Below are 111,570 nucleotides of genomic sequence, written 5' to 3'. Positions count from 1 at the left end.
GGGCAGGGTGGGTCGCGCTTGGCATTGGCACCGGCTTTATGGCGCTGACCGCGCTGGCCATGCTGCTGTTCCCCGAATTGCTGTTGTCGATCTATGTCGACCCGTCCGATCCGGCCAACGCCGCGCTGTTGGTGTTCGCGCTGCAATACCTCGTGCTGGCGGCGATTTTCCAGCTGGCCGACGGCGTGCAGGCGGTGGCGGCGGGCGCGCTACGAGGATTGCAGGACACCCGCGTGCCGATGTGGATCGCGATCTTCAGCTACTGGGTGCCAGGGATCGGCATGTCGATCGGGCTTGGTTTCTTTACCCCGCTCGAAGGCACCGGGGTGTGGATCGGGCTGGCGACCGGCCTGTTCTTTGCTGCGGCGCTGCTGATCGGGCGGTGGTACCGGCGCGAGGCGCTGGGCCTGACCACCCGCGCAAGCCATGTCATTGTCACGCCGCTGCCGCAACCGTCCTGACTTCGCGCTGCGGGAAGGGAATGGTCAGGCCGACCTCGTCGAACCGCAGCTTGGCCACCTCGGTCAGGTCCCACGAGACTGCAAGATAATCGCCGGTGGCACACCACACCCGCATTCCGACCGTCACCGCACTATCGGCCAGCGCGGACACAAACACCTCGGGGGCGGGATCTTCCAGCACGCGGGCATCCGCCTTTGCCAGCGCCAGCAATTCCTCGCGCGCCTGCTGGATGCTGTCGGCATAGGAAATCCCGACCTGCAATTCGAAGCGGCGGGTCGGCAGGCGGGTAAAATTGATGATCGGCTTGTTCCACAGCTCGTTATTGGGAACCATCACGTAAAGTCCGTCAGGCTGCACCATCTCGGTGGTGAACAGGCCAATACCGCTGACCGTGCCCAGCACCGGGCCGGCGCTGATCGTCTCACCGACGCGGAACGGACGCTGCACGAGGATCATCACCCCGGCTGCGACATTGCTGAGCGTGCCCTGCAGCGCGAGGCCAACCGCAAGGGCAAGGCCGCCCAGCGCGGCAATTATGCTGGTGGTCTCGACCCCAAACTGGGTCAGCACAGTCACCAGCACCACCGCCCATAAGGCGTATTTGATGATGTTGCCAAGAAACTTGGCAACCGTGGGTTCGAGCCGCTCTGACCGGGTGAGCGCCTTGTCCGCCGCCCGCGAAAGCAACCGCGCGGCAATCACCCCGATGATCAAAACCACCAGCGCCCCTGCCAGATGCACGAGGTTCTCGCGCAGCCAGCCGAGCGCGGTAGCGGCAAAGGTAAGCTCGGTGGCAAGTTCAGTCGGAAGGGTGGAAAGCGGCTTGCTGGTCATCGGGGAGAAGGTTCCGTTTCTTGTCGTGCGCGCCATCCGCATGGGACGGATCGGGCACAACAGACTAGAGGACCTCGCTGGCGCTGGCCACCCTGCGCAGAAAATCGCCCCACGACGCAAATATTTTGCATCAGCCATCTTGATTCACGCTGCCGGCACGACCAAATGCGGCCCGTTGGCACTCTCGAGGTGAGAGTGCCAAGACAACTCATCCACTTTAGGAAAGGTCATACAGATGGCATTTCGTCCGCTCCACGACCGTGTCGTGGTCCGTCGTATCGAAGCCGACCAGAAGACCGCTGGCGGTATCATCATCCCTGACAGCGCGCAGGAAAAGCCGAGCGAAGGCGAAATCGTCGCCGTTGGCGAAGGTGCCCGCGACGATGATGGCGATCGCATCGCGCTCGACGTCAAGGTCGGCGACCGCGTTTTGTTCGGCAAGTGGTCGGGCACCGAAGTCAAGATCGACGGCGAAGACCTGCTGATCATGAAGGAAAGCGACATTATGGGCGTGCTTGGCTGATCCATCAGCCGATCACGGACACCCTGATGCAAATCAGGGTCTCGTACCGCTTAATCGAACAATCAATGGCCTCACAGGGCCGATAGCGATCCCGGCTTTCGCCGGGATGACGTAACAGGAGAAACAATCATGGCTGCCAAGGACGTAAAGTTCGGCCGCGAAGCCCGCGAAGGCATTCTGCGCGGCGTCGATACCCTCGCCAATGCCGTCAAGGTCACGCTTGGACCCAAGGGTCGCAACGTCGTGATCGACAAGAGCTTCGGCGCACCGCGCATCACCAAGGACGGCGTCACCGTCGCCAAGGAAATCGAACTCAAGGACAAGTTCGAAAACATGGGCGCGCAGATGCTGCGCGAAGTCGCCAGCAAGGCGAATGACAGCGCCGGCGATGGCACCACCACCGCCACGGTTCTGGCCCAGTCGATCGTGACCGAAGGCATGAAGTCGGTTGCCGCAGGCATGAACCCGATGGATCTGAAGCGCGGTATTGATCAGGCCGTGTTGGCCGTGGTCGAAAACCTCAAGAACCGTTCGAAGGACGTCTCGGGTTCGTCGGAAATCGCGCAGGTCGGGATCATCTCAGCCAATGGCGACACCGAAGTCGGCGAGAAGATCGCCGAAGCGATGGACAAGGTCGGCAAGGAAGGCGTGATCACCGTCGAGGAAGCCAAGGGCCTCGAGTTTGAACTCGATGTCGTTGAAGGCATGCAGTTCGACCGCGGCTACCTGTCGCCCTACTTCATCACCAACCCCGACAAGATGACCGTGGAGCTGGAAAACCCCTATATCCTGATCCACGAGAAGAAGCTGTCGAACCTGCAGGCGATGCTGCCGATCCTCGAAGCGGTGGTGCAGTCGGGCCGTCCGCTGCTGATCATCGCCGAAGACATCGAAGGCGAAGCGCTGGCGACCCTCGTGGTCAACAAGCTGCGCGGCGGGCTGAAGGTCGCAGCGGTCAAGGCCCCCGGCTTTGGCGATCGTCGCAAGGCGATGCTGCAGGATATCGCGATCCTGACCAAGGGTGAGATGATTTCCGAAGACCTCGGCATCAAGCTTGAAAACGTCACTGTCGGCATGCTCGGCGAAGCCAAGAAGGTTTCGATCGACAAGGACAACACCACCATCGTCGATGGTTCGGGTTCGGCAGACGACATCAAGGCGCGCGTCGCCGAGATCCGCACCCAGATCGACAACACCTCGAGCGATTACGACCGTGAAAAGCTGCAGGAACGTCTTGCCAAGCTTGCTGGCGGCGTGGCCGTGATCAAGGTTGGCGGCGCGACCGAAGTCGAAGTGAAGGAGCGCAAGGATCGCGTTGACGACGCGCTCCATGCAACCCGCGCTGCCGTTGAAGAAGGCATCGTTCCGGGCGGCGGCACGGCTCTGCTTTACGCCACCAAGGCCCTCGAAGGGCTGAAGGGCGCGAACGAAGACCAGACCCGCGGCATCGACATCATCCGCAAGGCGATCACCGCCCCGATCAAGCAGATCGCCCAGAACGCCGGCCATGATGGCGCAGTGGTTGCAGGCAACCTGCTGCGCGAAGATGACGAAACGCAAGGCTTCAACGCCGCGACCGACACCTATGAAAACCTGGTGAAGGCTGGCGTGATCGATCCGACCAAGGTGGTGCGCACCGCACTGCAGGATGCCGCGTCTGTCGCTGGCCTGCTGATCACCACCGAAGCGGCAATCGTCGAGAAGCCGGAAGACAAGGGCGCCGCGCCTGCCATGCCCGATATGGGCGGCATGGGCGGCATGGGCTTCTAATCAGGCCCTTGGGGCGGGCCTCATGGTCCGCCCACCCAGACCAACGAAATAAAAAACCCCCGGTGGATGGATCCGCCGGGGGTTTTCTTTTTGGGGCTTCACCCTGGACCCGTGCTGTGCCGCTCAGCCGCCCTGACCCGGCGAACCGGGGCGGCGAACCCCGGCGTCAGAACCCGAAACTGCCCTTCAGACCGTCAATCACATATTGCGCGGCGAGCGCGGCCAGCAGCACGCCGAGCAAGCGCGTGATCACCGCTTCGACCTTGTCACCCAGAAGGCGGATCAGCGGGCCTGCCGCCACCAGCGCCGCTGCGGTGATCACCAGCACCGCAGCCAAAGCTGCCAGCACCTCGACCATTTCCGGCCAGCCCTCGGCCTCGTTCATCAACAGCATGACCGCCGCGATCGCTCCCGGCCCGGCCAGCATCGGCATCGCCATCGGGAACACCGAGACATCTTCGATTTCCGGAGTGGCGGCGATCTTTTCGGCACGCTCCTCGCGGCGCTGGGTGCGCTTTTCGAACACCATGTCGAAGGCGATGAAGAACAGCATCAACCCGCCCGCAATGCGGAAGCTGTCCAGTTCGATATGCAGCGCGCCCAGCAATTGCTGGCCGAACAATGCGAAGATCAGCAGGATAATCGTGGCGATAAATGTCGCCCGCAAAGCCATGCTGCGGGCCTGCTCACGGCTCGCGCCTTTGGTCAGCCCGGCATAGATCGGCGCGCACCCGGGCGGATCGATCACCACGAACAGGGTGATGAAGGCGGAGATGAAAAGTTCAGTGACGATCATCGGCGGCGCGTAACTGCCCGCCCGTCGGGATCAGGCTTTGTTCAAAGGCGATAAGCCAGCGCCCCTCGTAGAAATATTCAGCCGAGGCATAGCGCATGCCGTCCTCGCGCTGTTCCCAGCGCCAGCGCAGCGTGCCGTCGCGCGAAAGGCGGGCATCGGCCTTGCCGTCCTCGCCGATCGGGATAGCGGGTGGCGGCGGGATTTCACCGCCGCGCGGGCACGATGCCACAAGGCCCAGCACCGAATCGATCGAAGTCACGACGATGTCGCCATCCTCGATCGGCTTGCGCGGCGGGGGCTGCGGCACATCGGGGCCGGCGACATCAAAGCCATAGCGATATTGACCATCGCTCTGGCGTTCCCACACGGTAACGAAATTGCCGACCGTGCCATCAGGATCGCGATAACGCCCCTGGCTGACGGCGAGCGCCCCGTCACAGCTGATCGCCACTGCGCGCGGCTCCCGTTGCAAGGCTTCGGCAGGATCGGACTGGCCCGACACGAATGTGCCGATCGGCACCGGGCCTGAAGCCGTGTGGATTACCGCGCCGGGCGCGGCAAAGGCGCGGAACGCTGTCCATTGCCCCTGCTCGCGCGCGGCGCGGGCAAAGGCGATTTCGGCAGCGACTATGGTGCTTGGCTGCGCGGCGCCCGGTGCGCGCGCCAGCACGCGGTTGATGACTGCGGTCGGCGGCCCCCGGCGCGGCGCCGCACAGGCGGCCAGCGTCGCAGCGAGCGCCCCTGCCATCAGCAGCGCGGCACCGTATCTCACAACTCCTCGGACGCAGGCATGCCTGCATGCAAATGAGCGGCGACCAGCGTGTTCCTGAGCAGCACCGCGATGGTCATCGGCCCCACCCCGCCCGGTACCGGGGTGATCGCACCTGCAATCTCGCGACCTTCGGCGAAGGCGACATCCCCCACCAGTCGCCCGCGCTCCTTGCCAGGTTCCGGTGGTAGGCGGTTAATGCCGACATCGATTACGGTCGCCCCCGGCTTGATCCAGTCACCGCGCACCATTTCGGCCCGTCCCACGGCAGCAACCACGATATCCGCACGGCGCACCACCTCGGGGAGGTTTTTCGTCCGGCTGTGCGCGATGGTGACGGTCGCGTTGGCATCGACCAGCAGCTGCGCCATCGGCTTGCCAACGATGTTCGACCGCCCGATCACCACGGCATCAAGGCCCGACAGGTCATCGCCCAGCCGATCCTTCAGCAGCATGATGCAGCCCAGCGGCGTGCAGGGGACGAAGCCCGCCTGCCCCACCGCCAGCCTTCCGGCGTTGATCACATGAAAGCCGTCAACATCCTTGTCCGGATTGATCGCGGCGATGATGGCCTGTTCATCGAGGTGCGCGGGCAAGGGCAGTTGCACCAGAATGCCATCAACCGCATCGTCCTGATTGAGCCGTTCGACCAGCGATAGCAGCGCGGCCTCGCTGGTGTCGGCCGGCAAACGGTGCTCGAAGCTCGCCATCCCGGCGGCTGCGCAAGCCTTGGCTTTCGCTCCGACATAGACCTGGCTGGCGGCGTCCTCGCCCACCAGCACCACCGCAAGCCCCGGACGCCGCCCGGTGGCCTGCGCAAACGCAGCCGCCGCCGCGCCCACGCGCGCGCGCAGGCCCTCGGCGAACGCCTTGCCGTCGATCAGTGCGGCGCCGTCCTTCACCTGTGTCGCCATCAATAGGCGCTCGCGATGCGGCCCAGCACCATGATCAGGATCTGCAAGCCCAGGATCAGCACCAGCGGCGAGAAATCGATCGCGCCGGTATTGGGCATGAGGTTGCGGATCGGGCGCAGCACGGGTTCAAGCAGCCGGTTGATCGAATCATACACCTGACGCAGGAAATCATTGCTCGGGCTCACCACGTTGAAGGCGAATAACAGCCCGATCACGAACTGGATAATGATCAGCATCACCAGCACATTGGTGAGCATCACCACGATATCGACGAGTACAGCCAGTCCTTGCATTGCGGTCCGTTTCCCTTGCGGCGCGCAGCCCCGCGCGCCCTCTGAAGTCCCTTGTGAAGCGTATTAGCTTCTTAATACGCCTTGCGCCACACCTGTGTTCCCGTGTTTCAGCCTGTATTGCCGTGTTTCAGGATGCGCGCACCAGTGTGCCCGCCCCGCGAGCGGTGAAGAATTCGAGCAGCATCGCATGGCCCACCCGCCCATCGAGCACCACCGCAGCTTCGCACCCGGCCTCGACCGCACTGACGCAGGTTTCCAGCTTGGGCACCATGCCGCCGCGGATCACGCCATCCTCGCGCAATTTGGCGATGTCGGCGGGAACCAGGTCGGTCAGCAGCCTGCCCTCGCCATCCAGCACACCGGCGACATCGGTCAGCAGGAACAGCCGCGCCGCGCCCAGCGCCGCCGCGATGGCGCCCGCCATGGTATCGGCGTTGATGTTGTAGGTCGCCCCGTCCTCACCCGGCGCGATCGGCGCGATCACCGGGATCATGCCCGCTGCGACCGCGGTATCGATCACGCTGGTATCAACCATCGCCGGTTCACCGACGAAACCCAGATCGACCACCTGTTCGATATTGCTGTCCGGATCGCGGGTGGTGCGGCTGACCTTGCGCGCCATGACCAGCCCGCCATCCTTGCCCGAGATGCCGATCGCCTTGCCGCCTGCGGCTGCGATCCAGCCAACCAACTCCTTGTTGATCGCGCCCGAAAGGACCATCTCGGCGATCTTTGCGGTCGCTTCATCGGTGACGCGCAGGCCATCGACAAAGGTGCTTTCCACCCCCAGCCGCGCCAGCATCTGGCCGATCTGCGGCCCGCCGCCATGCACCACCACCGGGTTGATGCCGACAGCCTTGAGCAGTACGATATCCTCGGCAAAATCGCGCGCGGCCCCGGCATCGCCCATTGCGTGGCCACCATATTTCACCACGAAGGTGCGCCCGGCATAACGCTGGAAGTAGGGCAGCGCCTCGATCAGCACTTCTGCTTTTGCCAGATCGGGCATCGGCCCCGTCGGGGCGCTTGACTTGGTGTTGGTCACAGGCGTCGCTTTCCCTCGCCCTGATGCGGGCACATGCACTCTGCGCGCCCCTAGCGGCTTGTGCGCACAGTGCAAGGCGGCTTGGTGCGGATTGCCCCGCGCGCCTAGATTTTTCAGCGGCTTGGTGTTAGGCTTTGCCGATAGTGAGGTGACTATGGCAGACCAGATCAAGGGTGAGCCAGACGGCAAGGACCCCGCCGATGGACGCCGCAAGGGCGACCGCAGGCAATCGCAGCAACTCTATGACGGGCCAGATCGCCGCAAGGGCGATCGCCGCTCGGGCGGGGACAGGCGCACGACGCCGCGCAACTGACGGCGCGAAGGGTAGCGGACGGCGCATCACCTCATGCGCCGCCCGCACAAGCTGTATCAGGCCGCACCCTCAGGCTCCTGATCGAGCATCGCCGCGATCTCGTCGAGCAGGTTCAGCCGCTCCCGTTTCAGCGCCTCCAGCCTCTCATCACTCGCCGCTTCGACCTCGCTCTCGATCCGGTGGATTTCGCGATTCACCTCGTGATGCCGCCCGGCGAGTCTCACAAAATGCGCATTGCCAAGCTTGAGCCGGTGCAACGCCTCGGCGTGATCGGGGAAGGCGTCGTGGAGTTCGTGCGGGGTGTGTGCGGACATGATGGTCTCCCTTGCAGTGTGAACCTGATCTAGGCGCGGGGGTCGGGTAGGTATTTGCGCTGGGTCAAATTGGGGGAACCTTCGGATTGGCGTGGCGATTGCGATTGTCGAAACTGCATCGTGGGCAAGACGGCATCAGATCATCGCGGCCCCCGTGCCGCTGTCCGCGCGCTTTGGCACAAGGGGCCGCCTGGCCTGCTGCTGGTCGCCGCCCTGTGCGCGCTGGTACCGGGTGCGGGGGGTGAGCCTGCCGCCGCCCAAACCACCCGCGACCGTGAGCGCGTGCTGTTCCCGATCTGCGACCGCGGCAAGCGCGTCACCTGCGTGGTCGATGGCGACACGATCTGGTACCGCGGGACCAAGATCCGCATTGCCGATATCGACACCCCCGAAGTGGGCCGGCCCCGTTGCCCGCGAGAGGCGGCGCTGGGCCGGCGCGCGACGGCACGGATGCGCGAATTGCTCAACGCGGGCCCCTTTTCGCTCGAACCGCTCGCCAATGGCCGCACCCAGGACCGTTTTGGCCGCGAGCTCAAGGTGATCACCCGCGACGGGCGAAGCCTTGGCAGCGTGCTGGTGCGCGAAGGGCTGGCCGCACGCTGGGGCGGGCCGAAACGGCGCTGGTGCTAGACCCTCTGCGGGGCAGCGGGGCGGTTTCGTTCAGCTTTCGCCCTGTTGGAGACACATGAGACACTGTCCAGAGACCAAAAACCTGCCGCCCGGCGCACGCACGGCCCTGCCCGCGCCGAGGCAGGGCGCACAGGACGGTTCGGCAGGCGAGGGGGCAGAGCGGCGGCATGGCGGCGCGCAGGCTAACCCGGCGTGGGGACTGTAGGAAAGCGCCGTGTTGCGGGCGCGCGGCCGGTCAGTCGGCAGGCTCGGCCTGTTCGGCGGGGACGTTGACCATCGGGGTCTCGGGCAGGTCGACCGGCACGCCTTCAGCCTCGGGATCGGCGACCTGCAATTCGCCCCCGCCGACATCCTCGACCCCGACCTCGTAGGTTTTCTCCTCGGCTTCAGGAGCGCAGGCGGCGAGCGCGAGCAGCGCGGCGGCAGCGGCGGCGGGGAGAGCGGAGATGCGGGCGGGGATGCGGGCGGGGGTGTTCACGGCTTGTCCTCCATGGTCGCAAGGGTGGTCTGCGGAAGGATAACATGTCGGCGCGCGGGGGCAAAGGCGGGGGCACCCAGCTGCAAACCGGCGAGAGGAGCTGGCGGAGGAATAGGGCGGGGCGAAACGAGCGTGGCGTTAGGGTTCTGAGACAGGCCCACCCCCGACCCCTCCCGCAAGCGGGAGGGGGGAAGATCGCGAGACACAGTCCCCCTCCCGCTTGCGGGAGGGGTTAGGGGTGGGAAGCTCTTGCGCGTTCAGATTGCCACAACTACCTCACTGAAATGCCTGACTGGAAACCCCGCGATACCGCCCGCGCGCAAGCACTGCGGCGGGAGGCTACCCCGGCGGAGCGGGCGCTTTGGGTGCATCTCGCCCGCAGCCGGACAGGCGTGAAGTTCAGCCGCCAGATGCCGGTCGGGCCGTGGTTTGCCGACTTCCTGTGCCGCGAATTGGCGCTGGTGGTGGAGCTGGACGGCCACAGCCACGATGTCGCGCCCGAGCGTGATGCGCGGCGCGACGCGTGGATGGCCGCGCATGGCTTCACCGTGCTGCGGTTCGCCAATGGTGATGTGCACGGGAATGTGGAGGGGGTGGTGACGGCGATTGGCCAGGAGGTCGAGCGGCTGCGCGGGTTGAAGGCAAGGGGAAGTGCCCACCCCTAACCCCGATACCTGCCCCGGACTTGATCCGGGGGCAAGCGGGAGGGGGATTACCGGCGGCAGGCGCGAGGAATCGGCTCTCTCTGACGACCCTTACCGCGTGCGGGAAGGGCGCGAGACTTGGCGGCTGTGCCGCCTAGTCGCAGCGGGTTGGGCCTGCGCCGAGGTTCGAGGAATGTCCCACGAGCCGAAAGCACCGCGCTGTTTCACACCCAAATTGAACGGGCTTACTCTTTCTGCTCGACCTTTACGGTTATGTTAAAGGCTGGATCGGGCAAAGCTGAAATTGTGATGCCGCTCTGCTCCCAATAATCTCTAATGTATGCATCGAGCATCTCGTCCGGCTCTCTAGGCAGACATTTCGCGATTTGCCTTCCAGCGAAGGTCAATCGCACTTTACCTATCGACAATCGACCTCCCGGAGCCTTTATTCGCATTGGCTTACCTAAGAGCGTAAGGTCTAGGAATTCAGTTTGAAACTCCACACTGAAACCGGATATTGAATTAAAACTCAGAAGCCCCAAGTCTTCAAGGTAGGCGATCTGGTCAAAATTTAAACCTTTCCGCTCAACGAGTTCATCCCGCGCATCTTTTACGATGGGAAATGGCAGGTTACCTATATCTATTGCAAGACGCAGTAGCGCTTCAAAGCTCTTAGCTTCGGACACCCCTAAATTTTTCAATATTGATAGAGTCGAGATAGGAACAGTATTCTTTTCGCTGGCTTCGGCAGCGAGTAGCCTAGCCCAGATTTCTTGGACTTCTTCATTCGAAACATTGCGGGCTTGGTCAAAGAAGCTTGCGATCCAATCTTGATCTAAACGCTAAGGAGAGGAGTCTTCGGCCAGGTGAGGGATCGCTTTGTATGATATCGATTCAATGTTTTCTTGTTTCCTCGCCTCTTCATGGACGAGGCGGATAAGCGCCCTCTCTTGTAGCTCTGATAGCTTCTGCTGACCCTCAGCTCTTATGATCGTCGATTGAACCTCGGCTTCCGCTTCGGCTTTCGCAATACGCTTAATCTGCCACGGCTTTGCAATCCCGCCGATGGCATCTGATATCCGGTTTATCAGCGCCTCAGCGGGTTTACCTAGATCACCGAGTAGGCTGACGCCGCTCCCCGTCATACATCACTCCGCAGCCTCAACCCCAAACAGCCCAGCCTCAGCCTCCTCAACGCCATCCTCGTTCACAGCCTTCGCCTTCTGGCGGTTATCGAACGACGACCACACGGTGTTCCAATCACCCCGCGTTGCGCCCTTCGAATATTCGGTCGCGCGGGTTTCGAAGAAGTTCGCATGCTCGACCCCGTTCAGCAGCGGCGCGAGCCACGGCAGGGGGTGGTCTTCGATCATGTAGATTTCCTGCAGACCCAGCTGCTTCAGCCGCCAATCGGCGATGTAGCGGATGTAGCGCTTGATCTCCTTGGCGCTCATGCCGTTGATCGGGCCCATTTCAAACGCGAGGTCGATGAAGTTGTCTTCCAGCCGCACGGTCTTCTGGCAGATGTCGATCAGGTCTTCCTTCACCGCCTTGGTCAGGCACTGGCGTTCTTCGCAGAAGGTGTGGAACAGTTTGATGATGCCTTCGCAATGCAGGCTTTCATCGCGCACCGACCAGCTGACGATCTGGCCCATGCCCTTCATCTTGTTGAAGCGCGGGAAGTTCATCAGCATGGCGAAGGATGCGAACAGCTGCAGCCCTTCGGTGAACCCGCCGAACACGGCGAGCGTGCGGGCGATATCCTCGTCGCTGTCGACGCCGAAGGTCTGGAGGAAATCGTGCTTGTCCTTCATTTCCTCATATTCGAGGAAGGCGGAATATTCGCTTTCGGGCATGCCGATGGTGTCGAGCAGGTGCGAGTACGCCGCGATGTGCACCGTTTCCATGTTGGAAAAGGCGGCGAGCATCATCTTCACCTCGGTCGGCTTGAACACCCGGCCGTAGTTTTCGTGATAGCAGTTCTGCACCTCGACATCGGCCTGGGTGAAGAAACGGAAGATCTGGGTGAGCAGGTTGCGCTCGTTCTCGGTGATCTTCTGCGCCCAGTCGCGGCAATCTTCGCCCAAGGGCACCTCTTCGGGCATCCAGTGGATCTGCTGCTGGCGCTTCCAGAAATCATAGGCCCAGGGGTACTGGAACGGCTTGTAGGTGGAGCGGGCTTCGAGCAGCGACATCGGGTTACTCCCTGTGGACGTTTAGAGATGAAATATAGGCGGTTACGGTTACGGTTACGGTTACGGTTACGGTTACGGTTACAGTTACGGTGCAGGGCCGCGAACGGATCATGCCGCGGCCGCGAGATTGCTAGGGTGCCCAGGCGATCAGCACGTAGATGCAGAAAGGCACGAACATCGATACCATCGCGATGTGGATCATCGCCGCATTGCGGGCATGGCCGGGCTGGTCGCGCCGCAGTTCACGGATCGCGGTGAAGGCGAACACGGCGCAGATGACGAGGCCGATAATCGCCATTCCGATGGGCAAAGTCATGACCATTCTTCCCTTGTGTGTCGTATCACGGCGCGGGCGGCGGCCGGAGCATGCTGAGCGCCTGCCCAGCCGCCTGCAAGCCTCGGCTTACTGGCAGCTCAGGCATTCCTCGTAATCGGTCTCGGCGCTGAGTTCGATCTTGGCGAGTGCGGAGGTGTTGTCCGCCTCCACCCCACCGACGAACCCGGCCCGCTGCACCGATTTCGAACGGAGGTAATAGAGCGACTTGATGCCCTTCTCCCACGCCTGGAAGTGCAGCATCATCAGATCCCACTTGTCGACATCGGCCGGGATGAACAGGTTCAGCGACTGGGCCTGATCGATGTAGGGTGTGCGGTCAGCGGCGAATTCAAGCAGCCAGCGCTGGTCGATCTCGAAGCTGGTCTTGAAGGTCGCCTTTTCCTCCGGCGTCAGGAAATCGAGGTGCTGCACCGACCCGCCGCGTTCGAGGATCGAATTCCAGATATTGTTGGAATTCTTGGACTTTTTATCCAGCAGCCTTTCCAGATAGGGGTTCTTGACGATGAAGCTGCCCGACAGGGTCTTGTGGGTGTAGATATTGGCCGGGATCGGTTCAATGCAGGCCGATGTCCCGCCGCAGATGATGCTGATCGACGCGGTCGGCGCGATCGCCATCTTGCAGCTGAAGCGCTCCATCGCGCCCATGTCGGCAGCATCGGGGCAGGGCCCGCGTTCCTGCGCCAGCAGCATCGAGGCTTCGGAGGCCTTGGCGTGGATGTGCTTGAACATCTTCATGTTGACGGCCTTGGCCATCGCGCTTTCCATCGCGATGTTCTTCATCTGCAGGTACGAATGGAAGCCCATCACGCCGAGCCCGACCGAACGTTCACGGCTGGCCGAATACTTGGCCCGCTCCATCTCGTCCGGCGCGCGGTCGATATAGTCCTGCAGCACGTTGTCGAGGAAGCGCATCACGTCTTCGATGAACCGCTTGTCGCCGTTCCATTCCTCCCACGTTTCGAGGTTGAGCGACGAAAGACAGCACACCGCCGTGCGATCATTGCCCAGGTGGTCGATCCCGGTCGGCAGGGTGATTTCGCTGCACAAGTTCGAGGTCGAAACCTTCAGCCCCAGATCGCGGTGATGCTTGGGCATCATGCGGTTCACCGTGTCGGAGAACACGATGTAGGGTTCGCCCGTGGCCAGCCGCGTTTCGACCAGCTTCTGGAACAGCGAGCGCGCATCGACCGTGGCGCGGGTTTCGCCGGTCTTGGGCGATTTGAGATCAAACTCGGCCCCGTCACGCACCGCTTCCATGAATTCATCGGTCAGCAGCACGCCGTGGTGCAGGTTCAACGCCTTGCGGTTGAAGTCGCCCGAAGGCTTGCGGATTTCGAGGAACTCCTCGATTTCCGGGTGGCTGACATCGAGATAGCACGCCGCCGAACCGCGCCGCAGCGACCCTTGCGAAATCGCCAGCGTCAGGCTGTCCATCACCCGCACGAAGGGAATGATCCCGCTGGTCTTGCCATTCAGGCCAACCGGCTCGCCAATCCCGCGGACATTGCCCCAATAGGTGCCGATCCCGCCGCCCTTGCTGGCCAGCCACACGTTTTCATTCCACGTGCCGACGATGCCTTCGAGGCTGTCGGACACCGAATTGAGGTAGCACGAAATCGGCAGGCCGCGATTGGTGCCGCCGTTCGACAGCACCGGGGTGGCGGGCATGAACCAAAGGTTCGAGATGTAGTCATACAACCGCTGGGCGTGGGCCTGATCATCGGCATAGGCATCGGCCACGCGGGCAAACAGATCCTGATAGGATTCGCCGGGCAGCAGATAGCGATCGGTCAGGGTTTCCTTGCCGAAGGCGGTGAGGTTGGCATCGCGCACCGGATCGGTCTGAATCGTGAAACGGCGATCATTGACCTTCTTGCTGTCCGGGCGCGCAGCTTCGGCCATTGCGCCAGCCATCGCCCCAGCCAAGGCTTCGCCCGCCTTGGCCGCGATGAGTTCCTGCGAACCGGCATCGGTTGTCTTCATGGTCACGGCCTTTTCATCCTTCGTCGGCGCCACCGCGCCCATTTCACCATCGCTCAGCACTTCGCCTGCCACGCCATCGCTCGCCTTGAATTCCATCGCTTGCCCCACTTGTGTCCCCCGAATCGCAACCCGGCACAAGCGCCATGTTCCGATTCTGTTCTATACAGGACGATCCACAGATCCGCCAACAGGATGTCCCCAAGGGGCTCCACAGGCGGGCCTACCTTTCGCCTCCCGGCTCGCGGCAAGGCCCCCGTTCCGACAGCGACTCCACCCCCTGTCGCCCTGGCGGGCTGTGATGGGGAGTCACCAATGCTTGGGGGTCCGCTTTGAACCGAACCACTAGATACTGAATCAGGTACGATTCCACGTCAACGGGAGATTAACCCTTAAATCACCATGACAGGCCGGTGCGGGGCATGTGACAGGCCCGCGACGCGTGGACCAAGCTTGAGTCGCGCGCTGCGCAAGACCCAAATTGAATCTGTGAAGAAAAATTTGGTGATTGAATCATCTGAATCAATCCCTGAATCTTTTGCACACCGCTCTGCATGATTGTTGCTTGACGGCGCAGCGCCGACATGAAGCGCAGGCTGGTGGAAACCACTCTAATCGGTGCCGGTGCCGGTCAGTTGCACGAACACGTCTTCCAGATCGGCCTCGCGGGTGGTCACATCATCGATGGTGAGGCCCTGTTCCTGCAGGATTGCCAGCACCTGCCCGGCGCTCATCCGGTCCTTGTCATACGTCACCTCGACCCCGCGCGCACCGTCCCATTCGACCCGCACGAACGCCTCGTGGGCGGGCGCGGCGGCTGGCGCATCGGCGACCGTCACCTCGACCACTTTCTCGCGCGCCATGTCGACCAGTTCGCGGGTCGGCTTGTTGGCGATCAGCTGGCCGTGATTGATGATCGCGATCCGGTCACACAATTCCTCGGCCTCTTCAAGGTAATGGGTGGTCAGCACCACGGTCACGCCGTCGCGGTTCAATTCGCTCACCAGTTCCCACAGCTGGCGGCGCAGATCGACATCGACGCCCGCCGTCGGTTCATCCAGCACCAGGATCGGCGGCGAATGCACCATCGCTTTCGCCACCAGCAGCCGCCGCTTCATCCCGCCCGACAGGGTGCGGGCATAGGCATCGCGCTTGTCGCTGAGGCGCACCGCCTCCAGCAATTCCTCGCTGCGGCGCAGCCTGGCCGCGATGCCATAGAACCCGGCCTGATTCTCCAGCACCTCGTAAGGGGTGAAGAACGGGTCGAACACGATTTCCTGCGGCACGATCCCGATCGACCGGCTGGCATTGCGGCGCTGGCGATCAATGTCGAAACCCCAGATTTCCGCCGAGCCGCTGGTCTTGTTGACCAATCCGGCAAGGATATTGATCAGCGTCGATTTGCCCGCGCCATTGGGGCCGAGCAGGCCGAAGATCGATCCTTGCGGCACATCGAAACTGACCCCGCCAAGCGCCAGCTTGCCTTGCGTCATGGTGCCCTTGGCGCCTTTGGCCGGGGCATAGCGTTTGACAAGATTGTCGATGCGGATGGCGGGCTCAGAAGGGCTTTGGGCGGACATGGCGCTGCCCTAGGCAAGGCGCGGGGCAAAGGCAATTGCGCTCCGCCAGCGGTGGCTGTATCGGCAAGGTCATGAGCATTGCCCCCCCTGAAGTCCTGCTGGTCGATACGCGGCGCGTTGCCTGCGACGGGGCCAGCGCCATCCGCGGCGGCGCGGGCTATCGCCCGGCCGCGCTGGGCCACCCGCGCGTCTATCTCGAAATCGACGAGCATGGCTATGTCGATTGCGGTTATTGCGACCGCCGCTTCGTCCTGCGCGGCGGCCCGGCCGATGGCGCCGATCAAGCGAGCCTGCCCGATATATCCTCTGGCGCCAGCCCCGCGCGCAGCTGATCCCCTCCCCCCGCGGCCGCAACCCCGGCTGCTCAGGGCCGGTTAAGACGCGGCGTGGCATCAGGACGGGATTTCTTGCCGGAGAGTACCAATGTTGCGCCTGCCACCCTTCCCCCGCCCCGTGATGGCCAGTCTGGCTGCTATCGCTGTCGTGATGACGCCTGCCATGGCCCAGAACGAGGATCAGCCGGACATCGAAACTGGCACCGAATCTGGCCCAGAAGCCGGGGACAGGACGAAGGGTGAAAAGCAGCTCGCCAAGCTGCTGGAAGGGCGCGTGGCCGGAGAGCCGGTCCGCTGCATCCGAAACCAGCGCAACCAGCACGTGCAGACGATCGACAACACCGCCTATGTCTTTGGCTCGGGCCATACGATCTACGTCCAGCGCACTCGCAGCCCCGAAAATATCGACAGTTCAGACACGCTTGTCACCCAGCGGTTTCAGGCGGGGCAACTGTGCCGGCTCGACGTGATCACCACGATCGACCGGTTCCTCGGCTTCTTTACCGGCGCCGTGTTCTTCGAGGATTTCGTGCCTTACACCCGGGTCAAAGAAGAACCATCCGCCAAGAGCTGATACAGGGTTTAAGGCCGCGCGTTCCTTGCATGGCGCGGCGATTGCAGCGGAACGACCGGGCAGGCCGTTACCACCGTGATAGCGGCAAGGGGTCCGCGCCGCGCCCTTGCCAAGGCAGGTCCGGCGCCTCGCCGGGGGCAATGTCCCGGAGAATGCACGCATCCTTGCGGATCGCCCGCACCTCGTCATTCAGGTCTGTCAGCGAGACCACCCTGGCAAGCTGCGCGGGGCGTTCTTCGCGCGCGGGGTGCTGGCACGGGGCAGGCGCAGCAGCAGTTGCCGCGGGCAGAGGCATCTCGGCCCACGCGGGCAGGCCCGGCTGCGGCTCTGCGGGGATTGCGCAAACGGTGGCGGCATCGGGCGCGGGCTCTGCCAGCCAGCGGCCCTGCACCCGCCCGATCGACCAGCCAGCCAGGGCAATCAGCCCGGCCAGCCCGCCAAGGGCCGCCGGATCAAGCATTACCACCATCATCTCCTCCTCCCCGACTGCCGGAAGGCGTTCCGCAGCGGGTCGACAGCGAACCGAATCGCCGTGCCTTTCCAGCAAAGGCACGGCTCGATATAGTCATCGTGCCGCAAGCATCGCAGCGAGAGAATGGGGGCGGTTACCTATGCCCGGATTCAGGACACCACGCGGATATGAGGCGTGCTGGATCAGCCGCGCGCCATCACCTGCATCCGGGCGATAACCTCCTCGGCCTGCAGCATGATCCGGTCGATCAGTTCCTGGCAGGTCGGGATGTCGTGGATGAGGCCCGCCACCATGCCGCAGCTCCACGCGCCTTCGTCCATCGCGCCCTCGGTCATGATCTTGGGATAGACCCCGGCGACTTCGGGCAGGATGTCCTGGATGGTGATGGCATCGCCCAGCTCCCGCTCCTTGACCAGCAGGCGTTCGACCGCGGCGTTGTTGAGCACGCGTTCGGTGTTGCGCAGCGGACGCATGACCAGCCGCGTGTCGAGTTCGGATGCGGCGATGATCGCCTGCTTCACATTGTCATGCACCGGGGCTTCTTTGGTCGCGATGAAACGGGTGCCCATGTTCATCCCCTGCGCGCCCATCGCGAGGCTGGCGACAAGACTGCGTCCATCGGCCATGCCGCCGCTGGAAACGAAGGGGATGTCCAGTTCATCCGCCGCGCGCGGCAGCAGGATGAAGTTGGGCACGTCGTCTTCGCCCGGGTGGCCGCCGCATTCGAACCCGTCGACGCTCACCGCGTCGCAGCCGATATCCTGCGCCTTCAGGGAATGGCGCACAGAGGTGCATTTGTGGATCACCTTGATGCCCGCATCCTTCAGCGGCGGCAGCAGGTCGACCGGGTTGCGCCCGGCGGTCTCCACCACCTTTACCCCGCCGTCGATCACGGCCTTGACCAGCCCCGGATAATCGGGCGGGGTCAGGGTCGGCAGGATGGTGAGGTTCACGCCAAACGGCTTGTCGGTCATGTCCTTGCAGCGCGCGATTTCATTGGCGAGCTTTTCAGGCGTGCCCAGCGTCAGCCCGGTGATGATCCCCAGCCCGCCCGCATTGGAGACCGCTGCGGCCATTTCGGCGAACCCGACATAATGCATCCCGCCCTGGATAATGGGGTGCTGGATGCCGAACATTTCGGTGATGGCGGTTTTCATGGCGTGTTGTCTCCCGTGCAAAGCTGTATTTGCGCGGGACACAAGCCTGTTTGCGCGGGCCTTTCAAGCCCGCTTTTGAAGAGGGCCCATCAAGGCCAAGCGCGCCGTAGCGTCAGCCCGGCAACATGATTTGCAAGGTGGCCGGGGGGGGGGGGGGGGGGGGGGGGGGGGGGGGGGGGGGGGGGCAGGAAGGCGACGGGATCGATTCGCTTCCCGCCCGCCCGGCTTCGGCTTGATGCCCGGGCGGCGGTCGCGCCACCTTGATCCAGCGCAAATTGCGCGAAATTTGGGCGCTTATGACCGGATGAAGCTGAGCGTGAAGGTCACAGGCACGGCCGGCGTGATCGACGGCAGCTGCGCCAGCGCGCGCAATTCGCCCAGTTCGTCGGTCAGTTCGAACATGTCGGTGGTGATGATCACCGGCGCGGTCGGCACCACGGTGACCCGGTCAGCCGCAACGCGGGTGACAAGCACTTCGGTCTCGATCGGTGCGTCCATGCCCTTGATCGAGAGGATCGCCTTCAGCGGGCGGGCGAGCGACTGGCCCACCGCCAGCCCCGCAAACGCCGCCGGATCAAGCTTCGTGGTCACCACCGCCGTGGGGAAATCGGCAACCTGAAAGAAGATGTCGCGCATCCTCTCGTTGCGGATATCCACCCCGGTGCTGACCGAGGCGAGATCAATGCTGAATTCGGCGGTGCCATCGGCGGTGATCGTGCCGGACAGGGTTTCAAAGGCGTTGTTCTCGGCGATCTCGCCTGCCTTGACGCTGACATAGACCAGCCGCGAGGTTGCCGGGTCGAGCGTCCAGTTGCCCTCGGTCACGGGGGATTCCTGCGCGCCGTTACCGGCTGGCGCATCACCCGCAGGTTCGGCGCAGGCGGCAAGGCCGGCGGCAAGTACGGCGGCAAAGGCTAGTATACGAAGCTTCGGCATCACGATCACAGGGCCTTTCATGCGGTAACGGCGAGCGCCAGCATTATGCCATTTGTCGCGCCGCTGGAAGGGGCCGATGCAGCGCAAGGCTTGGTTGCGCGCGCTTCACCGCGCGGACGGCCTGCCCGCTATTCGAAATGCGCCCCGCGAACGACCTCAACATCGCTCAGCAGCAGCAGCAGGCCGTGCGGTTCAAGCAGGGGGCTGAGCAGGTCGATCAGGTGCTGCGCCTTTGCGTCGCCGGTGATTGCCAGCAGCATGATCTTGGCCGTCGCCCCCGACACCTGATCATCGCGCCAGCGCCCGTGCTGGCCCACCCCGCCAAGGGTCGGGAGCAAGGTGTAATTGCGGATGCCCGCAGTCGCGGCCAGTTGCTCGATCGCCGGGATCAGCGGTTCGTCGGCAAGGATTTCGATCCGGCGCAGCGTGGTCATTGCGGTCATGATGCGAACACCGGATAAAGCTGCATGGACACCCAGCGGTAATAGGCGATGCCGACGATTATATTGAACGGGAAGGTCACGGCAAGGCTCATGCCGAGATAGAGGCCCGGGTCGGCCTGCGGCAGGGCAAGGCGCATCACCGCGGGCACGGCGATGTAGCTGGCGCTGCCGGCAAGAATGCCCAGCGCCGCAGCCGATCCGGCGTCCAGCCCGACTGCAAGGCCGAGGATCACACCCACCGAACCATTGATCACCGGCAGGACAATGCCGAGCGACACCGTGCGCCAGGTCAAGGCGCGGCGATCCATCAGCCGCCGCGCGGCAACCAGTCCCATGTCCAGCAGGAACAGGCACAGGATGCCCTTGAACAGCGCATCGAACAGCGGGGCAATCGGGGCAAAGCCGGACTTGCCCGAAATCACCCCGATCATGAAGCTGCCCACTAGCAACACCACCGATCCGTTGAACAGGGTTTCGTGCAACAGCCCCCCGCGCGGGGCAAGGCTATCGGGGCCGGTGCGGCGGGCCAGCAGCAGGCCGATGAGGATAGCGGGCGTTTCCATCAGCGCCAGCACCGCCACCATGAACCCAGCCGGCGCCATGCCCGCGGCCCTCAGCACCTCGCTGCCGGCAGCAAAGGTCACCACGCTGACCGATCCGTAATGCGCCGCGACAGCCGCGGCATTGGCCTGATCAAGCTTCCCGAACTGCCGGAGCAGCCCAAAGGCGGGCAAAGGCAGCAGCAGCGACAGCGCGACGCCGCAGCCACCGGCCAGCGCCATGGCCGGCGTCATCCCGGTTTCGGCGACCTCGATCCCGCCTCTCAGACCGATCGACATCATCAGATAAAGCGCAATGGTCTTTGCTGCGGCTTCGGGAACGGCCAGATCGGATCGCACGAGTGCGGCGATCGCCCCTAGCAGGAAGAACAGGATAACCGGTTGCAGCAGGAAATCAGCAATCATGGCGAGAAATTCCGGAAGTTGGCCCACGACCCGTCAGGCAAAGCGCGCAAGACGCCACGCCTCTAGACGGTCAGCGAACGTACCAGTTCCAGCTGATCCTCGACAATTTGCAAAATAATTATGAAATCAAAAGGCCTGCCATTTTCCTAATATACGAAGATTTGGCATCAAGGAATTTGCGAAGTTGTGCATCCATGATTGGGCCAGAGCAGGTTTTCTTACCTATAACTTACCTGCGGTGGGCGGATTACTCCCACTCAACGTAAACGTAGCAAATTTCATAATCTAAATTAATGTTTTATGAGTTTCTGATGGAGCATGTGAAGGTTTTGTGAAAGATTAAGAGCGCCTCTATGTCGGTCGTGATCCATATTTTTCAATAACTTGCTTCTCAGATCTTACACAGGGAGCAAAATGCTATTCACAGTAAAATAACCGCAATTTTGCCATGCCCCAACAGCAAGTCTATCCCTTCATTATCCTACGACCGAACGAAGCGCATGCCGCAATCGCTGCATCAAGCTCTCCGTTCATCACGGCATCAGAGATCGCGGTCAGCGTAGATGAAATCTCCGAGCCTGAAGCAAGCTCAATCGTATTCTTGCCCTTCGCAAATTCAATAGGTTTGCTGCCGTAACGAACGGTAAGCTGTACTGAACCGTCAGCGTTAGTGACCCACCAACGTTTGATGCGCTTAGCGACCTCACGACGCTGCGCAGTTCCGTTCTCGGCAGTGACAGTGACGATCTTGGTGGGAGTATACACAAGATCAGATGCAAGATTGATTTGCTGGGCGATTTTGTCTGCGAGCTTGCGACGATGCACAAAGATGGCACTGCTGGCATTCTGGGGCTTAAACTCAATGAGCTTCAGCGAAGCAATGACCGACATAATCACATTCTCCCATGTTTCCGAGAATATGATTCTGCATCCTTACGACTGATATTCCTACGTTCTTCCGGCTGCGCAAAAACTCAAACTTTAAAGTTTAGAGCGTTTTCCGTTCATTCCGGTTCATATCCGCATGATCTGAAGTAATTGGCGCACTCGGCGGGTTCGAAGATGTCGACGAGCCTGCCGATCAAGTCCCAGAGCCCTCGCACGGTGCGCTCGCCCGCTTTGCGTAGCATCGCCTTGAGGCGGGAGAACGCCTTCTCGATCGGGTTGAAGTCGGGGCTGTATGGCGGAAGGAAGCGCAGGGTCGCGCCGGCCGCTTCGATCTTCTCCTGCACGGCCGCCCGTTTGTGGCTCGAGAGGTTGTCCATGATGACGATGTCACCGGGTTGAAGTTCGGGCACCAGCACCTCTGTCACGTAGGCTTCGAACCAGTCGCCGTTGATCGGGCCGTCGAGGACCATTGGCGCGACCATGCCGGTCATGCGCAGGCCGGCGACCAGCGTCGTGGTTTTGCGGCGTCCGTGCGGGAAGCCCATGCGCAGCCGCTCGCCCCTCGGGCAGCGCCCGTGGCTGCGGGTCATGTTCGTGGCGGTCCATGTCTCGTCGATGAAGACCAGGCGCTCGGGGTCGAGATCGAGCTGGCCGTCGAACCAACGCTGCCGTTGCCTCAGGACGTCGGGCCGGTCTTGCTCGATTGCGTGCCCGATCTTTTTTTACGCGTGATACCGTGACGCGCGAAGAAGCGATGCACGGTGCCAATGCCCACCGGCACACCGCGCTCGGTCAGTCGCGCCTGGATCTCGGCCAAGGTGATGTCTCCCCGCTCGGCGAGCAGCTCCTTGATGAAGCTCCCGTGCGCCTCGATCCTGCCCGAGTGCCGGTCACCACCGCGAGGCTTGGCAACCGCCCTGCCATGCTGAAGCGCAAGGCGCCTCCAGCGAATAGCGCTCGAAATGCTGACATCGAAATGGGCGGCAGCTGCTCGGCAACTCATGCCGCCGTCGATCGCAGCGACAACCCTGCCCCGCAGGTCCTGTGAAAGCGTCCGTGCCATCCATGCTGGCCTCCTGCCTCCAGCAAGGAGCTTGAATCAGAACCGCGCCCGCAAGGGAATCCCCGCCGAGCCAGAACGTGGGGAAAACGCTCTAAAGTAGGCTCATTCGGTGTCGGACCTGTCATGTCGGGTTACGCTTCAAAGCGATCTACGCACAAGCTGGCATCAAAACGAGCAGCCATTCAGGTCGCAGGACGTTCGCATCACGATTGAATGCAGCGGGCATCGGAATGGGGGCGATTCAGAATGCGCTGGGTCATGCGAACATTCAGACAACAGCACTCTACTGCGATGTGACGGATGATCAGCTGGCGAATGCGGTGAACACGATCTGATGGGCAAATATAGATGAAAACCAGAGTTTTAACACATGAAGCCAGCCAGTTTTGATAATGAGGCCTCCTATTGAAAAGGGGCTACTCAGTTGGCAGTGGGAATTTAAATTCCTCAACTATTGTTACACAGGCACAACCTATCTACTGAAGCGTGGATGGGGAAATTTTAATTAATTTAGTATTTCTACTTGTCAAACACCCCCATGCTTTATGCGTACTATCACGTAAAATTTACAAGTTCTCTTTAATTTCAGAGTTTTGGGGATTTCTAATTATGAATAAGATTGTAATTTCATCCACGGCCTGCGCTGCGGTCGCCGTGTTTGCAGCGATTGCTTCGCTCGCGACTCCTGCTCCAGCATCTTCTGCAGCCTCTTCGGCAACAGATCTGAAGTGCGGATGCTATGCTCCCGTCGAATCCAAAATCGCAGCAGGCAACCCTTCAAACGGCTACAATCTCAATTGCGAAAGCAACGATCGGTTCACTACAACTGGCACGGCTGTAAGCGTACAAAAGTCCGATATGAAAGTGTATGTTGACGCAAGCGGAGCGGTCCAGGGCGATAACGATATGGACATTACCTTCCGCTCTCGGAACAAAAAAGATTTCATCGCAGCATATGATGGCAATACCAAAGACCTGCTATGGGCTGGCGCTAAAAATGACAATAATGATCAAAAAGTGAGCGGATTTAAAATTGAAGGTAAGGACGGTACATGGACCGCCGCTTTCAAGGGCGAGACAACTGGTACAGACTACGTTGGCGTAGTCCTGTTTAATGATCTTGGCGATGGAAAGAAAACCATGACTGCACTGTGCCTGCAGGATCATTAAAGACTTCAAATAATTCAAGTGGCTCCTGTGTTAAAGCACAGGGGCCACAATCTATTCAAATACTGAATATGACGAGAAAAATATCATTTGAATTTTCAGGATAATTAAATGTCAAAATTTCTTATGATACCTGCAATATTCACAGTAATTAGTATTTCCTCGATATCAACGTCAGCATCAGCTACGGAGCTGAAGTGCGGCTGCTACGCTCCCGTCGAGTCTCAAATCGCAGCAGGCAACCCTACAAGCGGCTTCAATCTCAATTGTGAAAGCAACGATCGTTTTACGACGACTGGCAAGAGTGTAAGCGTTCAAAAATCCTATCTTAAAGTTTATGTCAATGACAGTAATGCAGTCCAAGACGATGAAGATATGAGCATCAAGTTTCGCTCTCGGAACAAACAGAAATTCCACGAAGCATATGATAAAACTGACGGAAAAATTTTGTGGTCGGGTGGCGGTTTCAATGAAAATGATATCGATGACACTACGGAGATAAATGTCGACGGATTTAAGATATCAGAAAAAAATGATGGCACGTGGGTCACATTGTTTAGAGGCAACGCAAATAAAAAAGTCTATGATGGATTGGTGCTTTTCTACGATTTGGGAGATGGAAAGAAAACTATGACTGCACTGTGCCTGCAGGATGACTAAAGAATTTGAATAGCCAAAGCAGTTCTCGCATGAAAATGCAGGTGCTTTTTATTTTGTATGGTAATAAAAAAATTCAAGCGCCTGCACAGTGCAATTTCAATATCAAACTATTTTGCAAGCCAGACCTTGAATATTACACTGCATTGCCAAAAGAAAAATATGGTTGAATAAATTACCATAATTTCTTTTAAATTTATAAGTGGATTAGCTATGAGAAGATTATTAATTATTTCACCAATATTTGCTGGAATTTTGGTAAGCTCTTGCGCAAGCCCCTATTACAAAGCTCGCGATGTGAAGTCTCGTACGCAAATCATAGCGCGAGATGCTTCGGTCGGTATCGGGTTGGTACAGCATGGGCCAGAGGGGGCGCGATTTTGTTTCCAGAGTGCGCCTGATGCGGCATATTCTCAAAATGCAGCGCTATCTTTAGATCTTAGCCTCGTGAGTGCTGGGAGCGAAGGTGAGTCCGATAGTGAAGGCTCCGCTGATACCGAAATGATTGGCAGAACCCCTGCGCTTCTGTTTGTGCGTGAAATATTCTTCCGCACCTGCGAGACAGCTATGTCCACCAACGCGTCGCCTGACGCTTGGCAGGCGATGTTTAAGTCTACCTTAGAGGTGGCGGCCGACGTCATGAAGGCTGAAACTCAGAACACATCTATCAATTTGAACGAGGAAGTGAAAGATGACAATAGCTCTAACAATTCTCTGAAAGAGGCGAGCGCTAGCGATCAATTCCAAGACGATGAATCTTCAGATAATTCAGATAGCGACAATGAATCCTCAGATAATTCGGACGATGATGAATCGTCAGATGACGACTAAAAAGCAATTTACTTTTAAAGCCGAATTTTTTCTTTCTTGGAAAAACAGTGTTGCAGTGAAAGCTGGCTGGAGGAATGATTTTTTGAGAACCCCTTCCTTCGCTGTCAGTGAGAAGTACTTTTTGCCAATCTGCTGATTAGCGCGAAGCTCAAGATAGAACGCTTCCCCGCGCTCAATCGCCTTTGCGCGATTCGTCGTTCCCAAGCTTTTGCGAGCATATTTGTTTTCATCTCTCAGCCAGAGACGAAAGTGCCAGTAGTCCCCACGCTTGTAGATGCATCCGTCGTTGAAGACAGGGATCTCATCGTCACTAAAGCGTTTCTTCTTTGAGACCATCAGCACCTCACCAAGCTGCACCTTTCAACCAACATACCCTACGATTCGCGGTAGTATCCGTTTTATGAAAGTTTGTGTGGCGAGGCACTGAAGGGCAACGATTTTTCATTGCACATGAAAGTTATGCGAAACTTTATATTGCATTAATATCAGTTACTTAGTTATATTTCTCTATTCCCACTCGATCGTTCCTGGTGGCTTGCTGGTGTAATCATAGACCACGCGGTTGATGCCCTTCACCTCGTTGACGATGCGGGTGGCGACGCGGGTCAGGAACCCGGCGTCATAGGGGAAGACATCGGCGGTCATCCCGTCGGTCGAGGTGACGGCGCGCAGGGCGCAGACCGAATCGTAAGTGCGGCTGTCGCCCATCACGCCCACGGTTTTCACCGGCAGCAGCACCGCAAAGGCCTGCCAGATCGCATCATAAAGGCCCGCATTGCGGATTTCCTCCAGATAGATGCTATCGGCCTTGCGCAGGATATCGCAGCGCTCCTTGGTCACTTCGCCGGGGATGCGGATCGCAAGGCCCGGGCCGGGGAACGGATGCCGCCCGACAAAGGCATCGGGCAGGCCCAATTCGCGGCCCAGATCGCGCACCTCGTCCTTGAACAATTCGCGCAGGGGCTCGACCAGGGCCATGTTCATGCGTTCGGGCAATCCGCCGACATTGTGGTGGCTCTTGATCGTCACCGAAGGCCCGCCGGTGAAGCTGACGCTTTCGATCACGTCGGGATAGAGCGTGCCTTGGGCGAGGAACGCGGCCCCGCCGATCTTCTTCGCCTCGGCCTCGAACACGTCGATGAAGGTCTTGCCGATGAACTTGCGCTTGGCCTCGGGATCGGTGAGGCCTGCGAGTCCGCCGAGGAACAGCTCTTCGGCCTCCACGTGGACCAGCGGGATGTTGTAGTGGTTCTTGAACAGGCTGACGACCTGCTCGGCCTCGCCCATCCGCATCAGGCCGTGATCGACAAAGACGCAGGTCAGCTGGTCGCCGATCGCTTCATGGATCAGCACCGCCGCAACCGCCGAATCGACCCCGCCGGATAGGCCGCAGATCACCCTGCCACCGCCCACCTGTGCGCGGATTTCCTCGATCTTGGTCTTGCGGAATTCGGCCATGGTCCAGTCGCCCGCCATCCCGCAGACATGGCGCACGAAATTAGCGAGCAGCTTGCCGCCATCGGGCGTATGCACAACTTCGGGGTGGAACTGGGTGCCGTAGAACCTGCGCGCCTCGTCCGCGATCACCGCGAAGGGCGCGCCATCGCTGGTGGCAACGATATCAAATCCTTCGGCAAACTGCGTCACCTTGTCGCCATGGCTCATCCACACCTGATGCCGTTCGCCGACGTCCCACAGCCCGTCGAACAGCGCGCAATCGGCGGTCACGGTCAGGAACGCGCGGCCAAATTCGCCGCCTTCTCCGGTCTCGTGGCCGGGCCGCACCTCGCCGCCGAGCTGGTGGGTCATCACCTGCTGTCCGTAACAGATTCCAAGGATCGGCACGCCCGCCTCGAACAGCATTTGCGGCGCGCGCGGGCTGCCATCTTCAGGAACACTGGCGGGTGATCCCGACAGGATGATGCCCTTCGGCTTCAGGCGGGCGAATGCCGCCTCGGCCTGGGTGAAGGGGGCGATTTCGGAATAGACCCCGGCTTCGCGCACGCGGCGCGCGATCAATTGGGTCACTTGCGATCCGAAATCGACAATCAGGACAGTTTCGGGGACAGCGGAATCGCCGGTCTCGGGGCTGGTTGGGTGCGCGCTCATGAGCGCGGATTACGAAGCGCGCCCTGCGCTGTCCAGCACCGCAGCGCCCTGACAGTCTTATTTTGCGGTGCAGCAGATATTTTTAGGCTTTATTCCAATTGGTTCCCAAAGTTCTGCACCCCAAGTGTTGCATTCTTTGAAACCATCATCGCACATTTCGCATTTGCACAAATCTCTTGTGCGCCGCACAATAGTTTCAAACAGCAACCGAATGTCGGCCAGCGACATCATTCTGTGTGACATCCTCTCAATTCCCGGAGTATCAACCATGCGTTTCACTCTTCCCCTGATCGCCCTTTCTGCTGTCGCCGCTATCACCGCCCCCGCCATCGCGGCGCCGCAGGCTGCAGAGCAAACCGTTCTGGTGCGCATCGCCTATGGTGATATTGATCTGACGAGCGCCGAGGGGCGCGCCGCTCTTGAAGCGCGCATCGATGCCAAGCTTCGCCAAGTGTGCACTGTCCAGGGCATCGGGCGCTTTTCCAATGGCCGCGCAGTGCGTGACGAAAGCTGCATCACCGAAGCCCGCACCGCCGCCCTCGCCGAGGTCGAGCGCGTGGCGGCCTACGAAGCGCGCCGCGGGCGGGCCATCGCGGCCAACTGATCCGAATCAGGCCGTTAAGCCAACAGGCGGCCGCCGGAGAAATCCGGCGGCCACTTGCATTCATGGAGCCTGACAAATGTTGCATTTTGTGCAATAAAATTTGGTATTTTCGCATTTGAATTCGATGCCATCGAACATCAATTAGCCATCCAAGCGATGCACGCCGGGCTCCTCTCCACCCTGGCTGCCCCCTTTTGGGGCCATCGCCAGGCAGAACGAGGCCGAAGACGGCGCTTCTGCCAGCCTGCCAGACCCGGTACGGACGGCCTCCCCCCGGCCCTCCCGCCCCCGCCGGGCGCTCTGCCACTATTGGCCGGGCACGCAGCGCGCGAGACGCGGCCACCTTTCCTCCCCCTTAAAACTGGTGGCCGCGTCTCCAGCCGCGCCAGTGCTGCCGCGCTGGCGCTGGCGCAAGTGATTGCAATTTCCGCTTTCCGTGATGAAATATTTTCGTGCGCTGACGAGTTTGATAATGACAAGCGCCATGCCATATAGTGCGCAAGCCCGCACTGCGATTCCTCTCCGCTTCGCCGCGCCGGGCCGACTCAACCACAACAGAACAGGGAAATAATCCATGCGCATGATCAGTGAAAAGGCGATTGCCTTGCTGCTCGCCGTCGCCATGAGCGGCACCGCGTTCAACACGTTTATCGTGTAAGCACGCGTCAGCAGCCCGGCGAAGCGCGAGAACCCTCTCCCTTGCGCTTTGCATCATCGGCCCGGTTGCCCACCCCGAACGGGGCGGCAGCCGGGCCGTTTGCGTCAGTCCGCTTCGCCGAGGCGGACGGCTTCATCGCGCAGATCGCTTTTCAGCAGCTTGCCGATATGGCTGCGCGGCATTTCGGCGATGGCATGGAGCGCGGACAGGCGCTGGGTCTTGCCCAGCCGCGCATTGACCGCCGCCATGATCGTTGCGGGATCGGCGGCGCTGCCTTTCAGCACCACAAAGCCGACCGGGGTTTCGCCCCACTGCCGCGACGCGATCCCCACCACTGCGGCTTCGATCACGTCATCCTCGCGCATCAGTTCGGCTTCCAGATCGGATGGATAGATGTTGAACCCGCCCGAGATGATCATGTCCTTGGCCCGGCCCACCAGTTCGACGAACCCTTCCGCGTCCACCCGGCCGATATCGCCCATCCGCATCCAGGCCTCGCCCGTCGCGGGGTCGATCCACTGGGCTTCGGCGGTCTTGTCGGGGCGGTTCTTGTAACCGCTCATCATGGTGAGGCTGCGGCCCACCATGTTGCCGGAGGTGCCGGGCGGCACTTCGCGGTCCTCCTCATCGAGCACCTTCAGCTCGCTCCCCGGCGCGGGGCGGCCGACGGTGTGGAGCTTGTCGGGGAATTCATGGGCTGGCAGCAGGCACACCACGCCGCCCTCGGTCATCGAATAGATCTCGATCAGCCCGCCTGGCATCCGCGCCAGCACCTCGCGCTTGAGGTCAGCGGAAAAGGGGGCGGAGGTGCAGTATTTGAGTTTCAGCGCCGACAGGTCGAAGTCGTCGAACCCGGCAAAATCCATCAGCCGCTGATATTGCACCGGCACCAGCATGGTGATGGTGGTGCGGTCGCCTTGCGCAAAGCCAAGCCACTTGGCGCAATCGAACTTGCCCATCACCCGCACGCAGCCACCCGCCAACAGCACCGGCAGAAAAGCGACCATGGTGGTGTTGGAATAGAGCGGGGTCGAGGCGAGCGAGCGCACATCCAGCCCCGCGCCGAGGTAACTCAACGCCGTCGCCGCAAACTGCCGCCAGCGCATCTGGTGCGAATGGACGATGCCCTTGGGGATACCGGTCGTCCCGCTGGAATAGATGATATTGAACGGATCGCCGGGTTCGGGCGCGAAGGCCGGAGCGCGGGCAGCGGGAGGCGCCATCCACTGGTCGATCGACTCCAAGGGCACGCGGATAAGGTCGGCCATGAAATCGGGGCCGAGTTCAGCCGCCTTGCCCGCATCGATGAACAGATGGATTGCGCCTGAATCCTTGGCCATGCCTTCAAGCTGCTCACGGCTCGCACTGGTGGTCAGCGGCGCGGCCACGCCGCCTGCACGCACGGCGGCGAGGAACACCAGCGCATATTCGACCGTGGACGTGCCGAGGATCGCCACCGATTGCCCGCGCTGTAGGCCGGTCTCGACCAGCCGCGCCGCCAGCCGCTCGACCAGCCCGACCAGTTCCGCCCAATAGACCTCGCGCCGCTCGTCGATCAGGGCGAGGTCATCGCCCTTGATGCGCGACCATTCCATCAGGATATCGGGGAGGCTGCCGAAGGGTTCGGCGAGGCGGCTCATCATCATGTCGGTGCTCATGGGCGCCATGCATAATCGGCGCAGCGCGCGGCGCAAAGGATTTGCAAGACGGCTCGCACAAGTGGCAGGAAGCGGCCCGAGGAGAGAGGAACGACATGATCCGCACCGCCACCGCACTCGCGCTCGCCGGACTGGCGCTCACCCCCATGCAGGCGCAAGGGCAGGCCGAGCCGCAAACCGTGCTGGTCGTCGTCGCCCACCCCGATGATGAGCTGTTCATGGCCCCGGCCATCGCCGCGCTGGCACGGGAAGGCCATGACGTGACGATTGTCTTTGCCACGATCGGCGATCAGGGGCCGGGCGTAACGTCTCTCCCGCGCGGCGCGGCGCTGGGCGAGATCCGGCGGGGGGAAGCGACATGCTCAGCCAAGGCGCTGGGGGCAGAGGCGCGGTTCCTCGAAGGGCTGGGCGACGGCACTCTTGCCGCCACACCGCAGGCTGCAGGTTCTCCGGCCAGGAACTTCCTCGACCAGTTCGTCTCTGCCTATCTTGCGGCCACGCCCGACCTTGTGCTCACGTGGGGACCGGATGGCGGCTATGGACACGCCGATCACCGCATGGTGAGCGCGTTGGTGACCGAAGCAGAGCAAATGATCGACCGACAGAACGGCGCACGGCTGCTCTATGTCGGCATCCCGACCGGGAGCCTCCCGCCCGTGCCCGCCATGGCGGACTGGGCGGTAACCGACCCCGCTTTGCTGACCGAGGCTATCGCCTACACCCCCGCCGATCTCGCCGCTGCCACCACAGCCGCGCAGTGCCACGTGACGCAGTTCGATGATACCGCCCGCTCCGGCATGATGGGCCTGTTTGACGCCGCCATGTGGCGCGGAAAGGTGCATTTCCGCCCAGCCTTCTGATGGCGCGTTCTGACCGGCTTGGCGAAGCACCCTGAACACTCGTGGAAAAGCGCGTGATGTGGCCCGCCCGCAGTTGGGTTTCCGCATCACAGCGCCTATATGATGATCATGAACGACACCACTTCTCAAACGCCTGACGGCACGCCCGAAAAGATCCGCCAGATGGGCGAATATGGCGCGGATTCGATCAAGGTTCTCAAGGGTCTGGATGCGGTCCGCAAACGGCCCGGCATGTATATCGGCGATACTGATGATGGCAGCGGCCTGCACCACATGGTGTTCGAAGTCAGCGACAACGCCATCGACGAAGCGCTGGCGGGCCATTGCGACCTCGTGCTGATCGAACTGAACCCCGATGGTTCTGTTTCTGTCGAAGATAACGGGCGCGGCATCCCCACCGGCATGCACACCGAAGAAGGTGTTTCGGCTGCCGAAGTCATCATGACCCAGCTGCACGCGGGCGGGAAGTTTGAAAACACCTCGGATGATAACGCCTACAAGGTGTCGGGCGGTCTCCACGGGGTCGGCGTATCGGTGGTCAACGCCCTGTCCGAATGGCTGGAACTGGTAATCTGGCGCGACGGCAAGGCGCACTGGATGCGGTTCGAGCATGGCGATGCGGTCGAGCCACTGGTCGTCACCGGCGACGCGCCGCCGGTTGCGAGCAACGGCGATGACAATGGCCTGAAAAAAGGCACCCGCGTCACCTTCAAGGCCAGCCACGACACCTTCAAGAACGTCACCGAGTTCGATTTCGACAAGCTGGAACACCGCTACCGCGAGCTGGCTTTCCTGAATTCGGGCGTGCGCATCAAGCTGCGGGACAAGCGCCATGAAGACGTGCTGGAACATGATCTTTATTACGAAGGCGGGATCGCGGCCTTCGTCAAATATCTCGACCGCAACAAGCAGGCGCTGATCCCCGAGCCGATTTCGGTCTCCGCCGAAAAGGACGGGATCGGGATCGATGTCGCGCTGGAATGGAACGATTCCTATTACGAGAACGTGCTCGCCTTCACCAACAACATCCCCCAGCGCGACGGCGGCACCCATCTGGCCGCCTTCCGCGCCGCGCTGACCCGCACACTCAACAATTATGCCGAACGTTCAGGCATGCTGAAGAAGGAAAAGGTCAGCCTGTCGGGCGAAGACATGCGCGAAGGCCTGACCGCGATTGTCAGCGTCAAGCTGCCCGATCCCAAGTTTTCCAGCCAGACCAAGGACAAGCTGGTCAGCTCCGAAGTGCGCTCGCCCTTGGAATCGCTGATGAGCGACAAGATGTCCGAATGGCTGGAGGAAAACCCCGCCGACGCCAAGTCGATCATCCAGAAGGTGATCGATGCCGCCGCCGCGCGCGAAGCGGCCCGCCGGGCGCGCGAAATGAGCCGCAAGGGCGCGATGAGCGTCGCCAGCCTGCCGGGCAAGCTGGCCGATTGTCAGGAACGCGATCCGGCCAAGTCCGAACTGTTCCTGGTCGAAGGCGATTCCGCGGGCGGCTCGGCCAAGCAGGGGCGTGACCGCAAGACGCAGGCGATCCTGCCGCTCAAGGGCAAGATCCTCAACGTCGAACGCGCCCGGTTTGACCGGATCATTTCCTCCAAGGAAGTCGGCACGCTGATCCAGGCGATGGGCACCGGCATCCGCGATGAATTCAACCTCGACAAGCTGCGCTACCACAAGATCGTCATCATGACCGACGCTGACGTCGATGGCGCGCATATCCGCACGCTGCTGCTGACTTTCTTCCACCGCCAGATGCCCGACATCATCCGCGCCGGGCACCTGTTCATCGCCCAGCCGCCCTTGTTCAAGGTCGCCAAGGGGCGGAGCGAGGTCTACCTGAAGGATCAGCCTGCACTGGATCGCTATCTGGTCGATGCCGGGCTGCAGGGGCGGATGCTGGAAACCACCGGCGGAACGCGGGCCGGGGCCGATCTGCGCGCAGTGGTGGACGGCGCGCTGCGATTGAAGAACCTGCTCGCCTACGTGCCGCGCCGCTATGACAGCGGGATTGTCGAGCAGATGGCACTGGTTGGCGCGCTGGAACCCGGCTTGACCGGTGAAGCGCTCACCGCCGCGCTGGCCCGCGCCGCCGGGCGATTGGGCGCCGGCGACCGCGAGGCCCGCTGGACCGCGCGGCAGCGTGAGGACGGCACGGTGGTGTTCGAACGCCTATGGCGCGGCGTTACCGACGTGCATGAAATCGACGCGCGGTTCCTATCCAGCACCGAGGCGCACAAGCTCCACAATCTCGCCGCGGCGCAGGCCGAGACCTACGCGACCCCCGTCAGCCTGGTGCGCGCGGGCGAGGCTGAAGCAGAGGACGAGCCCGAGGCCGAAGCCGAAGCGGTCGCTGCCGATCCGCTGGCGGGCGAGGCCGAGGAGGCCACCCCCACCCCTGCTCCGGCCGCGCGCGGCGATGGCGCGATCAGCCGCCCGACCCAACTGCTGGACGCGATCTTCGCCGCCGGCCGCAAGGGGCTCTCGATCAGCCGCTACAAGGGCCTTGGCGAAATGAACGCCGAGCAATTGTGGGAAACCACGCTCGATCCCGAAGCGCGGGTGCTGTTGCAGGTCAAGGTCGAGGACGCCGACGTCACCGACGAGATCTTCACCCGCCTGATGGGTGACGTGGTCGAACCGCGCCGCGAATTCATCCAGGATAATGCCCTGAACGTGGCAAACCTTGATGTCTGATACCATCAGCCATCAAGAACCGCAGCGGCCATCAACCCGGCGAACCTTGATGTCCAGGCCAACATAGGCGAGACCCCCGACATGGCCCAGCAGCCGCACCGCACCGATGAATTGCAGCATGCGAGCTTCCTGCTGATCCTTGCGCTGGTCAGCCTGATGATGGCGGTGATCGTCTGGCCGTTTGCCAGCGCACTGCTGTGGGCGGCGCTGGCGGCGATCATGTTCCAGCCGCTTTATCGCTGGATGCTGCGCAAGCTGGGCGGGCGGCGCAATCCAGCAGCGATTGCTTCACTGCTGGTGATCTTCTTTGCCGTGCTGGTTCCTGCCGCGTGGCTGGGAACGCTGGTGGTGCAGGAGGCGCTGGCGCTCGTCTCGGCGCTGCAGCAACAGCCGATCAATCTCGCCGCCAGCTTCGACAGCCTCTATGCCATGCTGCCGCAGGCCGCGCAGGAAGCGATCGACCGTTCTGGCTGGGCCGATCTGTCCAGCGCTCAGGCCAAACTGCAGGAACTGCTGTCCGAAAGCGCCGGGATGATCGCATCTCAGGCCGTGTCGATCGGCAGCGGTGCACTGGGCTTCATGCTGTCATTCGGCGTCGGGCTTTACGTGATGTTCTTCCTGCTGCGCGATGGCGAGCGGATCGGGCGCACCCTGCTCAACACCGTGCCGGTCGAACGGTCGGTTTCCGAACGCCTTGCCCAGCGGTTCCTCGGGATCGTGCGCGCGACGATCAAGGGATCGGGCGTGGTCGGGCTGGTGCAGGGCGCGCTGGCGGGCATCAGTTTTGTCATCGTCGGCCTTGAATCCGCGCTGCTGTTCGGCGTCGTGACCACGATCTTCGCGCTGGTGCCGGTGATCGGCGCGGGCGCGGTCTATGCACCAATCGGGCTATGGCTGCTGGTGACAGGCGCGGTATGGCAGGGCATTTTCGTGCTGGCATTCGGCGTTATCATCGTGTCCTCGGCGGACAATGTGCTGCGCCCGATTCTTGTCGGGCGGGATACCGGCATCCCCGACTGGATCATTCTGGTCACCACGCTGGGCGGGATCAGCTTCCTCGGCTTTTCCGGAATCGTGCTGGGGCCGCTGGTGGCGGGGCTGTTCCTTGCCAGCTGGTCGATTCTGCAGGAATATCGCGACGAGGATGCGCGCGTGCAGGAAACAGACTGGATTTCGGTCGATGCTTCGGGCCGCGCGAGCGATGCCGGCGGCGCGGACTAGCCGCCGATGCGCTCGCTCACCCGGCCCGGCAGTCAGGCTGAACAAGCTGGGCGGCTGGTGCTGGCGAGCCTTGTGGTGGTGATGCTGCCCGCGCTGCCTTTCGGCAATTACCTGATCTATCCCTTCGTGATCCTCACCACCTGGTTCCACGAAATGGGCCACGGCCTGACCGCGCTGGCAATGGGGCAGAGCTTTGATCGGCTGATGATTTTCGCCAGCGGATCAGGCGTGGCCGAAAGCCGCTTGGCTGCCGATGCCACCGCGACCACCTTTGCTGCGATCGCGGCAGGCGGTCCGCTGGCGCCGTGCATCGCCGGGGCGCTGCTGATTCTTGCCAGCGCACATCCGCGGCTGTGGCGTCCGGCGCTGTGGCTGGTGGCAGGGACGATTATCGCCAGCGTGGTCATCTGGGTGCGTTCGCCAGTCGGCTATGCGGTGCTGCCGCTGGTTGCGGCCTTGCTGGCGTTGGTCGCATGGCGCGCGCAGCCGGGGCTTGTGCGGTTCACCCTGCAATTCCTCGGCGTGCTCGCCGCGATGAGCATGCTGCGCGATTTCCACTATCTGTTCACCGAGGAAGCGATGATCGAGGGGCAGACGGTGCTGTCCGATACCGGCCAGATCGCCGCAGTGCTCGGCCTGCCGCACTGGTTCTGGGCCACGGCGATCCTGCTGGTTTCGGCGCTGATCGTGGGCGGTGCGCTGAAATATGCGCTCGCTGAACACCGTCTGCGCCCGCCGGCAAAGCCCCCCGCCAACGTGCTGCAGTTCCGGCGCGACTAGAACGCTTTCCGAGGCTCCGGATGACCCGACCCGGATCGAAAATGCTGTATACCAATGCTCGATGAGGTTGACTCATCGAGCATTGGTCAAGCCCGTGCGGCGCCTGAGCATTTCCAGCACGTGATGCGTCAGCATCTTGGCGCGCTGGTGTTAGAGCAAGTGTCAGTGCCAATGCGCGTGTCCATGCGCTAATCTGCGCGCATGGACATGACCGAAGTCGCCGACCGGCTCGCGATTGCGGAAACCCTCGCGCTCTATTGCCGCGGCATTGACCGCTGTGATGCAGCGCTGCTGGCCGCGGTGTTTACCCCCGATGCGCGGATCGATTACGGCGACGGCGCGACGTCTCCGGCAGAGACCATTCCCAGCCTGATGGCGGGCCTTGGCGCAATGCGCCTGACCCAGCACAACATTACCAACACCGTGATCCGCTTTATCGGCGATGCCAGCGCCAAGGCGGAAACCAACTGCGTCGCGCTGCACATCATCCCAGCGCCCGAGGGCGAGATCGAACTTGTCGTCGGCGGACGCTATCTCGACCGGCTGGTAAAGCGCGAAGACCGCTGGCGCATCGCCGAACGGCTCTATGTGATGGACTGGAACCGCAGCGGGCCTGCGACAATGCAGCAGGAAGGCGGCCTGTTTGACGGGCTGCGGCGGCATGGGGGCCGTGGGCCGGATGATCCTTCGGCAGCGTGGTGGGAAGCGAGCTAACCCTTCTTCAGGACGACGCGACCTTGAGCGTGTTCACCCCCGAGGCATCGGCCCCGGCCTCGCCAGAAAGGCCGATGAACATCGTGTCCACGATCCGCGCCAGCTTGTCCTCGGACAGCTTTTCGCCAAGATAGATCAGCGCATCGGGCAAGGTGTAGTTCGAGATCATCTGGTTGATCAGCGACAGCGCCTCATCAATCTCAAGGCCCGCAAAGAACCCTTCGGCCTGCGCCTCGGCGATCAACTCGCACAGGTAGTGATCGGCCAGATCGACATAGGATCGCACGCGTTCAAAATTGGCGGCCCCCATTTCGCACAGGATGGTGAAATGTTCCGGGTCTTCGCGGAAGCGGCCCTGCGAGATGATGAAGCGGCGCCGGAAGAATTCGAACATCTTGCGCGGCGGCGGCAGGGTGGTCGCCAGCACCTCCTCCATCACCGCCATATGCGGGGCGAGCCAGGTCTGCGCGACCGCATCGAACAGATCGTCATAATCGTCGAACAGCGCCTCGAACCGGGCCCGCGTCAGACCGCTTTCGGCCATCGCGATGGTCCAGGGGATCTCCGAGCCGCGTTCCTTGACGAGGTCGAGCACATGGCGCGCAACCCGCGCGCGCTCGGCTTCCCGTACCGTTTCGGTCAATGGCATAGCGTGCGCGCCTCCTCGCTTGGCGGGCAACATAGGCCAAGCGGGCGCGGGCTTAAAGGGCCGCTGGTCGATTGTTGTGCGACGCAACAAGGGAAATGCCATGATCCGCCCCGCCTCAACCCTTGGGGGGCATGGGGAAGAACGCCGAGGTGCGGCGCTTGTATTCGGCGTATTTGTCGCCCTTGGACTTGTCGAGGCCCTTTTCCAGCAAGGTCACGCCCGACCACTTGGTGAGCGTGAAGCTGAGGAACAATGGCCCGATCACGGTCGCCGCGGCATATCCCCAGCCAGCCGCAGCGCAGGCGAGCCAGATCCCCCACCACGCGGCGAAATCGCCGAAATAATTGGGGTGGCGGGTGTAGCGCCACAATCCGGTGTCGAGCACGTTTTGGCTTTCTGGGCCCTTGTTCGCCGGATCGGCCTTGAACCGCGAAAGCTGCCAGTCGCCGACCCATTCGAAGAACACGCCGATGCACCACAGTGCAAACCCGGCCCATGCCAGCGGCGGGATCGGGGCCGGTTCGGGGCTGGCGAGGATGCCGACCTGCGCCGGGGACGACACGGCAAACAGCAACACCGCCTGCATCAGCCATACGCGGGTGAGCGCGGCGCGGGCGAACTGGCCTTTCTCGCGATCCTTCCTGAGGATCATCTTGTAGCGTTTGTCCTCACCCTCCTTGCGCCAGCGCAGGAACAGATAAATGCCGAGCCGGAAGCCCCAGGCCGCGGTCATCACCATGATCAGGGTGGCGAGCGCGCCGGGGCCGCCCGGCACGTGTAGCCAGCTTGCCACGGCAAGGATGCCCATGCCCGCGCCCCAGAACGCGTCGATGAAGCTCACATCATCGATCTTGACGCTGATCGCCCATTGGATCAGCACCAGCACCAGCAGGATCGCGGCATTCAGGGCAAGCAGTTCAAACATCGTTCTTTCCAGCAATGATATCGCGCGCCTGTTGTTCCAGCACCTTGAACCGTTCGTAATCGGGAAGCTTGGAACGGAACCATTCGGCGATTTTCAGCAGATCCTCGCCGTAATTGCCGGTGGGCAGCATCGGCGGGCCGAAGCTGATGATCTTGCGGACATTATCGGCAAAGGCCGGGACAATCGGCACGTCGGCAGCGCGGGCGATGTGATAAAAGCCGGAACGCCACTTGCCGTCGGTCTTGCGGGTGCCTTCGCAGGCGATCACCAGCGCCAGTTCATCGCGCGCCGCGAATTCGGCGGCGACCTGTTCGGTGGCGTTGGCCTTGGCGGTGCGATCCACCGGGATGCCGCCCATGTCGAGCATGAAGTTGCGCATGAACCCGGTGAACAAAGTGTGCTTGCCCATGAAATTGGGCTTCACGCCTTCTTCGTGGGTCGCGCCGGTGAAGAACACGAAATCCCAGTTGGTGGTGTGCGGCGCGCCCGCGATCACATATTTCTTGAGATGGCGGGGCAGAGGGGAGTCAATCTTCCAGCCCCTGAGATACCAGATTGCCAGAATGATCCGGCGCACGATGCGCGAGGCCAGCGTGGGTGTGCGGTTAGGTCCGTGCGGCAATGTGTGATCCCTCTCTCGCCTGCATTACTGCCCGCAATCGGGTAAGTTACGCAAGGGAAAGTGTGTGGGTTTCAGACAGGCTTGCGTCACATCCGGAACACGCCAAACGCGGGCCGCTCGGCAATCGGCGCTTCCAGACACGCCGCCAGCGCGAGCCCCAGCACGTCGCGGGTCTGCACCGGGTCGACCACCCCGTCGTCCCACAGGCGGGCGGTTGCGTAGTAGGGGTTGCCTTCGTCCTCGTATTTCTGGCGGATCGGAGCCTTGAAGGATTCCGCCTCGCGCTCGTCCCACTTGTCGGCGTCGCGGTGGACGGTGGCGAGGACGCTCGCGGCCTGCTCCCCGCCCATCACAGAAATGCGCGCATTGGGCCAGGTGAACATGAAGCGCGGGGAATAGGCCCGCCCGCACATGCCGTAATTGCCCGCGCCAAAGCTGCCGCCGATCACCACGGTGACCTTGGGCACGGTCGCAGTAGCGACGGCGGTGACGAGCTTCGCCCCGTGCTTGGCGATGCCCTCCGCCTCGTATTTCCCGCCGACCATGAAGCCGCTGATATTCTGGAGGAACAGCAGCGGGATGCGGCGCTGGCAGGCGAGTTCGATGAAATGGGCCCCCTTCTGCGCGCTCTCGGAGAACAACACGCCGTTATTGGCCAGGATCGCGACCGGCATCCCCCAGATGTGAGCGAAACCGCACACTAGCGTGGAGCCATACTGCGCCTTGAACTCGTGGAACTCGCTGCCGTCGACCAGCCGCGCGATCACTTCCTTGACGTCGTAAGGAGCACGCACGTCATCGGGGATGAGAGCGTAAAGATCGTCCGCGTCGTATTTGGGCGGGCGCGGGTCTTTCAGCGCGATGTCCGCCGCCGCCCCGGTATTCGCGCCGAGGTGCGATACGATATCGCGCACGATGGTGAGCGCGTGCTCGTCATTCTCGGCGAGGTGATCGACCACCCCCGACTTTTTCGCGTGCAGATCGCCGCCGCCCAAGTCTTCCGCGCTGATCTCCTCGCCCGTCGCGGCCTTCACCAGCGGCGGGCCGGCGAGGAAGATCGTGCCTTGGTTGCGAACGATCACGCTCTCGTCCGACATGGCGGGCACATAAGCGCCGCCCGCGGTGCAGCTTCCCATGACACAGGCGATCTGCGGGATGCCGAGCGCGCTCATATTCGCCTGATTGAAGAATATCCGCCCGAAGTGGTCGCGGTCCGGAAACACCTCCGCCTGATGCGGCAGGTTCGCGCCGCCGCTGTCGACGAGGTAGATGCACGGCAGGCGGTTTTCCTGCGCAATCTCCTGTGCGCGGAGGTGCTTCTTCACCGTCATCGGGTAATAGGTGCCGCCCTTCACGGTCGCATCGTTGCACACGATCATGCACTGCCGCCCCGAGACGCGCCCTACGCCGCAGATGAGCGAGGCGCCGTTGACGTCGCCTTCATACATGCCGTTCGCCGCCAATTGCCCGATTTCGAGGAAGGGCGACCCCGGATCGAGCAGACGTTCGACGCGTTCCCGTGGCAGCAGCTTCCCGCGCGACACATGGCGTTCGCGCGATTTCTCCGTGCCGCCCAGCGCCGCCTCGGCCACACGCTTGCGCAGATCGGCGGCGAGCGCCGCGTTGTGCGCAAAGCGGGCCTTGGCCTCGGGGCTTTCGCGGTCGAGTTTGGTGGTGAGGGTGGGGGCGGTCATTCTTCGCTCTTCCCGGGCAGCGCACCGTCAAAGCTCTTGACCATGATAGCCTCGCCCGTGCTGCCATTTTCGCGGTACTTGGCGATTGCCAGATATTCGGGCGATGATGCCCAGGCCATGGCTGCCGCCTGACTCGGGAATTCGATCAACACCGAGCGGGTGAAGTCGAACGCGCCGCTCAGAACCAGAGGCTCCTCGTCGACGCTCAGCAATTTGCCGTCAAACTTCTCGAACACGCCGAAGAAGGCTTCGTCATATTTGTCATAGGATTCGCGGTCATGGATTGTGAACCGCGCGATGATGTAAATCGACATCAACCCGCAGCCCCGATCAATTCGCGCCCAATCAGCATCCGGCGGATCTCGTTCGTCCCTGCGCCGATGTCCAGCAGCTTGGCATCGCGCATATAGCGCTCCACCGGCCAGTCGGTGGTGTAGCCCGCGCCGCCCAGCGCCTGCACGCTTTCGGCAGCGACCTTGAAGGCGTTCTCTGAAGCCAGCAAAATCACGCCTGCCGCATCGAAGCGCGTCGTCTGGCCCGCGTCGCACGCCTTGGCGACCGCATAGGTGTAGGCGCGGGCCGATTGCAGGGCGACATACATGTCGGCGACCTTGGCCTGCATCAGCTGGAAGCTCCCGATGGGCTTCCCGAACTGCTTGCGCTCGCGCAGATAGGGGATCACGGTGTCGAGGCACGCCTGCATGATGCCGAGCTGCAATCCGGCGAGCACCACGCGTTCGTAATCGAGCCCGCTCATCAGCACGCCGACCCCGCCGTTCAATGGCCCCATGATGCGATCTTCGGGGACGAAGCAATCGGTGAACACCAGCTCGGCGGTGGGGGAGCCCTTCATGCCGACCTTGGAAATCTTCTGGCCGATGGCGAAGCCCTCGTCGCCCTTCTCGATCAGGAAGGCGGTGATGCCGCGGCTGCCCGCGTGGCCATCGGTCTTGGCATAGACCACCAGCGTATCGGCCTCAGGCGCGTTGGTGATCCAGAACTTGGTGCCGTTGAGGACATAGCCGCCCTGAACCGCGTCGGCCTTCAGCTTCATCGAGACCACGTCCGACCCTGCGCCCGCTTCCGACATGGCGAGACTGCCGACATGCTCGCCCGAGATCAGCTTGGGGAGATATTGGGCCTTCTGCTCATCATTCCCCCAGCGGCGGATCTGGTTGAGGCAGAGGTTGGAATGCGCGCCATAGGACAGGCCCACCGAGGCGCTCGCGCGGCTGACTTCCTCAACCGCGATCACGTGTTCGAGGTAGCCGAGGCCCAATCCGCCCCATTCTTCCTCGACCGTGATGCCGTGCAGGCCCAGCGCCCCCATCGGCTCCCACAATTCGCGCGGGAAGCGGTCTTCGCGGTCGGTGCGCTCCGCCAAGGGCGCGATCTGTTCGTCGGCAAAGCGCGCGGTTGTAGCGCGGATCATCTCCGCAGCCTCGCCAAGGTCAAAGTCAAAATCGGGGGTGGCGCGCATTTTATGTCCTGCGGGTGAAATGATTGTTCTGCCGAAGCGCATAGCAAGCGCTTGACCAAAGGCCAATCGCCCGCGCTGGCACAATGTGCCTTTCGCCGTTAGGGGTCAGGGGCATGGCATCCCCGCACCCCCTGCTCGTGTTCGATCACGCGGCCCGCGCCTATGGCGAGGTCACAGCGGTGGCAGGGGTAAGCTGCACCATCGCCGCAGGCAGCTTCGTCGCGCTGGTCGGGGCCTCGGGCTCGGGCAAGTCAACGCTGCTCAAGATGGTCAACACGCTGGTCGAACCGACCGGCGGAAAGGTGCTGTTCGGCGGGGAGGATGTCACCACGCTGCCCCCTGCCCGCCTTCGCCGCCGGGTCGGCTATGTGTTTCAGGGCATCGGGTTGTTTCCGCACATGAGCGTCGCCGAAAATATCGCCATCGGCCCGCGCCTGACGGGCGAGACGCTGCCGCCCGAACGGATTGCCGAATTGCTCGAACTGGTGGAACTGGAGCCGGGCATGGCCAGCCGCATGCCCGATGAGCTGTCCGGCGGGCAGCGGCAGCGTGTGGGCGTGGCGCGCGCGCTGGCAGGGGAACCCGAACTGCTGATCATGGACGAACCCTTCGGCGCGCTCGATCCGATCACCCGCGATGCGCTGGGCACCAAGGTGCGCGAACTGCACGAACGGCTGGGACTCACCACGGTGATGGTGACCCACGACATGGCCGAGGCGCTGCTGCTGGCTGACCGGGTGCTGGTGATGGACGCCGGGCAACTGGTCGCTGACGAAACCCCGCGCGCGCTGCTGGCCGGAGCGGGCGGCGAAGTCGCGCAGAGCCTCGTCGCCGTGCCGCGCCAGCAGGCCGAGCGGCTGGCTGCGATGGAGAGCCCTGGGGAAATTCCGCACTGATGGGCGATATCTGGGATATCCTCCCCGGCCTCGGCGACAAGCTGGCGGCGCATGTGGTGCTGTCGGCCAGCGCGATCGGGCTGGCGATGCTGATCGCCTTGCCGATGGCGGTATGGGCCAGCCGTTCGGCGCTGGTGGCGCGGCTGGCGCTGAGTATGGCAAGCCTCGTCCAGACCATTCCTGCGCTCGCCTTGCTGGCGCTGTTCTTCCCGCTGCTGCTGTCCCTGCGCAGCATCTTCGGCGAGGGGTTGCCGACGCTCGGCTTTCTCCCCGCCCTGATGGCGCTGACGCTTTATGCGCTGCTGCCGATCCTGCGCAACGCGGTGACCGCACAGGCCAATCTCGACCCCGAAATCCTCGAAGCGGCAGACGGCGTCGGCATGACCAAGTGGCAGAAGCTCACTCTGGTCGAAGCGCCCTTGTCTGCGCCCTTCATCATGGCCGGTATCCGCACGGCGAGCGTGTGGACCATCGGCGCAGCGACACTGGCCACCACCATCGGCCAGCCGAGCCTCGGCGATCCGATCTTTGCCGGGCTGCAAACCCAGAACTGGGCGCTGGTGCTGGCCGGATGCGTGGCGAGCGCGGGGCTGGCGCTGGCGGCGGATAACCTCTTGTGGGTGATCGAGGTCGGGCTGGCCAAGCGGTCTCGGGCGGCGACCTTCGGCGGGATGGCGGTGGTGGCGCTGGGCATTCTCGCCGCGCTGTGGGCGCAAGGGGCCGGGAATGACGAACGCCGCATCGTGATCGCCTCCAAGCAATTCTCCGAGCAATATATCCTTGCGCAATTGATCGGCGCGCGGCTGGAGGCGGCGGGCTACGCGGTCGAATATCGCGACGGGCTGGGCAGCGCCGTGGTGCATTCGGCAGTCGCCTCGTCCGCGATCGATATCTCGGTTGATTACACCGGCACTATCTGGACCAATTACCTAAAGCGCGATGACAATCCGGGCCGCGAGGCGATGTATGAAACGATCCGGGAGTGGGAGCAGCGCGAGAACGGCGTCATGGTGCTAGGCCGGTTGGGGTTCGAAAATGCCTATGCCTTCGCCATGCGGCAGGACCGTGCGGCGGAGTTGGATGTGACCTCGCTTACCGATCTCGCCGCCGCCGCGCCGCGCCTTACCGTCGGCGGCGACCCGGAGTTTTTCGAGCGGCCCGAATGGATCGCGGTGCGCGATGCCTATGGCTTGCGTTTCGCGGGAACGCGCAATTTTGCGCCGACCTTCATGTATAATGCGCTGCAATCGGGCGAGGCTGACGTGATCAGCGCCTATACCTCGGACGGGCGGATCGCGGCGGACAAGCTGGTGGTGCTCGAAGACCCCGAAGGCGCATTGCCGAGCTATGACGCGATGCTGATACTCTCCCCCCGGATCGCGGACGACGCAGGCGTGATTGCCGCGCTTGAACCGCTGATCGGCGCAATCAGCGTCGAGGCGATGCGCGAGGCAAACCTTGCGGTGGACCGCGAGGATGAGCAGAAGCGCACGCCCAAGGCGGCGGCGGCGGCGCTTTCAAAATCACTTCGTCGTCCCGGACTTGAGCTCGCGCCGGAGAACTGATGGCACGCGGCGGCTGGGTGTACATCCTGACCAACAAGCCGCGCGGGGTGCTTTACATCGGAGTCACCGCCGACATCGTCCGGCGGATCTGGCAGCACCGCAATAGCCTCGGTTCGGCATTCGTCCGCAAGTATGGGTTGGACAGGCTGGTTCGCGTGGAGGCCTACCCGACCATTGAGGAAGCGATCGCGCGGGAAAAGCAGCTCAAGAACTGGCACCGGCAATGGAAGATCGAACTGATCGAAAACGATAATCCAGCTTGGAAGCATGTCGAACCCGATCCCGGATCAAGTCCGGGATGACGGTTTGCGGCTATGACGCCTTCTTCCACACCTGCGTCTGGCAGAACGGGCCGAGGCAGCCTTTCACCTCCAGCACATTCGCCCCCTTGCGGCGGATCACCGAACGGTAGCTCTTCCCGCTTTTGGGATCATAGATCCGTCCGCGCCAGATATCGCCATCGGCTGTGAAGCCTGACAGGATCGGCATGCCCAGCAGCTTGCGATTGCGCAGCCGGGTATCGGGATTGTTCACATCGCGCTGATCAAGCCCCTCGGGCGGGGGGACCAGAAAACGGTCGATCGTGCCGCAAATGGCCTTGCCGCAGGGGGCGATGAGGATCACCCCGTCCTTTTCCGCGGTTATCCAGCGGCCCGCAACCGGTTCGGCAGCGCGCGCAGGGGCGGGGCCGATCGCAAACGCGGCCAGCAGCGTCAGGGCAAACAGGGGCTGGGCAAACAGGGTGATGCGCGACATCATCGGGTATCTCTCCGGCGTGATTGCATGATCATACGCGCAAAGCGAGCGCACGGTTACCCCTCAATCGAACCCCACGCCAAACGGCCAGCGTCGCCCGCAAATCCCCATCACCTTGAACAGGGTGCCCATCTGGTTGTCCTCCACCAGCCGATCACGCTGGCGCTGGAGCTTGGCGACCTCGCCCGGATTGCGGCGCTGGAGCGCCTCGGTGCGCGTGTCGATCCCCATCTGGCGCAACCATTCGCCCTGATATTGCAGGCCCATCACATCCACCCCCTGTTCGCGCGCGACGTGGGCAAGCAGTTCGAAATCGACATGGGCGGTGATGTCGGCCTCGCCCGGATGATCGAAGGCGTCGACCTTCTTGTGCGCCTTCAGCGCCTGGAGCGTCGTGCCGGCGCTAAGCTCCATGTGGCCATAATCGATGATCAGCGCGGCCCCGCCCTGATCCTTCAGCCGCTGCGCAATCTCCCCCATCACCGCGACCGCCGCCGGACTGGTCTCGATCGTCGCGCCCTGTGCCGCGCTGAGCCAGCTTGGCGGGACGATAGGGTCCATCCGTTCCTTGCCCGCAACAAAGGCGAACTTGTCACCTTCCAGCCCCACCATCCGTTCGAACCAGCCATCGGCTGACCGCACCAGCTGGTGGATCGGCAGCGCATCGAAGAATTCATTGGCGACGATCAGCAGCGGGGCATCATCGGGCAGGGTCGAAAGATCATGGTGGTGGTGGCAATCGGGAAACGCCTCACGCTGGATCTGCCGCAAGGCGGGGGAGGTTTCGACAAAATGCACCTGCGGCGCGAAGTCATAGCGCGCCGCCGTGGTCAGCGCATCACTTGCCAGCGTGCCGCGACCGGGGCCAAGTTCGACATAGTGGATGCGTTTGCGGCTGCCCATCCGCACCCACAGGTCGGCAAACCACAGCCCGATCAGCTCGCCGAACATCTGGCTGATTTCGGGCGCGGTGATGAAATCGCCCGAATCGCCCAACGGATCGCGGCTGGCATAATAGCGCGCATTGCTCTCGCCCATATAATGCGCGAGGCTGAGTGGGCCGGTCTCGCGGATCAGGCGGCGGAAGCTCTTGCCAAGATCGATCTTGGCGCGGGCCGCGGCTTCAGCTTCGGCCTGCACCTTAGCCTGAGCCTGCGCCTCGGCAGCGATGCGCGCCTGCTCTTCGGCTTTGGCTTCGGCGGCGGCTTTGGCTTTGGCTGCGGCGGCTGCGGCCTCTGCCTTCGCCTTGGCCTTTGCTTCGGCCCGGGCTTTTTCCTCGGCCTTGGCGCGTGCCTCTTGTTCGGCCCGGGCCTTGGCTTCGGCGGCGGCTTTCCTGCGCGCTTCTTCCTCAGCCTTTGCCTTGGCCTTGGCCTCGGCTTCGCGGCGGGCCTGTTCCTGCGCGGCAGACCTCGCCGCGGCTTCGGCCTCGCGCCGCGCGCGTTCTTCGGCCTGCGCCCGCGCCTTGGCTTCCTTGCGCGCCTGCGCTTCGGCCTCGGCCTTGACGCGGGCTTCCTCGGCAGCCTTGGCGCGCGCTTCGGCTTCGGCTTTCTTTATAGCGCGGGCTTCGGCGGCGGCCTGTTCGCGGGCTTCGCGTTCGGCCTTGGCTTTGGCCTCTGCCTCGGCTCTGGCTCTGGCGCGGACTTCCCTGGCCGCACGGGCTTCGGCTGCGGCTGCGGCTGCGGCTTCGGCCTGTGCCCTGGCTTGCGCTTCAGCCTTGGCCGCGCGCGCTTCGGCCGCGGCGCGGGCCTGTGCTTCCGCCGCTGCTTTCGCCTCGGCGGTTGCCTTGTCGTGGGCCTTGTCTTGCGCAGCGCGTTCGGCGCGGGCCTGTTCCTTGGCCCCGGAATCGGGCGTCGCCTCGTCCTCGGGGTCGATCAGCTTCAGCCCGCCGCGCCACACGCGCGCCGGATGATCGGCGGCCCCGTTCAGACCGGGCTCGCCGTCCCCGTCCCGAGCGGCTTCCTCAGCGCGGCGAAGGTCACGACAATCAATCCGGTCAAAATCAGCGGTATGCTCAGCCATTGCCCCATCGATAGCCCGGTTCGGGCTGCAAAGTCAGCCAATTGTGCGTCAGGCTGACGGAAAAATTCGTTAACAAAACGCGCAATTCCCATGCCGAGCGTGAACACGCCCACCAGCAGTCCGGGGCGATAGCGCGCGCGGGTTTTCCAGAACAGCAGCATCATGATGACCAGCAGCGCCAGCCCTTCCAGACCTGCCTGATAAAGCTGGCTGGGATGGCGCGCCAGATCATCCGCGCCCGGAAACACCATCGCCCACGGCACATCGGTTGGCCGCCCCCACAGCTCGCCATTGACGAAATTCGCCATCCGCCCGAGCAGCATGCCCATCGGCACGCTGACCGCGACATAATCGGTGACCCGGATGAAATTGAGCTTTTCGCGCCAGGATACCCACGCCATTGCTGCCGCCACGCCCAGCAGCCCGCCGTGAAACGCCATGCCGCCATCCCACAGCCGCAGCAGCTTCCACTTGACCCAGCCATCGCCGGAAAAATCGGTGAAGGCGCTGGGAATCCCGGTCTCGCCCCCGGTATAAAACAGCGCATAACCCAGCCGCCCGCCGAGAATTACCCCCAGCGTGCAATAGAAGAACAGGTCATCGGCATGGCGCTGCGCCATCGGCGCGCCGGGCTGCTTGATCATCACGGAGACATGCCAATAGGCAAAGATCACCCCGATCAGGTAAGCCAGCGAATAGAATCGCAGGGTAAAGAACCCCAGATCAATGCCCGGCCGCAGGCCGAGGTCGGACCAGTAGACCGGATCGGCAGCGCCGCTCGCGGCAAGTAGTGACAGCACGCAGCGAACCCCTTATTGACAATGATATGCCGTATCGGCGGGCCTGACATGGCCCCGTTCACGCTGGCGCTTCTGGCACAGCGCGCGGGGCAGGGGAAGGGGCGCAGACCCGTGGGCAGATAATGGGATCGGAAGATCGGACAAGCGCATGCCGCACCGGGCTTCCAGCAATTGAGAGAGGAAAGGACACCGCATGCCCACCCAGCTGGACGATGCGCTTGAAGCGATCATCACCGCCCTGACTGCAACCGGTCAGCCGTTCAACACCGTGCCGTTCACGCGCGACGGGGTGGAGATGCCCGCCTTCGCCGGCGCGCCGCCAAGCCTTGCGCATTATTTCGCGCATTTCTGCAACGAGCATCGCGACCTGCCCTTCCTGGTCGACGGGAATGTGCGGCTGACCTTTGGCGAAACCTACAGCGCCGCGACCTGCGTGGCCGAAAGCCTGGTGCGGGATCACGGCATCGCCAAGGGCGATCGCATCGCCATCGCCGCACGCAATTCGGCCAACTGGATGATCGCCTATATGGGCATCATCATGGCCGGCGGCTGCGCGACCTTGCTCAACGGATTTTCGTCCGGAGAGGAGCTCGCCTACGGAATCGATCTGGCCGAATGCAAGCTGGTGCTGGCCGATGAAGGCCGCGCCGCACGGCTTGAAGGCCACCCGCACAGCGCGAAACTGGTCTTGTTCAGCCACGGCAATCCGCCGCCCGGAGGTCTGGCCAATGTCTGGGCCGTGCCTGAAGGCACCAGCGCAGCCATGGCGATGCTGGGCCAAATCGGGCCGGATGATATTGCCACCATCCTCTACACCTCGGGTTCGACCGGCAAGTCCAAGGGCGCATGGTCCGATCATCGCGGCGTCGTGCACGGCGTGATGAGCTATGTCGCGCAGAGCGCGATGGCCAAGGTGCATATCGAAAGCCAGGAAGGGCCGATGACCGATCAGCCCTGTGCGCTGGTCGCGGTGCCGCTGTTCCATGTCACCGGCGAAGTGCCGCTGTTCCTGCAAAGCTTCGCCATCGCGCGCAAACTGGTGCTGATGCCCAAGTGGGACGCGGGCCTTGCAATCCGGCTGATGGCCGAAGAAAAGGTCAGCTACTTCGTCGGCGTGCCGCTGATGAGCTATGAAATCGCCAACCATCCCGATCGTGACCAGTATGACCTGTCGGCCTGCAAAAGCTTTGCCGCAGGCGGCGCGCCGCGTCCGGTGGAGCACGTCACCCGGATCAAGGAAGCCTTCCCCGGCGGGTTCCCGCTGCTGGGCTATGGCCTTACGGAAACCAACGCAGTGGGCTGCGGCAATTTCAACGAGAACTACATCGCCAAGCCCGGATCAACCGGGCGTGCCAGCAAGCCGATGGTGGATCTGCGTATTCTGGACGATGACGGCAACGAATTGCCGCAAGGTCAGGTGGGCGAGGTCTGCATCCGCTCTGTCGCCAATTTCCGCGGCTACTGGAAGAATGACGAAGCGACCGCAGCCGCCTTTACCGACGATGGCTTTTTCCGCACCGGCGACCTCGGCTATCTTGATGAGGACGAATATCTGTTCATCGTCGACCGCAAGAAGGACATCATCATCCGCGGCGGCGAGAATATCTCCTGCATCGAGGTCGAAGACGCGATCTACGCGCATGACGATGTTGGCGAATGTTCGGTGTTCGGCCTGCCTTGCGAACGCTTTGGCGAGGTGCCAGCGGCGGTCTACCGGATGAAGGAAGGTCACACGGCCATCACCCCGGGGGAACTGCGCGCCTTCCTGCTGGAACGGATCGCACCGTTCAAGGTGCCGCTGGAACATCAGATCTGGATCACCGAGGAGGCGCTGCCCCGGCTCGGCACCCAGAAGATCGACAAGCGCAGCGTCAAGGCGCGCTATGGCGATGCGGCAGTGGCGGCCTGATCCGCTGACCTGCCCGCGCCCCATCCTTGCGCCCCGCGCCGGGGGACAGACACGGAAACCCTTTCCGTGAGCCCCCGGCGCGTGCCGGGCCAGCGCGCGATCATCGATCGCCGTGCGCTGGCGGACGAAATCGCGGCGCTATCGCTCGCCGGGGCCGAACGCGCGCGCGGCGATATCGTCAAGGCGCTGCGTCATGCGCTGGACGAAGGCCGGGCGGAACTGGAACGGCGGCTGGCCGAGGCGCCGTCGGCCGGGCATGATGTGACGGGGGGCTATTCCTTCCTCACCGACCAGCTGCTGCGGGTGATCCACGATCACGTGACCACCCACCTCTATCCCGTCCCCAACCGCACTGCGGCAGAGCGCCTCGCGATCCTCGCGGTGGGCGGATATGGCCGCGCCGAAATGGCGCCGCATTCGGATATCGACATCGCCTTCATCACCCCGATGCGCCGTTCGCCGTGGTGCGAGCAGGTGATCGAGGCGATGCTCTATCTGCTGTGGGATCTGGGCCTCAAGGTCGGCCATTCCAGCCGCACCGTGTCGGATACGATGCGCCTCGCCAAGGAAGATCTGACCATCCGCACCGCGCTGCTCGAAGGGCGGATGGTATGGGGCGATCAGCCGCTGTACGAGGAATTGCGCAGCCGTTTCTGGAACGAAGTCGTCAAGGGCAGCGAACGGCAGTTCCTGACCCAGAAGCTGGCTGAGCGCGATGCGCGGCACAAGCGGATGGGCGACAGCCGCTATGTCGTGGAACCCAATATCAAGGACGGCAAGGGGGGGCTGCGCGACCTGCAGACGCTCTACTGGATCGGCAAATATGTCCACCGCGTCCAGAACGCTGCCGAGCTGGTCGATGTCGGGCTGCTGACGGCATCCGAATATCGCAGCTTCCGCCGCGCCGAAGGCTTCCTGCTGGCGGTGCGCAGCCACATGCACATCATGACAGGCCGCGCCGAAGACCGGCTGACCTTCGATCTGCAGCGACAGGTGGCAGAGCGGATGCACTTCGCCGATCGTCCGGGCAAGAGCGCGGTCGAACGCTTCATGCAGTACTATTTCCTGCAGGCGAAACGCGTCGGCAGCCTGACCGGCGTGTTCCTCGCCCACCTTGACGAGGAATTCGCACGCAAGCGCACCCGCAGCGGGTTTTTCGCCGGCTGGACCCAGCGGCCGCGCGCCTTCAAGGGCTATATGGTCGAGGGCGGGCGGTTGCGCGCGCCGGGGGACGACTGGTTCCGGGCCGACCCGGTGCGCCTGATCGAGGTGTTCCAGCTGGCTGAGGCCGAGGGGCTGGAAGTCCACCCTGAAACCATGCGCCTGGCCGATCGCGATGCCAGGCTGATCGATGGCAAGGTACGCCGCGACAAGCGCGCAAACAGGCTGTTCCTCGAACTGCTCAGCGGTCGCAAGGATCCGGAAACCGCGCTGCGCTGGATGAACGAAGCGGGCGTGTTTGGTCGCTTCGTGCCGGACTTTGGCCGGGTCAACGCGCAGATGCAATTCGACATGTATCATCACTACACCGTCGATGAACACACGATCCGCGCCATCGGCCTGCTCTCGCAGATCGAGCGCGGGTTGCTCGCCGCCGATCACCCGCGCGCCACCCGCGAATTTCCCCGGCTCGCCTCGCGCCGCGCGCTCTATGTCGCGGTGCTGCTGCACGATATCGCCAAGGGGCGCGGGGGCGATCATTCGGTGCTGGGGGCGGACGTGGCGCGCAAGCTCGGCCCGCGCTTCGGACTGGACGAGAAGGAAACCGATCTGGTCGCCTGGCTGGTGCTGCAACACCTTCTCATGAGCCGCACCGCGCAAAAGCGCGACCTGACCGATCCCAAGACGATCGAGGATTTCGTCGCCGAAGTGCAAAGCCTCGAACGGCTGCGCAACCTTGCGATCCTGACTGCGGTCGATATCCGCGCGGTCGGCCCCGGCACGTGGAACAGCTGGAAAGGCCAGCTGCTGGGCGAGCTTTATGATGCCGCGCAGGAGCGGCTGCGGCTCGGGCACAAGGGCAAGGGACGCAAACAGCGGGTGGCCGCCAAGAAGGACGCGGTTGCGCGTCTGCTTGGCGATGCCGAGCATCTTGTCGATGATATCGGCGCGCTGCTGGGCGATGCCTACTGGATCGCCGAGCCTGAGGACATCATCGCCAGTAATCTGGTGCAATATGACGTCGCGCGTGCGGCGCAGGACCAGCTTTCGATCCACTGCGAGCCCGACGAGACGCGCGGCGCGACCCGCGTCAACGTGATTGCCGCTGACCATCCCGGCCTGTTCTACCGCATGGCCGGCGGCATCCACCTGGCCGGCGCGAACATCATCGATGCGCGCATTCACACCGCGCGCAGCGGCTATGCTGTCGATAATTTTCTGGTGCAGGACCAGCACGGCAGGCCGCTGAGCGAGGAAACCCAGATCGCACGCATCGAGAAGGGCATCCGCGACGCGCTGCTGGCCAACATCGAACTGGTGCCGAAACTCGCCGCGCGCCCGCTCGCCCATTCGCGCGCGCGCACCTTCGATGTCGCTCCGCGGGTCGGGTTCGACAATGATGCGTCCAACAATTTCACTGTGGTCGAAGTGACCGCGCGCGACCGTCCGGCATTGCTCAACCGGCTGGCGCACGCGCTCTACAAGGCCAGCCTGATCGTCCATTCGGCGCATATCACCGCCTATGGCGAAAGCGCAGCGGATACATTCTATGTGACCGATCTGACCGGTGCCAAGATCAAGGCACCAGAGCGGCTTGCCGAAATCGAGGCCGCGCTGCTCGAAGCGGCCAGCGACCGCCGCCAGCAGCAGCTCGAACAGGCCTGATCAAACAGGCCTGTTCAAACGGGGCTGATCGCACGGGGCTGGCACTCTGACGAAAGGGGCGCCGCAACAGATTGCAATATCGTGACTCTTCGCTATTGCCCCGCGCCTCAACTCAGGGAGAGTTATAAAATGACCACCAGAAACCCCGTGCCCAGCCCCCTCCGGCTTGGCAAATTCGCACTGCTTCTCGGCACCGCAGCGCTGGCCCCTTCTGCCGCCAACGCCCAGATCGCCGAAGACGAAGCAGGCACCGCTCAGGGTGAAACCGAAGGTCAGCGCACAAGCGCACTCGACACCATCAGCGAGATCCTTGTCACCGGCACCAAGACCCGTGACCCGGAAAACGTGCAGGACGTCGCACTGGCCGTGACGGCGTTCAATGCCGACACATTGGAAGCTTTCAAGATCCGCGATATTCAGGGCCTGTCGTTCCAGGCACCGAACGTCAGCCTTGATCAGATCGGCACCAGTCGCGGCACCGCCAACTTCGCGATCCGCGGGCTTGGCATCAACTCCTCGATCCCGTCGATCGACCCGACTGTCGGCGTCTTCGTCGATGGCGTGTATCTCGGCATCAACGGCGGCGTGGTGTTCGATCTGTTCGATCTCGACAGCGTGGAAATCCTGCGCGGCCCGCAGGGCGTGTTGTTCGGCCGCAACGTCACCGGTGGCGCTGTGGTGCTCAACACCGGCAACCCGACCGAAGATTTCCGCGGCAAATTCCGTGCAGCGGTCGATGGCCCGGTCGATGGCGGTCGTGGCGGCGCGAACTACACCGTCAGCGGCGTGATGTCCGGCCCGATTGTCGAAGACGTGCTGCTGTTCAAGGTGGGCGCCTATTACAACAAGGACGAAGGCTATTTCCGCAACCTGTTCGACGGGTCGAACCAAGGGGCGGCGGACACCAAGATCCTGCGTGGCGCACTCGAAGGGCGCTTTGGCGATCTGATGATCCGCGCCAAGCTCGACTATTTCGACAGCAACGGCGATGGCCCAGCCGGCCAAAACCGCGGATTCTTCGATCGCGAAAGCTTCGATTTGGCGATTGATGAGCCGGGCTTCTACGACACCCAGATCTGGACCGGTTCACTGACCGCGGAATGGGACATTGGCCCGGGCACCCTGACCAACATCTTCGGCTATCGCGACTACAGCGCCACCACCCGCGGCGATATTGATTCGACCCCGGCATTCCTGTTCCACTCGAACACGGAAACGGTGCAGGATCAGATCTCGAACGAGTTGCGCTACGCAATCTCGACTGACAGCCTCGATCTGACGTTCGGCGGGTTCTACTTTGATCAGAGCCTTGCCTATGATGAAAGCCGCGAGCTGCGCCGCGATCTGCCTGTAAACCTTCAGCCACCAGTGTTCTTCGGTGGTGGGCGGCAGGATCACGAAGTGATCGGCGTGTTTGCCAATGCGCAATATGAATTCGCCGAAGGGCTGTCGGTGATTGCTGGCCTGCGCTGGAATCAGGAAACCAAGGACGCAGCGGTGACCTATATCGTCCCACGCGCGCGTTGTTCGGTTCTTGCGGGCACCTGCCCAACCGGCACCCAGCCCTTCAATCCCGCGACGGAGACGAATGGCTTCACCGATGAAGTGCGGTTCCGCAACCTCTCGCCCAAGCTTGGCCTGCAGTATGAATTCGCTGACAGTCAGGTCTATGGCCACTGGAGCCGCGGTTTCCGTTCGGGCGGCTACAATTTTCGTATCACAAACGTTGCGGTGTTCAATCGCGCGGTCGATGCGACCGGAAACCTGTTCTTCGACGAAGAGCAGGTCGACACCTACGAAATTGGCGGGAAGTTCCAGACCGCGGATGGCTCCTTCACGCTCAACGTCGCGGCCTATGTGACCAAAGTGCAGGACATGCAGCGCGAAGTGAACCTCGCCGATCCGGGCGCAGGCGTGGTACAGAACATCCTCAACACCGCCGATGCGACCATCACCGGGTTCGAAGGCGAAGCGCGCATGCGGGTGTCGGATTCGCTCATAATCACTGCCAACCTCGGTCTGATCGACGACAAGTATGACACCATCTTGTTCGACATTTCCGGCGACGGGGCTATCGACGGGGCAGACGAGAACCTGCGCATCCCACGTGTGCCGGCAGTGACCTGGGGGATGGGGCTGGTGCACGAGCTGCTGCTCGGCAACAGCGAAATCCTCACGCGGGTGAACTACCAGTATCGCGATGAGTTCGCCTTCACCGACGACAATTTCGGTTACATCCAGGATATGTCGAACCTGGAAGCGAACATCACCTGGGTGACCCCGCTCGAAGGGCTGTCGCTGTCGCTCTATGGCCGCAACCTGTTCGACGAAGTGCAGGCGGGCGGTGATACGCAATTGCCATTCGGCGGCCCGAACTCGACCGGGGTGCGCCAGCAGTTTGCGTCCAACCCGACCGCGGGCACCTTGTCGCCGCTGCAGCGCGGCCGGAACATCGGGATCGAGGCGCTGTTCGAATTTTGATGCTTTTTGGGGGATCGCCCTTCCGGGCGATCCTCCTCGCCAGACACGCAGCAAGCTGCGCCCGCTGCGGGCGGGCGGTCGCCCTTGCGGTTGCTGCGCAACCGATCAGTCCCTCCCCTGCCCCGGACCTGTTCCGGGGTGGCGAGGTGGCCTCCCGCGGGGCTGACGGAGGGGTAAAGCTGGCAAGCGCCGAAAACCCCTCCACCACCTTCGGTGGTCCCCCTCCCCATCCTTGCAGGACGGAGAGGTTCTTTTTTGCCTATTCCCGAGCGCCGAACAGCGCGGTGCCGACCCGCACATGGGTCGCGCCCAGCATCACCGCCGTTTCGTAATCGCCACTCATCCCCATGCTGAGGCCCTCCAATCCATGATCCGCCGCCAGTTTCGCCAGCAGCGCAAAGAACGGCGCGGCTTCGGTGTCCGCGGGAGGGATGCACATCAGCCCGGCAAGCGGGATATCGGCAGCGCGCACCTTTTCGAGGAACCCCGGCAGTTCGACAATCGGACATCCGCCCTTCTGGGCCTCGTCGCCAATATTGACCTGAACAAAGCACGGCACGCGCCGCCCCGCCTTGTCCATCGCGCGTGCCAGCGCCGTCAGCAGGCTGGGGCGGTCGAGCGAGTGGATATAGTCGAACAATGCAACGGCTTCCTCGGCCTTGTTCGATTGCAGCTGGCCGATCAGGTGGAGTTCGATATCGGGATGCGCCGCGCGCAGATCGGGCCACTTGGCCTCGGCTTCCTGCACTCGGTTTTCACCGAACACGCGCTGGCCTGCTGCGATCAGCGGCAGGATCGCCTCGGGGCCCTTGGTCTTGCTGACCGCGATCAGGGTAACATCTTCGGGCGCGCGCCGCGCGGGCTTGCACACGCGGGCGATATTGCTGCGAACGTCGGAAAGGCGGGCGGCGGCTCCGGGGGCTTCAATGTCCATGGCAGCGCTCTATAACGGGCGGGTGACGCGCGCAAACCCCCTCCCCCGCCTGTGGCTGCTGAGCGACGCTCGCAATGATGCAAGGATTGAATGGGCGCTGGCCACCTTGCCGCGCGGCAATGCCTTTGTGTTCCGCCATTACCACCTCGACCACAAGGCCCGCACTCAGCGGTTCGCGCAACTGGCCGCAATGGCGCGTGCGGGCGGCCATCTGGTGATCCTGTCCGGCCCGGCCCAACTGGCGCTGGATTGGGGCGCGGACGGCATCTATGGCCCGCCCGGCAAGCTTGCCAGACTGCCCGGCCTGCTGCGTCTGGCCACGGCGCATGATGCGCGAGAAATCGTCCTCGCCAACCGCGCAAAGGCCGATGGCGTGTTCCTCTCCCCGGTCTTCGCGAGCCGCTCGCATCCGGGCGGAGGATGCCTTGGCGTGGCGACGTTTCATGAACTCGCCGCGCAGGCTGACATGCCCGTCATCGCACTGGGCGGTATGACGGCGGAACGTGCCGGAACACTTCAATGGCCGCGCTGGGCGGCGATCGACGGCTTGAGCTAGGCAAAACGCCCTGTCGCACATCGCTTGACCGGAGTCCTCTGAGGATTCATGATGTGTTCCGCTCAGGAGAACCCGCCATGGCCAGCCGCGCCGTCACCCCTCGCAAAACCGCTGCGCGCCAGTCCGACGCCGAATGGCGCGCGGGCCTGCGCCGCGGCTTGCGCCGACTTGCGCAGATGACCGGCGCGGGGCTGCTGCTGGGCGCGACATTGTTCCTCGCGCTCGCGCTGGTGAGCTACACCCAGACCGATCCCAGCCCATCGACCGCTGCCGATCCGGGCGCGGTCGCCAACTGGATGGGCGCGGCGGGCGCATGGGTGGCAGACCGCGTGCTGCTGGTGTTCGGCCTGTCTGCCGTGCTGCTGCTGCCGCTGCTTTATGTTTCGGCGCGCAAGCTGTGGCGCGATGTGGAAAACGGGGACGAGGCCGAAACCACCCCGTGGTGGCTGCCCGCCGGGCTGTTGCTGATTGCCATGACGCTGCTTTCGACCGGGCTGGCGCTGGCCTTTGCCGGGCCGGGCGGGACGCTGCCGGCGCAAGCTGGCGGGCTGGCAGGCTTGCTCGGCGCAGGTGCGATTCAGGCGCTGGCCGAGCGCTTTGCCGGCGAGGCGCAGGGCTGGGTGATCCTTGGCGCGGGGCTTGCCTGCCTTGCTGTTGCTGTGGGGCTGCTCACCCGGATCTTCGCGATTGACTGGCGCGGACTGCTGAGCCTGCCCGATTTCCTCGGTGGCGGCTCGCTGGCTGGCCTGCTGCGCCGCCTGCCGCTGGCGGGCCGCAAAGCCGCACCTGCGCTGGCCTTTGCCGATGATGACGCTGACGAGCCTCCTGCCCGCCCGCGCCGCATGGCCAAGGGCGAGCCCGCCCCCGCCGAAATTGACGAACGTCCGCGCCGTGCGCCGGAAATCAGCGATCCTTCCGCGCCGCCCAAGCGCGCGCTGCCAACCAAGACCGCGCAGGGCGACATGTTTGCCGCCTTCACGCTGCCTAGCCTCGACCTGCTGGCCGAGCCGCCTGCCGACAAGGCGCCCAAGCTCGACAAGATGGCGCTGGAACGCAACGCCCGCCTGCTCGAAAATGTGCTCGACGATTTCAACGTGAAGGGTGAAATCACCGCGGTAAGAACCGGCCCGGTGGTGACGATGTACGAACTCGAACCCGCGCCCGGCATCAAGGCCAGCCGCGTGGTCGGTCTGGCCGAAGACATCGCCCGCAACATGAGCGCGATTTCTGCGCGCGTCTCCCCCATTCCGGGACGCACGGTGATGGGCATCGAACTGCCCAATCAGGATCGCCAGGTGGTGATGCTCAAGGAACTGGCCGCCTGCACCGCCTTTGCCGACGCCAAGGGCAGCCTGCCGATCATTCTGGGCAAGGATATTGCCGGCGAACCGATCATTGCCGATCTCGCCGCCATGCCGCATCTGCTGGTCGCGGGCACCACCGGATCGGGCAAGTCGGTGGGATTGAACGTGATCCTGCTGAGCCTGCTCTATCGCTTTACACCTGCCGAACTGCGCCTGATCCTGATCGATCCCAAGGTGCTGGAATTGAAGACTTACGACGACATTCCTCACCTGCTTTCCCCGGTGGTGACAGAGCCGCACAAGTCCGTGCGCGCGCTGAAATGGGCGGTCGAGGAAATGGAGCGGCGTTACCGGATGATGAGCGCGGTCAGCAGCCGCAATATCCATTCCTTCAACGAAAAGGTCAGCGCCGCGATTGCCAAGGGCAAGCCGCTGGGCCGCCGGGTGCAGACCGGGTTCGACCCTGAAACCGGCGAGCAATTGTTCGAGGAAGAACAGCTCGATTACCAGCCGCTGCCGCAGATCGTGCTGATCGTCGATGAACTCGCCGATCTGATGGTGACCATCGGCAAGGAAATCGAAGTGCTGATCCAGCGCCTGTCGCAAAAGTCGCGCGCGGCCGGCATCCACCTGATCATGGCGACGCAGCGGCCTTCGGTGGATGTCATCACCGGGGTGATCAAGGCCAACCTGCCGACCCGCATCAGTTTCAAGGTGACCAGCCGGATCGACAGCCGCACCATCCTTGGCGAACAGGGGGCCGAACAATTGCTGGGCAAGGGCGATATGCTCTACAAGCCCAATACCGGTGCGATGGTGCGCGTCCACGGGCCGTTTGTCAGCGACGAAGAAGTGGAGGCTGTGGCCGATTTCTGGCGCAGTCAGGGTGCGCCGGAATATGTCGATGCCGTCACCGAAGAACCCGAAGACGGCGGCTTCGGCTTCGAGGATGACATGACCGCCTCCGACAACCCGGAGGAACGCAAGTACCGGCAGGCCTGCCAGATCGTGATCGAAAACCAGAAGGCATCGGGATCGTGGCTCCAGCGGCAGATGGGCGTGGGCTACAACACCGCGGCCAAGTGGATCGAGCGGATGGAGGAAGACGGGCTGGTCGGCCCGGCCAACCACGTCGGGCGGCGTGAAATCTACCGCGATCGGGATGGCAATCCGCTCTAGTTCTGCAATCGCGCTTGCCCGCGATGCAGAACCCTGCCTCGCCGCCAATGATACCATCGGCCTATGATGGCATCATTGGTGACAGGGCGGAAATCCGGCTCGGGTGGTTGGCGTCACCGCAAGGTGGCCCCAAGCAAGAGATGCAAAATCGCAACGTCCCGAAATTGTAAATCGGCTGTCACGCCGGCTTAACGCTCTCGTCGCGCTGGCGTCACCATCGCCTGCCACGGGCAAGGCCTCTCTCCACCAACAGGGAAGCCAAACCATGCCCACAGAACTCCGGCGCGTCTCGCTGATCGCGCTCACCACCATGCTCGCTGCCGCGCCGCAGGCTGCCTTCGCGCAAGGTTCCGAAGCGGACAGCGAAGACAATGCTGCCCGCAACCAGATCATTGTGACCGCGCAGAAGATCGAACAACGCGCGCTGGACGTGCCGATCACCATCTCTGCCGTGTCGGGCGAACGGATCCGCGACCTTGGCGTCACCGATCTCGACGAGCTTTCCAATTACATCCCCGGCCTCAACATCCAGGAACAGAGCGCCAACAACCCTGGCATCGTGATCCGCGGGATCAACTCGGACAGCGGCTCGGCGCAGCAGGGCCCGCGCGTCACGCTCTATTACAATGGCGTCGACATCTCGCGTTCGCGCGGCTCGTATCAGGCGATCTATGATCTGGAGCGCGTCGAAGTGATCAAGGGCCCGCAGGCAACGCTGTTCGGCACGGCCAGCGCGGTTGGCGCGATCAGCCTCGTCTCGGCCCGCCCGCGCGAGGGGTTCTCGGGCGAGCTCAACGGCGGTTACGGCAATTTCAACCAGACCTTGCTGGGCGGACACCTGAACGCCGGGTCCGATGTGCTTGCTGGCCGCATCGCCTTCGAATGGCGCACCCGCGACGGCTATGTCGAAAACCTCAATCCCAATCAGGAAGAGGATCTCTACGCGCAGGACCAGCTCGGCGTGCGCGCATCGCTGCGCTACACCCCTACCGCCGATTTCACGCTGGATCTGGTCGCCACCTATGACCAGCAGCGCAACGGCGGCACGCCGTTCACCTCGGGCACCTTCGCGGCGTTTGCGGGCGCGCCCGGCGGTGCAGCCAACGCCTTCGAGCCCGTCAATCTTGGCGGTAACCCTGCTGGCGCTGCGGTGCTGGGCGACGACCAGCTCGGCCTCAACCGCGAAGTCTATGACTTCAACATCACCGCCGAATACCAGTTTGCCGACGAATGGACCTTCACCACGGTGAACGGTTATCGCAAATTCGACAGCCGCGAGGTATTCGATGCCGACGGTTCGGCAGCACCCTTCCTTGAGTTCAGCGAAATTGCCGATGGCTGGCAGATCAGCCACGAAGGCCGCTTTGCCTATCAAGGCGGCAACCTGCGGGCGAGCGCGGGCTGGAACCTGTTCATCGAAGACGGCCGCCAAAACGTGCCCTTCGCGACCGAAGAAGGGGTGTTCCTGACCTGTCTCGGCGGCCTGTTCAGCAACCCGCGCAACCTCTGCGTCGCGCCCGACGGCAGCGTTCCTGCGCTTGGTGCGACCAACTTCCCCTACAGCGCGGTGTTGTTTGAAAATCGCGGCCGCAACGAGGCTTATTCGGTGTTTGCCGACGTGACCTGGATCCCGGCAGACTCGCTCGAACTGACTGCGGGCGTCCGGATTCTTGACGAATATCGCCAGTCCAGCTTCTCCTCCGATATTCCGAACAGCGTGCTGACCGGCGCACCGCTGGTCCCCGGCGGGGTCGATACAGGCGGGCGTGTTTTTACCACGGATGAGAATTTTCAGGCGGTGCTGCCGCGTTTCAACGCATTGTACCGGATCAGCGATGATGTGAACGTGTTCGCCACCGTGTCCAAGGGCCGCCGTTCGCCGGTGTTGCAGCTGGGCGCGCGGCGCGACACGGGCGGCAATGTCGTGGCCAACCGGCTGGATGTGCCGGAAGAAACCGTGTGGAACTACGAAGGCGGGATCAAGCTCGCCAGCGGCCCGGTTTCAGCCTCGCTCGGCGTGTATTATCAGGTCTATGACGGCTTTCAGGTCAGCGTTGCCGAGGTCGATGGCCAAGGCAACCCGACCGGGGCTTTCATCACCCAGAGCGCGGGCACCGCGTCGAACCTTGGGGTCGAAGGTGAACTGCTGGTCGATCTGGCCGACTGGTTCCAGGTGTTCGGCAATTTCGGCTTTATCGACGGCGGCATTGATGAAGACGGAGCCTTCTCGCCCGCCTTTTCGGGTGCGCGCTTCCGCCTTCAGCCCGAATGGCAGGCTGCCGGCGGGTTCACGGTGAATCACGAATTCGGCAACGGCATGCGTTTCTTTGCCACCCCGAGCGTGACGCATCGGAGCCGGATCTTCTTTGAGGTGCCCAACAATCCCCTTATCGCGCAAGGCCCGGTCACGCTGGTCAACGGCCGCGCCGGCCTCAGCTTCGCGGACAACCGCTACGAAATTGCCGGCTTCATCCGCAACGCCTTTGACGAAGACTACCTGCTGGACGCCGGGAACACCGGCGGCGCGTTTGGCATCCCTACGTTCATTCAGGCGGAGCCGCGGTTGTACGGGGTGACGATCACGGCACGCTTTTGATGGTGAAACCGCGATAGTGAAAGGCGGGTGGTCCAGCCGGATTACCCGCCTGTCTTTCATGATAATTCCGGCTTCCATGATGGTTGAAGAACACGGTTAGGATTTTCTAAACGCCCTCCCCGTAGACCTGCGTAAGTCAACGGGGGCTTACGTGATGCATTACTCCATGCCCGGCTACGTCCGGATGTTTGTCACATTGCTTGCGATGTCTGTGCTTGCGATCTCTGTCGCAGCACCGGCAACAGCGCAGAATTCGGGCTGGCAGCTCGAACCTGATGCCCGCATCGAGGTGCAGACAGTGAGCGCCCAGACCACCACCCGTGACAATGATCTGGTGGTCGATGGCGAGGCGGTCAGCGTCCGCGGGCAGGTCGGCCTGGCGCTGGAAAAGCGCGGCGTGCGACTGCGGCTGGAGGCCGACCGGATCGAGGTGTTCCGGCTTGGCGAAGGGCGGCGTGACTTTGCCCGCGACCGCTTCACCGCGACCATCCAGACCGACATCGAGAAAGACTGGGAGCTACAGCTTCAGGCGCGGCATTTCGATGACGCGGTTTCGGTCGAGGCCAATGATACCGACGAATGGCAGGGTTCGGCGCGACTGACCTGGGAACCCGAACGCGCGCATCGCGTGCGCGTGCAGGGAAGCTGGCGGGATCGCGAATATGCCAATGGGCCGCTGGCCGAGACCACCGGCGAGGGGCCGCGCGTCGACGCACAATATCGCCGCCGCTTCGGTCGCTATCACTATCTGGCCTTTGACCTGCGCGCCGAATCAATCCGTTCCGACGATGCACGGCGCGGGTACGAGCGCGAATCTGCAGGGGTCGCCTATACCCGCCCGATCACTCCCGATCTGCGCATACGCCCGGCGATCGAGGTGATCCGCACCCGATTCGACGGCCGCCTGACCGATGCCGGCAATCAACGCCGCGACCGGCTGGTCGTGCCCGAGGTGGAGGTGCTGTGGTGGCCGGGCAGATGGCGCATCGAAGGCGAAGCCAAGTATATCTTTGCCGGCAGCAACGAACCCATCCGCGAACGCGAGGGTTACCGGCTGACCATTTCGGTCGGATATGCGTTCTAGACTGATCTCGACCTTTCGGCAGTTCTGGGAAAGAGCGACGCCGCAGATCCGGCGCCCGATCTATATCGGGATCGTCGTCGGACTGTGCATTGCTGTGCTGGTCGCGCTCGGGCTTGCCAATACCGGCACCTTTCTTTCGCTGCCATCGTCCTTCAATGGCGTTTCCACTTCGCAAGCCGTGTGGGGGCTGAAGCCGTCCAACCTGCTGATGGTGCTGCCGCTGGGCGCATTTCTGGTTGTGCTGGCGCGCAGCTTTATCGGATTGAAGGCATTCGGCCTGTTTACCCCGATGCTGATCGCTCTGGCATTCCTGCAGATCGGCCCGGTCATGGGACCGGTGGTGCTGATTTCGTCGGTGATGGCGGGAATGCTGGTCACGCCCACCTTGCTCAAATTGCGCATGACTCGGGTCGGGTTTCTGGGCGTGCTGATCTCGCTGATCGTGCTGGTGCTGGTTTCCCTGCAGATGATCCTCGATACCAAGCTTCAGGTGGACGCCTTCCCGGTGATCGTCTGCGGGCTGTGCGTTGAAAGGTGGTGGAAGCAATGGGGCAAGGACGGCGCCAAGCCGGCGGCGCTGATGGCCTTCAACACCTTCATTCTGGCAGTCGTGATCCAGTTCGTGATGGTCAGCGATTTCGCGCTGGCGCTGATCGAGGCTTCGCCGCTGCTGATGCCGGCGGCGACCGGCATCGCGATTGCGATCCTTGGCCGGTATCGCGGATTGCGGCTTTCGGAAATCGCCAGGTTCGCCCCGATCTGGCTTGAACGGCGACTGCAGGGCAGATCGCTCGTACTGCCTGAAGATGTGGCTGATGATGCGATCGATGAGCGGCGCAAGGGGCGGCCGGATAGGCGGCGTGTGGCCCCGATCAAAGAACGCGAAGGCCCGGCCGGGCCGCACCCAGCCAGACCGGCCCTTGCCGCGGCGGGAGGAGGTGTGCCGCCACTTTCCGGCATGTGGGTCATAAACTCGCCCGCCGACCTCGAGGAATTCGCGCGAAGGCGGGTTCCGCAGGCAACATCCGAAGTGATCCCCAATCGCGAGGCACAATTCCTGCCTCGCGTTGGCGCGTCCGGCGGCGGTCCGGAAAGCTGGAGGCCGCCGATTCACAATGCCTGGATCATCCGCAAGGTCGAGGACGTGTGACATGGTCATGGGTCTGGGAAAGATATTCGGCGGTGCCCCTCGGCTCCATAATCCGCTCGACGAGATTCTCGGGATCAACATGCGCAACGCATTGATCGCGAAATACAACGCGCGCAGCGCGATCGAGCGGGCGCGTGACAAGGTGGCAGCCAAAGTGGCGCTGGAGGCGGCCGGGATCGCCTGCACCGGCACTGTGGCGGTGATCGACGACCACCAGAAACTTGGCGAATTCAAACCCCTGCGCGACATGCCCGATGCCTGGGCGATCAAGCCCGCGCGCGGATCGCAGGGCGACGGGATCCTGCTGGCGGTGCGGCGCGAAGGGAACACCTGGTTCAAGGGATCGGGCGCAGCCCTGACCGAGGACGCGGTGATGCACCACATCCAGAAGGTCGTCGATGGCGGCTTTTCAGGCGATTCCGCGGCCGAGGACGCCGCGCTGATCGAACCGCTGATCATCGCCGATCCGGCGCTGGCGGGGATCGTGCCCGAAGGCCTGCCCGATCTGCGCGTCATCAGCCTGCACCATACCCCACTGATGGCAATGGTGCGGCTGCCGACCAATGAATCCGATGGCAAGGCCAACCTCCACCAGCGCGCAATCGGCGCGGGGATCGACATGATCACCGGCAGGATCACCCGCGCGGTGGTGAAAGGCACGCCCATCACCCATCACCCCGATACCGGCGTGCCGCTGATCGGGTTTGCCATTCCCGGCTGGGAGCGCGTGCTGGAACTCGCGGCGAATTGCGGACCCGCCGTCGGACTGGGTTACTGCGGGGCGGATATCGTGCTCGACGTCAACGAAGGCCCGCTGGTGATCGAAGTCAACGCGCATCCCGGAATCGAAATCCAGAATATCTGCCAGGAAGGGTTGAAGGCCCGGATCGCGGCTACGGGCGAGGATTTCCGCTAGGCGTGTCCATGATCGGCGGCGGGGTGAAGGGGCGTTGTTCCGGCATATCGCGCCCGGCACGCTCTTCGGGGGTGTGCGGGCGGAAGTGGATGGCGATAGGGGTAAAGCTGCCGTCCTCGCGCTGGCGGATGGTGACGATCCCGCGCTGGTCGCGGTTCCGCAATTGCTTATCAAGCACGCGGGCGCGGTTCTGATCGAGATAGAGCCGCCCGCGTTCAAGGCTGGACATGCCATAGATGTGGTTCGGATCGGCCTTGGCAGGATGGGCGCAATCCGCGAGGTCAGCCTCGCTTTCGGCGGGAACGGCACGATCAAGCCGCGGCGGATCGCCAAACAGGCACAGGTACGCCAGCCTGCCTTCCGCTGCACCTTCACGCGGCCAGTCATAGGTAAATTCGACATAGTGCCCGCGCAGGATGTCGCGCGGGTCGTAGCCCATGATCGGCACCTCCCACTCCGTGCCCTGTCTGTAGGTGTGGTCGCTCATGCCCCACAGGCCCGCCAGACCAAGCGCGGGGATCAGCACGGCAGCAAGGCGGAGCAGCCGGCTCATGCCTCGCCCTCCACATCCGGGGCGAAACGTTTCGACACCCGCACCGCCGCCCATGCCACGCCGAGGATCAGCACACCCGACGCGATCAGCCCGAAACCGCTTGCCAGAAGATCGCCCGCCAGTTCGAAACTGAGGATGATGAGCCTGAAGGCAATCACCGCCACCGCCAGCTGGAACACCCCGCGCCAATGCGCGGCAAGTGCGGCGGCGGCGATACCGATCCACAGCATCATGAACAGCGCAGCAGCGGGAATGGTGAGGTCATCCGCGCCATAGGCAAGCGGCATGGCCACACCGGCTCCGGCAATAATCGCGCCCGCCATCTGGCCGGAGACGCCCCGCCGGGCCAACACCACGCCAACACCCGCAAGCACTGCGACCACGCCCCGCAGCACCATGCTGGACGCTTCCTGCGTCATTTCACCGTCCGCGAAGCCGCCCGCACTCGCCAGCACGCAAGCAAAGGACGCACCTCCCACCGCATAGGCCAGTGCCAATTGTTCGAGCCGCCGCCAGAAATCGCTGCGGGTGCTGCGGGTGCGCATCGCAGCCGCCAGCGGAGCGGACAGCACCGGAGCCGCGCTTACGAATGCCAGCCACAAATAGGCCGGATCAGCCCCATGGCGCACCACCGATCCGAAGCCGATGCTTGCCCCGACATAGTCCCACACGCACCAGATCATTCCGCCCATGACCGCTGCCGCCGCAGGCCAGCTTCGCCCCATCAGCAGCAGCACCGGCGCGAACAGCGCCAGCCACACCGCCAGCGGCTGCCACAACGGCGAGGATGTCTGGTAGACCTGCCCAAGATGACCGAAAAACGTGAGGCCCAGTGCCGCGCTAACGAACAGCAGCGCCTCGACTGCCCATGGTGATGCCGCCGCCATCCGGGCTTCACGCAGGAACAGCGCAGCAAGCGCAGCAACAATCAGCGCAAGATGCACCGCCAGCCGCAGCTGTCCGGGGATGTCCTCCCAATTGGCGGCAATCACCGAAACCAGCCCCAGCCCGATCGCCAGCGCACCGATACCGAACACCGCCCACAGCGCCAGCGGACGGGCGTGTTCGGCCTCATGCGCCAGCAAACGGTCGCGCGTCGCCGCATCGATCAGGCCGGCTTCGTGCCATGCTGCGATTTTGCGGGCGCTCATGGCCGTCAGGTTACCGCGCGGCCTTGCCCGCGGCAATCGCTGGTTTAATCTGCGGCGAGATCCTCGCGGGTGAGGACGATCTGTTCGCGCACCTTGCGGAGATTGGCCTCCATCGCTTCGGGTGTCATCGCGACCATGCCGATACGGGCCAGCGGGCCGTCCTTTTTCCAGCTCTTGGCCCATTCGTCCATATAGGCGCCAAGGCCCGGGATCGCGCGCATGTGCGCTTTCTTTACATAAACATAAAGCGGCCGCGCGCCGGGATAGGCGAAGCTGGCGATGTTGTCATAGGTGGGCTGAACCCCGTTCATCGGCAGGCCTTGCACCTTGTCGGCGTTTTCATCGAGATAGGAAAAGCCGAAGATGCCGACCGCACGCGGATTGCTTTCGATCTTCTGGACGATGAGGTTGTCCTGTTCGCCCTGATCGACATAGCCGCCATCGTCGCGCACTTCGGTGCAGACCTGCTTGTAGCGGTTTTCATCGCTCTTCTTGAGCGCGGCCATTTCCGGGTTTGACGCGCAGCCGACTTCAAGCACCAGTTCCTTCAGCGCATCGCGCGTGCCCGAAGTGCTGGGCGGGCCGTAGACCAGAATGGGATCGGCTGGCAGCGCCGGATCGACATCGGCCCAGGTCTTGGCCGTCTGTTCGCGGCCATAGGGGCTGGCGGCGAGCGCTTCGTAAACCGTCCGGGGGGACAGGTTGAGCATGATCCCGTCCTGCGACGAAGCGAAGGCAATCCCGTCAAGCCCTACCTGCAATTCGATGATCTCGTCGACTTTGTTGGCAAGGCAGCGCTCAAACTCGCTTGCCTTCATCCGGCGCGAGGCGTTGACCATGTCGGGGGTGTTCGATCCCAGACCCTTGCAAAACAGCTGGATACCGTTGCCAGTGCCGGTGGATTCGATCAGCGGAGAGCGGAAATCAGTGTTCGAGCGGGAAAAGCTTTCCGCCACCAGCTTGGCAAAGGGATAGACCGTCGATGAACCGACCGCATGCACCGAATTGCGCGCTCCGCCGCCGCCACTGTCACAGGCAGAAAGGGTGAGCGCAGCCAGAGCAAGTGCGACGCCAGTCCTGGCGATGGTGGTGATCGGTGCGGGCATGGGTGATCCTGATGGTGATAGCCCATGGCCGCTAGTGCCTGTTCATGACAACCGCATGACGCGCGCGCCAGATAGGTCCGCGCCTTCGCGAAGACGCCCGCAAAAGAACCCAGCCCTGAAACCAAATATCTGATTTTACGACAACTTCTCTCCGGAATGGAGATGTTTCGTTTAACAGCATCGTAAGGGCTTGTGTGGTAGCGCCAAGACATGGGACGATTGCGCCTGACGATATGGCTATGGATGGCTGCTGCGCTGGTCGCGCTGGGCCTTGCTGCGCCTGCCGCGGCGGATGATCAGGCTGGCGGCGTTTTTTCCCCGCGCTGCCACGCCGCGTCCGACTCCAGCCGCAGTGCCGAGGCGATGATCGACCGTTCAGCGTGGAACTGCACCGACACCGGCTGGCAGGCTGACCGGCCGGTTGCCTGGCTCCGGTTTGAAGCCGCCGACTGGCAGGGCGCGAAGGTGCCGCGCCATTTCTTGACCCGCACATCGCGGCACGAGCGGATCACGATCTATTCGCTCGATACCGGGGGCAGCTTGCGCGGACGCAGCTTTGCCGAAGCCGATGGCCGCACGTTCCCGGCCGGACCGGTGTTCCGCCTGCCGCTGCCCGTTGTCACCCCCGAGACCGAGGCTCTGCTGGTGCGGATCGACCGCCCGCATTCGATCCCGCTGCTGTCCGAAGCCGGGGTCGTGCATGATCCCGAAGATGCCTATCGCAGCGTGCAGGAAATGATGCTGCTGGCGCTGGTGCTGGGCATGCTGGTGCTGCCGCTGCTGTTCGACATCACCTTTTTCATCGTCCTGCGCGAACGCTTCGTGATGTTCCATTCGATCATGGTCGTCGCGATGATGGGCTATGTGCTGTTTGCAGGCGGGGTAATTTCGGTCCTTGCGAGCCTGCCGGTCGCGTTCCTCGCGGTCATGGCGCCGCTGTGCTGGGCGGTGGGCTGCGGTGCGGCACTGCTGTTCCTGAGCGAATTCCTCGAGCGCGGGGCCTTGTCGCGGCGCATGCGACGGATCACCTACTGGACGGGATGCTGGACGATTGCAGTGCCGGGCTTCTTTGCCTTGCAGCTTCACGCGACCCAGGCGTTCGACGATACCGGCTATTTCCTCACCATCATGCCTTCGGCGATGGTGGTGTCGGTGGCGCTGGTCCATGCGATCTTGCGCGGCAGCCGCTCTGCCAGGTTCGTGGCAGCGGCATGGTTCCCGCTTATCCTCACCTCGATAGCGCGGCTGCTCCGCGGGCTCGGGATCTATGCCGGCCCGTCAAACCTCGACCTGATGATGTTCCTTGCCACGGGGATCGAGGTGGTGGTGATCAGCCTTGCGATTGCCGACCGTTTCCTTGCGATCCGCAATGAACGCGATGCGGCGCTGACCGAGGCGCGGATGCTGGAGCAGATTTCGACCCGCGATTCGCTCACCGGGTTGATGAACCGCCGCGCGATCGAGGCGCGCTTCGATGCCTTGCTGACACAGGGCTTCGATACCTTCGCGCTGGTCGATCTTGACCGGTTCAAGGCGATCAACGACCGGCATGGCCACCAGATGGGCGATGCGGCGCTGATTGCCTGCGCCAATGCGATCCGCGCCGCCGGGGATCGGGATTCAATCGCAGTGCGGCTGGGCGGCGAGGAATTCGTGGTGCTGTTGCGCGGCGAAAATACGCTCCACCGGGCCGAGGCGTTGCGGCAGGCGATCCCGCTGCGCATCGCGCAGGACGTGCCTGGACTCGAACTGCCGGTGACTGCGAGCATGGGAGTGATCATGCTGTCGCGGGCGGCGCACCAGACCATGCAATTCGCCGAATTCTACGCCCGCGCGGATGCGCTGATGTACGAGGCCAAGGCTTCGGGCCGCAACCGGCTCGCCTATGAACGTCTCACGGTTTTCAGCGAACCACCTGCCCTGCGCCGCAAAGCAGCGCGCAAGGGACAAGCGACCTAGTCTCCGCGAAACGGCGCGAGCACCTCGGGCCGCACCCGCGCCAGCCTGCCGGTGGCGCGGTCGAGCATCGCCCATGTGGTGGCCGCGCTGACGAGGCGTTTGCCTGCGTGATCGGTGAACTCCACGCGGCGGAGCGATTTGGCACCTTGCGCGGGGCCTTCGATCCACGTGGTTGCAGTGACGGCCTCGCCCTCACTCACATTCCCGCGATAATCGATCTCGTGCCGCACCACGACCCAGAAGAACGCCGCGCGATCTTCCGGACGGGCGACCGCATCCCAGTGGGCGGTGGCCATGTCCTGAATCCACTGCACCCAGACGGTGTTGTTGACGTGGCCGAGTTCGTCGATGTGCTCAGGGAGCGCCACGAAGGTGCGGTTAAAACGATCAGCTTCGCTCACTCCGCACCCGTCTCTCCCGCCATCCCCATCTGCCACAGGATGAAGGCGAATTCCTCTGCCGTTTCCTTCAAGGAGTTCCAGCGGCCCGACTGCCCGCCGTGGCCTGCGCCCATGTTGGTCTTCATCAGCAGCAGGTTGTCGTCGGTCTTCACTTCGCGGAGTTTCGCGACCCACTTGGCCGGTTCCCAATAGGTCACGCGCGGATCGTTGAGCCCCGCTGTCACCAGCATCGGCGGGTAATCCCTGGCCGCCACCTGATCATAGGGCGAATAGGACAGGATATAGGCAAACGCCGCCTTGTCGGTGATCGGGTTGCCCCATTCCTGCCATTCGCCCGGGGTGAGCGGCAGTTTCTCGTTCAGCATCGTGCCCAGCACATCGACAAACGGCACGTGGGCGACAATCGCGCCGTACTGCGCAGGGTCCTGATTGATGATCGCGCCCATCAACTCGCCGCCTGCCGAACCGCCGCTCGCGGTGACCATGCCTTCGGCGGTGTAGCCCTGCGCGATCAGCCCGCGCCCGGCATCGACGAAATCGTTGAAGGTGTTGGCGCGTTCGAACAGCTTGCCTTGCAGATACCAGCGCCGCCCCAGATCATCGCCGCCCCGAATATGGGCGATGGCATAGGCAAAGCCGCGATCCACAAGGCTGAGCCGCGTGGTCGAAAAGCCCGGCGGAATGGCATAGCCATAGGCACCGTAAGCATAAAGGTGCAGCGGCCCCGGCCCCTCGATCCCGGCAGCTTTCAGGATTTCGGCGCGGTCTTTCCGCATCACCACGCTGACCGGCACCATCGTCCCGTCGCGCGCCTCGACCGTCACCCGCTCGGTGACATATTGCGTCGCGTCATAGCCGCTGGGGATTTCCTGCTGCTTGAGCTGTTCAAGCCCGCCGCTTGCCACGTCGTAATCATAGACCGTGCTCGGCGTGACCATGCTCTGGTAGGCGAGCCGCAGTTTCGACATCGCATATTCGGGGTTGTTGGAAAGTCCCGCGGTGTAGCTGGCCTCGGGAAAGGCGATCGGTTTCGCAACGGTCGGCGCGTCATAGGTGCGCAGTTCGATCTGATCGAGCCCGTTGCGGCGTCCCTCCGTAACGAAGAAATCCTTGTAGAGATCGAAATCGGTGAGGTAGAACTCGTCCGATCCGGTCAGCACCGTCTCCCACGCGTCAGGATTGCGCAAAGGCGCCTTGGCGAGGCGGAAATTGATGTGCGCATCATTGGTGAGCACCCACAGCTCGCCGTCGCGGATATCGACGCTGTATTCGACACCCTTCTGCCGCGCCTTGACGAGGATCGGCTCCGCAGTCGGATTGGCGGCGGGAACAATGCGCACCTCGCTCGTCTCGTTGTCGCCGGTGGCGATGATCAGCCAGTCTTCCTGCGCGGTCAGCCCGGTGCCCACGCCGAAGGACTGGTCTTCCTCCTTGTAGAGCGTGACGTCCTGCTCCACCGGGGTGCCGATGACGTGCAGCTTTGCCTCAAGCGTGCGCCATTCCTCGGTCGCGGGGCCATAGACCAGCGCGGTGTCGCCCGCGACCCAGGTCAGCCCGCCGCGCAGGTTGGCAAGTTCGTCGGGCAGCAATTCGCCGGTCTCAAGATCCTTGATCCGCGCGGTGTAGCGCTCCGAACCATTGGTGTCGGTCGAAAAGGCGAGGAACCGCCCGTTCTGGCTGACCGAGGCGGCGCCAAGGCGGAAATATTCAATGCCTTCAGCCAACACGTTTTCGTCAATGAGCAATTGCGGCTCGCCGCCCGCTGCCGGCTTGCGCCAGTGCTTGCGATATTGCGCGCCTTCTTCGAATTCCGACCAGTAGATCCAGTCGCCATCCTTCTGCGGAACAGTGCTGTCGTCCTCCTTGATGCGCGCGCGCATTTCGGTGAACAGCGCCTCGGTCAGCGGGCCTTGGGCGGCCATGTGGGCTTCGAAAAAGGCGTTTTCGGCCTTGAGATGATCGAGCACTTCCTGATCATCCACCACCGGATAGGACTTGTCGTAAAGCCAGTCATAGGGGTCGGAAATGGTGATCCCGTGATAGGTGTAGCTGTGCGGGCGCTTGGCGGCGACCGGCGGCTTGATGTCGGCGGCAGGGGTCTGGACGGCAGCAGCGGCTGAAGACGTGGTCACGCGGGTCGGTTCCTCGTTGTTGGCGGCCGTGGTGGCAGCAAGCGGGAAAATGGTGGCAGCCAGCGCTGCGGCAAGGGCAAAGGTGCTGGGCTGGCGGGTCATCGGCAGTCCCTCATACCGGGTGTGGGTGGAAAGGCGCAGGCGTCGGGCCTATGTGGGGGTTCTAGTCATACATTCCCGCGCGGCAAGAGCCTGCGCCTAGACCTGAGGATCGATGCCATGCTGATGCAAACTCATGAGGCCCGCCTTGCCGCCCTGCGCGAGGAGTTGAAGCGGCGCGGGGTGAATGGCTTCATCATCCCCATCAGCGATGAACATATGAGCGAATATGTCGGCGATTATGCCCAGCGCTTGCACTGGCTGACCGGCTTCGGCGGTTCGGCAGGGTTTGCGGCGGTGACAATGAACCACGCGGCGATTTTCGTCGATGGACGCTACACCGTGCAGGTGCGCGATCAGGTCGACGGGCAGTTGTTCGATTACAAGAGCGTGCCCGCCGACAGTCTCGGCGCATGGCTGGCAGAGGTGTGCGAGGGCAGCACGCGCATTGCCTATGATCCGTGGCTGCACACCTGGGCCTGGGTCGAGGCGCTGGAAGACAAGGTGGCCCCGCGCGGCATCACCCTTGTCCCTGCCGAAAGCAATCCGATCGACGCGGTGTGGGCAGACCGGCCCGCGCCCTCGCCCGCCGCAGCGCTGGTTCATAACGAGACCGATGCCGGGCGCTCCTCGGCGGACAAGCGCGCTGCAGTGGCCGATTGGCTCGTCAAGGAAGGCCATGATGCCGTGGTGATCCCGGCGCTCGATTCGGTCGCGTGGCTGCTCAATATCCGCGGTGCCGACGTGCCGCACACACCGGTCGCGCTGTCTTACGTGATCGCGCATCGTGACGGCAGCGCCGAATTGTTCATCGCGCCGGAGAAAGTCACGCCGGAACTGACGCGCCATCTCGGCAATGCGGTGACGGTCCGCAACCGCGATGCCTTTGAAGGCGCGCTGGGCGAGCTTTCGGGCAAGAACGTCGTGCTCGATCCCGATTTCGCCGTGGTCGGGATTGCACAGGCGCTGCGCGCAGGGGGGGCGAAATTCGCCTTCAAACAAGACCCGACAATCCTTGCCAAGGCGATCAAGAACCCCACCGAACAACAGGGCCACCGCGATGCGCAGGCAAGAGACGGGGCGGCGGTGAGCCGCTTCCTGCGCTGGCTGGAGATCGAAGCGTCCAAAGGCGGGGTCGATGAACTCGCCGCCGCCGCGCGGTTGCAGGCGTTCCGCGAAGAAGATGCAGGCCTGCGTGACCTAAGCTTCGACACCATCTCGGCCGCCGCCGGGCACGCCGCGCTGCCGCATTACAAGGTAGACGAGGACAGCAATATCCCGATCCCTCCCGGCTCGATCTATCTGGTGGATTCGGGCGGGCAGTATCCGGGCGGAACCACCGACATCACCCGCACCGTCTGGGTCGGGACGCCAGACGGCGCGGGTGAACCAACGCAGGAAATGCGCGACCGCTTCACCCGCGTGCTGAAGGGCCACATCCAGATCGACCGTGCGGTGTTCCCGCAAGGCACCAATGGCGGTCAGCTTGATGTGCTGGCGCGGCAATATCTGTGGGAAGCAGGCGTCGATTACGCCCACGGCACCGGCCACGGGGTCGGCAGCTTCCTGGGCGTGCATGAAGGCCCGCAGCGCATTGCCAAACCGGGCGGCGGGCAAGCCGGGACCGCGCAGGAATTGCTCGCGGGCATGATCCTGTCCAACGAGCCGGGATATTACAAGGCTGGCGCGTTCGGCATCCGGATCGAAAATCTGGTGTTGACCGAAGAGCGCCAGATCGAAGGCATGGAAGGGCGCTATCTCGGTTTCGAAACGCTGACCTTCGTGCCAATTGATCGCAAGCTGATCGACAAGGCGCTGCTGACGGCGGACGAGATCGCCTGGGTCGATGCCTATCATGCGCGGGTTCGCGAAGTGCTCGCATCCCGGCTTGAAGGCGAGGATCTGGCGTGGATGCAGCGCGAGACCGCGCCGCTTTGAACATGCTTGCGGGGCAATTTTTGTTCCTGTAATGTTCACGCATGGGCGAGTCGCGTCACGCGGTTCGGGAGGAACAAACATGATCGGCTATGTGACACTGGGCACCAATGATCTGCCGCGTGCGGCGGCGTTCTATGACGCGCTGGCCGCGCATTTCGGGGTCGGGCGGATGATGGATACGGCAAGCTTTGTCGCCTGGGGCGATTGGGGCGGCCCGGCGGGGATAGCGGCGACCGTGCCGTTCGATGGCCAGCCCGCCACCGTGGGCAATGGGGTGATGGTCGCGCTCGAAGTGAAGTCCCCGGCTGATGTCGATGCGGTGCATGGTATCGCCATGGCCCACGGCGCGACCGATGAAGGCGCGCCCGGCCCGCGCGGCGATGACGGCTTCTACGCCGCCTATTTCCGTGATCCCGATGGCAACAAGCTGAACGCCTTCTGTATGGTCGCGCCGGATGCCTAACGGCCCGCCAAACCCTGCTTAGACCCTGCTCAGCCCCCTTTTCGGCGATGTTTCACATGAAACATCGCCGAAAAGAGCCCGCGGGTTCACCGCATCAGGCCGCCGATCAGGTTGCGCACGAACCGCCCGGCAATCGGCCCGGCCAGATCGGTCGCGATTGATCCCGCCGCCGAGGTGATTCCCGATGCCATCGGATTGGCACGGCTTTTCTTGCCCAGCATCTTCGACGCGGCCATCCCAGCCGCGCCGCTGGCAGCCACCTTCGCCCCGCGCGAGACGGCCTTGCTCCACAGGCTAGTGTGCTTGCGCGAACGCTTGCCGACTTCCTCTTCGCCCAATTCTGCGACTTCCTCAGCGGTGGCGGCGGCATCGGCAGCCTTGGCCGCGAGCACTTCCTCGGCGCTTTCGCGGTTCACGCGGGTATCATACTTGCCTTCAAGCGGACTGATCGACTGGATGATCGCGCGCTCTTTGGGACTGACCGGGCCGAGGCGCGAGCGTGGCGGCTTGATCAGCGTGCGCTCGACTATGGTGGGCGCGCCGTCCTCGTCCAGCGTGGAAACCAGCGCCTCTCCGACCTTCAGTTCAGTAATCGCGGCCTGAACGTCGAGCTTCGGGTTGATGCGGAAGGTTTCAGCCGCCGCCTTGATCGCCCGCTGATCGCGCGGAGTGAAAGCGCGCAGGGCGTGCTGCACCCGGTTGCCGAGCTGGCCTGCCACGTCCTCAGGGATATCAATCGGGTTCTGGGTGACGAAGAACACCCCCACGCCCTTCGACCGGATCAACCGCACCACCTGTTCGATCGTGTCCTGCAGCGCCTTGGGGGCGTCATCGAACAACAGGTGCGCCTCGTCGAAGAAGAACACCAGCTTGGGCTTCGCGGGATCACCCACTTCGGGCAGGCTTTCGAACAGTTCGGCCAGCAGCCACAGCAGGAAGGTGGCGTAAAGCTTGGGGCTGCGCATCAGCTTGTCGGCGGCCAGCACGTTGACATAGCCGCGACCTTGTTCGTCGACTTTCAGGAAATCGTCGATCTCGAGCGCGGGCTCGCCGAAGAAATGATCCGCCCCTTGCGATTCGAATGACAGCAACTGCCGCTGGATCGCCCCGACCGATGGCCTGGTGACATTACCATACTTGCCTGACAACTCTGCCGCGTTCTCGTTCGCCCATTGCAGCAGTGCGACCAGATCGCCGAAATCGAGCAGCAGCAGCCCGTTGTCATCAGCATGGCGGAAGATGATCTGCAGCACGCCTTCCTGCGTTTCATTGAGATCGAGCAGGCGCGCAAGCAACAGCGGGCCCATCTCGCTCACCGTGGTGCGGATCGGATGGCCCTGTTCGCCATACAGATCCCAGAAGATTACCGGATTGTCGGAATAGGCATAGTCGGTGATGCCCAGTTCCTTCGCGCGGCTCTCCAGCTTGTCGGCATGCTTGAAGGTGGGCGAGCCGGACATGGCAATGCCGGACAGATCGCCCTTCACATCGGCCACAAACACCGGCACCCCGGCCGCCGAAAAGCTTTCGGCGATGCCCTGCAGGGTTACCGTCTTGCCGGTACCAGTTGCCCCGGCAACCAGCCCGTGGCGGTTGGATCGGTTAAGCGCCAGCGCCTGCCGCGATCCGTCCGCGCCAAGGCCGAGAAAGATGTCGCTTGCCGTGTCCGCCATACCCTGTCCCCCTGATTCAAACTCTTCCGGTCATGTGCAGGGGGCATACGCGGCGGTCAAGTTCTCGACTTGGCGGCGAATTGGGCTATGGCTGCGCGGCATGGGCCAGCCATCACCATTTGTCCTGCTCGATGATGCCCGCGCCGGAGAGGCTGCCGCCGACGCGCTGTTCTATGAAAGCCCGCAGGCGCTGTTCGTCGCCACCCGGCCCGAGGACGTCGAGCGCGCGCTGACCGAGGCTGAAGCCGCGCGGCAGGCGGGCGGCGGGTCGCTGGCAGGATATGTTGCCTACGAAGCCGGGCTGGCGCTGGAACCGAGGCTGGCGGGGCTGGCAGCGGCGCGTTCGGGTGCGGCCGGGCCGCTGGTGTGGCTCGGCCTGTTCGATGCGCCGCAGCTTGTGTCGGCGCAAGAGGTTCCGGCCTGGCTGGAAAGCCGCGCTGGCGGCGCCGGGACAATCGGGCCAATGGAGCCGCAGCTTTCGCCCGGCAGCTACGAAGCAGCCTTCTCCGCCCTGCGCGAGGCCATCCATGCAGGCGATATCTATCAGGCCAACCTTACCTACAGCCTCGCAGGTTCCTATCGCGGCGACCCGGTCGGGATATATGCGCGTTTACGCAATGCAGCGCGCGCGGGCTATGGCGGGCTGATCTTCGACGGATCGCACTGGCTGCTGAGTTTCTCGCCCGAATTGTTCGTGGCCCTCAATGGCCTCGACGCCAAGGCCAAGCCGATGAAGGGCACCCGCCCGCGTGCCGCTGACCCTTCGGCAGACCGCGCCTTGGCGGAGGATCTGGCGTCTTCGGTCAAGGACCGGGCCGAAAACCTGATGATCGTCGATCTGATGCGCAACGATCTGTCGCGCGTTGCCGAGGCGGGGAGCGTGCAAGTCGATGCGCCCTTCGCGGTCGAAAGCTATCCGACTGTGCACCAGATGGTATCGACCGTGCGCGCCCGGCTTACCCCCGGCAAGGGCGCGATGGATCTGGTGCGCGCGCTGTTCCCGTGCGGTTCGATCACCGGCGCGCCGAAGATCCGGGCGATGGAACTGCTGGGCGATATCGAGCGTGATGCGCGCGGGCCCTATTGTGGCGCGATCGGCCGGATCGACGCAGATGGCAACGCCGCCTTCAATGTCGCGATCCGCACCCTGCGCCTGACCCCCATCGAAAACGGACAAGGCCATGCGGTGCTCGGCATTGGTTCGGCAATTGTGGCCGATAGCGAGGCAATGGCCGAAAAACGCGAATGCGAGGTCAAGGCGGGCTTCGTGCGCCGCGCCGCGCCCGGCCTCGGCGCACCGCAATGCGACCTGATCGAAACGATGCGGTTCGAGCCCGACAGCGGCATCGCCCTGCTCGAACTCCACCTTGCGCGGATGAAGGCAAGCGCCGCGGAACTCGGCTTTGCCTTTGATCGCCATGCCCTGCGCAACCAGATTCAGGCGCTGTGCTTTGAACTCGATGCGCCCACCAGGGTGCGCCTGCTGGTCGCGCGCAGCGGTGCGAGCGCACTGGAAACCGCGCCGCTGCCTGAGCCGCTCGGCGAACCGGTGAAGGTCGCAGCGCTGCCCCATCCGCTCGACCCGTCAGACTGGCGGCTGATGCACAAGACCTCCGACCGCGGCTTCTACGAGGATGCGCTGGCGGCGGCGCATGCGATCGGCGCGCAGGAAGCGGTGCTGGTGCGCGCTGATGGCCTCGTCACCGAGGGCTGCTTCACCTGCGTGTTCGCGGATGGGCCGGAGGGCGTGCTGCTCACCCCGCCCGCCAGCCTCGGCCTGCTCCCCGGCGTGCTGCGCGAGCACCTTATCACCGAAGGCAAGGCGCGTGAGGCGGAACTTACCTTGAATAATCTCGAAAATGGCTTCTGGCTCGGCAATGCCCTGCGCGGACTGAAACGGGCGGAACTGATATGAAGCTTGCGATCCTTTATGAAGACGGCGAGGCGCTGGTGATCGACAAGCCTGCGGGCCTGCCGGTCGATCGCCCGCGCAAGGGCGGGGCGTGTCTGGACGATCATCTCGACAGCCTGAAGCTCGGTTTTCAGCGCCGCCCGGTCGCGGTCCACCGGCTCGACACCGATACCTCGGGCTGCCTGCTGCTGGCGCGCAATCCCAAGGCGCTGGCGCGGTTCAACAAGTCGTTCGAGGAACGGCTGGTGGGCAAGACCTATCTCGCCATCCTCGCAGGCCGTCCGCCGGGGACATCGGGCACGATCGAACTCGCGCTGGCCAAGATCAGCTCGGTCGAAAAAGGCTGGCGGATGATCCCCGCAAAGAAGGGCAAGGCGGCGGTTTCGCACTGGGAACTGGTGAGCGAGCTTGGCGCCAACAGCCTGATCCGCTTCCGCCCGGAAACCGGCCGCACCCACCAGCTGCGGGTGCATGCGCTGAAAGGTCTGGGCGCCCCGCTGCTGGGCGATCCGGTCTATGGCGCCGGGAGCGTGAAGGGCGCAGGCCGAACCATGCTCCACGCCGAAAGCCTGACCGTGACCCGCCCCGGCAAGACCCCGATCGAAGCGCGATCCCCCCTTCCCGCCGATTTCCGTGCGCTGGGGGCGCAGGATGGATGAGGATACCGATCAGGGAGCAGCTGAACCGCTGACCGCGCGCGCGCTCAGGCTGGCGCAGGAAAGCTTCCTCGCCGGATCCGGCCCCGGCGGGCAGAACGCCAACAAGGTCGCCACCGAAGTCGAACTGCGCGTCAATATCTACGCGTTGCGCCTGCCGCCGCCGGTATTCGCGCGGTTGCGGGCGCTGGCGGGATCGAAGCTGGCGGGCAATGGCGATCTGATCATCACCTCCAAGGCGCACCGGACGCAGGATGCCAACCGTCAGGACGCCCGTTCCAAGCTCTCCGATCTGCTCGAAGAGGCGCAGCGTGAGCCCAAGAAGCGGGCGAAAACGCGGGTCAACCGGGTGGGCAAGACCGCGCGGCTGAAGGTCAAGAAAGTGCGCGGCGCGGTCAAGGCCAACCGCGGCAAGCCGCGCGCCTCGGACTGGTGAGCGTCCTTGACTTTTCCCCGCGATTCGGCGAATGGCGCCAGCGTGAGCGGTGTGCCGGGCCTTCCGGGTGCGCCGCGTTTGCTTTTTGACGCTCGCGTGCAGCATTCTTGCGGGCTGATCCATTTGACAGGAATCCGCCATGGCGAAGCCCACCACCGTGAAGATCCGCCTCGTATCGAGCGAAGGCACCGGCTTCTTCTACGTAACCAAGAAGAACCCGCGCAACATCACCGAGAAGATGAGCTTCCGGAAGTATGATCCGGTTGCGCGCAAGCATGTCGAGTTCAAGGAAGCCAAGATCAAGTAAGATCTGGCCTGCGCCCCGCAGCATCGCGGGGCGCGATAATTCATCGACAGTTCAAGCCAGCAGCCTTAGGCGCCTTGGCATGATCAGACCCCGCATCTCTGCCCGTACCTTGCTGCTCGGCCTCGGCGCCGGAACAATGGCGCTGGGCCTGGCTCCCGCTTTGCCCGCGGCGCTTGCCCCCGCCCCCTTGGCGGCGCAATCTGCCAGCGAACTCGATGCGGTGGTGAACGCCCTGCGCACGATTTCGACCATGCGCGCCGATTTCACCCAGACCGACCGGCAGGGCAATGTCATGGCCGGGGTGATGACCTTGAAGCGCCCGGGCAAGATCCGCTTCGATTATGGCAAGGATTCGGACTTCCTCGTCATCTCCAACGGCAAGTCGCTCTATGTTGTCGATTACGAGGTAAGCCAGGTTGAACGCTGGCCGATCAAGAACTCGCCATTGGGCGCGCTGTTCGATCCCGAGCGCGACGTCAAACGCTTTGGCAAGCTGATCCCGACCGGCAATGCCGATGTCATCAGTGTCGAGGTGCGCGATCCCAAGAAGCCCGAATTCGGGATGATCAATCTGATCTTCGTACGCAACGCCTCGGCTCCCGGCGGTTGGCAGCTCACGCACTGGGTCGCACTTGATGCGCAAAACCACCGTACGCGGGTGCAGCTGACGAATCAGCGCTATGGCGTAAGCGTGCCGGACAGCACCTTCACCTTCCGCGATCCGCGCCGTGCGTCCCGCCGCCCGGGGTGAACGGCTGAGCCATGAGTGGTTGTAGGAAAGCGACAGAATTTCGTTGCCGTTCATGTCCGTGAAAGACTCAAACAGCTAATCATTATCAACAAGGCAGGCCGAAGGGTGGTTTCCCCCCTGTTGCCTACCCTTCTTCAGGGCTGGCCTTGTACAAGCGTGACGAACGCTCAAACGGAACCCTCGACCCAACGCCCCCGGGTCGGGGGTTTTGTTTTGTGGCGGCTTCACGCTCGGCGTGTCACTCCCAGCCCAGCGCTTTGCGGATGATCGTGTAGATCACGTTCTGCTCGATCACCCCGCGCGCGCGGCTTGCGCCGGGGCCGGTGGCGAACAGCGCGACATCCTCGCCGCCGTGGGTCTCGCTGCCCAACGGCACGGTCGCCTGCTGACGCACGGCGATGCCGGTTTGCGGGATCGGGCGGCCATGTTCATCACCGTGATCTTCACCCGAGTGCACCGCCCCCGGCCCGTTGGCATAACCAAGCGTTGTATAGGGCTTGCCGTCGCTGGCCATGGCCGGGCTGCCATCGCCCCCGTCCTCGCCGCGCCCCATCGGCGGCACCACCAGCCCGAGAATATCATTCCCGCGCCGGGGGTAGCCGGCAATCGTGAACACGTGGCTGTGATCGGCAGTGACAAGAATCAGCGTGTCTTCCGGGTCGGTATGGTCAACCGCCCATTGCACCGCACGGGCGAATTCGACCGCTTCCTCCAGCGCATAGCCGGCCTGCCCGGCATGGTGGGCATGATCGATCCGCCCGCCTTCGACCATCAGGTAGAAGCCATCGGGATCGGCCTGAAGCCGCACAATCGCCTGCGCGGTCATGTCGGTCAGTGTCGGCTCGGGCGAATCCGGCTTGCGATCGGCCATGTAGGTGAGGTGGCTGGGGTGGAAGAGCCCAAGCACCGGCCTATCCATCGGCGCGGCCAGCAACCCGGCGGTATCCTTGACCACGACCCCGCCGCTGCGCGCAGCCCAAACGGCGGGCAGATCAGCCGCCGGATCGCTGCGCCGACCGCCCTTCTCCTTGCCATAAAACACCGCTGTTCCGCCGCCCAGCGCGAGGTCGAAATCCGCTTCGGCAAATTGCAGCGCGATGTCCTTGCACCCTTGGCCCTGCTGGTCGGCCGGGATCGCGGCGTCGGCCTCCCAATCGCGGTCGGCGCTGCGGGTGATGACGCTGGCCGGGGTGGCGTGGGTCAGGCGGGTGGTGGTGACAATCCCCAATGCCAGCCCGCGCTGTTTCACCTCTTCGCCGAGCAGCGGCAGCGGGTGGGCCAGCGCATCCTTGCACACACCCTTTTCCGCCTCCGGCCCGATGCCCAGCACGCCGATCCGGGTCTTGAAGCCTGAATGCATCGCGGTCGCCGTGCCTGCGCTATCGGGCACCTGCGCATTGGTGTTGTAGGTTTTGACCAGCGCAACGTTGTCGAACTTTTCAAAGCTGAGCTGGTTTTCCTCGCCCGTTTCCCCGCGCTTTTGCGCTTCGTAGATGCGGGCGGCGGTGATGGTGGAAATGCCCATGCCATCGCCGATGAACAGGATGATGTTCTTCGCCCGCGGCGCGGCAGCGCGTTCAACAGGCGCGTCCTCGGCGAAGGCCGGAACGGCGGCACTGGAGAGCAGCAGGGCTGCGAGGATGGTGCGGGTCATGGGAAGTCTCCGAAAGCGTCGCCCCGCCCTATCGCGCCCCAATGCGTCGATAAAGTGAAAGCTGGAGTCTTGGCGTCCTATCGCTTCGCTACTTGAGGACGGGCGGATACCCCCCTAAGCCCCGGCCATGATCTCTGTCGCCACCTGGAACATCAATTCGGCCCGCCTGCGCGTCGGCCTGATCGAAAAGCTGCTCACCGAGGCCGCGCCCGACATCCTGTGCCTGCAGGAAATCAAGTGCGAAAGCCACCTGTTCCCGGCCGAGGCGCTGGCAGCACTCGGCTACACCCATCAGGCGGTCAGCGGGCAGAAGGGCTATCACGGCGTCGCCACCGTCAGCCGCCTGCCCATCCGCGAAGTCACCCGCCACGACTGGCAGGCCAATGGCGAAGCGCGCCACATCGGGGTCGAGGTGCTGGGCAAGGATGTCTGGATCGAAAACGTCTATGTCCCCGCAGGCGGCGATGTGGCTGACCGTGAAGTAAACCCCAAGTTCGGCCAAAAGCTCGATTTTCTCGAACGGATGACCAGGTGGGCGGGCAGCCTCGACCGCCCCACGCTGATCGTCGGCGATTTCAATATCGCCCCGCTGGAAAGCGATGTGTGGAGCCACAAGCAGCTCTTGAAGGTCGTCAGCCACACGCCGATCGAGGTCGAGACGCTTGGCCGCTTTCAGGACGCCCACGGCTGGGTCGATCTGGGCCGCCAGCATATCCCCGCTCCGGCGCGCTATTACTCCTGGTGGAGCTACCGCAATCCGGGCTGGCAGGAGAACGACAAGGGACGGCGGCTCGATCACATGTGGGCCTCGCCCGATCTGGCGCGGCAGACGGCCGCGCACCGCGTGCTGGAAGATGCGCGGTCGTGGGAGAAGCCGTCCGACCATGTCCCGCTGATCACGGAGTTCGATCTCTGAACGCGGCGCCTTCCCCTGAACGACGCGCCGCGCAGGCGGTTGACGCGCTGCGCCACGGCTGGCCGCTGGCGTTTGACGGCGGGCCAACCCTGCTGCCGGTCGAAACCGCCATTGCCAGCGGGGCAAGCGCCGGGCGCATGCTGATTTCAGCGGCGCGGGCGACCACGCTGAAACTCGCCAATCAGCGCGATGCAGCGGTGCCACACGCCCCGGTGCTGATCGCGGGCGGGGAGGATTTCGCGCTGCGTGATGCCCTGCCGATTGCCGATCCGGCGCTCGATCTGGGCAATCCCCTGAAAGGCCCGTTCAAGGCGGTGACGCTCGATTGGGAGGCGGCGGCCAGCGCCGCGCTGGAACTCGCGCGGATCGCCGGGATCCTGCCCGCCTTTCTGGTCGATCCCGAGGGGGCGGGCGAGGCGGTGCCGGTCGCCGTGTCCGATCTCGCCGCCTATTCGCACGCGGGCGCGCTGCGGATCGTCACCCGCGCACGCCTGCCCGTCAGCGCCAGCGAGGATGCCGAGATCGTCGCCTTCCGATCAGCCGCCGACCTGCGCGAGCACGTCGCGCTGATCATCGGCAAACAGTCGGGCGACCGGCAGCCTTTGGTGCGGCTCCATTCCGAATGCCTGACCGGAGACATCCTCGGCAGCCTCAAATGCGATTGCGGCCCGCAACTCGACGCGGCGCTTCACGCGATGGCCCATGAGGCCAGGGATTCGGGCGGCTGGGGCGTGCTGCTCTATATGCGGCAGGAAGGGCGCGGGATCGGGCTGATCAACAAGCTGCGCGCTTACCGCTTGCAGGATCAGGGATTTGATACGGTCGAGGCCAACCAACGGCTCGGCCTGCCCGATGAGGCACGCGATTTTCCGGTGGCGGCGCGGATGCTGGAATTGCTGGGGGCGACCACCATCCGCCTGCTGACCAATAACCCGGCGAAGGTCGCGGCATTACAAGTCGCAGGGATCACGGTCAGTGAACGGGTGCCGCATCAACTGCCCGAAAACCCGCACAACGCTCGCTATCTGGCGACCAAGCGGGATCGTTCAGGACACCTGCTGCTGTGACAGCCATCACCATTCGTGACGAACAGCCCGGCGACGAGGCGATCATCCATCGCCTGACGGCGGCGGCCTTCAAGGACATGCCCTTCAGCGATGGCGACGAACAGCACCTCGTCGATGCGCTACGCCGCGATGGCGATCTTGCACTGTCACTGGTGGCGGAAGATGAGACGCGAATCATTGGCCATATCGCCTTCTCGCGGGTGACGATCAGCGACGGAACGCGCGAGTGGTTCGGCCTCGGCCCGGTCTCGGTCTGGCCCGAACTTCACCGCCAAGGGATCGGTAGTGCGCTGATCAGGCATGGTATCGCCGAGCTGCATCAGCGCGGAGCGGCCGGCATCGTGCTGCTCGGCAGCCCCGAATACTACGCCCGTTTCGGCTTTCGGCACGAGTCGCAACTGCGCTACCCCGGCCCGCCGCCGGAATATTTCCAGTGCCTCGTGCTCAAAGGCGAAATGCCGCAAGGCGAGGTGCGTTATGCGCCCGCCTTCCGCGCGTCCTAGCGCGCCTCGTACTGCGCGATTCCCGCCGCCAGCTTGTTGCCCTGCATCACCACGCGCTCGCCCGTCCAGTCGGCGAGGAAGGTGGTCTTGCGCTGCAGGCCGGGGACGAAGCGGGCTTCGTTGTTTTCGACCCTGAGGCCGTCCGAGGGGTGCAGCAGGTCTTCCGCGCCCAGCGCGATCAAGGCGGAGTAATTCTCCTTGTCGCGCCCCTGCACGAACCAGTTATCCGCGATCCGGCCGCGTGAGCCTGCCGGCAGGTCGATCATGTAATTGGTGCCGCGCCCGTTTGCATCGTCGAAGCTGTTGCCCTCGATCGTGACCTCGGCAGCACGCGCTTTCAGGTAATGCCCGCCCGTGCCGCGTTCGAACCGGCTTTCGCGCACGGTCAGCGAGGCGATATCGCCGATATAGAGCGAATGCGCGCAGCCCGCGCTGTTCTCGCAGGTGCCAAGGCCGGTGAAGGTCGAGCGGGTGATGTAGATGCGCGCGCCCTCCACGGCTCCGGTCAGGATGCCCTGCTCGCTGTTTGCGAACCGGGCATAGGCGACATTGAGGTTGCCTTCCTCCAGCCGGATGCCCGCGCCGTTGCCATCGGGCACGCTGATGTCGGTGAAGGTGAGGCCGCGAATCTCCGCCCCGGCGCCGCGCAGCACCAGCGCCGCCTTGCCCTCGCACGCGCGGCCAGCGAGCGTGACGCTGCCGGGATCAGCGGCTTCGTAGATGATCACGCCTTCGTCCTGCACTGCGCATTGGCGATAGGTGCCGGGCGCGATGCGGATGGTTTCGCGGCCATTGCCCACCGCGTCCACCGCCGCCTGCAGGCTGGCATAGCTACGCCCGCTTTCGACCACGGTAAAAGCCCCCGCGCCGCCTTGGGCGAACACGGCAGCAAGCGGCAGGGAAAGGGCGGCAAGCGCGATTGCAGCGCGAGTGTAAAGGCGGTTCATGGATGAAATAATAGCAGGCAACGGTTAAGGTACCATTTGGCTCTTGGCCTTCGTCCCAAGGCTTGGCTAAACCCCTGTGCGATGCTGTCCGGCCCCGACCGGGCGAATCCACCGGTATCCCAGGAGAGAGATTCATGAAAACCTGCACCAACCTCACCATCCTTGTTGGCACCGCCTTGACGCTGGCCGCCTGCGGCAGTTCCGATGATGCCTCGGTCGAAGCAACCGCTGATACCGTGGAAATGCCCGCTGACGAGGCGTTGGAGGCCATCAGCGAAGACGCCGCCGAAGACCCCGAAGCCACCGAAGCAGACGCGCCCGAAGGCGATGCCGCAAGCGCCGAAGAAGCCGCCAATGCCGCCGCCGATGTCGCGGCCGAAGCGGCGGCGGTTGCCGAATCCGCCAGCGAATAGGGCGCCCACGCCATGCCCTGCCCGCCGCACCTGCTGCTGTTCGCCGCGCTTGTCCCCCTGCTTGCTGCCTGCGACAGTGCCGGGGCGGATGCGCCAGGCGGGGTGAGCGCAGGCGAGGCCAAGGCGCTGGAGGAAGCCGCACAAATGCTTGACGAGCGCCGCCTGCCAGATGCTGCTCTGCCACAGGAAGCCTTTGCGCGCGGGGCCGCGCCTGACGAAATGACAGGCGACACCGCCAGCCAAAGCCGCCAGTGACCCCGCCAGACCTGTGATCACCCGGCGCACCTGCCCGCGCAGGCAAAGCCGCTTTTCCCAAGGACGATGATTGCCATGAACGCCCCCAGCGCGGTTGCCGCGAACCACAACCCCGGAATGGACGAGGAAACCTTCGAACAGTTCGCCGAACAGCTCCGGCGCTATGTCCGCGAACGGCTGATCCCGGCTGAGCCCGAAGTCATCGCGGATGACCGCATTCCCGACGCCATCCTCAAGGAAATGCGCGAGATGGGCCTGTTCGGACTGTCAGTGCCCGAGGAATATGGCGGTGCGGGCCTCAACATGACGCAATATGCCCGCGTGGTGAACATCATGAGCTACGCTGCGCCCGCCTATCGTTCGATCTTCTCGATCAATGTCGGAATGTTCGCGAGCGCTTTGAAGAACGGCGCAACCGAGGCCCAGCGGGCCGAATGGTTCCCCAGACTGGCCGAGGGCCGGATCGCCTGTTTCGGCCTGACCGAGCCGGGTTCGGGCAGCGATAGCGCGGGCCTTCAGACCACCGCCACCCCCGATCCCGACGGCAATGGCTGGATCCTGAACGGCACCAAGCGTTACATCACCAATGCGCCCCACGCCGATGTGGCGCTGATCATGGCCCGCACCGAAAAGCAGGCGCTGCCCAAGAACGCGCATGTTTCCGCCTTCATCGTGCCGATGAACACCCCCGGCATATCGCGCGGCTCGCCTGACAGGAAAATGGGCCAGTCGGGCAGCCATATCTCCGACATCATGCTTGACGATGTGCGTGTGCCCGGTGACGCCCTGCTCGGCGGTGAAACCGGCAAGGGCTTCGTCTTCGCGATGAAAAGCCTTGACAACGGGCGCATTTCGGTGGGCGCGGCGGCGACCGGATATGCCCGCCGCGCGCTCGATTCGGCGCTGCGTTACGCCAACGAACGGAAAGCCTTTGGCGAGCCGATCGCCAATTTCCAGCTGATCCAGGCGATGCTCGCCGATAGCGAGATCGAGATTTACGCCGCCGAAGCGATGATGGCCGATGTTACCGCGCGCGCCGACCGGGGGGAAAACATCCTCGTCAAGGCCGCTGCCTTCAAGGTCTTCGCCTCCGAGATGTGCGGCCGGGTGGTTGACCGGGTGGTGCAGATCTATGGCGGCGCGGGCTACTTGGCCGAATATGACGCCGAGCGCTTCTTCCGCGATGCGCGCATCTACCGCATCTACGAAGGCACGACGCAGATCCTCCAACTCCAGATCGCCAAGCACATGCTGCGCGAGTGGAGAGATGCTTGATTTTCCGCAGCCCATCCGGGCTGCGAAATCCTCGCTCATGGGGCCTGAAGGCCCCATCGCTGCGGGCGGGCGGTCGCCCTTGCGGCCCTGCGGGCCGTTCCCGGCGACAATCACGATAGGTTTCCTACCGAATGTATAACCTCCTGAACGACCTGAGCATCATCGAAGTCTCCAGCTTCGTCGCCTCGCCCACTGCCGGGCTGTACTGCGCGCAGATGGGGGCGGAGGTGATCCGCGTCGACCACAAGGCCGGCGGGCTGGATTACAACCGCTATATGCTCACCACCGAGGGGCGCTCGCTGAGTTGGGAAAACCTCAACCGCGCCAAGAAATCGGTCGCGCTTGATCTGCAATCGGGTGAGGGGCGCGAGCTGTGTGTGGAACTGGCGGCGAAAACCGGCCAGCTCATCACCAACCTGCCCGAAGCGAGCTTTCTTGCGCACACCGCGATGCAGGCGCGGCGGGCGGACATGATCAGCTTGCGCATCATGGGCTGGCACGATGGGCGACAGGCGATGGATTTCACCGTGAACGCCGCCGCCGGATACCCGCTGATGACCGGGCCGGAAGAATGGGACGCGCACAGCGCGCCGCCGGTCAATCAGGTGCTGCCTGCGTGGGATTTCATCACCGGGGCATACAGCGCCTTCGCCATGCTCGCCGCGCTGCACCACCGGGGCCGCACGGGTGAGGGCAGCGAAGTGCGCGTGCCGCTGGGCGATGTGGCTATCGGCACCATGGCCAATGCCGGGCTGATGGCCGAAGCGCTCTATCGCGGCGGCGACCGTGAACGGCTCGGCAATGCGATCTGGGGTGCGTTCGGACGGGATTTCCGCAGCGGCGACGGGGTGCGCTTCATGGTGGCGGCGCTGACGCCCAAGCAATGGGGCGGGCTGGTCAAGGCTTTCGCATTGCAGGACAGCATCGCCGCGCTCGAAGCCGAGGTCGGTGTGCGCTTTGCCGACGGCGATACCCCCCGGTTCCAGCACCGTGCTGCGCTGTTCGCGCTGTTCCAGCAGGCGGCGGACGGGTTGGACTACGCCGATCTCGCCGCGCGCATGGCGGCAGAAGGCTGCACCTTCGAACGCTATCGCACGGCTTATGAAGCAGCGAATGACCCGGTGCTGGTGGCGGATAACCCGCTGTTCGGCCACGCACCCGCCAACCCTTCGGGCTTCGATTACCCCGCCACGCGCTCGTTTGCAAACCTGCCGGCGCACGACGCGGGCGAACCTGCGCCAGCGCCGTACCTGGGCCAGCATTCGGAAGAGGTGCTGGCGGAAAAGCTGGGGCTTTCGTCAGGTGCAATCGGCAAGCTGGTCGATGCAGGCACGGTGGCTCTTTCGGATCAGCACACCAACCGTTTACCCTGAGCTTTTCGAGGGGTTGCGCTTCACTATTGACCTTGGCCTGAAGAAAAGCAGTGCTTCGACAGGCTCAGCACCAACGGAATCGAGATTCTTATGACCAGACGCGCCGCCATTTGCACTCCGCTTCGCACCCCGGTGGGCAAGTTCCTCGGCGGGCTTTCCAGCATGAACGCCGGCCAGTTGGGCGCGGTGATCCTCAAGGCCTTGATGGAACGCAGCGGGATCGATCCCGCGCGGGTTGATGACGTGGTCTTCAGCCAGGGCTACGGCAATGGCGAGGCGCCCGCGATCGGCCACTGGGCTTGGCTCGCGGCGGGCCTGCCGATCGAAGTCCCCGGTTTCCAGCTTGATCGCCGCTGCGGATCGGGCGTGCAGGCGGTGGCGACGGCAGCAATGATGGTCGAAACCGGGATGGCCGATGTGGTCGTCGCAGGCGGGGTCGAGAGCATGTCGAACGTGGAACACTATACCCTTGCCGCGCGTGGCGGCGTGCGGATGGGCGACATGGTGCTGCATGATCGGCTCAGCCGGGGCCGCGTGATGAGCCAGCCGGTCGAGCGCTTTGGCGTCATCACCGGGATGATTGAAACCGCGGAAAACCTCGCCAAGGATTACGACATTTCGCGCGAGGCGGCGGACGCGTTTGCCGTGCGCAGCCACCAGAACGCAGCGCAGGCATGGGCCGAGGGCAAGTTCGCCGAGCAACTTGTGCCCGTCGCAGTCCCGCAGCGCAAAGGCGATCCGGTCGTGTTCGATCACGACGAAGGGTATCGCACCGATGCCAGCATGGAGACGCTGAGCGCACTGCGCCCGATTGATGGGAAACGCGACCCCGCTGCCATCGTCACTGCCGGCAATGCCAGCCAGCAGAATGATGCGGCCGCCGCCTGTCTGGTGGTCGCGGAGGACAAGCTGGAGGAACTGGGCCTTGCCCCGATGCTGTGGTTCGGTGGTTGGGCAGCAGCCGGATGTGACCCGTCACGCATGGGCATCGGGCCCGTCCCGGCGGTGGAGCGCCTGTTCGAACGGCGCGGTTACAGTTGGGACGATATCGGGCTGGTCGAACTCAACGAAGCCTTCGCGCCGCAGGTGCTTGCGGTGCTCAAGGGCTGGGGCTGGTCGGAGGACGACAGCCGCCGCAATATCCTCAACGTCAACGGATCGGGCATCAGCCTCGGCCATCCGATCGGCGCGACCGGGGGACGCATCCTTGCCGATATGGCGCATGAAATGCACCGGCGCGGGGTGCGCTACGGGCTTGAAACAATGTGCATCGGCGGTGGGCAGGGGATCGCCGCGGTGTTCGAGCGCGCCGAATGAACGATTTTTCCGCATGGATCGGGCGCGAGAAACGCAGCGCTGACCGGCTAGATGAAGGGCTGGCTGCGCGCTGGCTGGCGACTTTCGACCTGCCTCACCCGCACCCGCCGATCATGCCGCAGGGCATCCATTTCGCGCTCTGCACCCCGCAAGCGCCGACTGCGCAACTGGGCGAGGATGGCCACCCGGCGCGGGACGACAACCCGGACAGCTTCCTGCCCCCCTTCCCGCTGCCGCGCCGGATGTGGGCCTCCTCGAGGATCGCCTTCCAAGCACCCATCGCCATCGGCGCGGTGATCCAGCGCAGCAGCCGGGTAATGTCGGTGAGCGAAAAGGACGGCGGATCGGGGCGGCTCGCCTTCGTCGACGTCGAGCATCAGACGCATGCCAACGGCACCGTGGCCGTGATCGAGACGCAGACATTGGTCTATCGCGAGGGGGCAAGCCCTGAGGCGCCGCTCTCGCCGCCGCCTTTGGCTGATGTGCAGTTCGATCCAGCCGGCTGGAACACGCACCGCGTTCTGACACCTGATCCGCGCCTTTTGTTCCGCTATTCGGCGCTGACCTTCAACACCCATCGCATCCATTACGATGCGCCCTATGCGCAAAGCGTCGAGCGGTATCGCGGGCTTGTCGTCCACGGCCCGCTGACGGCCAGCCTGCTGCTGCAACTGGCCGCCGCCGAACTGGGCGAGAACCGTTTGCGGACGTTCCGGTTTCGCGGCCTGTCCCCGGCCATCGCGGACGAACCGCTGCATCTGGTGATGCGCAAGGGCGAGAAGGGGTATGACCTTGCCGCCTTCGCGGATGACGGGCGGCAGGTAACGCAGGCGAGCGCGACGATCTGACGCGCGCGCCACCTTTGCCCCCATCCCTGCCTAATCGAACCCCGCCTGATCGAGCGGATAATCTGCAATCGGCCGCATTACCCCATAGGTTTCTGGCACCGGTTCACGCCCGAGATCGGGGAAATCAATCGCTGGCGGATCCTTGTGCGTATCGGGCACCCGGTCGAGCAGGTCGCGGATCAGCGTCAGCCGACCGCGCCGCTGGTCGTTGAAATCGACCACCGTCCACGGCGCATGGTTCGTGTGGGTCGCGGCCAGCATTGCCTCGCGCGCGGCGGTGTAATCATCATATCGGGCGCGCGCGGCAAGATCGACGGGCGAGAGCTTCCAGCGCTTCAGCGGGTCTTCCAGCCGTTCACGCAACCGCTCTTCCTGCTTGGCCTGATCGGTCGCCAGCCAGTATTTGCACAGCAATATGCCATCATCCACCAGCAGTCTCTCGAAGGTCGGCACGGCTGCCAGAAACGCCTCGGACTGGGCCTCGGTGCAATAGCCCATCACTTTCTCGACCCCTGCGCGATTATACCATGATCGGTCGAACAGCACGATCTCGCCCGCGCTTGGCAGGTGGGGAACATAACGCTGGAAATACCACTGGGTCAGCTCCGCTTCGCTGGGCTTGGAAAGCGCCACGGTGCGGCACTGGCGCGGGTTCAATCTGTTCCGCACGGCGGTGATTGCCCCGCCCTTGCCGGCGGTGTCACGTCCTTCGAACAGCACCACGATGCGCGCACCTGTCGCCTTGGCCCAGCGCGCCATGCTGACCAGTTCCAGCGTCAGCGGTTCCAGCGCCTCTTCGTATTGCTTGCGCTTTATGCCCATCACTATCTCCCCATTTGTCCTTGCAGACCTGCGATGGTAGTATCATTTGCAACGATATGGCCACGCTCGCAGATCCCACCCCCGATTACACGATCCTGCCCGAAATGGCGGACGATATCTTCACAGCACCGCTGGCCCGCCCCGCCCATGTGGCAGAGGACTGGCTCGAGCCCCGGCAGGCCGATTACACCGCGGAAGATCATGGCGTATGGGATGATCTTTTCGCCCGGCAGCTGGATATCCTGCCCGGCCGCGCGGCAAGCGCTTTCATGACAGGTCTGGAAAAGCTCGATCTGGGGCGCGGCGGGGTGCCCGAATTCGGACAATTGTCACAGGAACTCAGGCAACTCACCGGATGGAGCGTTGTCCCGGTGCCGATGCTGATCCCCGATCACGTGTTCTTCTGGCACCTTGCCAACCGCCGTTTTCCGGCAGGCAATTTCATCCGCACGCGCGAGACTTTCGACTATATTCAGGAACCCGACGTGTTCCACGACGTGTTCGGCCATGTCCCCATGCTGACCGATCCGGTCTATGCCGATTACATGCAGGAATATGGCCGCGCCGGGTGGAAGGCGATGCGGTACAACCGCCTGAAGGCTTTGGGCGCGCTGTACTGGTACACGGTCGAATTCGGGCTGATCCTCGAAGGCGGCAAGGATTTGCGGGCCTATGGCGCAGGCATCCTGTCGGGGCCGACCGAGGTGCGCTTTGCGGTGGAGGCGCAAAGCCCCAACCGCATCATGCTCAATGTCGACCGGGTGATGCGCACCGATTATGTGATCAGCGACCTGCAACCGACCTATTTCGTGGTCGAGAGCTTTGAAGATCTTTACCGCCAGACCGTGGAGCGGGATTTCGACCGGCTCTATCGCAGCCTTCCGGCGGGCTTCACCTATGCCAATTCAGCCGTGATCGATGTCGATAATGTGTTGCACCGGGGGAGCCAGGAATACCATCTGCGCGGCGGTCGCGGCAGCGGGGCGCGTCCGGTCTAGGCGTTGACCTTGCGCCGGTGAAGGGCGTGGTAGAGCACCAGCATGATGGCGGTCACCGCCAGCGCCACACCCAGGCCCAGGAACGAGAGGCTCCCCAGCATTGTCCCGCCATTGGCGACAACCCCGGCAACCAGCGACACCACGATCCCGCCTGCAATCTGGCGCAGAATCGCACCCGGCGCTTCGGTGCGCGCGATGATCGAGGCCAGCCAGCCCAGCGTCGCCCCCAACACGATCAGCACCAGTAACGCCATTATCCCATCAATCTCCAGCAACGGCAGGTTTGACATCTGCCGTGTGGGGAGAACCCGTGTGGTGCGGACTGGTTCCGCGTGATGTGCATGGGGCTCAGAAGAAGTAGAGCAGCGCGCAGCCCAGCGCGATCCGGTAGAGCACAAATACCAGCATCGATGCGCGCTGCAGGAACTTCATCAGGAACGCCATGGTCGCAAAGGCGGCGACAAAGGTCATCGCACCTGCGATCAGCGCATCAAGCTGCATCTGGCTGCTGGCTTCGGCCAATTCCAGCACCGCGAGCAGGCCCGCCCCGGCCACCGCCGGGATCGCCAGCAGGAAGGAAAAACGGGCGGCCTCGACCCGGTCATAACCGAGCGCGCGGGCCGCAGTCATGGTCGCGCCGGAACGGCTGGTTCCCGGTATCAGCGCCATCGCCTGGGCAATGCCCACCAGAATGGCATCACGCAGCGTCAGATCCTCGAACCGCTTTTGCTGGCGGCCAAACCGGTCGGCAATGCCCAGCAGGACGCCGAAGATGATCAGGTTGGTCGCGACCAGATCGGTGCTGCGGAAACCATCCAGATAACCGCCGAGCTTGAGGAACAGGCCCAGCGCAACCGCCGGGATCGTGCCGGCCACGACCCACAGGAACAGCCGCCGCTGCAACGGGTCCTTGCCCAGCCCGATGGTCGCAAAGCCGCCGCGCGCAAGCCCGAAGACATCGCGCCAGAAATAGATGATGATCGCCATCAGCGACCCGACATGAACCGCGACATCGATCAGCGGACCCTGATCGGGAAAGTCGGTCAGGAACGGGATGAGGATCAGATGGCCTGACGAGGAAATCGGCAGGAACTCGGTGATCCCTTGGACGACAGCAATGATGACAAGCTGGATAAAGGTCATGGCGAGCGTCCCTTGGCAGGGGCGCTGGCCAAGTCAATCAATTTGCCGCCGGGCATCGCCAGCAGATTACCTCACCAGATCCGCACGCGCTGATCGGGCGGCAGATACAGCGCATCGCCCGGCTTCACGCCGAAGGCTTCGTACCATTCGTCCAGATTGCGCACGACGCCGTTGACCCGGTATTCCTCGGGGCTGTGACTGTCGGTGCGCAGGCGGTTGCGGTAATTCTCTTCGCGCTGGGTCGAACGCCACACCTGCGCCCAGGCCAGGAAGAAGCGCTGGTCGCCGGTCAGCCCGTCGATCACGGGAACATCTGTGTCCCTGGTCGCGATCTTGTAGGCGCGGTAGGCCATGGAGAGGCCGCCGACATCGCCGATGTTCTCACCCAGGGTCAGGCGGCCGTTGACGCAGGTTGCGCCATTGTCGAGCGGACAGAAGGCATTATATTGCGCCACCAGCCGATCACCGAGGGTGTCAAACGCCTTGCGGTCTTCATCGGTCCACCAGTTGCGCAGTGCGCCGGTGGCATCCGACTTCGAACCCTGATCGTCGAAGCCGTGGCCGATTTCGTGGCCGATCACCCCGCCAATCGCGCCGTAATTGACCGCAATGTCGTTGCTAAGCGCGAAGAACGGCTGTTGCAGGATGCCGGCAGGGAAGACGATCTCGTTCTTGGTCGAGTTGTAATAGGCGTTCACCGTCTGGGGCAGCATGAACCATTCGGTGCGGTCGATCGGCTGGCCCAGCTTCGCCACGTTGTCGGCCATGCCCCACTCGGCGGCGGCCATGCGGTTGGCGATCGGATCGCCCGACGTGATGGCGAGGCCTTCATAGGTTTCGAGGTTGGGGCGATAGCCGATCTTGGGGTCGAAACTGTCGAGCTTGGCGCGCGCCTGTATCTTGGTTTCCTCGCCCATCCAGTCGATTTCGGCGATGGATTCGCGCAAGGCAATCCGCAGGTTGACGACCAGTTCATCCATCGCTGCCTTGTTTTCGGGCGGGAAGTAGCGCTCGACATAGGCCTTGCCGATCAATTCGCCCAGCAGGCTTTCGGATTCGCCGATGGCGCGCTTCCAGCGCGGGCGCTGTTCAGGCGTGCCGCGCAGGGTCTTGCCGTAGAATGCAAAGCTGGCAGCGTCGAAGCGCGAAGGCAGCACGGCGGCGTGATCGGACAGGAATTCCTTCGCCATCCACGCCTGCAAGGTGGCGACCGGGGTTTCGCCGAGCAATGCGAACATCCCCGGCAGGCCGGTGCCAATCCTGGCGAGGGTGGCATCGTCCAGCCCAAGAGTTTCGATTTCTTCCGGGGTGGGCGGCATCAGGCTGACGACGAAGCCGGGGCTGTTGGCAACACCGATGGCAGCGAGCATCGCGGACACCGGCACCGCGCCGCCGATACCCGCCAGGTCTTCAGCGGTCAGCAGGTTGTAGGTGAGGTCCCGGTTGCGGCGCACGGTGCGATCCCACGCGACAGTGCGGGCGATGCGGTCTTCGAAGGCATAGACCGCTTCGGCGGCGGCGGCGGGGTCCTGATAGCCCGCCTCTGCCAACAGGAACGCAAGGTAATCCTTGTACTTAACCTGGATGCCGCGGCCCTTCTCGCTATCGTCGAGGTAGTAATCGCGGTCCGGCAGGCCCAGTCCGCCAAAGCTGACCGAGGCGATGTGGCGATCGGGCTGTTTGGCATCGACGCTGACGCCCGCGCTGATCAGGCTGGCATAGCCGGGCGCGGCCCAAAGCATCGCGAGATCATCGAGACTGGTCGCGCCGAAGATCCGCGCCAGATGCGGCTGCGCCGGGGCGAGGCCCGCCGCTTCGATGGCGGCGATATCGAGATAGGACGTGTAAGCAGCCACGATCCGGCGCTCATCCACGCTCAGGCTTGCGGCATCCTTCGCCAGCAGTTCGTCCATCAGCGCCTTGACGTCAGCGGTGCTCTTTTCGCCAAGCAGCGTGAACGCACCGATCCGGCTGAATTCCGCCGGGAGCGGGTTGGCGGCGATCCACGGCCCGTTGACATAGGCGTTGAAATCATCGCCCGGCTTCACGTCGGTGGCCAGCAGATCGGGGTCGACGCCCCACTCGCCAAAGCTCATGGTCGGCAGCGCGGGCGCGGTGGCTTCGCTGTCTTCCAGCAGCAATTCGATGCCGCCTTCATGGCTCTGGGTATCGTCACTGGCGAAGGCAGGCGCAGCCAGCGCGAGCGCGAACAGGCTGGCGCCGATAAGAGCGGAGGTGCGGATCATGGTGGTTTTCCCGAGAGCTTGAACAGGATTATGCGACGCACCGCTCCTAACGCAGCCGGGCGCGAAAGGTTGCCCTTTATCCGTCAGACCCGACGCTTCGTCGAAAAGCGCCCGCGATCCTGCCGTTTCAGGCGGCGTCTGCGGCGAACTGCAGCCGGGCGAGCCGCGCATAAAGCCCGCCCGCCTTCGACAGCGCATCATGCGTTCCCTGTTCGACGATCCGGCCTTCTTCCAGCACCACGATCCGGTCAGCCGCGCGCACAGTGGCAAGGCGGTGAGCGATAACCAGCGTGGTGCGGTTCTTCATCAGCTCTTCCAGCGCCTGCTGCACCAATTGCTCGCTTTCGGCATCGAGCGCACTGGTCGCCTCGTCGAGCAGCAGGATCGGCGCATCGCGCAGCAGCGCGCGGGCGATGGCGACGCGCTGTTGCTGGCCGCCCGACAATTGCGTGCCGCCCTCGCCCAGATAGGTATCGAGACCCCGTGGCAAGGCACGCAGGAAGGCCTCGGCATTGGCGGCGCGGGCCGCGTCCCAGATGTCCTCGTCGCTGGCGTCCCACTTGCCATAACGCAGGTTATCGCGGGCATTGGCGCTGAACAGCACCCCGTCCTGCGGCACCAGCGCCAACCGCGCGCGGATATCGGCCGGATCAGCCTTGGTCAGCGGAATGCCGTCCAGACGGATGGTGCCAACCTGCGGATCGTAGAAACGTTCGACCAGCTGGAAGATCGTGCTCTTGCCCGCACCCGAAGGGCCGACGATGGCAACTGTCTCGCCCGGTTCGATCTCGAGCGTGAAGTCCTTCAGCGCCGCCGTTTCCGGCCGCGCCGGGTAACGGAAGGTGACATTGCGGAACGACAGGCTCCCGCGCGCCGGCACGGGCAGCTTTTCGGGGCGCACCGGAGGCGCAATCTCGGGACGGGCCTCGAGCAGTTCGGCCAGCCGGCTTGCTGCGCCTGCACCGCGCAGCAATTCGCCGTACACTTCCGTCAGCGCACCAAAGGCCCCGGCAACGATCATCGCGCCCACGATGAAGGACAGGATCGTGCCGCCGGTGATTTCTCCTGCTGCCACCCCTTCGGCACCGCGCCACAGCAGCAGCACGATCGAACCGAAGATCGCCAGAATGATCACCGCGGTCATGATCGAACGCAGCACGATACGCCGTCGCGCCGTGTCGAACGTCCGCTCCACCGCGCCGCCAAAACGATCCGCCTCGCGGCTTTCCTGCCCAAAGCTCTGAACCACTTTCATGGCGCTCAGCACCTCGGTCACCATCGCGCCGACATCAGCCACGCGGTCCTGGTTGTCGCGCGAAAGCAAGCGGATCTTGCGGCCGAAGAACACGATCGGCAGGATGATGCCGGGGATGCCCACGGCAAGCCAGACGGTCAGGCCGGGCAAAAGCCAGAACAGGTAGATCGTCCCGCCGACGCCAAGGAACATGTTGCGCAGCGCCACCGAAACCGTCGTCCCGACCACCGTTTCAATGATCGCGGTGTCGGATGTCATCCGGCTCGAAATTTCCTTGGGGCTGTTTTCCTCGTAGAAACTCGGGCTGAGCCTGAGGAGGTTGCGCTGCACCTTGCGGCGGATATCGGCGACCACGCGTTCACCGATCCAGCTGACGAAGTAGAACCGTGCCGCCGTACCAAAGGCGATCACCAGCACGATCACGAACAGATAGCGGAACCAGCGCCCGACATCGCCCGCGCCCTCGATGCCGTTTACACTGCCGAAACCGCGATCGACGATCAATTGCATCGCCGCCGGGATCGCCAGCGTCCCCGCCGCGGTAATGGTCAGCGCGATCAGGGCAAACATGACCTGGGCCGGGTATTTGGCAGCCTCGCGATAGACCATCCGCAAAGGCGCAAGCGAGCGGGCGCGCGCCGTTGCCTCGGCCTCGTCGAGGGCCGCCGCGGCTGCGGCATCCACTGCGACCGGCTCGAAGACCTGCTCCGACCCGTCGCCAGCCGATTGGGTTGTGTCCAGGTTTTGGGGGGTATCGCCATGCATCACGCCGCCGCTCTAGCCACGCCCGCGACGAATTTCACGTGCAAAAAGCAACAAAGCGATGGCAACGCGCCGAAGCGTGACAATATTGTGCATTGCACAATGGCGCGCAAAGGCCCATTTACAGGTGGCAGGTGCCCGGCAGAGAGGCGCCATAACGTTCGTCGCACAGGGGCTTCTTGATGCTTTACCATGCCTATGAACTGCAACGCAGCTGGATGAACAGCGCGAGCGCGCTGGCTTCGATCAGCGCCGGAATGCTGTCGAACCCGGCCAATCCGTTCGCTTATCTCGGCATGGGGCCAATGGCTGCAAGCGCGCTTGACGTGTTCGCCCACGCTACCGCGCATTATGGCAAGCCCGCCTTCGGCATCACCGAAGTGGAAATCGGCGGCAAGGCCCACGCGGTCACTGAAAGCGTGGCGATAAAGCGCCCGTTCGGTGATTTGCTGCACTTCACCGTCGAAGGCGCACCGGCAGATCGCCCGCGCCTGTTGATCGTCGCTCCAATGAGCGGCCACTACGCCACACTGCTGCGCGGCACGGTCGAACGGATGCTCGAATCCGCTGAGGTGTTCATTACCGACTGGGCCGACGCCAAGATGGTGCCGACCGACGCAGGCAAGTTCGATCTCGACGATTATATCGACTACCTGATCGAATTTTCGGAACATATCCATGGCGAAGCCAGCGGCCAGCGCATCCACATGATGGCGGTGTGCCAGCCAAGCGTCCCGGCCTTTGCCGCGACCGCGCTGATGAACCTTCACAAATCGCCCGCAACGCCTGCCACCCTCACCATGATGGGCGGCCCGATCGACACCCGCGAATGCCCAACGGCGGTCAACAACATGGCGATGCAGCGCCCGATCGAATGGTTCCGCCAGACCGTGATCGCCACCGTGCCGATGAAATACCCCGGCACCGGACGGCGGGTCTATCCGGGATTCATGCAGCTCAACGCGTTCATGTCCATGAACCTGTCGGGCCACATGATGAGCCATTACGAGATGTTCAAACACCTGACGGTGGGCGATGATGCCAGCGCGCAGGCAACCAAGACTTTCTACGACGAATACCGCAGCGTGTGCGACATGACCGCCGAATTCTACCTCCAGACGGTGGAAGAGGTGTTCCAGACCCACTCGATCCCCAAGGGCGAATTCCGCCACAAGGGTGAACTGGTCGACATCACCCGGATCACCGACACCGCGCTGCTGGCGATCGAGGGCGAGCGTGACGACATCTCGGGCCTTGGCCAGACCCGCGCGGCGCTGAAGCTGACCCCGAACCTGCCCGAGACGATGAAGCGTTACTACATGGCCGAAGGCGCAGGCCATTACGGCATCTTCAACGGCAGCCGCTGGCGCGACAAGGTCGCCCCGGTGGTCGATCAATGGATCGCCGCCCACGCCGGGTAGAGACGAATCGCCAGCGCACCCTGCCAGTTCAGTTATCGTGCTCCTTTCCTGTCTGTTGGAGACAGATGAGACACTGTCCAGAGACTGAAAACCCTTCCCTGCAAAGCGCACGGGGAGCAGCGGATGATCGGGCTGTGCAGCAGTTCATGACCACCACCTGCCACCCCCGCAGCGGGTAGGAAAGCCGGAGCTTCAGGAAGCGACCGCCTTGCTGGCAAAGCACGGCAACAAATCTTGACAGGGACACAAGTGATCCGGTCGCCCGAACCGTTTGGGAATTCGCCTTCTGATAGGTATCGAGTGAGACGGGAAAGGTTTCGGACGCAACGGGTCCGACAATTTGGGGGCAAGGATCATGGCACTGAAAGACTTTGCAGGAAAAATCGCGGTCATCACCGGCGGCGGAACGGGCATGGGGCGCGAACTGGCGCTGGCTCTGGCTTCTGAAGGCTGTTCCGTCGCGATGTGTGATGTGTCGGCGGCCAACATGGCGGAGACAGAGCGCCTCTGCCGCGCCGCCGCACCGCAGGGGACGATGGTTCATTGCACCCGCGCCGATGTCGCGATCGAAGCGGAAATGAATGCATGGGCCGACGAGGTGCGCAGCGCGTTTGATACCGACAAGATCCATCTCTTGGTCAACAATGCCGGGATTGCCGGCGGCGGCAGCTTTGTCGTGGGCGATCGCGCTGCATGGGAGCTGACGTTCAACATCTGCTTTTACGGTGTTATCCACGGTGTACGCGCATTTTTGCCGCTGCTGAAAAACGCCGATGCGGGCCACATCGTCAACACTTCCAGCATCAACGGCTTCTGGGCAACGCTTGGGCCGCAGCGTCCGCATACCGCCTATTCGGCGGCAAAATTCGCGGTGAAGGGCTTTACCGAGGCGCTGATCAATGATCTGGCCATCAACGCGCCCCATATCACCTGCTCGGTCGTCATGCCGGGCCATATCGGCACCGAAATTGCGGGCAATTCGATGCGCATTCAGGGCGCCGTCGAAAAAGAGCTGAATTTCATTCTCGAAACGCAGGGTATCGATCCGGCAACCTTGAGCGAGGATCAGATCATCGAACTCGCCAATGCCGATTTCCGCGATAACGCGCCGATGTCGTCGGCCGAGGCGGCGCGGGTGATCCTCGAAGGGGTCAAGGCAGGGCAATGGCGCATTCTGGTCGGCGCGGATGCCACGGCGCTCGATCAAGCGGTCCGCGCGAATCCGGAACAGGCCTACACGCAGGGTTTCATGGACGCATTGCAAGCCGATGGCCATTTTCTGACCATCTAGATGTGGCGGGTGCGGCGTGAAGGTCCCACCGACAATGAAGCGAAATCCTCGGGATTTGACCGGACGGGCACAAGCGCTTTTGTAAAACGGAATCTGTCCGTCCGCGCTCCCGCTCATCACCAACCCTGCGCCACCCGCCCGAAAGCGGACATGGCGCAGGACAGGGTGTTCAGACCGCCACTTTGGCCAGCGCGGCGACGAATTTCGGCAAGTTTGCCATCGTCAGCCCGGCGATGTTGATACGGCCCGAGCCGGCCATGTAGATCGCGTGATCCTCGCGCAGGCGGGCGACTTCCTCCTTGGTGACGGGAAGCATCGCGAACAGCCCGTTCTGGGTGCCCAGCGGGGTCAGGTCGATCCGCCCAGCACAGCCGGTGGCCGCCAGCGCATCGCGCACGCTTCTCATCCGGGCCCGCATGGTATCAAGCTCGGCGAGCCACGACTTGGTCATGTCCGGATCGCGCAGGATGATCCGCACCGCCGCGCCGCCGTGATCGGGCGGCATCGACCAGCACGCCCGGGCCAGCGCATTGGCATTGCTGAATGCGGTCTGGATCGTGTCCTGGCCCTGCCCGAGGATGTAGAAAGCGCCCACACGGTCGCGATACTGGCCGAAATTCTTGTCGCAGCTATAGGCGATGAAGGCTTCGGGCACGGCGGCCAGCACGGTGCGCATCCCGGCTGCGTCTTCCTCCAGTCCGTGGCCAAGGCCCTGATAGGCCACATCGATGATCGGAAAGGTGCCGCTGGCGGCAAAAGCCTCGGCAATCGCGGTCCATTCGGCGGGTGTGTAATCGATCCCGGTGGGGTTGTGGCAGCAGCCGTGCAGCATCACCGCCGCATCGGCACCCGCACCATTGATCGCGCCCAGCACCGCATCGAGATTGGCGCTGCCATCGAGATTGGCGTGGTCGAAGGGCACCAGCTCCATGCCAAGGTCGGCAAGGATCTGCGCATGGTTGGGCCAGCTCGGCACGCCCATGTGGACGCGGCGGACCCCGGCCTTCTGTGCCAGCGCCAGCGCAAGGCGCACCGCGCCGGTGCCGCCCGGGGTCTGCATCCCGGCAATCCGCCCGCCCATGGTCGGGTCGGCGCCGAAAATATGGGGCATCAGCGCATTGACGAAGCCCATGTCGCCTTCGGGGCCGAGATAGGACTTGCTGTCCTGTTCATCGACCAGCTGCTGTTCAGCAGATTTGATCGCGGCAAACACCGGGGTGTCGCCATCATCGGTGCGATAGACCCCGACACCGAGGTCAATCTTGTCCTCACGCGAATCTTCGCTGTAGAGGCGGATCAGGGCGAGCAGCGCATCGGGCGCCTGGGGGCTGAGTCGGTCAAGCATCATGGCACGGCCATGGCGCGGGCAGAGCCGCATCGCAACCGGGTTTCGTGCAATTTTCTAAAACGGCAGCCAACGCTGTTTCTTGGAGAACTTCATGTAACCCGCATTGACCCCGAGCCTGAGGCCCGCCCCCATGCGGATCGGGATCAGCACCACGTCGCCCCAGCGCAGGTAGCTGGCGTGCAAGCCGCCGACGAAATAGGCCTGCCCCTCGCCCGCAGGGAAGCGTTTGAACAGGTCTTCGCTGTCATAGAGGTTGTAGACCAGCACAAAGGTGTTGGCAGCATTGGCCCCGGCGTCAAAGCCGATCGAAGGCCCGGTCCAGTAGACCTGCTGGGTGCCTTCGATCTTGTGGTGCAGCGTGCCCGAACCGTAACGCGCGCCGACGATGAAGGCTCCGCCCGCCTCGCGCCCGACGATATAGGCATTGGGCTTGCCCTGCTTTTCAAGCAGGTCCTCGATCATCCGCGCGACACCTTCGGCACCCTTGCCGAACACGCCTTCGGCCGCGCCGATCAGATCGTCCTCGGCATAGGTGCCATCGACCGGAGTTGCCGCAGGCGCAGCTTGCGGCGCGGCAGGCTCGGAAGTGGCGGGAACAGCCGGAGCCGCAGCATAATCACCAAAGCTTTCCTCAAAAGCGGGGCTGGGTGCCGGATCTGGCGCTGGTGCTGGTGCTGGTTGCCCCTCAGGCGCGATCAGATCGCCATCAATGCTGCCTGCCTCAGCTTGCTGCGCCGTAAAGGCCTGATCAGGGTCGAACCGCTCCAGCTCCTGCGCAGCGGCGGGCCCGGCCAAAGCAAGCATCGCCAGCAACCCGGCGACGATGCGCCCCAGCTGGCGGCAGCAGGTGGCAGTTTGTCCATACAATCCGGTCATGTAGCAGCCTCTTCCCGTGAACGCGCCAATCGTCGCAACGTGGCACTATGGCAAAGAATCCCAATTTCTGCCCGGCGCAATCACGCATCGCCGGAGCGAATCGGATTTGCGACAAGGCGTTCCCAGCTAGGGCGGCAAGGCTGAACCTGCGCCGAATTGCGGGTTCGCCCCGCAGAAAGGCGGAACGGGATTTTTCGTTTTTATCCCAAGCCACCTTGCCGCTGGCGTTCAGGGCCATTATAGCGCGCCCCTCGAAGCCTCGCTGTTGCCCGGAGACGTGGGTGAGTGGCTGAAACCAGTTCCCTGCTAAGGAACCGTACTCTATCAGGGTACCGAGGGTTCGAATCCCTCCGTCTCCGCCACCTGCCTGCTTTCGGCTTTGTGCCGTCAGCAGGTGATGTTCTGCTGATCCGGACGTATCATCAGGCCATGGAGGCACCGGTTTTTCCGCGATGACCATGATACCCTTGTGGCGCCGCTGGCAATTTCGCGCCGCTGGCAATTGGCCCTGGTCATGATCCGCGCCGGACAGCATCCCCGGCGGGCTCGCCTTGCGCTGCGCGGGAATCGCCCGCCCATCCGGCCAGGCTTCAAGATTTTGAAAGTTCCTCAATGAGATCGATTTTGCGTCTGTCTGTCTGTGTCCCCGCCCTGCTGCCATGCGCGCCGCTGGCGGCGCAGGATGATGCAGATGCGGCGGATGATCAGCGGCCCGAAATCATCGTCACCGGGCGCGGGCTCGACCCGGCGCTGTCGACCAGCATCTATGCCACCACCACGATAGAGCGCGAGACGATCATTTCCAGCCCATCGGGCCGGATCGAGGATGTGTTGCGCAATGTCGCAGGGTTCCAGCAATTTCGCCGCTCGGACAGCCGTTCAGCCAACCCGAGCGCGCAAGGCGTGACGCTGCGCGCGCTGGGCGGCAATGCGACCAGCCGCGCGCTGGTGCTGCTCGACGGCGTGCCAGTTGCCGATCCGTTCTTCGGCTACATCCCATTGAGTGCGATCGCGCCCGAGACACTGGGGCAGATCCGGGTGACGCGCGGCGGCGGGTCGGGGCCTTTCGGCGCAGGGGCGCTGGCAGGCACGATCGAACTGGAAAGCGCCGATCCGGGCGCAACCGGGCCAGTGCTTGGCAGCGCGGCAATCAACCACCGCGCCGAAACCGAGGCGAGCGGCGTCGTGACCCAGCGTCTGGGCAGCGGTTTTGCGGTGGCCAGCGGTCGCTGGGACCGCGGGCAGGGGTTTTTCACCACCCCCGCCGACCAGCGCGTTCCGGCCACCGCCCGCGCCGGTTTCGACAGCTGGCAGGCGGGGTTGCGCGGGGTTGCGCCGCTGGCCAGCGACATCGAATTGCAGGCGCGGGTCAACCTGTTCCGCGACGAGCGCACCTTGCGCTTTCACGGTGCGGATTCGACCAGCGAAGGACAGGATGCCAGCATCAGGATCGTCGGGCGGGGCAAATGGCAGTTCGATGCGCTCGCCTATGTCCAGGCGCGCGATTTTTCCAACATCGTGATCAGCTCGACCCGGTTTGTCCCGGTGCTCGACCAGCGCAGCACGCCTTCGACCGGGATCGGCGGCAAGTTCGAACTGCGCCCGCCGGTTGCCGAGGCGCATGAAATCCGCATCGGCCTCGACTATCGCCGCGCCGACGGGGAGCTGCAGGAAGACGCGATCAGCGCCTTTACCGGGCGTATCACTGAAAATCGGCGCGCGGGCGGCACCACCGGCAATCTCGGCCTTTTCATCGAGGATGACTGGCAGATCGGCCCGCTCCTCATCAATGGCGGCCTGCGCGCTGACCGCACCAGTATCACCAATGGCTTCTACCGCGCGGTGACGCCTGCCGTCGCGCTGGTAAGCGAGATCATCGCCGCCGACCGGTCCGACTGGGCGCTAAGCTGGCGCGCGGGTGCGCTGATCCACGCGACCCGGCGACTCGATCTGCGCGCGGCGGCCTATACCGGGCTGCGCCTGCCGACCCTGAACGAGCTGTACCGCCCCTTCGTGGTGTTCCCGGTCGTGACCCAGGCCAATGCCGATCTGCGCAACGAGCGGCTTGAGGGGTTCGAGCTGGGGCTGGACTGGCAACCGGTGAACGCGGTCGTGCTGTCGCTCACCGCCTTTGACAACAAGGTCGAGGACGCGATTGCCAATGTCACGATCAGCCCCAATCTGCGCCAGCGGCAGAACCTGCCTGCGATCAAGGCGCGCGGGATCGAAGGCACGCTTGCGGCGCGGTTTGGGCAGGTGAGCATCGATGGCTCGCTGACCTTCACCGATGCCGCAATCCGGGGCGATGGCGCCGCGATCGCGCTGGACGGCAACCGCCCGCCGCAGGTGCCCGAATTTTCCGCGTCTCTGACCTTCGGCTGGCGACCGGCGGCGGGCTGGCAAGTGGCCGGGACGCTGCGCCACGTGTCGGCCCAGTTCGAGGACGACCGCGAAACTGACCGGCTGGCACCCGCGACCACGGTGGATGCCTTCCTTGCCGCGCCGCTGATGGGCAGATTGTCGCTGGTCCTGCGCGGGGAGAACCTGACGGACGAGACGATCATTACCCGCAATCAGGGCGGATCGATCGATCTCGGCGTGCCGCGCACCATATGGCTCGGCCTGCGCTACGGGTTCTGACCTGCGATACTAACGCGAACTGGTGTTGCAGTCGTTCCAGTAATCGACATAGCTGTGGCAGGAATTGCGCGCGCCGGAAAAGCGATCAACATAGCAAACCTTGCGCTGCGGGCAGACCTTGATCTCGCGCGGGCGGTAGGCGGGCGGTGTGTTCATCCGGTCGAAGATGCCCGCCACCTGCGGACGCAAGCGGTTCATGTCGCCCTTGATCTTCGCGTCCCCGTGGCGCGCGGCCAGATCCATCCAGTGCAGGATTTCATCCTGATGCTTCTTCACGTCGCGGCGCTGCAGCAGCGCGCTGGCGGCAATCACCGCCCCGCGGTTGACGAGATCGGCAGCCGAAAATGTCGCGTGGACATGACCGCGTTCGGCAGCCTGCTTGAGATATTCCAGCCCCTTGCCCGGGTTCTTGCGCGTGCCGATCCCTTCGACATGCAACAGCCCCAGCAGGAACAGGGCATCGACATGTTCGGTCGCGGCGGCGGATTCGAGGTGGCGCAGCGCCTTTTTCTCGTCCTTGTTCCTCCCCTGAACAGGGGAGGCCCGCAAAGGCGCGGCGGGTTGGGTACCGGGCTAGAATTTCCTGTTGGCCGGATTGGCTTCGTGCGCGCGAAGTTCCGATAGCTTGGTGCAGGCGGCTTGCAGCTTGTGTGCATCGCATGCCCGTTCAAGGAATGTTTCGGATTGCTCCCAGCTCCGCAAGTCCTTGTCAAAACCGAACATATAGGGCGGGCAGAACCTGCCCCCGAGCGTGAGGCAGGAATCACCGTCGCCAAGATCACAGGCACGCTCCCAACCCCAGATCTGCTCGCGCTGGAGCGCAGCCTCGAACATCGCCTTTGCGCCGACGCTGGTGGCATAGCGCGTGCAGGAAGGCGCATGGCCGCGCTCGCAATTGCCTGCCAACAGCTTGCGCGCGGCTGGCTTGTCGTTGGCGAGCAAGGCTTCGGCGCGGGCGAAAGCATCATCCGGCGATTGAGAATCCTGTGCTGCTGCGGGAACAGCCAGCGCCGCCAGTGCGGCCATGGCAATGCCGCAGATCCGCGCCCCAAGGTCATTGATTGCATTGACTTGCCCCCTTGTTTGCCGCGGCAGGTCAACAGGCCGTTGTCAGCCCGCCTTGGCAAGCCTTCCTGCGAAAATCGGCGGCAGCGCCAATGTCAGGCGTCGGATTGCGATCGGAAGCAAGCAGCCCGGCCAGTTCGCCGCAGGCCGCGGCAAGGCCGTGGCCATCGCAGGCCTTGCGATAGCTCGCATCGGCCCCGGCCCAGTCCTTGGTCACGGCCGTCACTTTCATCGGGCTTTGCTCGCGCGCATGCTCAAGGCACCCCTCGCCATCGCCGAGGTCGCAGGCACGTTCATATCCGAACAGCACTTCGCGCTTGGCAGTGTCGTTGCCCATGAAAGCATCGCCGGTCTGGCTGAAACCGTAACCGAAACAGGCGCGGGCATGATCCTGCAGGCACGCGCGATAATAGAAATCATGCATCTGCCCGTCCTCGGCCAAGCTGCGCGGCGTCTTTGCGCCGAACGCCTCGGCAGTGCCAAACAGGCTGTCCGCCAGTGCGCGATCCTTCGGCGCATCCTTGCCAAATCCGAACCGCCGGTCGCAGGCCCGCAGATCATTGTTGAAGCTGTCTTCGACGAGCAACTTGGCCTCGATCCCCCGCCCCATCGCCTGAGCATCCCCCAGGATGCTCGCCTGGATCTCTTGCGAGTTCGCCTTGGGATTATCTGGCGATGCTTATGCAGCGCCGTTGCTGCGCGCCGCGCGCGCGGTTCAATAGCAGTCGAAATCGAGCAGCGTCGTCCCAGCCGTCACGCCGCGCGTGCGGGCCTGACGCGTGATGCAGGTACCGAAGGTCTCGTCGCTGCGGCGCGGATCGTTGCCGAAGCCCGCTCGCGGTTGCGACAGCGGCGCCCATGCCCGCGCCATCTGTTCGGAAAAGGCGCGTTGGTTGTTCGCGTTTTCGGCCTGCTGGTAGCGCTTTTTCCACGTCGTGCAGTTCTTGCCCCCGAACCGACAATAGACCTCGACCTCGTAGGCAAAATTGCCAAGGGTCGACATGTCCGGCCCCTGCGTGTCGATCATGTAGACAAACTCGGCCTGCCGCACATTGGGGGCGATCTGTTGCAGGATCGCAAGCGATTCCGCGTCACCCTTGCGGGCGGCGGCGAGATTATCGCAGGCAGGCTTCACCCCGCCGTCGCACGCTGCCTTGTAGAGTGAAAGCGATTGCGCCGGATCGAGCGCGCCGCCGCGTCCGGCCTCGACCAGCACCGCAAGGCTGTTACAAGCCTCCGTGATCCCTCCGCCGCAAGCAGTCTCATGCGCCTTGCGGGCGGCGGCATCATCGCGCGCGCCGCCAACGCCGTCGCGGTACATCACCCCGACATTGAAACAGGCGCGTTCATGACCAAGGCTGCAGGCGCGCGAAAAATGCGTGCGGGTCGCCGGCATATCGCCCGCGCGATAGGTTTTCCCCCCCTCGCTCCATGCCTTTTCGGCCTGCCTGGAAGGCTTTCCTGCCTGAGCGGCATGGGCAGCCGGGACAAGCCCGAAGGCGGCGATCAGGGCGAATAATGCGCACAGCAGGCGTGGGCCGCGCATGAAAGGCTCTCCTCTCCTTAACGGATCAGGATCGCTTATTATGGAGGCTATCCGGACTTTCCATCCCCCGAACAGGGGAGGCGGCGCTATTGCAGCGTCACGATTTCCTCGCCGCCGTCATGCCGGCCATAGAACTGCATGAACTGTACCAGCAATTCGCAACGGTCGGTCAGGGTTTCGGCTTCGAGCAGCGCCTGCTTGCTGGCCGGATCAAACGGCGCGATCTGGGAAACCCCGTTGATGAGCGAGCGATCATCCAGCCGCTCGACCGAATCCCAGTCAACGCTGTATCCCTGCGCGTCGGCAAATCGCCGCGCTTCGCGCTCGAACCCGCCGCGCTGGGCGTGGCTCAGGGTCTCGTCCTCGTCCTCGTCGTAGGTTTCGGCCTCGATCTGGCGATAGGCGGTGGTGACATCCAGTTCGCGCACCAGCCGGAAACGCGTCACGCCTTCAAGGATCAGGTTGTAGCGCCCATCGTCCATCGCCTGGATCTCGCCGATCCGTCCGACACAGCCGACGCTGTAAAGCGATGCGCCATCGTCCGGACGTTGCGGCTGGATCATCGCGATCTGGCGGTCACGGATCAGCGCATCGCCAACCAGCGCGCGGTAGCGCGGCTCGAAAATGTGGAGCGGCAGTTGCAGTCCCGGAAACAGCACCGCGCCGGTCAGGGGAAAGATCGAAAGGCGTCTGGTCATTGCAGCGCTCAGCCGAACAGGATCTTGGACAGGCGACGACGGGTGGCGACGACCCATTCGTCCTCAAGCCCGATCGCCTCGAAAATCTTGAGCAGCTTGGCCCGCGCTGCGCCCTCGTTCCAGTCGCGGTCAGAAGCGACCATCGCCAGCAGCGTGTCGGCCGCGGCATCGCGCTGACCGGCGGCAAAGGCGCCTTCGGCAAAGGCGAACTGCGCGTCCATATCGGCAGGATTGGCTTCGGCGGCGGCGCGCAAACCGGCCAGCTCGCCATCATCGACCTTGGTCGCAGCAAGCTCGATCGCGCTACGGGCAGCGGCAATGGCAGGATCGGCGGCGAGGCGCGGATCGGTCTCGATCGCCTGCATCACGCGCGTGGCTTCCTCGACCTGATCCATCTGCACCAGCGCCCGCACCAGACCGGCATGGGCCGGTGCATTATCGGGCGCGAATTCGGTGATCTGGGCGAAAATTCCCGCCGCGCGCTGCGGATCATCACCCGCCAGCGCCTCTTCACCCATCTTCACATATTGCGCGAGCTGCTCGGGCGAAGGGCCTTGCGACGCAGCCTCGCCGGTGCCTCCCTCCTGCACCGGTAATTGCGCCAGCAACTGGTCGAGCGCCTGGCGCAGCTGCGATTCACTGCGGGCACTGGTAAGGTCGGCAACCGGCTGCCCCTGGAACATCGCATAGACGGTGGGGATCGATTGCACCTGGAACTGCGCGGCGATGAACTGGTCCTCGTCGACATTGATCTTGGCCAGCACCACGCCCTTGTCCGCATATTCGCCGACGACCTTTTCCAGCATCGGGGCCAGCGCCTTGCACGGTCCGCACCATTCGGCCCAGAAATCGAGGATGACGAGCTTGGTCTGCGACGGCTCGACCACGGCCGTGCGAAAGCGCTCGACCGCCTTCTGTTCGTCAATGCTCAGTCCCATGCTGGCCAAAATCGTGCTCCTGTCATTATACGTTGCGGGCTGCTTGTCCGCCCCAATGTGGGGCATCTTCGGCGGATGTGAAGCAGCGATTTGTGCTGGCGGTTCACCGCGGACCGATCAAGCCCCTGCCGCGCGGAATTTTGCGCTTGCAGGTGTGCCAAGGCGCTGCTACTCGCGCCGCCTCTCCAGCAGCAACCGCAGCTTTTGCGGATTCTGCCAGCGCCAGTGAGCGGGCGTAGCTCAGGGGTAGAGCACAACCTTGCCAAGGTTGGGGTCGAGGGTTCGAATCCCTTCGCCCGCTCCAATGATTTCAATGCTTTAGCTGATGAGGCTTTTGCTGCTTAACGCAGCCTTCCATGCTTTCGTTTTGTCGGCGTTCTAATTGCAACAGTCGCGCAAATATGGTGAGAATTCAGCGTTTTGAAGAATTCCCGATGCGATGTCGTCGAAACGAACGAGTGGCATTGCGGCTATCGCTGTTCTCAGATCTCGCTTGAAAACGGATGAGCGAGCTCATCCGTACCGCTTTGAGCCTGGTTCGAGCAATGCCGAACCCCAGAGAAGCCAGATTTGGGTACGAGGAGCCGTCAGGGTCGAGCACCGTTCGCCAGCGTTCCAATTGGAACAGTTTGCCCTGACAGAAAGCCTAATCGCTCCAAGTCATTGAGCAGGTATCATGGCAGCTTATGGGCCAGGAAATAAATGGCGGGTTGCTATCCAAACCCGGTCACTCCCGGTCGTGGAGTTGAATGTCGGGTTTTGCCAACAGCCGCTGTTCCGTTTTCGGGATCGCGCAACAACCGCGCTCATGACCGGTATTGGGTGGATTCCGGAATGGCGGCAACGCTCATTCCTCGGTAGTGCTTGCGTGGTAAAGAGGCGGCGCCGCTCGCTACTCTACCTAAGGCACATCAAAGCGCCCATAGGTCGGCGTGCCGCCCGTCAGTTGATCCACCGCAAACCTGACCGAAGCCTCGACGCCGGCAGCGGTCTGCGCCTGATTGTTCGTGTCGAAACCGTGCCCGGTGCCGACCAGCGTGTAGAACGCATAGCGCACGCCCACCGCATCGGCCCGCGCCGCCAGATCACGCGAGACCTGGATATCTACCAGCGGGTCATTTTCGCCATGCAGGATGAGGAACGGAACCTCGCCCGCTTCAAGGTCACTGATGCGGAAAAGCTCGCCCCACCAAGCGTGTCCCCCGTCAGCACCAATGGCACAGATTTGAGGTTGTGATTTAAGGAGGGTTGGGGCTTCGTCGTAGTGACGAAGGAACGAAGATGAAGACCCAACCCTCCTTGAAGAAATCGCCCCCCAAGAAGGCCCCTGCCGAGCGGGTGGTGAAGGACATCCGGCGTGCAACCCGTCGCCATTTCTCGGCTGAGGACAAGATCCGCATCGTGCTCGA

109 protein-coding genes, 2 tRNA genes and 1 pseudogene (1 of these 112 only partly in view) are annotated in these 111,570 nt (G+C 63.3%); 56 read left to right on the top strand and 56 right to left on the bottom strand.

Annotation, left to right across the window (positions count from 1 at the left end; genetic code table 11):
* Positions 1-461 carry the 3' portion of an MATE family efflux transporter gene (locus BUA05_RS09750; RefSeq protein ID WP_072674615.1) on the top strand. It extends 964 nt beyond the left edge of the window, so the window shows 461 of its 1,425 coding nt (coding positions 965-1,425); its start codon lies beyond the left edge, outside the window; it ends in the stop codon at positions 459-461.
* Here BUA05_RS09750 and BUA05_RS09745 read toward each other — a convergent pair.
* Positions 436-1,296, bottom strand: coding sequence for a mechanosensitive ion channel family protein (locus BUA05_RS09745; protein WP_072674613.1), 861 nt, complete (start codon positions 1,294-1,296; stop codon positions 436-438). The two genes, BUA05_RS09750 and BUA05_RS09745, sit on opposite strands and share 26 nt — an antisense overlap.
* 235 nt (positions 1,297-1,531) lie before the next feature.
* On the opposite strand from BUA05_RS09745, the gene groES reads away from it, so the two are divergent.
* Entirely contained in the window at positions 1,532-1,819 is a 288-nt protein-coding gene (gene groES, locus BUA05_RS09740) for a co-chaperone GroES (protein WP_072674611.1), read from the top strand.
* Between the two features lie 129 nt (positions 1,820-1,948).
* Entirely contained in the window at positions 1,949-3,589 is a 1,641-nt protein-coding gene (gene groL, locus BUA05_RS09735) for a chaperonin GroEL (protein WP_072674610.1), read from the top strand.
* Positions 3,590-3,755: 166 nt separating this feature from the next.
* Here groL and BUA05_RS09730 read toward each other — a convergent pair whose 3' ends face one another.
* From BUA05_RS09730 to argB, 5 genes are all read right to left on the bottom strand, one after another.
* Positions 3,756-4,385, bottom strand: coding sequence for a MarC family protein (locus BUA05_RS09730; RefSeq protein ID WP_072674608.1), 630 nt, complete (start codon positions 4,383-4,385; stop codon positions 3,756-3,758).
* Positions 4,372-5,157: a Cif family virulence factor gene (locus BUA05_RS09725; protein ID WP_245790158.1), complete on the bottom strand. Its 786-nt coding sequence runs from the start codon at positions 5,155-5,157 to the stop codon at positions 4,372-4,374. The genes BUA05_RS09730 and BUA05_RS09725 overlap by 14 nt, the downstream gene beginning before the upstream one ends.
* Positions 5,154-6,068: a bifunctional methylenetetrahydrofolate dehydrogenase/methenyltetrahydrofolate cyclohydrolase FolD gene (gene folD / locus BUA05_RS09720; protein WP_072674606.1), complete on the bottom strand. Its 915-nt coding sequence runs from the start codon at positions 6,066-6,068 to the stop codon at positions 5,154-5,156. The genes BUA05_RS09725 and folD overlap by 4 nt, the downstream gene beginning before the upstream one ends.
* Positions 6,068-6,361 (bottom strand): YggT family protein, encoded by a 294-nt coding sequence (locus BUA05_RS09715; RefSeq protein ID WP_072674605.1) that lies wholly within the window; start codon positions 6,359-6,361, stop codon positions 6,068-6,070. Before BUA05_RS09715 ends, folD begins: the two co-directional genes overlap by 1 nt.
* A gap of 127 nt (positions 6,362-6,488) precedes the next feature.
* Positions 6,489-7,370, bottom strand: a complete 882-nt coding sequence (gene argB, locus BUA05_RS09710) for an acetylglutamate kinase (RefSeq protein ID WP_072674685.1) — start codon at positions 7,368-7,370, stop codon at positions 6,489-6,491.
* A 190-nt stretch (positions 7,371-7,560) separates the two neighbouring features.
* Here argB and BUA05_RS14780 point away from each other — a divergent pair, with 190 nt between their 5' ends.
* On the top strand, positions 7,561-7,719 hold the full coding sequence (locus BUA05_RS14780; protein WP_158093706.1) for a hypothetical protein: 159 nt from the start codon (positions 7,561-7,563) through the stop codon (positions 7,717-7,719).
* 56 nt (positions 7,720-7,775) lie between these two features.
* Here BUA05_RS14780 and BUA05_RS09705 read toward each other — a convergent pair whose 3' ends face one another.
* Positions 7,776-8,033 carry an HP1242/YdcH family protein gene (locus BUA05_RS09705; RefSeq protein WP_072674603.1) on the bottom strand — a complete coding sequence of 86 codons (258 nt, stop codon included), beginning with the start codon at positions 8,031-8,033 and terminating at the stop codon, positions 7,776-7,778.
* A 120-nt stretch (positions 8,034-8,153) separates the two neighbouring features.
* Here BUA05_RS09705 and BUA05_RS09700 point away from each other — a divergent pair, with 120 nt between their 5' ends.
* Positions 8,154-8,663 carry a thermonuclease family protein gene (locus BUA05_RS09700; protein ID WP_245790157.1) on the top strand — a complete coding sequence of 170 codons (510 nt, stop codon included), beginning with the start codon at positions 8,154-8,156 and terminating at the stop codon, positions 8,661-8,663.
* Between the two features lie 55 nt (positions 8,664-8,718).
* Positions 8,719-8,868: a hypothetical protein gene (locus BUA05_RS14775; RefSeq protein WP_178139171.1), complete on the top strand. Its 150-nt coding sequence runs from the start codon at positions 8,719-8,721 to the stop codon at positions 8,866-8,868.
* Positions 8,869-8,898: 30 nt separating this feature from the next.
* Here BUA05_RS14775 and BUA05_RS09695 read toward each other — a convergent pair whose 3' ends face one another.
* Positions 8,899-9,141, bottom strand: a complete 243-nt coding sequence (locus BUA05_RS09695; RefSeq protein WP_245790156.1) for a hypothetical protein — start codon at positions 9,139-9,141, stop codon at positions 8,899-8,901.
* Positions 9,142-9,425: 284 nt separating this feature from the next.
* Here BUA05_RS09695 and BUA05_RS09690 point away from each other — a divergent pair, with 284 nt between their 5' ends.
* Positions 9,426-9,806: an endonuclease domain-containing protein gene (locus BUA05_RS09690; protein ID WP_072674601.1), complete on the top strand. Its 381-nt coding sequence runs from the start codon at positions 9,426-9,428 to the stop codon at positions 9,804-9,806.
* A 224-nt stretch (positions 9,807-10,030) separates the two neighbouring features.
* Here BUA05_RS09690 and BUA05_RS09685 read toward each other — a convergent pair.
* The 6 genes and pseudogenes from BUA05_RS09685 to BUA05_RS09665 all read right to left on the bottom strand — a co-directional run.
* Positions 10,031-10,612, bottom strand: a pseudogene (locus BUA05_RS09685) (DUF2806 domain-containing protein); the annotation flags it as partial.
* A 15-nt stretch (positions 10,613-10,627) separates the two neighbouring features.
* Positions 10,628-10,930: a hypothetical protein gene (locus BUA05_RS09680; RefSeq protein WP_072674598.1), complete on the bottom strand. Its 303-nt coding sequence runs from the start codon at positions 10,928-10,930 to the stop codon at positions 10,628-10,630.
* A 3-nt stretch (positions 10,931-10,933) separates the two neighbouring features.
* Positions 10,934-11,980 carry a ribonucleotide-diphosphate reductase subunit beta gene (locus tag BUA05_RS09675; protein WP_072674596.1) on the bottom strand — a complete coding sequence of 349 codons (1,047 nt, stop codon included), beginning with the start codon at positions 11,978-11,980 and terminating at the stop codon, positions 10,934-10,936.
* A 130-nt stretch (positions 11,981-12,110) separates the two neighbouring features.
* Positions 12,111-12,296: a hypothetical protein gene (locus BUA05_RS14545; protein ID WP_143150294.1), complete on the bottom strand. Its 186-nt coding sequence runs from the start codon at positions 12,294-12,296 to the stop codon at positions 12,111-12,113.
* Positions 12,297-12,383: 87 nt separating this feature from the next.
* Positions 12,384-14,396 carry a ribonucleoside-diphosphate reductase subunit alpha gene (locus BUA05_RS09670; protein ID WP_072674594.1) on the bottom strand — a complete coding sequence of 671 codons (2,013 nt, stop codon included), beginning with the start codon at positions 14,394-14,396 and terminating at the stop codon, positions 12,384-12,386.
* A 512-nt stretch (positions 14,397-14,908) separates the two neighbouring features.
* Positions 14,909-15,877, bottom strand: a complete 969-nt coding sequence (locus tag BUA05_RS09665) for an ABC transporter ATP-binding protein (RefSeq protein ID WP_072674593.1) — start codon at positions 15,875-15,877, stop codon at positions 14,909-14,911.
* Positions 15,878-15,948: 71 nt separating this feature from the next.
* On the opposite strand from BUA05_RS09665, the gene BUA05_RS09660 reads away from it, so the two are divergent.
* Together BUA05_RS09660 and BUA05_RS09655 are read left to right on the top strand one after the other, a co-directional pair.
* Positions 15,949-16,209, top strand: a complete 261-nt coding sequence (locus BUA05_RS09660) for a zinc-finger domain-containing protein (RefSeq protein ID WP_072674592.1) — start codon at positions 15,949-15,951, stop codon at positions 16,207-16,209.
* 91 nt (positions 16,210-16,300) lie between these two features.
* The gene (locus BUA05_RS09655) at positions 16,301-16,786 is read left to right on the top strand and encodes a hypothetical protein (protein ID WP_084662576.1); all 486 of its coding nucleotides are present in this window, start codon (positions 16,301-16,303) and stop codon (positions 16,784-16,786) included.
* A 67-nt stretch (positions 16,787-16,853) separates the two neighbouring features.
* Here BUA05_RS09655 and BUA05_RS09650 read toward each other — a convergent pair whose 3' ends face one another.
* The 7 genes from BUA05_RS09650 to BUA05_RS14370 all read right to left on the bottom strand — a co-directional run bounded on the left by BUA05_RS09650 (position 16,854) and on the right by BUA05_RS14370 (position 22,710).
* Positions 16,854-17,258: a hypothetical protein gene (locus tag BUA05_RS09650; protein ID WP_072674590.1), complete on the bottom strand. Its 405-nt coding sequence runs from the start codon at positions 17,256-17,258 to the stop codon at positions 16,854-16,856.
* Between the two features lie 182 nt (positions 17,259-17,440).
* Complete coding sequence (locus tag BUA05_RS09645; protein WP_072674589.1) at positions 17,441-18,415, bottom strand: NAD(P)H-dependent flavin oxidoreductase; 975 nt, start codon at positions 18,413-18,415, stop codon at positions 17,441-17,443.
* Positions 18,416-18,709: 294 nt separating this feature from the next.
* Complete coding sequence (locus tag BUA05_RS09640) at positions 18,710-19,372, bottom strand: YceI family protein (protein ID WP_245790155.1); 663 nt, start codon at positions 19,370-19,372, stop codon at positions 18,710-18,712.
* Positions 19,373-19,479: 107 nt separating this feature from the next.
* Positions 19,480-19,794, bottom strand: coding sequence for a P-II family nitrogen regulator (locus BUA05_RS09635; RefSeq protein WP_072674587.1), 315 nt, complete (start codon positions 19,792-19,794; stop codon positions 19,480-19,482).
* Positions 19,791-20,759, bottom strand: coding sequence for a sodium-dependent bicarbonate transport family permease (locus BUA05_RS09630; protein ID WP_072674585.1), 969 nt, complete (start codon positions 20,757-20,759; stop codon positions 19,791-19,793). Before BUA05_RS09630 ends, BUA05_RS09635 begins: the two co-directional genes overlap by 4 nt.
* Positions 20,760-21,224: 465 nt before the next feature.
* The gene (locus BUA05_RS09625; protein WP_072674583.1) at positions 21,225-21,650 is read right to left on the bottom strand and encodes a DUF6641 family protein; all 426 of its coding nucleotides are present in this window, start codon (positions 21,648-21,650) and stop codon (positions 21,225-21,227) included.
* Positions 21,651-21,763: 113 nt separating this feature from the next.
* A protein-coding gene (locus BUA05_RS14370; protein ID WP_143150293.1) for an IS630 family transposase occupies positions 21,764-22,710 on the bottom strand; the annotation gives its coding sequence in 2 pieces (ribosomal slippage) (positions 21,764-22,359 and positions 22,359-22,710; 948 coding nt in all).
* 104 nt (positions 22,711-22,814) lie between these two features.
* On the opposite strand from BUA05_RS14370, the gene BUA05_RS15110 reads away from it, so the two are divergent.
* The 5 genes from BUA05_RS15110 (at position 22,815) to BUA05_RS14525 (ending at position 25,365) form a co-directional block, all read left to right on the top strand.
* On the top strand, positions 22,815-23,045 hold the full coding sequence (locus BUA05_RS15110; protein WP_084662575.1) for a tyrosine-type recombinase/integrase: 231 nt from the start codon (positions 22,815-22,817) through the stop codon (positions 23,043-23,045).
* A 274-nt stretch (positions 23,046-23,319) separates the two neighbouring features.
* Positions 23,320-23,880, top strand: a complete 561-nt coding sequence (locus BUA05_RS14535) for a hypothetical protein (RefSeq protein ID WP_143150292.1) — start codon at positions 23,320-23,322, stop codon at positions 23,878-23,880.
* Between the two features lie 108 nt (positions 23,881-23,988).
* A complete protein-coding gene (locus tag BUA05_RS14530; RefSeq protein ID WP_143150291.1) occupies positions 23,989-24,537 on the top strand; it encodes a hypothetical protein in 549 nt (182 codons plus the stop codon).
* Positions 24,538-24,566: 29 nt separating this feature from the next.
* Positions 24,567-24,704: a hypothetical protein gene (locus tag BUA05_RS14770; protein ID WP_158093705.1), complete on the top strand. Its 138-nt coding sequence runs from the start codon at positions 24,567-24,569 to the stop codon at positions 24,702-24,704.
* A 127-nt stretch (positions 24,705-24,831) separates the two neighbouring features.
* A complete protein-coding gene (locus BUA05_RS14525; protein ID WP_143150290.1) occupies positions 24,832-25,365 on the top strand; it encodes a hypothetical protein in 534 nt (177 codons plus the stop codon).
* Here the strand turns inward: BUA05_RS14525 and BUA05_RS09585 are convergent.
* Both BUA05_RS09585 and guaA read right to left on the bottom strand, forming a co-directional pair.
* Positions 25,351-25,722, bottom strand: a complete 372-nt coding sequence (locus BUA05_RS09585) for a hypothetical protein (RefSeq protein ID WP_143736633.1) — start codon at positions 25,720-25,722, stop codon at positions 25,351-25,353. The genes BUA05_RS14525 and BUA05_RS09585 overlap by 15 nt on opposite strands.
* A 150-nt stretch (positions 25,723-25,872) precedes the next feature.
* Positions 25,873-27,474: a glutamine-hydrolyzing GMP synthase gene (gene guaA / locus BUA05_RS09580; RefSeq protein ID WP_072674570.1), complete on the bottom strand. Its 1,602-nt coding sequence runs from the start codon at positions 27,472-27,474 to the stop codon at positions 25,873-25,875.
* Between the two features lie 211 nt (positions 27,475-27,685).
* Between guaA and BUA05_RS09575 the strand changes: the two genes are divergently transcribed.
* Entirely contained in the window at positions 27,686-28,078 is a 393-nt protein-coding gene (locus tag BUA05_RS09575) for a UrcA family protein (protein ID WP_084662574.1), read from the top strand.
* Positions 28,079-28,384: 306 nt separating this feature from the next.
* On the opposite strand, the gene BUA05_RS14520 is transcribed toward BUA05_RS09575, so the two are convergent.
* Positions 28,385-28,720, bottom strand: coding sequence for a hypothetical protein (locus tag BUA05_RS14520; protein WP_143150288.1), 336 nt, complete (start codon positions 28,718-28,720; stop codon positions 28,385-28,387).
* 120 nt (positions 28,721-28,840) lie between these two features.
* Complete coding sequence (locus tag BUA05_RS09570) at positions 28,841-30,403, bottom strand: class I adenylate-forming enzyme family protein (RefSeq protein ID WP_072674566.1); 1,563 nt, start codon at positions 30,401-30,403, stop codon at positions 28,841-28,843.
* Between the two features lie 86 nt (positions 30,404-30,489).
* Between BUA05_RS09570 and BUA05_RS09565 the strand changes: the two genes are divergently transcribed.
* The 5 genes from BUA05_RS09565 to BUA05_RS09545 all read left to right on the top strand — a co-directional run bounded on the left by BUA05_RS09565 (position 30,490) and on the right by BUA05_RS09545 (position 36,666).
* Positions 30,490-31,254 (top strand): PIG-L family deacetylase, encoded by a 765-nt coding sequence (locus BUA05_RS09565; protein ID WP_072674564.1) that lies wholly within the window; start codon positions 30,490-30,492, stop codon positions 31,252-31,254.
* A 108-nt stretch (positions 31,255-31,362) separates the two neighbouring features.
* Positions 31,363-33,951 (top strand): DNA topoisomerase (ATP-hydrolyzing) subunit B, encoded by a 2,589-nt coding sequence (gene gyrB, locus BUA05_RS09560; protein WP_072674667.1) that lies wholly within the window; start codon positions 31,363-31,365, stop codon positions 33,949-33,951.
* 81 nt (positions 33,952-34,032) lie between these two features.
* Positions 34,033-35,172, top strand: a complete 1,140-nt coding sequence (locus BUA05_RS09555; protein WP_072674561.1) for an AI-2E family transporter — start codon at positions 34,033-34,035, stop codon at positions 35,170-35,172.
* Positions 35,173-35,178: 6 nt separating this feature from the next.
* Positions 35,179-35,952, top strand: coding sequence for a M50 family metallopeptidase (locus BUA05_RS09550; RefSeq protein ID WP_072674559.1), 774 nt, complete (start codon positions 35,179-35,181; stop codon positions 35,950-35,952).
* A gap of 207 nt (positions 35,953-36,159) precedes the next feature.
* Positions 36,160-36,666, top strand: coding sequence for a nuclear transport factor 2 family protein (locus BUA05_RS09545; protein ID WP_178139170.1), 507 nt, complete (start codon positions 36,160-36,162; stop codon positions 36,664-36,666).
* 7 nt (positions 36,667-36,673) lie between these two features.
* Here BUA05_RS09545 and BUA05_RS09540 read toward each other — a convergent pair whose 3' ends face one another.
* From BUA05_RS09540 to BUA05_RS09515, 6 genes are all read right to left on the bottom strand, one after another.
* Entirely contained in the window at positions 36,674-37,315 is a 642-nt protein-coding gene (locus BUA05_RS09540) for a hypothetical protein (protein WP_072674555.1), read from the bottom strand.
* Positions 37,316-37,430: 115 nt separating this feature from the next.
* Complete coding sequence (locus tag BUA05_RS09535; RefSeq protein WP_072674553.1) at positions 37,431-38,240, bottom strand: DUF1295 domain-containing protein; 810 nt, start codon at positions 38,238-38,240, stop codon at positions 37,431-37,433.
* The gene (locus BUA05_RS09530) at positions 38,233-38,862 is read right to left on the bottom strand and encodes a 1-acyl-sn-glycerol-3-phosphate acyltransferase (RefSeq protein WP_072674551.1); all 630 of its coding nucleotides are present in this window, start codon (positions 38,860-38,862) and stop codon (positions 38,233-38,235) included. The genes BUA05_RS09535 and BUA05_RS09530 overlap by 8 nt, the downstream gene beginning before the upstream one ends.
* An 86-nt stretch (positions 38,863-38,948) precedes the next feature.
* A complete protein-coding gene (locus BUA05_RS09525; protein WP_072674549.1) occupies positions 38,949-40,556 on the bottom strand; it encodes a carboxyl transferase domain-containing protein in 1,608 nt (535 codons plus the stop codon).
* The gene (locus tag BUA05_RS09520) at positions 40,553-40,870 is read right to left on the bottom strand and encodes a DUF1330 domain-containing protein (protein ID WP_072674547.1); all 318 of its coding nucleotides are present in this window, start codon (positions 40,868-40,870) and stop codon (positions 40,553-40,555) included. Before BUA05_RS09520 ends, BUA05_RS09525 begins: the two co-directional genes overlap by 4 nt.
* The gene (locus tag BUA05_RS09515; RefSeq protein WP_072674545.1) at positions 40,870-42,036 is read right to left on the bottom strand and encodes an isovaleryl-CoA dehydrogenase; all 1,167 of its coding nucleotides are present in this window, start codon (positions 42,034-42,036) and stop codon (positions 40,870-40,872) included. Before BUA05_RS09515 ends, BUA05_RS09520 begins: the two co-directional genes overlap by 1 nt.
* A 113-nt stretch (positions 42,037-42,149) precedes the next feature.
* Here BUA05_RS09515 and BUA05_RS09510 point away from each other — a divergent pair, with 113 nt between their 5' ends.
* The 3 genes from BUA05_RS09510 to BUA05_RS09500 are packed head-to-tail and all read left to right on the top strand — an operon-like array spanning position 42,150 to position 44,799.
* Entirely contained in the window at positions 42,150-42,932 is a 783-nt protein-coding gene (locus BUA05_RS09510) for an ATP-binding cassette domain-containing protein (protein ID WP_072674543.1), read from the top strand.
* Entirely contained in the window at positions 42,932-44,497 is a 1,566-nt protein-coding gene (locus tag BUA05_RS09505; protein WP_072674542.1) for an ABC transporter permease/substrate-binding protein, read from the top strand. Before BUA05_RS09510 ends, BUA05_RS09505 begins: the two co-directional genes overlap by 1 nt.
* A complete protein-coding gene (locus BUA05_RS09500; RefSeq protein ID WP_072674540.1) occupies positions 44,497-44,799 on the top strand; it encodes a GIY-YIG nuclease family protein in 303 nt (100 codons plus the stop codon). Before BUA05_RS09505 ends, BUA05_RS09500 begins: the two co-directional genes overlap by 1 nt.
* A gap of 10 nt (positions 44,800-44,809) precedes the next feature.
* Here BUA05_RS09500 and BUA05_RS09495 read toward each other — a convergent pair whose 3' ends face one another.
* The 3 genes from BUA05_RS09495 to lgt all read right to left on the bottom strand — a co-directional run bounded on the left by BUA05_RS09495 (position 44,810) and on the right by lgt (position 48,072).
* The gene (locus tag BUA05_RS09495) at positions 44,810-45,253 is read right to left on the bottom strand and encodes a DUF2147 domain-containing protein (protein ID WP_084662581.1); all 444 of its coding nucleotides are present in this window, start codon (positions 45,251-45,253) and stop codon (positions 44,810-44,812) included.
* Between the two features lie 63 nt (positions 45,254-45,316).
* Positions 45,317-47,272 carry a class I SAM-dependent methyltransferase gene (locus BUA05_RS15065; protein ID WP_342742092.1) on the bottom strand — a complete coding sequence of 652 codons (1,956 nt, stop codon included), beginning with the start codon at positions 47,270-47,272 and terminating at the stop codon, positions 45,317-45,319.
* Complete coding sequence (lgt, locus tag BUA05_RS09485) at positions 47,176-48,072, bottom strand: prolipoprotein diacylglyceryl transferase (protein ID WP_178139169.1); 897 nt, start codon at positions 48,070-48,072, stop codon at positions 47,176-47,178. The genes BUA05_RS15065 and lgt overlap by 97 nt, the downstream gene beginning before the upstream one ends.
* Before the next feature lie 193 nt (positions 48,073-48,265).
* Between lgt and BUA05_RS09480 the strand changes: the two genes are divergently transcribed.
* From BUA05_RS09480 to BUA05_RS09470, 3 genes are all read left to right on the top strand, one after another.
* Entirely contained in the window at positions 48,266-49,981 is a 1,716-nt protein-coding gene (locus BUA05_RS09480) for a class I adenylate-forming enzyme family protein (protein ID WP_072674536.1), read from the top strand.
* Between the two features lie 66 nt (positions 49,982-50,047).
* Positions 50,048-52,807: a [protein-PII] uridylyltransferase gene (locus BUA05_RS09475; protein ID WP_072674534.1), complete on the top strand. Its 2,760-nt coding sequence runs from the start codon at positions 50,048-50,050 to the stop codon at positions 52,805-52,807.
* Between the two features lie 129 nt (positions 52,808-52,936).
* Complete coding sequence (locus BUA05_RS09470) at positions 52,937-55,288, top strand: TonB-dependent receptor (protein WP_072674532.1); 2,352 nt, start codon at positions 52,937-52,939, stop codon at positions 55,286-55,288.
* Positions 55,289-55,547: 259 nt separating this feature from the next.
* On the opposite strand, the gene BUA05_RS09465 is transcribed toward BUA05_RS09470, so the two are convergent.
* Positions 55,548-56,222: a YggS family pyridoxal phosphate-dependent enzyme gene (locus BUA05_RS09465; RefSeq protein ID WP_072674530.1), complete on the bottom strand. Its 675-nt coding sequence runs from the start codon at positions 56,220-56,222 to the stop codon at positions 55,548-55,550.
* On the opposite strand from BUA05_RS09465, the gene BUA05_RS09460 reads away from it, so the two are divergent.
* From BUA05_RS09460 to BUA05_RS09435, 6 genes are all read left to right on the top strand, one after another.
* Positions 56,221-56,778 (top strand): thiamine phosphate synthase, encoded by a 558-nt coding sequence (locus BUA05_RS09460; RefSeq protein WP_072674529.1) that lies wholly within the window; start codon positions 56,221-56,223, stop codon positions 56,776-56,778. The genes BUA05_RS09465 and BUA05_RS09460 overlap by 2 nt on opposite strands.
* A 77-nt stretch (positions 56,779-56,855) precedes the next feature.
* Positions 56,856-59,261, top strand: coding sequence for an FtsK/SpoIIIE family DNA translocase (locus tag BUA05_RS09455; protein WP_072674527.1), 2,406 nt, complete (start codon positions 56,856-56,858; stop codon positions 59,259-59,261).
* Between the two features lie 265 nt (positions 59,262-59,526).
* Positions 59,527-61,857, top strand: a complete 2,331-nt coding sequence (locus BUA05_RS09450) for a TonB-dependent receptor (protein WP_178139168.1) — start codon at positions 59,527-59,529, stop codon at positions 61,855-61,857.
* A 205-nt stretch (positions 61,858-62,062) separates the two neighbouring features.
* Positions 62,063-62,941 carry a BamA/TamA family outer membrane protein gene (locus BUA05_RS09445; protein ID WP_143150287.1) on the top strand — a complete coding sequence of 293 codons (879 nt, stop codon included), beginning with the start codon at positions 62,063-62,065 and terminating at the stop codon, positions 62,939-62,941.
* A complete protein-coding gene (locus tag BUA05_RS09440; RefSeq protein ID WP_072674523.1) occupies positions 62,931-64,091 on the top strand; it encodes a 7TM domain-containing protein in 1,161 nt (386 codons plus the stop codon). Before BUA05_RS09445 ends, BUA05_RS09440 begins: the two co-directional genes overlap by 11 nt.
* Position 64,092: 1 nt before the next feature.
* On the top strand, positions 64,093-65,007 hold the full coding sequence (locus BUA05_RS09435) for a sugar-transfer associated ATP-grasp domain-containing protein (protein ID WP_072674520.1): 915 nt from the start codon (positions 64,093-64,095) through the stop codon (positions 65,005-65,007).
* On the opposite strand, the gene BUA05_RS09430 is transcribed toward BUA05_RS09435, so the two are convergent.
* From BUA05_RS09430 to BUA05_RS09420, 3 genes are read right to left on the bottom strand one after another with little or no spacing between them, the layout of a single operon-like run.
* Positions 64,985-65,560 carry a GDYXXLXY domain-containing protein gene (locus BUA05_RS09430; protein WP_072674518.1) on the bottom strand — a complete coding sequence of 192 codons (576 nt, stop codon included), beginning with the start codon at positions 65,558-65,560 and terminating at the stop codon, positions 64,985-64,987. The two genes, BUA05_RS09435 and BUA05_RS09430, sit on opposite strands and share 23 nt — an antisense overlap.
* Entirely contained in the window at positions 65,557-66,711 is a 1,155-nt protein-coding gene (locus BUA05_RS09425) for a DUF2157 domain-containing protein (protein WP_072674517.1), read from the bottom strand. The genes BUA05_RS09430 and BUA05_RS09425 overlap by 4 nt, the downstream gene beginning before the upstream one ends.
* A gap of 44 nt (positions 66,712-66,755) precedes the next feature.
* Positions 66,756-67,817, bottom strand: coding sequence for a substrate-binding domain-containing protein (locus BUA05_RS09420; protein WP_072674515.1), 1,062 nt, complete (start codon positions 67,815-67,817; stop codon positions 66,756-66,758).
* A 210-nt stretch (positions 67,818-68,027) separates the two neighbouring features.
* Between BUA05_RS09420 and BUA05_RS09415 the strand changes: the two genes are divergently transcribed.
* Positions 68,028-69,776, top strand: a complete 1,749-nt coding sequence (locus BUA05_RS09415) for a sensor domain-containing diguanylate cyclase (protein ID WP_072674513.1) — start codon at positions 68,028-68,030, stop codon at positions 69,774-69,776.
* On the opposite strand, the gene BUA05_RS09410 is transcribed toward BUA05_RS09415, so the two are convergent.
* Together BUA05_RS09410 and BUA05_RS09405 are read right to left on the bottom strand one after the other, a co-directional pair.
* A complete protein-coding gene (locus BUA05_RS09410) occupies positions 69,773-70,177 on the bottom strand; it encodes an acyl-CoA thioesterase (protein ID WP_086616543.1) in 405 nt (134 codons plus the stop codon). The two genes, BUA05_RS09415 and BUA05_RS09410, sit on opposite strands and share 4 nt — an antisense overlap.
* Entirely contained in the window at positions 70,174-72,411 is a 2,238-nt protein-coding gene (locus BUA05_RS09405) for a S9 family peptidase (protein WP_072674507.1), read from the bottom strand. Before BUA05_RS09405 ends, BUA05_RS09410 begins: the two co-directional genes overlap by 4 nt.
* A gap of 117 nt (positions 72,412-72,528) precedes the next feature.
* Here BUA05_RS09405 and BUA05_RS09400 point away from each other — a divergent pair, with 117 nt between their 5' ends.
* Positions 72,529-74,346, top strand: a complete 1,818-nt coding sequence (locus BUA05_RS09400) for an aminopeptidase P family protein (RefSeq protein WP_072674503.1) — start codon at positions 72,529-72,531, stop codon at positions 74,344-74,346.
* Between the two features lie 79 nt (positions 74,347-74,425).
* A complete protein-coding gene (locus tag BUA05_RS09395) occupies positions 74,426-74,809 on the top strand; it encodes a VOC family protein (RefSeq protein ID WP_072674501.1) in 384 nt (127 codons plus the stop codon).
* Between the two features lie 86 nt (positions 74,810-74,895).
* On the opposite strand, the gene BUA05_RS09390 is transcribed toward BUA05_RS09395, so the two are convergent.
* Positions 74,896-76,482, bottom strand: coding sequence for a helicase HerA-like domain-containing protein (locus BUA05_RS09390; RefSeq protein ID WP_072674500.1), 1,587 nt, complete (start codon positions 76,480-76,482; stop codon positions 74,896-74,898).
* A gap of 100 nt (positions 76,483-76,582) precedes the next feature.
* Here BUA05_RS09390 and pabB point away from each other — a divergent pair, with 100 nt between their 5' ends.
* From pabB to BUA05_RS09365, 5 genes are all read left to right on the top strand, one after another.
* Positions 76,583-78,397 (top strand): aminodeoxychorismate synthase component I, encoded by a 1,815-nt coding sequence (gene pabB / locus BUA05_RS09385; protein WP_072674499.1) that lies wholly within the window; start codon positions 76,583-76,585, stop codon positions 78,395-78,397.
* Positions 78,394-79,053 (top strand): RluA family pseudouridine synthase, encoded by a 660-nt coding sequence (locus tag BUA05_RS09380; RefSeq protein WP_072674498.1) that lies wholly within the window; start codon positions 78,394-78,396, stop codon positions 79,051-79,053. The genes pabB and BUA05_RS09380 overlap by 4 nt, the downstream gene beginning before the upstream one ends.
* The gene (gene arfB, locus BUA05_RS09375) at positions 79,046-79,486 is read left to right on the top strand and encodes an alternative ribosome rescue aminoacyl-tRNA hydrolase ArfB (RefSeq protein ID WP_072674496.1); all 441 of its coding nucleotides are present in this window, start codon (positions 79,046-79,048) and stop codon (positions 79,484-79,486) included. The genes BUA05_RS09380 and arfB overlap by 8 nt, the downstream gene beginning before the upstream one ends.
* A 139-nt stretch (positions 79,487-79,625) precedes the next feature.
* Positions 79,626-79,793, top strand: coding sequence for a 50S ribosomal protein L33 (gene rpmG / locus BUA05_RS09370; RefSeq protein WP_017664380.1), 168 nt, complete (start codon positions 79,626-79,628; stop codon positions 79,791-79,793).
* Between the two features lie 79 nt (positions 79,794-79,872).
* The gene (locus tag BUA05_RS09365) at positions 79,873-80,544 is read left to right on the top strand and encodes a LolA family protein (RefSeq protein WP_084662570.1); all 672 of its coding nucleotides are present in this window, start codon (positions 79,873-79,875) and stop codon (positions 80,542-80,544) included.
* Positions 80,545-80,782: 238 nt separating this feature from the next.
* Here the strand turns inward: BUA05_RS09365 and BUA05_RS09360 are convergent, their stop codons facing one another.
* Positions 80,783-82,198 carry an alkaline phosphatase gene (locus BUA05_RS09360; RefSeq protein WP_072674492.1) on the bottom strand — a complete coding sequence of 472 codons (1,416 nt, stop codon included), beginning with the start codon at positions 82,196-82,198 and terminating at the stop codon, positions 80,783-80,785.
* A gap of 127 nt (positions 82,199-82,325) precedes the next feature.
* Between BUA05_RS09360 and BUA05_RS09355 the strand changes: the two genes are divergently transcribed.
* Genes BUA05_RS09355 through BUA05_RS09345 form a run of 3 tightly spaced genes read left to right on the top strand, consistent with a single transcriptional unit; the run spans position 82,326 to position 84,684 of the window.
* Positions 82,326-83,114, top strand: coding sequence for an exodeoxyribonuclease III (locus BUA05_RS09355; protein WP_072674490.1), 789 nt, complete (start codon positions 82,326-82,328; stop codon positions 83,112-83,114).
* A complete protein-coding gene (gene ribA / locus BUA05_RS09350; RefSeq protein WP_072674656.1) occupies positions 83,111-84,181 on the top strand; it encodes a GTP cyclohydrolase II in 1,071 nt (356 codons plus the stop codon). Before BUA05_RS09355 ends, ribA begins: the two co-directional genes overlap by 4 nt.
* The gene (locus tag BUA05_RS09345) at positions 84,178-84,684 is read left to right on the top strand and encodes a GNAT family N-acetyltransferase (protein ID WP_084662568.1); all 507 of its coding nucleotides are present in this window, start codon (positions 84,178-84,180) and stop codon (positions 84,682-84,684) included. The genes ribA and BUA05_RS09345 overlap by 4 nt, the downstream gene beginning before the upstream one ends.
* Here the strand turns inward: BUA05_RS09345 and BUA05_RS09340 are convergent.
* Positions 84,681-85,631, bottom strand: a complete 951-nt coding sequence (locus tag BUA05_RS09340; RefSeq protein WP_072674489.1) for a right-handed parallel beta-helix repeat-containing protein — start codon at positions 85,629-85,631, stop codon at positions 84,681-84,683. The two genes, BUA05_RS09345 and BUA05_RS09340, sit on opposite strands and share 4 nt — an antisense overlap.
* Before the next feature lie 134 nt (positions 85,632-85,765).
* Here BUA05_RS09340 and BUA05_RS09335 point away from each other — a divergent pair, with 134 nt between their 5' ends.
* From BUA05_RS09335 to BUA05_RS09310, 6 genes are all read left to right on the top strand, one after another.
* Positions 85,766-86,044 carry a hypothetical protein gene (locus tag BUA05_RS09335; protein WP_072674487.1) on the top strand — a complete coding sequence of 93 codons (279 nt, stop codon included), beginning with the start codon at positions 85,766-85,768 and terminating at the stop codon, positions 86,042-86,044.
* Positions 86,045-86,056: 12 nt separating this feature from the next.
* Positions 86,057-86,299 carry a hypothetical protein gene (locus BUA05_RS09330; RefSeq protein ID WP_072674485.1) on the top strand — a complete coding sequence of 81 codons (243 nt, stop codon included), beginning with the start codon at positions 86,057-86,059 and terminating at the stop codon, positions 86,297-86,299.
* Between the two features lie 75 nt (positions 86,300-86,374).
* Complete coding sequence (locus BUA05_RS09325; RefSeq protein ID WP_072674652.1) at positions 86,375-87,574, top strand: acyl-CoA dehydrogenase family protein; 1,200 nt, start codon at positions 86,375-86,377, stop codon at positions 87,572-87,574.
* A gap of 131 nt (positions 87,575-87,705) precedes the next feature.
* Positions 87,706-88,947 carry a CoA transferase gene (locus BUA05_RS09320; protein WP_072674483.1) on the top strand — a complete coding sequence of 414 codons (1,242 nt, stop codon included), beginning with the start codon at positions 87,706-87,708 and terminating at the stop codon, positions 88,945-88,947.
* 90 nt (positions 88,948-89,037) lie between these two features.
* A complete protein-coding gene (locus tag BUA05_RS09315) occupies positions 89,038-90,264 on the top strand; it encodes an acetyl-CoA C-acetyltransferase (protein ID WP_072674481.1) in 1,227 nt (408 codons plus the stop codon).
* On the top strand, positions 90,261-91,112 hold the full coding sequence (locus tag BUA05_RS09310; protein ID WP_072674479.1) for an HTD2 family dehydratase: 852 nt from the start codon (positions 90,261-90,263) through the stop codon (positions 91,110-91,112). The genes BUA05_RS09315 and BUA05_RS09310 overlap by 4 nt, the downstream gene beginning before the upstream one ends.
* A gap of 30 nt (positions 91,113-91,142) precedes the next feature.
* On the opposite strand, the gene ppk2 is transcribed toward BUA05_RS09310, so the two are convergent.
* Positions 91,143-91,934 (bottom strand): polyphosphate kinase 2, encoded by a 792-nt coding sequence (gene ppk2, locus BUA05_RS09305; RefSeq protein ID WP_072674477.1) that lies wholly within the window; start codon positions 91,932-91,934, stop codon positions 91,143-91,145.
* A gap of 56 nt (positions 91,935-91,990) precedes the next feature.
* Here ppk2 and phhA point away from each other — a divergent pair, with 56 nt between their 5' ends.
* The gene (gene phhA / locus BUA05_RS09300) at positions 91,991-92,932 is read left to right on the top strand and encodes a phenylalanine 4-monooxygenase (protein ID WP_084662567.1); all 942 of its coding nucleotides are present in this window, start codon (positions 91,991-91,993) and stop codon (positions 92,930-92,932) included.
* On the opposite strand, the gene BUA05_RS09295 is transcribed toward phhA, so the two are convergent.
* The 4 genes from BUA05_RS09295 to BUA05_RS09280 all read right to left on the bottom strand — a co-directional run bounded on the left by BUA05_RS09295 (position 92,929) and on the right by BUA05_RS09280 (position 98,185).
* Positions 92,929-93,222 (bottom strand): GlsB/YeaQ/YmgE family stress response membrane protein, encoded by a 294-nt coding sequence (locus tag BUA05_RS09295; RefSeq protein ID WP_245790154.1) that lies wholly within the window; start codon positions 93,220-93,222, stop codon positions 92,929-92,931. The genes phhA and BUA05_RS09295 overlap by 4 nt on opposite strands.
* Before the next feature lie 58 nt (positions 93,223-93,280).
* Positions 93,281-94,075, bottom strand: coding sequence for an undecaprenyl-diphosphate phosphatase (locus tag BUA05_RS09290; protein ID WP_072674474.1), 795 nt, complete (start codon positions 94,073-94,075; stop codon positions 93,281-93,283).
* Positions 94,076-94,146: 71 nt separating this feature from the next.
* The gene (locus BUA05_RS09285) at positions 94,147-96,321 is read right to left on the bottom strand and encodes a M13 family metallopeptidase (protein WP_072674472.1); all 2,175 of its coding nucleotides are present in this window, start codon (positions 96,319-96,321) and stop codon (positions 94,147-94,149) included.
* A gap of 127 nt (positions 96,322-96,448) precedes the next feature.
* Entirely contained in the window at positions 96,449-98,185 is a 1,737-nt protein-coding gene (locus BUA05_RS09280) for an ABC transporter transmembrane domain-containing protein (RefSeq protein ID WP_086616545.1), read from the bottom strand.
* Positions 98,186-98,520: 335 nt separating this feature from the next.
* Between BUA05_RS09280 and BUA05_RS09275 the strand changes: the two genes are divergently transcribed.
* Positions 98,521-99,759 (top strand): polyhydroxyalkanoate depolymerase, encoded by a 1,239-nt coding sequence (locus BUA05_RS09275; protein WP_072674470.1) that lies wholly within the window; start codon positions 98,521-98,523, stop codon positions 99,757-99,759.
* A gap of 355 nt (positions 99,760-100,114) precedes the next feature.
* Complete coding sequence (locus tag BUA05_RS09270) at positions 100,115-101,050, top strand: SDR family NAD(P)-dependent oxidoreductase (protein WP_211277620.1); 936 nt, start codon at positions 100,115-100,117, stop codon at positions 101,048-101,050.
* A gap of 169 nt (positions 101,051-101,219) precedes the next feature.
* On the opposite strand, the gene BUA05_RS09265 is transcribed toward BUA05_RS09270, so the two are convergent.
* Together BUA05_RS09265 and BUA05_RS09260 are read right to left on the bottom strand one after the other, a co-directional pair.
* The gene (locus BUA05_RS09265) at positions 101,220-102,395 is read right to left on the bottom strand and encodes an amino acid aminotransferase (protein WP_072674646.1); all 1,176 of its coding nucleotides are present in this window, start codon (positions 102,393-102,395) and stop codon (positions 101,220-101,222) included.
* Positions 102,396-102,452: 57 nt separating this feature from the next.
* The gene (locus BUA05_RS09260; RefSeq protein ID WP_072674469.1) at positions 102,453-103,274 is read right to left on the bottom strand and encodes a DUF1134 domain-containing protein; all 822 of its coding nucleotides are present in this window, start codon (positions 103,272-103,274) and stop codon (positions 102,453-102,455) included.
* Between the two features lie 271 nt (positions 103,275-103,545).
* Between BUA05_RS09260 and BUA05_RS09255 the strand changes: the two genes are divergently transcribed.
* Positions 103,546-103,636 (top strand) — tRNA-Ser (locus BUA05_RS09255).
* A 250-nt stretch (positions 103,637-103,886) separates the two neighbouring features.
* The gene (locus BUA05_RS09250; RefSeq protein ID WP_072674467.1) at positions 103,887-105,914 is read left to right on the top strand and encodes a TonB-dependent receptor; all 2,028 of its coding nucleotides are present in this window, start codon (positions 103,887-103,889) and stop codon (positions 105,912-105,914) included.
* A gap of 9 nt (positions 105,915-105,923) precedes the next feature.
* On the opposite strand, the gene BUA05_RS09245 is transcribed toward BUA05_RS09250, so the two are convergent.
* The 6 genes from BUA05_RS09245 to BUA05_RS09220 all read right to left on the bottom strand — a co-directional run bounded on the left by BUA05_RS09245 (position 105,924) and on the right by BUA05_RS09220 (position 110,161).
* A complete protein-coding gene (locus BUA05_RS09245; RefSeq protein WP_072674466.1) occupies positions 105,924-106,463 on the bottom strand; it encodes a tetratricopeptide repeat protein in 540 nt (179 codons plus the stop codon).
* A 24-nt stretch (positions 106,464-106,487) separates the two neighbouring features.
* Positions 106,488-106,940 (bottom strand): hypothetical protein, encoded by a 453-nt coding sequence (locus BUA05_RS09240; RefSeq protein ID WP_072674464.1) that lies wholly within the window; start codon positions 106,938-106,940, stop codon positions 106,488-106,490.
* A gap of 70 nt (positions 106,941-107,010) precedes the next feature.
* Positions 107,011-107,589 (bottom strand): SEL1-like repeat protein, encoded by a 579-nt coding sequence (locus tag BUA05_RS09235; protein WP_072674463.1) that lies wholly within the window; start codon positions 107,587-107,589, stop codon positions 107,011-107,013.
* A 105-nt stretch (positions 107,590-107,694) separates the two neighbouring features.
* A complete protein-coding gene (locus BUA05_RS09230; RefSeq protein WP_072674460.1) occupies positions 107,695-108,525 on the bottom strand; it encodes a tetratricopeptide repeat protein in 831 nt (276 codons plus the stop codon).
* A gap of 86 nt (positions 108,526-108,611) precedes the next feature.
* Positions 108,612-109,223, bottom strand: coding sequence for an LON peptidase substrate-binding domain-containing protein (locus tag BUA05_RS09225; RefSeq protein WP_072674458.1), 612 nt, complete (start codon positions 109,221-109,223; stop codon positions 108,612-108,614).
* Between the two features lie 8 nt (positions 109,224-109,231).
* The gene (locus BUA05_RS09220) at positions 109,232-110,161 is read right to left on the bottom strand and encodes a tetratricopeptide repeat protein (protein ID WP_072674456.1); all 930 of its coding nucleotides are present in this window, start codon (positions 110,159-110,161) and stop codon (positions 109,232-109,234) included.
* Positions 110,162-110,390: 229 nt separating this feature from the next.
* Between BUA05_RS09220 and BUA05_RS09215 the strand changes: the two genes are divergently transcribed.
* Together BUA05_RS09215 and BUA05_RS14765 are read left to right on the top strand one after the other, a co-directional pair.
* Positions 110,391-110,465: transfer RNA gene (locus BUA05_RS09215), tRNA-Gly, on the top strand.
* A 435-nt stretch (positions 110,466-110,900) separates the two neighbouring features.
* The gene (locus BUA05_RS14765) at positions 110,901-111,398 is read left to right on the top strand and encodes a hypothetical protein (RefSeq protein ID WP_178139167.1); all 498 of its coding nucleotides are present in this window, start codon (positions 110,901-110,903) and stop codon (positions 111,396-111,398) included.
* Positions 111,399-111,570: the final 172 nt, after the last annotated feature.

Origin of the sequence: Erythrobacter sanguineus (assembly GCF_900143235.1) — a bacterium.
In the GTDB taxonomy this organism is placed as follows: Bacteria; Pseudomonadota; Alphaproteobacteria; order Sphingomonadales; family Sphingomonadaceae; genus Erythrobacter; species Erythrobacter sanguineus.
This window is presented reverse-complemented; position numbering and strand designations above follow the sequence as displayed.

What these genes read in the sequence shown, in the direction of transcription:
- BUA05_RS09745 (WP_072674613.1), bottom strand. Translation starts at nt 1,296, where the DNA reads ATGACCAGCAAGCCGCTTTCCACCCTTCCGACTGAACTTGCCACCGAG.
- groES (WP_072674611.1), top strand. Translation starts at nt 1,532, where the DNA reads ATGGCATTTCGTCCGCTCCACGACCGTGTCGTGGTCCGTCGTATCGAA.
- groL (WP_072674610.1), top strand. Translation starts at nt 1,949, where the DNA reads ATGGCTGCCAAGGACGTAAAGTTCGGCCGCGAAGCCCGCGAAGGCATT.
- BUA05_RS09730 (WP_072674608.1), bottom strand. Translation starts at nt 4,385, where the DNA reads ATGATCGTCACTGAACTTTTCATCTCCGCCTTCATCACCCTGTTCGTG.
- folD (WP_072674606.1), bottom strand. Translation starts at nt 6,068, where the DNA reads ATGGCGACACAGGTGAAGGACGGCGCCGCACTGATCGACGGCAAGGCG.
- BUA05_RS09715 (WP_072674605.1), bottom strand. Translation starts at nt 6,361, where the DNA reads ATGCAAGGACTGGCTGTACTCGTCGATATCGTGGTGATGCTCACCAAT.
- argB (WP_072674685.1), bottom strand. Translation starts at nt 7,370, where the DNA reads ATGCCCGATCTGGCAAAAGCAGAAGTGCTGATCGAGGCGCTGCCCTAC.
- BUA05_RS14780 (WP_158093706.1), top strand. Translation starts at nt 7,561, where the DNA reads ATGGCAGACCAGATCAAGGGTGAGCCAGACGGCAAGGACCCCGCCGAT.
- BUA05_RS09705 (WP_072674603.1), bottom strand. Translation starts at nt 8,033, where the DNA reads ATGTCCGCACACACCCCGCACGAACTCCACGACGCCTTCCCCGATCAC.
- BUA05_RS14775 (WP_178139171.1), top strand. Translation starts at nt 8,719, where the DNA reads ATGAGACACTGTCCAGAGACCAAAAACCTGCCGCCCGGCGCACGCACG.
- BUA05_RS09690 (WP_072674601.1), top strand. Translation starts at nt 9,426, where the DNA reads ATGCCTGACTGGAAACCCCGCGATACCGCCCGCGCGCAAGCACTGCGG.
- BUA05_RS09680 (WP_072674598.1), bottom strand. Translation starts at nt 10,930, where the DNA reads ATGACGGGGAGCGGCGTCAGCCTACTCGGTGATCTAGGTAAACCCGCT.
- BUA05_RS09675 (WP_072674596.1), bottom strand. Translation starts at nt 11,980, where the DNA reads ATGTCGCTGCTCGAAGCCCGCTCCACCTACAAGCCGTTCCAGTACCCC.
- BUA05_RS14545 (WP_143150294.1), bottom strand. Translation starts at nt 12,296, where the DNA reads ATGACTTTGCCCATCGGAATGGCGATTATCGGCCTCGTCATCTGCGCC.
- BUA05_RS09670 (WP_072674594.1), bottom strand. Translation starts at nt 14,396, where the DNA reads ATGGAATTCAAGGCGAGCGATGGCGTGGCAGGCGAAGTGCTGAGCGAT.
- BUA05_RS09665 (WP_072674593.1), bottom strand. Translation starts at nt 15,877, where the DNA reads ATGTCCGCCCAAAGCCCTTCTGAGCCCGCCATCCGCATCGACAATCTT.
- BUA05_RS09660 (WP_072674592.1), top strand. Translation starts at nt 15,949, where the DNA reads ATGAGCATTGCCCCCCCTGAAGTCCTGCTGGTCGATACGCGGCGCGTT.
- BUA05_RS09655 (WP_084662576.1), top strand. Translation starts at nt 16,301, where the DNA reads ATGTTGCGCCTGCCACCCTTCCCCCGCCCCGTGATGGCCAGTCTGGCT.
- BUA05_RS09650 (WP_072674590.1), bottom strand. Translation starts at nt 17,258, where the DNA reads ATGATGGTGGTAATGCTTGATCCGGCGGCCCTTGGCGGGCTGGCCGGG.
- BUA05_RS09645 (WP_072674589.1), bottom strand. Translation starts at nt 18,415, where the DNA reads ATGAAAACCGCCATCACCGAAATGTTCGGCATCCAGCACCCCATTATC.
- BUA05_RS09640 (WP_245790155.1), bottom strand. Translation starts at nt 19,372, where the DNA reads ATGAAAGGCCCTGTGATCGTGATGCCGAAGCTTCGTATACTAGCCTTT.
- BUA05_RS09635 (WP_072674587.1), bottom strand. Translation starts at nt 19,794, where the DNA reads ATGACCGCAATGACCACGCTGCGCCGGATCGAAATCCTTGCCGACGAA.
- BUA05_RS09630 (WP_072674585.1), bottom strand. Translation starts at nt 20,759, where the DNA reads ATGATTGCTGATTTCCTGCTGCAACCGGTTATCCTGTTCTTCCTGCTA.
- BUA05_RS09625 (WP_072674583.1), bottom strand. Translation starts at nt 21,650, where the DNA reads ATGTCGGTCATTGCTTCGCTGAAGCTCATTGAGTTTAAGCCCCAGAAT.
- BUA05_RS14535 (WP_143150292.1), top strand. Translation starts at nt 23,320, where the DNA reads ATGAATAAGATTGTAATTTCATCCACGGCCTGCGCTGCGGTCGCCGTG.
- BUA05_RS14530 (WP_143150291.1), top strand. Translation starts at nt 23,989, where the DNA reads ATGTCAAAATTTCTTATGATACCTGCAATATTCACAGTAATTAGTATT.
- BUA05_RS14770 (WP_158093705.1), top strand. Translation starts at nt 24,567, where the DNA reads ATGAAAATGCAGGTGCTTTTTATTTTGTATGGTAATAAAAAAATTCAA.
- guaA (WP_072674570.1), bottom strand. Translation starts at nt 27,474, where the DNA reads ATGAGCGCGCACCCAACCAGCCCCGAGACCGGCGATTCCGCTGTCCCC.
- BUA05_RS09575 (WP_084662574.1), top strand. Translation starts at nt 27,686, where the DNA reads ATGTCGGCCAGCGACATCATTCTGTGTGACATCCTCTCAATTCCCGGA.
- BUA05_RS09570 (WP_072674566.1), bottom strand. Translation starts at nt 30,403, where the DNA reads ATGGCGCCCATGAGCACCGACATGATGATGAGCCGCCTCGCCGAACCC.
- BUA05_RS09565 (WP_072674564.1), top strand. Translation starts at nt 30,490, where the DNA reads ATGATCCGCACCGCCACCGCACTCGCGCTCGCCGGACTGGCGCTCACC.
- gyrB (WP_072674667.1), top strand. Translation starts at nt 31,363, where the DNA reads ATGAACGACACCACTTCTCAAACGCCTGACGGCACGCCCGAAAAGATC.
- BUA05_RS09555 (WP_072674561.1), top strand. Translation starts at nt 34,033, where the DNA reads ATGGCCCAGCAGCCGCACCGCACCGATGAATTGCAGCATGCGAGCTTC.
- BUA05_RS09550 (WP_072674559.1), top strand. Translation starts at nt 35,179, where the DNA reads ATGCGCTCGCTCACCCGGCCCGGCAGTCAGGCTGAACAAGCTGGGCGG.
- BUA05_RS09545 (WP_178139170.1), top strand. Translation starts at nt 36,160, where the DNA reads ATGACCGAAGTCGCCGACCGGCTCGCGATTGCGGAAACCCTCGCGCTC.
- BUA05_RS09540 (WP_072674555.1), bottom strand. Translation starts at nt 37,315, where the DNA reads ATGCCATTGACCGAAACGGTACGGGAAGCCGAGCGCGCGCGGGTTGCG.
- BUA05_RS09535 (WP_072674553.1), bottom strand. Translation starts at nt 38,240, where the DNA reads ATGTTTGAACTGCTTGCCCTGAATGCCGCGATCCTGCTGGTGCTGGTG.
- BUA05_RS09525 (WP_072674549.1), bottom strand. Translation starts at nt 40,556, where the DNA reads ATGACCGCCCCCACCCTCACCACCAAACTCGACCGCGAAAGCCCCGAG.
- BUA05_RS09520 (WP_072674547.1), bottom strand. Translation starts at nt 40,870, where the DNA reads ATGTCGATTTACATCATCGCGCGGTTCACAATCCATGACCGCGAATCC.
- BUA05_RS09515 (WP_072674545.1), bottom strand. Translation starts at nt 42,036, where the DNA reads ATGCGCGCCACCCCCGATTTTGACTTTGACCTTGGCGAGGCTGCGGAG.
- BUA05_RS09510 (WP_072674543.1), top strand. Translation starts at nt 42,150, where the DNA reads ATGGCATCCCCGCACCCCCTGCTCGTGTTCGATCACGCGGCCCGCGCC.
- BUA05_RS09505 (WP_072674542.1), top strand. Translation starts at nt 42,932, where the DNA reads ATGGGCGATATCTGGGATATCCTCCCCGGCCTCGGCGACAAGCTGGCG.
- BUA05_RS09500 (WP_072674540.1), top strand. Translation starts at nt 44,497, where the DNA reads ATGGCACGCGGCGGCTGGGTGTACATCCTGACCAACAAGCCGCGCGGG.
- BUA05_RS09495 (WP_084662581.1), bottom strand. Translation starts at nt 45,253, where the DNA reads ATGTCGCGCATCACCCTGTTTGCCCAGCCCCTGTTTGCCCTGACGCTG.
- BUA05_RS15065 (WP_342742092.1), bottom strand. Translation starts at nt 47,272, where the DNA reads ATGGCTGAGCATACCGCTGATTTTGACCGGATTGATTGTCGTGACCTT.
- BUA05_RS09480 (WP_072674536.1), top strand. Translation starts at nt 48,266, where the DNA reads ATGCCCACCCAGCTGGACGATGCGCTTGAAGCGATCATCACCGCCCTG.
- BUA05_RS09470 (WP_072674532.1), top strand. Translation starts at nt 52,937, where the DNA reads ATGACCACCAGAAACCCCGTGCCCAGCCCCCTCCGGCTTGGCAAATTC.
- BUA05_RS09460 (WP_072674529.1), top strand. Translation starts at nt 56,221, where the DNA reads ATGGCAGCGCTCTATAACGGGCGGGTGACGCGCGCAAACCCCCTCCCC.
- BUA05_RS09465 (WP_072674530.1), bottom strand. Translation starts at nt 56,222, where the DNA reads ATGGACATTGAAGCCCCCGGAGCCGCCGCCCGCCTTTCCGACGTTCGC.
- BUA05_RS09455 (WP_072674527.1), top strand. Translation starts at nt 56,856, where the DNA reads ATGGCCAGCCGCGCCGTCACCCCTCGCAAAACCGCTGCGCGCCAGTCC.
- BUA05_RS09450 (WP_178139168.1), top strand. Translation starts at nt 59,527, where the DNA reads ATGCCCACAGAACTCCGGCGCGTCTCGCTGATCGCGCTCACCACCATG.
- BUA05_RS09445 (WP_143150287.1), top strand. Translation starts at nt 62,063, where the DNA reads ATGTCTGTGCTTGCGATCTCTGTCGCAGCACCGGCAACAGCGCAGAAT.
- BUA05_RS09440 (WP_072674523.1), top strand. Translation starts at nt 62,931, where the DNA reads ATGCGTTCTAGACTGATCTCGACCTTTCGGCAGTTCTGGGAAAGAGCG.
- BUA05_RS09435 (WP_072674520.1), top strand. Translation starts at nt 64,093, where the DNA reads ATGGTCATGGGTCTGGGAAAGATATTCGGCGGTGCCCCTCGGCTCCAT.
- BUA05_RS09430 (WP_072674518.1), bottom strand. Translation starts at nt 65,560, where the DNA reads ATGAGCCGGCTGCTCCGCCTTGCTGCCGTGCTGATCCCCGCGCTTGGT.
- BUA05_RS09425 (WP_072674517.1), bottom strand. Translation starts at nt 66,711, where the DNA reads ATGAGCGCCCGCAAAATCGCAGCATGGCACGAAGCCGGCCTGATCGAT.
- BUA05_RS09420 (WP_072674515.1), bottom strand. Translation starts at nt 67,817, where the DNA reads ATGCCCGCACCGATCACCACCATCGCCAGGACTGGCGTCGCACTTGCT.
- BUA05_RS09415 (WP_072674513.1), top strand. Translation starts at nt 68,028, where the DNA reads ATGGGACGATTGCGCCTGACGATATGGCTATGGATGGCTGCTGCGCTG.
- BUA05_RS09405 (WP_072674507.1), bottom strand. Translation starts at nt 72,411, where the DNA reads ATGACCCGCCAGCCCAGCACCTTTGCCCTTGCCGCAGCGCTGGCTGCC.
- BUA05_RS09400 (WP_072674503.1), top strand. Translation starts at nt 72,529, where the DNA reads ATGCTGATGCAAACTCATGAGGCCCGCCTTGCCGCCCTGCGCGAGGAG.
- BUA05_RS09395 (WP_072674501.1), top strand. Translation starts at nt 74,426, where the DNA reads ATGATCGGCTATGTGACACTGGGCACCAATGATCTGCCGCGTGCGGCG.
- BUA05_RS09390 (WP_072674500.1), bottom strand. Translation starts at nt 76,482, where the DNA reads ATGGCGGACACGGCAAGCGACATCTTTCTCGGCCTTGGCGCGGACGGA.
- pabB (WP_072674499.1), top strand. Translation starts at nt 76,583, where the DNA reads ATGGGCCAGCCATCACCATTTGTCCTGCTCGATGATGCCCGCGCCGGA.
- BUA05_RS09380 (WP_072674498.1), top strand. Translation starts at nt 78,394, where the DNA reads ATGAAGCTTGCGATCCTTTATGAAGACGGCGAGGCGCTGGTGATCGAC.
- arfB (WP_072674496.1), top strand. Translation starts at nt 79,046, where the DNA reads ATGGATGAGGATACCGATCAGGGAGCAGCTGAACCGCTGACCGCGCGC.
- rpmG (WP_017664380.1), top strand. Translation starts at nt 79,626, where the DNA reads ATGGCGAAGCCCACCACCGTGAAGATCCGCCTCGTATCGAGCGAAGGC.
- BUA05_RS09365 (WP_084662570.1), top strand. Translation starts at nt 79,873, where the DNA reads ATGATCAGACCCCGCATCTCTGCCCGTACCTTGCTGCTCGGCCTCGGC.
- BUA05_RS09360 (WP_072674492.1), bottom strand. Translation starts at nt 82,198, where the DNA reads ATGACCCGCACCATCCTCGCAGCCCTGCTGCTCTCCAGTGCCGCCGTT.
- BUA05_RS09355 (WP_072674490.1), top strand. Translation starts at nt 82,326, where the DNA reads ATGATCTCTGTCGCCACCTGGAACATCAATTCGGCCCGCCTGCGCGTC.
- BUA05_RS09340 (WP_072674489.1), bottom strand. Translation starts at nt 85,631, where the DNA reads ATGAACCGCCTTTACACTCGCGCTGCAATCGCGCTTGCCGCCCTTTCC.
- BUA05_RS09335 (WP_072674487.1), top strand. Translation starts at nt 85,766, where the DNA reads ATGAAAACCTGCACCAACCTCACCATCCTTGTTGGCACCGCCTTGACG.
- BUA05_RS09330 (WP_072674485.1), top strand. Translation starts at nt 86,057, where the DNA reads ATGCCCTGCCCGCCGCACCTGCTGCTGTTCGCCGCGCTTGTCCCCCTG.
- BUA05_RS09325 (WP_072674652.1), top strand. Translation starts at nt 86,375, where the DNA reads ATGAACGCCCCCAGCGCGGTTGCCGCGAACCACAACCCCGGAATGGAC.
- BUA05_RS09320 (WP_072674483.1), top strand. Translation starts at nt 87,706, where the DNA reads ATGTATAACCTCCTGAACGACCTGAGCATCATCGAAGTCTCCAGCTTC.
- BUA05_RS09315 (WP_072674481.1), top strand. Translation starts at nt 89,038, where the DNA reads ATGACCAGACGCGCCGCCATTTGCACTCCGCTTCGCACCCCGGTGGGC.
- BUA05_RS09310 (WP_072674479.1), top strand. Translation starts at nt 90,261, where the DNA reads ATGAACGATTTTTCCGCATGGATCGGGCGCGAGAAACGCAGCGCTGAC.
- ppk2 (WP_072674477.1), bottom strand. Translation starts at nt 91,934, where the DNA reads ATGGGCATAAAGCGCAAGCAATACGAAGAGGCGCTGGAACCGCTGACG.
- phhA (WP_084662567.1), top strand. Translation starts at nt 91,991, where the DNA reads ATGGCCACGCTCGCAGATCCCACCCCCGATTACACGATCCTGCCCGAA.
- BUA05_RS09295 (WP_245790154.1), bottom strand. Translation starts at nt 93,222, where the DNA reads ATGTCAAACCTGCCGTTGCTGGAGATTGATGGGATAATGGCGTTACTG.
- BUA05_RS09290 (WP_072674474.1), bottom strand. Translation starts at nt 94,075, where the DNA reads ATGACCTTTATCCAGCTTGTCATCATTGCTGTCGTCCAAGGGATCACC.
- BUA05_RS09285 (WP_072674472.1), bottom strand. Translation starts at nt 96,321, where the DNA reads ATGATCCGCACCTCCGCTCTTATCGGCGCCAGCCTGTTCGCGCTCGCG.
- BUA05_RS09280 (WP_086616545.1), bottom strand. Translation starts at nt 98,185, where the DNA reads ATGGTCTATCGCGAGGCTGCCAAATACCCGGCCCAGGTCATGTTTGCC.
- BUA05_RS09275 (WP_072674470.1), top strand. Translation starts at nt 98,521, where the DNA reads ATGCTTTACCATGCCTATGAACTGCAACGCAGCTGGATGAACAGCGCG.
- BUA05_RS09270 (WP_211277620.1), top strand. Translation starts at nt 100,115, where the DNA reads ATGGCACTGAAAGACTTTGCAGGAAAAATCGCGGTCATCACCGGCGGC.
- BUA05_RS09265 (WP_072674646.1), bottom strand. Translation starts at nt 102,395, where the DNA reads ATGCTTGACCGACTCAGCCCCCAGGCGCCCGATGCGCTGCTCGCCCTG.
- BUA05_RS09260 (WP_072674469.1), bottom strand. Translation starts at nt 103,274, where the DNA reads ATGACCGGATTGTATGGACAAACTGCCACCTGCTGCCGCCAGCTGGGG.
- BUA05_RS09250 (WP_072674467.1), top strand. Translation starts at nt 103,887, where the DNA reads ATGAGATCGATTTTGCGTCTGTCTGTCTGTGTCCCCGCCCTGCTGCCA.
- BUA05_RS09240 (WP_072674464.1), bottom strand. Translation starts at nt 106,940, where the DNA reads ATGGCCGCACTGGCGGCGCTGGCTGTTCCCGCAGCAGCACAGGATTCT.
- BUA05_RS09235 (WP_072674463.1), bottom strand. Translation starts at nt 107,589, where the DNA reads ATGGGGCGGGGGATCGAGGCCAAGTTGCTCGTCGAAGACAGCTTCAAC.
- BUA05_RS09230 (WP_072674460.1), bottom strand. Translation starts at nt 108,525, where the DNA reads ATGCGCGGCCCACGCCTGCTGTGCGCATTATTCGCCCTGATCGCCGCC.
- BUA05_RS09225 (WP_072674458.1), bottom strand. Translation starts at nt 109,223, where the DNA reads ATGACCAGACGCCTTTCGATCTTTCCCCTGACCGGCGCGGTGCTGTTT.
- BUA05_RS09220 (WP_072674456.1), bottom strand. Translation starts at nt 110,161, where the DNA reads ATGGGACTGAGCATTGACGAACAGAAGGCGGTCGAGCGCTTTCGCACG.